The organism is Arthrobacter sp. UYEF36, from assembly GCF_040547025.1.
Lineage (GTDB): Bacteria > Actinomycetota > Actinomycetes > Actinomycetales > Micrococcaceae > Arthrobacter.
The window spans coordinates 1-111,000 of sequence record NZ_JBEPOX010000003.1 but is presented as its reverse complement, the minus strand read 5'-3'; the positions used below and the strand labels follow the sequence as shown (position 1 = coordinate 111,000).

Below are 111,000 nucleotides of genomic sequence, written 5' to 3'. Positions count from 1 at the left end.
CGGCCTGGCCTCGATCCGTGCGCGCAGCAGTTCGGCGACCGCCAGCGGCAGCTCAGCCGGGTTGGCCGCGATCCTGGCCGCGAGGCTCAGCGCCCCGGTCTGCCCGTCGGCCATGGCCAGCGCCGTGGTGGGCCAGACATGCGGGTCATGTCCGCCGCCGTCGCGCAGGGCCATCAGCAGCTCCGTTTCGCCCAGCTCGCCGGGCGCGGACAGCACAAACTCATCGAGCACACCGCCGTCGACCGGGTGGACATGGATGCTCAGGATGTTGGTGTCCAGCCTCGCCAGCGACTGCGTGAGTTTCTGCAGTGAACCGGGCCGGTCCTTCACGACGGTGCGGGCGCGCCACAGGGCCGGTGCCGCGCCGAGCCGGCGGCGGTGCCGCAGGGCGGGGGCGTGCAGCCAACGCCGCAGCATCCGCGTCGCTGACGGTTCCGCCACCCAGATGACCAGGATGGTGGCGGTCAGCGTGAGGACGAGGACCTTAGCCACATAGGACAGTTGCGTCCCCACCACCGCCGCATGGACCACCAGCTCGATCGGCAGCATCACGGCGACGTTTGCCAGCGTCAGCCGGGTTTTGGTCGGTTCGGGCATCAGGCCGCAGACTTCGCAGCTCAGTTCGGAGGCGGCCGGGACCTGTGTTCCGCCGTGTTTTCTGCCACGGGCTGAGGGCTTCATGGGTCCCATGATGTCCGGCGGCTGTTACGGGCCTATTGCCGGCCGGTGACGATTCCGCTCAGACTAGCGGCTGCGCCCGCCGGCCGCCTCGACGGTGCGCTCCCCGGCCGGCCCGCCGTTCAGCGCCAGGGTGTGGCCGGACGTCGGCCCGTCTTCCGCACCGGCAAGCTGGGCCAGCAGGTCACGGATTTCTGCCAGCAGCGCTGTGTCCGCCGGGATCGGCTTCTCTTCCGGTTCGGCGGTGGCGAGGCGCTTCTTGACCAGATGGTTGATCCGGTTCATCGGTGCCACGAAGATGAAGTAGACGACGGCGGCCGTGATCATGAATGTGACGAACGCCGTGATGACCGCGCCGAAGTTGAGGAACGTCTTGTCGTTCCCAGGCCAGATGTGGAAGCCCAGCCCGTCGGTCTCGACCCCGCCGGCCGCCGCAATGATCGGGTTCACGATATTCGAGGTAAACGCGCTGACCAGGGCGGTGAAAGCGGTGCCGACAACCACTGCGATGGACAGTTCGATCACGTTGCCGCGCAGGATGAAGTCCTTGAATCCTTTGAGCATGGGTCCTCCGGTGTGCCTTGATCTAACTCTGAGTGCCGTGTCCCGGGCGCGGGGATCAACCGCTAGACGCTATCACTTCTCCGGCCCTGTCTATTGCCCGGCGGGGCCCCGAGGCTAGTCTGGACAAATCAATGCGATGGGGGATTGCTGGTGGAGGTAGTACAGACGCAAACCAAAGACGTGCTGGACGTCAGTGGACTCGTCAGGCGCTACGGGGACCTGACCGCCGTCGACGGCGTTTCCTTCCACATCCGCACCGGTGAAACCTACGGGCTGCTGGGACCCAACGGCGCCGGGAAGACCACCATCATCTCCATGGTCGCAGGTCTGATCCCCGCCAACGGGGGAACCGTCCGCGTAGCGGGCCGGGCCATGACCCCGTCCGAGACCGAAGCCAAGCGGATTATCGGGCTGGTCCCGCAGGAACTGGCCATTTATCCGGACCTGACCGCGCGGGAGAACCTGAAGTTCTTCGGCCGGTTGCAGGGACTCAGCGGCAAGGAGCTCACCCAGCGCACCAACGAGGTGCTGGAGCTGATCGGCCTGAGCGACCGGGCCGGTGACCTGACCAAGAAGTACTCCGGCGGCATGAAGCGCCGGCTGAACATCGGCATCGGTCTGCTGCACCGGCCCACCCTGCTGATCCTGGACGAACCGACGGTCGGGGTGGATCCGCAGTCCCGCAACGCCATCCTCGAATCCGTGGAACGGCTCTCCGTCGAAGGCATGGCCGTGCTCTACACCACCCACTACATGGAGGAAGCCGAGCGGCTCTGCGACCGGATTGCGATCATTGACGAGGGCCGGATCCAGGCCGAGGGCACCCGGGACGAGCTGATCACGCTCACCGGCGGCGTAGACCGGATCAACCTCCGCGGCGGCGGCAGCACATCCCGGGCTGCGGAAGCCCTCCGCGGGCTGCCGGCCGTGCAGCGCGTCGACAACGACGGTGCCGGGCTTATCCTTACGGTCAGCGACGGACCCACCGCACTCGCAGGGATCGTGACCGGCGCCGGGCGCGCCGGAATGTCCGTGACGTCCGTGGAGATTGTCCGGCCCGACCTGGAGTCAGTTTTCCTGCACCTGACCGGCAAAGCGCTGAGGGACTGAGATGCCCGGTCTGTGGACCATGGTCGCGAACGACCTGCGCCAGCGCATCCGGGACAAGTCCGTCTTCATCTTCTCCCTCATCGTCCCGCTCGCGCTCATGGGGGTGTTGAGCCTGGTCTTCGGCGGACTCGGCGAGGACACCGTTGACCTGCAGCCGGCCACCGTCGTCGCCAGCGCGGACGACGCCGACCAGCTGGGCGCCGCCCTGCTCGGCGCCGTCGATTTTCTGGAGATCATGGACGTCACCGTCAAGCGGGTCCCGGCGGCGGAAGTCCGCAACGAGACCCAGGCCAGCGGCGCGGACCTTGGCATTATCATTCCCGAGGGCTTCAGCAACGCGGTGCTGTCCGGACAGGCCGCGTCGGTCCAGCTGGTCGAGGGTGACGGCGCGTCGCTGGAAACCGGGGTGCTCATCTCTGTGGTCCAGGGGGTCGTGGACCAGCTCGCCGCCGGCACGGTGACCGCCGCCGCCGGAGGCCTTTCCGGGCTGCCGCACCAGGATCTCGCGGCGCTTGCCCAGCAGGCCGCGGCCGGACCGGCCATGCTCACCCTGACCGAAGGGCAGGCGGCCGCCGAGCAACTCTCGCTCCGCGGCACGCTCGTGGCGGGCCAGGCCGGGCTGTTCCTGATGTTCACGGTCGGTTTCGGCGTCCTGGGGCTGCTCGCGGAGCGGGAACAGGGCACCCTGGCCCGCCTGCGGTCGATGCCGGTCACCGGCGGCGCCGTGATTACGGCCAAGGCCTGCACCGGCTTCATCCTGGGCGTCACTGCCACCACCGTGTTGCTCACCGCCGGCTCCCAGCTGTTCGGCGTCTCCTTCGGCTCGCCGCTCGTGGTGGCCGCCCTGATTCTTAGCGTCGTGACAGCGGCTACCAGCCTGACGTTCGTGGTCGCGCGGCTGGTCCGGACGGCCGAGCAGGCCAACGTGGCGCAGTCCATCCTGGCGATGGTGCTGGGGATCGCGGGAGGCGCCTTCTTCCCGGTCCAGGGCACCGGCTTCGCCGCAACGCTGCTGGACCTCAACCCGATCGGCGCGTTCATCCGGGGCCTCGGCATCTCAGCCGGCGGCGGAACCCTGGGGGACGTGACGGGGCCGGTAGCGGTCATGCTGGCGTTCGCCGCGGCCGGGCTGCTCCTCTCGCGCCTCCTCCCGGACCGGGGGGCGCAGGCATGAACGCCATGGTCGCGATCGCCACGGTGGAACTGCGGCGTTTTCTGCGGGACAAGTCGAACATTTTCTTCGTTTTCATCTTTCCCCTCATGCTCATCCTGCTGCTCGGTTCCCAATTCGGTGCCGGCAGCGGCCAGCCCCGGGTGACCATCGCCGGACCCAACAGCGGGCTGGCCCAGGCCCTGAGTGCGGAGCTTGAATCGTCCGGCGTCGACGTCACGGCAAGCGGCCCGGAGGCGGCGCGGGCGGACCTCAGCCGCGGCCGCACGAACGTCGGCGTTTTCCTTGACGACGCCGACTCCGACGCTTACGACTCCGGGCGGGCCGCGGAACTCGACGTCGTGATGGCCTCGCAGTCCTCCGCCCAGGCCGTGATGCAGCAGGTCCGCACGGCTGTGCAGGCGGTGGGGCTGGAGCGGAGCCAGCTCGCTGCCCTGACCGGCGCCGGAGTCCCCGAGGAGCAGGCCCGCCCCGCCCTGGACCAGGCCGCCGCGCAAGTGGCAATGCCGACGGTGGAAATCGTGGACACCGGCGACGTCGTGCAGGAGTTCCGGGGACTGGGAAAGTTCGATCTCGGTGCCTCGCAGCAGTTGCTGCTCTTTGTCTTCCTCAGTTCACTCACCGGTGCGGCCACGCTGATCCAGGCACGGCGGTTCGGTGTGGTCGGCCGGGTCATGTCGGCCCCGGTGTCCAGCGGCCAGATCGTGGCCGGGCAGGCGCTGGGACGCTTCGCCATTGCGTTCGTCCAAGGCGGATTCATCATGGTCGGCACCGCGCTGCTGTTCGGCGTCGACTGGGGCAATCTGTGGCTGTCGGCCCTGGTGCTGGTGCTCTTCTGCGCCGTCTCGGCAGCCGCCGCGATGATGGTCGGCTCGGTGATGGACAATGACACCGCCGCGGCCGGCGTGGGCGTCGGCGGCGGACTCGTACTGGCTGGCCTGGGCGGCTGCATGGTGCCGCCCGAGTTCTTCCCGGATACGCTGGCCGCGATCTCCTTCGCCACGCCCCACCGCTGGGCCTATGCGGCATTGGCAACCATCCAGCGCCACGACGGCAGCCTTGGCGATGTCCTGCCGGAGCTGGGCGTGCTCGCCGGGATGGCAGCCGCGCTGCTTGTGCTGGGCGCCTGGCTGCTGCGACGAAGCCTCAGCCGGGCCCTGTAACGGCCACGCGATCCCGGGCCAGTGCGGGCACCGGCGGCGTAAAGTGGAAGCAGAATCCATTCAACGGAAGTGACGGCGATGGCTAACTCCGGCACCGGGGACTCCGTGGTGGACCGCGTGGTCAGGGTGATCTCAGCGTTCCCCGAGGGCGTCACCGTGCTGCCGCTCTCCGAGCTCTCGGACCGGGCCGGGCTGCCGCTGAGCACGGCCCACCGACTGGTCCGGCAGCTTGCCGGGCACGGGCTGCTGGAACTGGGCAGCGGGGGATCCGTCCGGTTGGGCCTGCGCCTGTGGGAGCTGGTCAACCGGAATTCGCCCACCCTCGCCCTCCGCCAGGCGGCCATGCCCTTTATGGAGGACATCCAGCAGGTGCTCAACCAGAACGTGAACCTGGCCGTGCTGGAGGGCTGGGAGGCGTTGTTCGTCGAGCGCCTCTCCCGCCGCGGCTCCGTGGCGAACCGGGCCCAGATCGCCGGACGGATGCCGGTGCACGTGTCCTCCGCCGGGCTGGCGCTGATGGCCAACCAGCCGGCGCCGGTCCAGGCGGAGTACCTCCAGCAGTTCCACGATCCTGCCGGCAAGGTCCAGCCGGAGGAACTCCGCACCCTGCTCCAGGAGACGGCCGCCCACGGCTTTGCGCAGCTGGCCGGCGTCGTGGACCCGGACACCTGGGGGATTGCCGTCCCGGTGCGGGACACGAGGAACCGCACCGTGGCGGCGCTCGGCGTCGTCGTTCCCCTGCGCGAGGTGCGGCTCCAGGCGCTGGTTCCGGCCCTGCAGACGGCCGCCCGCGGGATCGGCCGGCAGCTGCAGGGGGCAACGGCGGCGACTGCATTCCATTCAGCGGAATCCGTGTAACGCCCATCACGTGGCCGGGCGCACACTGGAGCCAGAGAATCCACACGGCCCCTGACGCCCACCCGTCCGGGCCCCGCAACGAAGCGAGGACACCATGGCAAACCGCAAAGTCATTACCACCCAGGTCGCCATCATGGGGGCTGGCCCGGCAGGGCTGATGCTTTCCCACCTGCTGGCCCAGCAGGGAATCGAATCCATCGTGATCGAGATCCGCAGCCACCAGGAAATCTCCGAAACCGTCCGCGCGGGGATCCTGGAACACGGCTCTGTGAACATGCTCGTGGACAGCGGCGTCTCCGACCGCGTCCTGCGCGACGGCGACCGGCACGACGGCATCGAACTGCGCTTCAACGGGGAGAGCCACCGGATCGACTTCCAGGACCTCGTCGGCGAATCGGTCTGGCTCTACCCCCAGACCGACGTCTTCCTCGACCTCGCCGCACGGCGCCAGGCCGACGGCGGCGACGTCCGTTACAGCGTCACCGACACCACCATCCAGGACCTCGAAGGCACGCCGAAGGTCATGTTCACCGACGCCGACGGCGTGGAATGGGAGCTGCAGGCGGACTTCATCGCCGGCGCGGACGGCTCGCGCAGCCACAGCCGCTTCCAGATCCCGGAGGCCCAGCGCAAGTGGTACTTCCACGAGTACCCTTTCGCCTGGTTCGGGATCCTGGCTGAAGCCCCCCGCAGCTCCGACGAACTGATCTACGCCAACTCCGAGAACGGCTTCGCCCTGATCAGCCAGCGGACCGACACCGTCCAGCGGATGTACTTCCAGTGCGACCCGAACGAGGACGTCAACAACTGGAGCGAGGACCGGATCTGGGATGCGTTCCGCAGCCGGGTCAACGGCAACGGCTTCGAGCTCAAGGAGGGGCCGGTCATCGACAAGACGGTCCTGAAGTTCCGCAGCTTCGTGCACGCCCCGATGCGCCACGGCAAGCTGTTCCTCGCCGGCGACGCCGCCCACACCGTCCCGCCGACCGGGGCCAAGGGCCTGAACCTGGCGATGCACGACGTCAAGGTGCTGTTCGAAGGATTCGACAGCTTTTACCAGACCGGGAACACCGTGCTCCTGGATGCCTACAGCGACCGCGCCCTGGACCGGGTGTGGAAGGCCCAGCAGTTCTCCTACTGGATGACGTCCATGCTGCACACCCCGGACGACGCCGACGACTTCGCCCGCGCCCGCCAGCTCGGCGAGCTCAACTCGGTGGTGTCATCCCGCCACGGCCGGGCCTACCTCGCCGAGGCGTACACCGGCTGGCCGGGCGCGCACTAACACCGGCGCGCACTAACACCGGGGCACCGGGCGGGCTGGCAGCTAGCTAGGGGACGCGCACGGACCCGGCCGGCGCGGCTTCGACCAGGACCGGCGTCGTGCTTTCCTTGCCATCCGCTCCTGCCTTCGCCGCTTTGGCGGACTTCCGGCCCGCCCGGCCGTAGACCAGATACATCGTCACACCGGTGATGACCATCAGCAGCACGGTGTAGACGAAGGTGTTTGAGACCCCGTCGACCCCCTCGGCGCCGTCCGTGTTGGCCTTGATGACCAGGCCCAGGGGCTGGAACAGCGGGTGGGCCAGGAAAATGGCGGTGTCGTAGTCGTCCAGCATGCTGTTGAAGTTGAGCGCCGTGATCGCCGCGGCTGCCGGCAGGACGATCGGCAGCAGGATCCGGCGGAACACGTACAGCGTCTTGGCGCCCATGATGTTGGCCGCCTCTTCGAGCGAGGAGTTGACCGAGGCGAAGGAGGCCTTGAGCATCCGCAGGGTGAACGGAATCTTGACGGTCACGAAGGCGATGAGCAGGATCACTGTGGTCCCGGTCAGGACGGCGCCGCCCACCAGCGGGTTCGGATGGTCGTAGCTGAGGATCAGGCCCAGGGCGAGCAGGGCGGAGGGGAGGATCCACGGGATGTGGAGCAGGTACTCGACGACCGACGTGACCCAGTTGCGGTACTTCTGCAGGAGCCGGGCAACGAAGAGCAGGCCTCCGACGGCGATCAGTGCGGCCAGCGCGCTGTAGACGATGCTGATGACGAAAGGCCGCAGGCCCGAGGGCTGGGTGAGGACCCGGATGTAGTTGTCGAAGGTCAGGCTCCCGGGCACCAGTTGGCCGGTCTGGATCGCGGCGCCGTCGGCAAAGGAATACAGCACGATCAGCACCACGGGCAGCGTGTAGACGGCGAACAGCAGATACGCGGCGACGTGGACGGCAGCGTTGGCCACGGGGTTTCGGATTTGCTGCTTCTGCAGCCCGGCGGACACCTTCGAGACCGAGAAGTACGTTCCGCCCTTTTCCATCCGGGTCATCACCGCCAGCATCAGGATGGTGGCCACGCCGAGGATCACGGCGAGCAGGGCGGCGAGGTCCCTCGACGTCGGGCTGTTGCTGAAGGTGAGAATCATCGGCGTGATGGTCTGGAATTCCCGGCCGCCGAGGACCTGCGGGGCGCTGAGGGCTCCGAGGCCGGTCAGGAACGAGAGGATGGTGACGGCGAACAGCGTCGGCTTCAGCATCGGCAGGACGATCCGCCGGAGGATGGTCCAGGTGGAGGCTCCCATGTTCCTGGCCGCTTCGATGGTCTGGTAGTCCACGCCCTTCAGCGCGTTGGTGACGAACAGCATGTGGTTCGTCGTGGTGGCGAACGTCATCACGGCCAGGACGGCAAAGAAACCGGAAAACCAGCCGGGATCCATCCCGGGAAACAACCCCACCAGGAAGCCGGTCACGATCCCCTTGTCCCCGTAGATGAATTTGTAGCCCGCCGCCAGCACAATGCCGCCGTAGATGAAGGTGGTGGCGTAACCGAGGAACAGGACCCTTGAGCCGCGGATCTTGAAGTACTGGGTGACCAGCACAATGAAGATTCCCACCACGTTGACGGTGATGGACAACGCGACCGCCAGCAGAAAGCTGTTGCCCAGGGATTTCATCGCCCGCTGGGAGGAAAAAAGCTTTTCGGCGGCGCGACCGGAGAAGCTCCCGTCCGGGAAGAAGGTCTGGATCAGCACATTCGCATTGGGCCAGACGAGGAAAGCCGCGATGAACCAGGTCAGCACGACCCCGACGATCAGGACTGCGGGGGAACGGAGCATGCTCCGGATGCTCCCGCCGTTCGAGCCGCTTACTGTGCTCACAGGGTGGTCACTTCCTGCAACCGGTTCCTGAGCGAGACACCTGTTTCCGGGTGATATTGGAGGACGTGGGAGGGCTGGACGTAGACCGTGGCCTGACTGCCCGTGGCGGGGTGTGTCCCGCCGTCTTCCTTGACCAGCAGCCGGATGTCGGCGTCGTGGCAGCGGACGATGTACCGGCTGTGCAGGCCGTGATAGGTCTTCGAAACCACAGTCCCCTGCACCGGGACGGCCGAGCCGTTGCCGCCGGCGGGATCCAGTGACGCCTTTTCCACGCGCAGGTAGGAGTTGGCCGTGGGATCCAGGGCGTGACGCGATTGCCGGTTCAGTTCCGCGATGAACCCGGCCGACAGGCGTGAACTGTCCCCGATGAAATTGCAGACAAACTCGGTGGCGGATTCGTCATAGATGCTCTGCGGAGTGCCAATTTGCTCGACCACACCCTTGTTGAAGACGGCCACCCGGTCGCTCATAGCCAGTGCCTCGTCCTGGTCATGGGTGACGTAGACGGTGGTGATGCCAAATTCGCTTTGGAGGTCCTTGAGCTGCTGCCTCAGCTGGTGGCGAAGCTTGGCATCCAAATTGGAGAGCGGCTCGTCGAGCAGCAGGATCTTGGGCTGCAGCACGAGCGCCCGGGCGACGGCGACGCGCTGCTGCTGTCCGCCGGACAGCTCGGCCACGTTTTTGCGCAGCTGGTCCTCGGACAGGTCAACCCGCCGGGCGATATCGCGGACGAGGCGGTCGCTCTCGGCCGCCTTCTCCTTGCGCACGCGAAGGCCGAAAGCGATGTTCTCCCACACGCTCATGCTGGGGAAGAGGGCGTAATTCTGGAACACCATGCCGACCTGGCGCTTGTCGCTCGGAAGCCGGGTGACGGCCTTGCCGTCGACGTAGACCTCGCCGGCGGACGGCTCGATAAACCCTGCCAGCGTTCGGAGTGCGGTTGTCTTTCCGCAGCCTGAGGGTCCAAGCAGCGTGAAGAATTCGCCCGGTTCCACCTGGAGGTCAAGGTTGGGGATGGCGGTGAAGTCGCCGAAGGTGACTTCGATGTTCTCGAAACGGATCATGGCAACCTGTCCTGTGCTGGCGGCGTGGCGGGGGTGTCCAGAAGAAAAGGCACGGGCTGTGGCCGGCCGGCCACAGCCCGTGCACGGGTCAGCTCATGTATTCCAGTTCGATCTTTTCCACCCAGGCGCCCATGTTCTCCTGCACGAAGTTCCAGTCGATGTCCTGCTGTTTGAGCGTGTTGAAGAATTCGACGACTTCGGGCTTGGCCTTGGCTGCGGCTGCCTTGTTGACCGGCATGGAGTTGAACTGCTGGGACCACGCACCCTGGATTTCGGCGCTGCCGAACCAGTCGATGAACTTGAGGGCCTCATCCTGCTTGTCCGTGCCGTTGACCAGGGCAACCTGCTCGATGGCCAGCGGTACCCCAACGGACGGCATCACGGTCTCCACGTCGACGTTGAACGACTTTTCACGTTCGGGAATAACCGAGGAGGCCATCTGCCCCATGTCCGTGTCCCCCGAGGCGATGCGGGCGAAAAGGTCGGTCTTGGCCACCGCCGGTGTCCCGTTCTTGAAGTACTCTTCGACCTGCTTCCATCCCTCGTCCGAGACGCCCAGATCGCCGGCGTCGTCCTTGTAGCGCGTCAGGATGCTGGCGAAGACCAGTTGCGCGGTCGCCGTACCGAGGCCGGTGACCCGCTCGTAGCGGGATTTGAACTTGTCCTGGGTCCATAGGTCGGTCCAGTCCCTGGGGGCCTCGTCAGCGCTGAACTTCTCCGTGTTGTAGCCGAGGAGGATTGCCTGCTGGACCAGCGGCCAGTAGGCCTTGCTGTCGGACTGGTCACCCTTGGCGGTGTCGACCTCTGCGGACCAGGCGGGGGTAAACGGTGCGATGGCACCGGCTGCCTTGACCTGCTCGAAGTACATGTTGTTGAGCCCGAAGGCGACGTCCGCGATCGGGTTGTTCTTCTCCGCGATCAGCTTGTTGGTGGCGTCCGCGCCGCCGGCGCCGACGATTTCGATCTTGAAGCCGGCCGCTGCAGCCTTCTCCGTCAGCCACTCGCCGCGGCCTTCACCGTTGGAATTCGTGTAGACGATCAGCGTTTCGCCGGAGGGCGGTCCCGAGGGGGCGACGGCGGCGGGCCCGGTAGCTGCTCCGGACGAGGCGGGGGCTGCGGCGCCCGCGCCACAGCCGGAAAGAAGGGCGACGGCGACGGCGCCGGCAACCAGGGTTTTCAATCTGCGCACGAGTGAGACTCATTTCTGAACGGGGCCAGATGGCATTTGTCCGGCCAGCCTATAGCGGACGACGCAGGATTTAGCGGTTATGGCTATCAAATCGATGAAATAGCCCGTCCTTGGCAACCGAGTCTGGTGTGTTCGGGTGAACGTCGTGCGCCCGCGGCCTGAACGCGCCGTGAACATCGGGGCGCACCGACGCGCCGGGGTGTTTCGGGCAGATCATGTTGCGGACCTCGGCGCGCATTCTCAGCGAGGTCCGCCCGAAGCGGGTGGCCGTCAGCCCCATCTCGATCAGGTCGCCCTGGACGGCCGAGCTGACGAAGTTGATTTCGGAGATGTACTTCGTGACGGCCCGGCCATTGCCGAGTTGCAGGATGGCGTAGATCGCCGCTTCCTCGTCGGTCCATTGCGCGTCGCCGGCAGTGTGACGGGACCCCGCAGGCCCGGGCGGCGGTCGTAGACTCTGGGCATGGACACTCTCTCGGTCGTCGGCGGCGGCATCGCGGGACTGGCCCTGGCCGCATGCCTTGACCCCCGCCGCTTTCAGGTGACCGTCCACGAGCGGCGGGCAGAGCAGCCGTCAGTGGAGACATCGCTGGCCATGTGGCCGGAAGCCCAGCAGGCCCTTGATGAGGTGGGCATTCTCCCGGCGGTCCGTGCGGCCGGCTCGGACTTTGGCGCCATGGCGCTCCGGGACGGATCCGGGAACGTTCTGCTCAAGGCGCGGGCACCAGGGGTCATCGGGGTGTCACGTGCGGACCTGCTCCGGCTGCTGGACGCGGCGGTGCCGGCTTCGGTGGCCAAAACCCACGGCCAGGTGGCATCACTGCCGCGGCCGGGCCTTGTGGTCGGCGCCGACGGGGTGCACAGCATTGTCCGCCGGAGCGTTTGGGGCGAACGCAGCAGGGCCAGGCTCAGCCCCTATCTGGCGCTGCGCGGCATCATTGACGAGCCGGTCCCGGCCGGCGGCGGGGGTGAACACTGGGGGCGCGGGCAGTTGTTTGGCATAGCGACCGCGTCCCGCGGCCGCACCTACTGGTATGCCTCATACCGGTCTGGACTGGGTCCCGGCGGCATCGACGTCGAGGAGGCACTGGCGCTCACCCGCGCACATTTGTCCGGCCGGGCTGCCGGCATAGACCGCGTCCTGCTCGCCGCGACGCCCGGGCAGACGCTGGCCCAACGCGTCTGGACGGTGCCATTCCCGGGCAGCTACCAACGGGACTGCGCGGTGCTGGTGGGCGACGCGGCGCACGGCATGACCCCCAACCTGGGGCGCGGCGCCTGCGAGGCGCTGATCGACGCTGTCACCCTCGCGAAGCTGCTCAACTCCCGCCCGCTCCCGGCGGCCCTGCGGGCGTACAACCGGCGGAGGCTGCTGCGCAGCCAGGCATTGCGCGTGGCGTCCTCCGGCATGGCACGGCTGGCGCTCGCGGAAACCACGCAGCCCCTGCGCGACGGGTTACTGCGGCTGGCCGGCGGGCGCGGGCCGATCGGGTCCTGACTGACGGCGTCGGACGCTGACGTTCCCTACGCCATGGCGGTGTGTGCGGCGCTGTGCGAATCGATGGTTTTCGCATAGCAGTAGGAGTGCTCCACCCCGATGTACGGCCCGAAGTTTGGTACCGGGACAAAGCCGGAGTTCTGGTAAAACTGCCGGCCGTCCGTCTGCACGGAGCCGGCCTCCGCGGTGATGGAGGTGATGCCGAGGCTGTGCGCGTGCGCTTCCAGGGCCGCAAGGATGGAGCTGGCCACTCCGGAACCGCGGGTGTACGGGAGCACGTAGAGCCGCTTGATCTCAGCGGTGTGCGCATCGAGGAGGCGCAGGCCGCCGCAGCCCACGGGCTGCCCGGACGCCTTGTCATGGGCGACGAGGAACACTGCCGTGTCAGTCTCCGACGGCGGCGGCCCGGGTTCGTGGTCGATCGTGCCAAAGCGGGCGTCGAGTTCGGCCTGCTGGGCTGCGCGGAGATCCGCGCCGACCGGGTTGGCCCAGGTGACCTGCCGGATGTTGAGCCGCGGATTCGTCTGCATGGCTGCCTCGCTTCGCCGAAGGGTTATGCAGTTCAACGCTAGGCACCGCCGGTTTCGGCCGTGTTTCCTGCGCGTTATGGTTCGGAGAATTCCGCTAGAGCGTGCCGCCGGTGGGGTCCTCCGCCGTCGGGTCAACCAGCGCCAGGCCGCCGACGGGACTGGCGTCCCAGTGGATGAGCCGCCAGCCGGCGTCGGGATCCCCTTCCAAGGCCACAATCCCGGTGTTGGCGAGGACGTGGCGGGCAGCGAAGCCCGACTCCACGTTGCTGGCCCGCAGGCCCGCCCAGACGCGGATCGCGGCGCCGTGGCTGACCACGGCCACCGTCGCGGCGTCGCCGGTCGCTGCGGCTGCGGCGGCGATCCGTGTGATCGAGGCGTCGTAGCGCTCGAAGAAGTCATGCCCGCTGGGCCCGGCCGGCATCCTGCGGTGCAGTTCCCCGGCCGCCCAGCCGAACACGGTCCCAAGGTAGCGCAGGTGCGATTCCTTGTCGGTGAGCTTCTCCAACGACCCGGCCTCGATCTCCCGCAGGCCCGCCAGCACTTCGACCTCCAGGCCGCGGGCGGTCGAGAGCGGCGCGGCCGTGATCTGGGTGCGGATCAGCGTGGAGGCATAGAGAAGGTCGATCTGCTCATTCGCCAGGGACCGCGCCAGCGCGGCGGCCTGCCGTTCCCCGAGCTCGGTCAGCCCGGGGCCCGGGTGGGCGGTGTCCAGCTGGCCCAGGACGTTACCGGGCGTCTGGCCGTGGCGGATGAGCAGGAGCCTCATGCGAGGTGGTCCACCAGCTTGTCCGCAATGCCGGTGTACTTGCCGGGGGTCAGGGCCAGCAGCCGGGTTTCGGCGTCCGCCGACAGGCCCAGGCTCTGGACGAATTCCTGCATCCTGGCCGCATCGACGCGCTGCCCGCGGGTCAGGTCCTTGAGCCGCTCGTAGGGGTTTTCCATGCCGTCGACGCCGGCGATGGCCTCGGCGCGCATGACCATCTGGATGGCTTCGCCGAGGACTTCCCAGTTGGTGTCGAGGTCCGCGGCCAGCACGTCCTCGGCGACCTTCAGGCGGTCCAGGCCCTTGGCCACATTGGAGATGGCGAGCAGGGAGTGGCCGAAGGCCACGCCGATGTTGCGCTGCGAGGAGGAATCGGTGAGGTCGCGCTGCCAGCGGGAGGTGACCAGGGTGGAGCCCAGGACGTCCAGCAGTCCGGAGGAGATCTCCAGGTTGGCCTCGGCGTTCTCGAAACGGATCGGGTTGACCTTGTGCGGCATGGTGGAGGAACCAGTGGCGCCCGCGACCGGGATCTGCACGAAATAGCCGATCGAGATGTAGCTCCAGATATCCGTGCAGACGTTGTGCAGGATCCGGTTGAACCGCGCGACGTCGGCGTACAGCTCCGCCTGCCAGTCGTGGCTTTCGATCTGCGTGGTCAGCGGATTCCAGCCCAGCCCCAGGCCTTCAACGAAGGTCTTGGCGACATGCTCCCAGTCGGCGCCGGGAACGGAGGCCACATGGGCCGCGTAGGTGCCGGTGGCGCCGTTGATCTTGCCGAGATACTCGGTCCGGGAGATGCGGTCCAGCTGGCGGGTCAGGCGGTGCGCGATGACGGCCAGTTCCTTGCCGAGCGTGGTGGGGGTGGCCGGCTGGCCGTGCGTGCGCGAGAGCATCGGAACGGCCCGGTTGTCCCCGGCCATGGCGCTGATCTGTGCGACGAGCTTCCGGGCGGCGGGCAGCCAGACGTCCTCGACGGCGCCCTTGACGCCGAGGGCGTAGGAGAGGTTGTTGATGTCCTCGGAGGTGCAGCCGAAGTGCACCATGGCGGTCAGGTGTTCGATGCCGACGCCGGGCAGCCGACGGCCGATGTAGTACTCGACGGCCTTGACGTCGTGCACGGTGACGGCTTCGATGTCGGCCAGTTCGGCGACCGAGCCGGCGTCGAATTCGGTGACGATGGCGCGCAGCTTATCCTGCTGCTCCGCGGTCAGCGGTCCCGCGCCGGGGAGCACGCTGTTGCCGGTCAGGTGGATGAGCCACTCAACCTCGACGGCGACCCGGTCGCGGTTGAGGGCGGCTTCGGAGAGATAGTCGACCAGCGGTGCGACGGCGGACTGGTACCGGCCGTCCAGCGGGCCGAGCGCGATCTGTTGCGAGGACGCGGCGAGGGCCAGGCGTCCGGACGGCGTGCGGGTATCGGCTGTGGCGGCAGTTTCAGGCATGCCCCGATTCTTTCACGAAGTCCCGCCGGGCCTTAAGCGCGCTGATCCATGTGACTACCGGCCGGGTTTCCGCGGTTCTGCCGCCGGTTCCACCGGACGTTGTCCACATGACCGGGCGGGGAGCTTCAGCCGGCGCAGCGGGGCACCTAACGTCGGTGTCATGACCCGCAGGATGCCAGCATGAGCACGACGAACACCAGCAACAACGCCGGGGGCGGCGGGGCGTCCGCGGGGACGCTCCTGGCCTCTGCTGCCGCGGCGTGCGCCTCACGCAGTTACGAGGTCCAGCAGCTTGCTGCCCGGGTGGCCGCCTGCGCAGAGCACACCGACGCTGTGCTGGCTCACCTGGTCAGTGTGGAACTGCAGGGCTGGCAGTCCCCGGCGGGCCGGGCCTACCGGACGGCGGTATCCCTGCAGGCTGCGTCCCTGCGCCGCAGCCGTGCCGCCCTGCAGGAGGCCGCTGCGGCGGTGTTCCGGCACGCCCAGAACGTGGCTCTGTCCCCAGGGCGGCCCGGGCCCTGATGGCGGAGGTCTCGCCGGCCGGCTCCGGGGGAGCGCCCGTCCCCTCCGCTCCGGTGGATGGGATGCTGCGGATCCGGGGCGGGGTGGGCGGTCTCAGTTTCTCGTTCGAGGAGCTGCTGGCAGGGGCCTCGGTCCTGGACGGTCTCGTCCGGGACTTGGCGGAGGTCGAGGCGGAGGCAGAAGGGGTGCGCCGCGCCCTGTTCCCTTACCAGTCCGACTCGTACTCCTCCGGCAGCACCGCGATTGTCGCCGTCGGGGAGGCAGCCCGGGCCCTTGGCCGCGTCCGGACGGAGCTGGAGCGTCTCTGCAGCGAGGTCCGGGCGAGCCACCGGGAGTACGAGTCCGCCGAAGCCAGGAACACGCTGCTCCTGCGGATCGGACGGACCGGCCCCGGGTACGGGCCACTGTGGGGTCTGGCTGGCCTGCCGCCGCCCACCGTCCGCGACACGGTGCAGGACGATTTCTCCCTGACGACCGGAATGCTGGCGCTGCTGCTGGGTCTGCCGGCCGGCGCCGCAGCGGCCGGGGGGCCGGCGGGCGGTGTTCGGGCCGCGATCCGCGGATTGACGGACGCGCCGGGCCTGCACTTCCTGCGGCCCCGCCCCGTCCGGATCGCGGGCCGGGAGACCCGGACGGAGGAGGCCGATGTCTCACCGGCCGGGCTGCTGCTGCGGGCCGGGGCCGTCGGCCGGAACAGCGGGGAGATCGAGGTCCTCCGGCTGGGGGAGCGCGGCAACCGCGCCTGGGCGGTGATCATCCCCGGGACGCAGCTGGACGGACAGCCCCAGGGCACCAACCCCTTCGACGCCGCCGGCATCGCAGAGGGCCTCGGCTTCGACTCGGCCGAGACCGCCGCGGCCATCCGGGAGGCCCTGGCGGAGGCCGGCGCCGAGGCGGGCGACCAAGTGGCCGCGGTCGGCTACAGCCAGGGCGGCATCCACGCCATGAACCTCGGCCGGGACCGGGCGTTCCTGGCCGACTACGAGCTCAAGTTCGTGCTGACGGCGGGGTCCCCGGTGGGCGCGATCGAGCCCGGGGCCGGCACCAGCAGCCTGCACCTGGAACATGAGCAGGACTGGGTACCCGGGGCGGACGGCCTGCCGAACCCGGACCTGCTGGACCGGGTGACCGTCACCTTGACCACTCCGATCCCCGGACACGAATGGCTGGAGCCGGGGATGGGGCCAGGTCACGCCCTGGAACGCTACGCCGACGGCGCCCGGGACGTTGCGGCCAGCCAGGATCCATCACTGCAGGCTTCAACCGCCGCGCTCGCGGCCGTGGTGGGCGCGGGCGGAACCGCCACGGTGACCCGCTTCTCGTTCCGGCGCGAAGCCCTCCCGCCCCAGCGGGGAACGCCAGTCGCTCCGGGGCCACGGCGCAGCACGGGAGAAAAACCCGCAGACCCCGCACAGCAGCCCGCGGCCTAGCGGCCAGAACCCCTCCCTGTCCTGGCAGAGTCCCTGCCGCTGGGGCCTCCGGCGCCCGTCCTTAGCGGTCGAGCGCGGGGAGAAAGCTGGCCACGAGGGACACCGCGCTGATAATAAGGGCGGCAAGCACCGCCGTCCAGAAGAAGGAATCGATGGTGAAGTTCACGGTGGTGTAGCTGCTGATCCAGGAGGTCAGGTAGAGCATCCCCGCGTTGATGACAACCGTGAAAAGGCCCAGGGTGAGGATGGTGATCGGCAGTGACAGCAGGCTGACGATCGGCTTGACGAAGGCGTTCACGAGGCCGAAGATCAGGCCGATGAACAGGTAGCCCAGGACGATGCTGACGGTGCTGTTGCCCGCGGTGGAAATATTCAGGCCGGTGAGGATCCAACACGCTACGGCCAGGGCCAGCCCGTTGACGATGACTCGAACGATGAATGAGCGCATGGGCCCATGCTGTCACAGGGCCGACGGCAGCGGCAGGGACCATATCCCCCTATTGGCGAGGAAGCCCGGTCGGGGCAAAGACCCGAAGTAGGCTAGTTGGCATGACTTCATCAGAGAACACGGCCGGGGGCATCAGGCCCCGTCCGGTGGTAGACCTCCTTCCTCGCTACGCGGCCGGCAAACCGCCGGTCCCCGTCGAGGGACTGGTCAGCTACAAGCTTTCCTCCAACGAAAACCCGCTGGCCCCGATCCCTGCAGTGCAGCAGGCCATCGCGGCGCAGACCGACTTTAACCGCTACCCGGATCCGCTGAGCAGCAAGCTGCGCGGCGCGCTCTCCGGGTTCCTGGACGTTCCCGCCGAGGACATCGTTACCGGCGCCGGAAGCCTCGGGGCGCTGAACCAGCTGCTGGCCACTTTCGCCGGGCAGAACGACGACGGCAAGCCCGACGAGGTTATCTATGCGTGGCGCTCTTTCGAGGCGTACCCGATCTGCGTCGGCCTGGCCGGCGCCGAGAGCGTCCGGATCCCGCTGACCGGCGAGGGCCGCCACGATCTTGACGCCATGGCCGCAGCGGTGACGGCCCGCACCCGGATGATCCTGCTGTGCACGCCTAACAACCCCACCGGCCCGATCCTGACCACCGAGGAAACCGAGCGTTTCATCAAGCGGGTTCCCTCCGACGTCGTGGTGGTCATCGATGAGGCCTACCAGGAGTTCGTCCGGGACGAGCACGCCGTCGACGGCATCGAAATGTACCGGAAGTATCCCAACGTCGTCGTCCTGCGGACCTTCTCCAAAGCCCACGGCCTGGCCGGGTTGCGGGTCGGCTACAGCGTGTCCCAGCCGGACCTCACCCAGCACCTGCGCGTCTCGGCCACCCCCTTCGCGGTGTCCCAGATCGCCGAAACCGCGGCTGTGACTTCGCTGGAGCACTTCGGGGAGGTTGTAGAAAGGGTACAAAGCCTCGTGGACGAACGGGACCGGGTCACCGCAGGCCTGCGGGACCTCGGCTGGTTCGTGCCTGAGGCCCAGGGCAACTTCGTGTGGCTCAATCTCGGTGCTGACAGCGCGGAATTCGCCGCGCTTGCGGGGGAGCGGGCCCTGTCCGTGCGTGCGTTCGCCAACGAGGGCGTGCGGGTCAGTGTCGGCGAAACCGAGGCCAACACCCGCTTCCTGGAACTCTGTGCAATCTATACAAAACCGCCGCGGCGTTCCTAGCGCTTAACATGACGGCCGCGGCCAGCCTGCTGCGGATAAAGTAAGGACGAGTAAGCCAAAATATATGCCGGGCCGGGAATGTGTAACCGGTCCGGCATATATCCCAGCGATTGCGGCGCATTCGGATGCGGCAAGCAAGGAGACGGTATGGGCGCCACACATCTGCCCTCTACCGAGTTCGACGGAACCGATATTGAAGACCGGCTCGAGGCCGAAGCCGAGGCCCGCCTGGGTGATCCTGCCGAGCCGATGGTGCAGCTCCTCGCCCCCGATGGCACGCGCCGTTCTGATCCCGTGTTCTCGGCCTACGCCGAGCGACTCGACTCCGAGACGCTGCGCGGCTTCTATGCAGACATGGCTAAGATCCGCCGTTTCGACGTCGAGGCAACTGCGCTGCAGCGGCAGGGCCAGCTGGCCCTCTGGGTTCCGCTGACCGGCCAGGAGGCCGCCCAGATCGGATCCGGCCGGGCCAGCCAGCCGCAGGACTACATTTTCCCCACCTACCGCGAACACGGCGTCGCCCTGACCCGCAACGTGGACTTGGCCGAGCTGCTCCGCCAGTTCCGCGGCGTCTCCAACGGCGGCTGGAACCCCAAGGACACTAACTTCCACCTCTACACCCTCGTCCTCGCAGCGCAGACCCCCCATGCGGTCGGCTACGCGATGGGCATCCAGCGCGACCAGAAGTTCGCGGCGTCCGCCGCACTCGCGGCCGGAACGGCCGGCCAGGCCGCGGAGCCCCAGGCTGCCGTTATGGTCTACTTCGGCGACGGCGCCAGCTCCGAAGGCGACGTCCATGAGTCCATGGTGTTCGCTTCCTCCTACAAGGCCCCCGTGGTGTTTTTCTGCCAGAACAACCACTGGGCGATCTCCGTCCCCAGCTCCGTGCAGACCCGCATCCCGCTCGCCAACCGGGCCAAGGGCTACGGATTTCCTGGCATCCGGGTGGATGGAAACGACGTGGTGGCCGTTCATGCCGTCACCGAGTGGGCGCTGGAACGTGCCCGCCAGGGCGAGGGCCCGGTGCTGATAGAGGCGTTCACGTACCGCGTCGGTGCCCACACCACGGCCGACGATCCCAGCAAGTACCGGGAATCCGCCGAGGAGAGCCGGTGGCGGGCCAAGGATCCGCTGGAGCGCCTGGAGAAGTATCTCCGCGCGGAGGGAATGGCCGACGACTCCTTCTTTGAGCAGGTCAGGGCGGACGGCGACGAACTCGCCGCCTACGTCCGCAAGACCACGTACGATCTTGAAACCCCGGACATCCGTACTGCCTTCGCCAACACTTACGTGGAGGCCCACCCGCTTGTGGCCGAGGAGCTGGCCTGGTTCGAGGAGTACAGCGCAGGCTTCGCCGACGAGGCCGAACCCGCCGGGACAGCCCCGGCAGAAGGGGAGGCCAACTGATGACCACTATGACCATTGCCAAGGCCATCAATGAGGGCCTCCGCGCGACGTTGAGCAACAACCCCCGAGCCCTGCTCATGGGCGAGGACATCGGACCCCTGGGCGGGGTGTACCGCGTCACCGACGGCCTGATCGCCGAGTTCGGCGCCGACCGCGTGGTGGACACCCCGCTGGCGGAGTCCGGCATCATCGGCACCGCGATCGGCCTGGCCCTGCGTGGCTACCTGCCCGTCTGTGAAATCCAGTTCGACGGCTTCGTGTTCCCGGGCTTCAACCAGATCACCACCCAGCTGGCCAAAATGCATTCCCGCAGCAACGGCAAGCTGACCGTGCCGGTCGTCATCCGGATCCCCTATGGCGGCGGCATCGGTTCGATCGAACACCACTCCGAGTCCCCGGAGGCGCTGTTCGCCCACACGGCCGGCCTGCGCATCATCACCCCGTCCAACCCGCACGATGCCTACTGGATGATCCAGCAGGCCGTCGACTGCCAGGACCCCGTGATCGTGTTCGAACCGAAGCGCCGCTACTGGCTCAAGGGCGAGGTCGACACGGAATCCCCCGGACCCTCCGCGGATCCGTTCAAGGCACACGTGCTGCGTGAGGGAACAGATGCCACCGTCGTGGTCTACGGCCCCCTGGTGCCGGTGGCCCTGGCAGCTGCCAACGCCGCCGCCGAGGACGGCCACAGTGTCGAGGTCATCGACCTGCGTTCAATCTCGCCGATCGACTTCGACACCGTCACCGACTCCGTCAAGAAGACGGGCCGGCTGATTGTGGCCCACGAAGCACCGACCTTCGGCGGCATCGGCGGCGAAATTGCGGCCCGGATCAGCGAGCGTGCGTTCCACTCACTCGAGGCACCCGTCATCCGCGTCGGCGGCTTCCACATGCCCTATCCGGTGGCCAAGGTGGAGGAAGACTATCTCCCGGACATCGACCGCATCCTCGAGGCCCTGGAACGCGCCCTTTCCTACTGACCGTGCCCCCTTTCTGCTGACCGCTTCCGCTGAGGCGCCTTTCTTCCAACAAGGACACAATGACTCTTCACAAGTTCAACCTCCCCGATGTGGGCGAAGGGCTGACCGAGGCCGAGATCGTCGCCTGGAAGGTCAAACCCGGCGACACGGTGGCCATCAACGATGTCCTGTGCGAAATCGAGACCGCAAAGTCCCTTGTCGAACTGCCCTCTCCGTTCGCCGGAACCGTCGGGGAGCTGCTGGTCCCCGAGGGTCTGACCGTCGCCGTCGGGACCCCGATCATCAGCGTGAGCGACACGGCACCCTCCGACACGGACGCCGTGCCGGCTCCTGCCGCTCCCGCGCCTCATGCGCTTATGTACGGGACGCTGGAGGCGGACGAGTCCGGCTCCGCTGAACCGGCCGGCGGTCCCCTGGTGGGCTCCGGCCCCAAGGCCGACGCCGTCAAGCGCCGTCCCCGCATGGCCGCACCGGCCGCGCAGCCGGCGGCCGCGACGGGCTCCGTCGCCAGTCCGGTACCGCTCGCCGAACCTGTCGAGGCCCACGACATCTGGATCAGCCCGGAGACGGTTGCCCATGCGGAACGCCCGGCCCATGAGGACAGCATCGACCAGCGCCCCACCCTCGGCGGGGCCATCAGCGGCCTGGTCAGCAGGGTCCTGGCGAAGCCCCCCGTGCGCAAAATCGCGCGCGATCTGGGCATCGACCTGGCCGACGTCGTCCCCACCGGGGCCCGCGGCGAGGTGACCCGCGAGGACCTGGTGAGCTACCAGGCGCAGCGCGACGCCGAAGTGGACAAGGCGGATACCTTCTGGGGCAAGACCGGCCGCCCGCAGGAACAGCGGATCGAACGGGTTCCGGTCAAGGGCGTCCGCAAGGCCACGGCGCGGGCCATGGTCGAATCGGCCTTCGCGGCCCCGCACGTCAGCATCTTCGTCGACGTCGATGCCAGCCGGACCATGGAGTTCGTCAAGCGCCTCAAGGCCTCCCGCGACTTCGAGGGCATCAAGGTCTCCCCGCTGCTGATCCTGGCCAAGGCGGTCATCTGGGCTGCGGCCCGCAACCCCAGCGTCAATGCGACCTGGGTGGACAACCCGGACGGCAGCGACTCCGCCGAGATCCACATCAAGCACTTCATGAACCTCGGCATCGCGGCGGCGACGCCCCGTGGCCTGATGGTCCCGAACATCAAGAACGCCCAGGATCTGTCCCTCAAGGAACTGGCCCTGGCCCTGAACGAGCTCGCCACGACCGCCCGGGCCGGTAAGACCCAGCCCGCGCAGATGCAGGGCGGCACCCTGACCGTCACCAACATCGGCGCCCTCGGCATCGATACGGGCACGCCGATCATCAACCCCGGCGAAGTGGCGATCGTGGCCTTCGGCACCATCAAGCAGAAGCCCTGGGTCCTGGACGGCGAGGTGATTCCGCGCTGGATCACCACCCTCGGCGGCTCCTTCGACCACCGTGTGGTGGACGGCGACCTCTCGGCACGGTTCATGGCCGACGTCGCATCGATCCTGGAAGAGCCCGCCCTGCTGCTGGACTGAGCAGAGCCCGTGGTCCACGCAGCCACCACGGCAAAGAATCTCCAGTCGTCGCGGACGACGCACCGCACTGTCCCGCCGTGCCGGGCCAGGAGGATATCGTGGCCAACAATCTGGCGGCGTCCGCGTGAGCCTGCCCACTCGGCATTGTGGCACGGGTCAGGGCGGTCCTGTCCAGAAGGGCCCGACGGCACTAGAGTGGCACCAGCCACCGCCAGCTGGCGGACGCGGATCAAAGGAGATGTTGCGTGTTTTCGAGCCCGTTCCCCGATGTGGATATTCCCAACGTCAGCCTGTACGACTACCTCTTTGGCGGTCTGGAGGAGGCGGACCTGGACCGGATCGCCGTCGTCGACGGCACGAGCGGCGCGGAAACCAGCTACCGGACCCTCGTGGGGCAGATCGATGCCCTGGCCGGAGCCGTCGCGGCCCAGGGCCTGGGCGTCCATGGCGTCGCGGCGATCCTGTGCCCCAACGTCCCGGCGTTCACCGTCGTCTTCCACGGACTGCTGCGGGCCGGCGCGACGGTCACCACCGTCAACTCGCTATACACGGCGGACGAGATCGCCCTCCAGCTCGCCGACGCCGGCGCCACGTGGCTGTTCACCGTCTCCGCCCTGCTCCCCGCGGCCCAGGAAGCCGCCACCCGGGCCGGAATCCCGGCGGACCGGCTCGTCGTCCTCGACGGCGCCGCAGGCCACCCCTCGCTGCGGGACCTGCTGACCGCGGGCGCCCCGGCGCCGGACGTCAGCTTCGATCCCGCCACGCACGTGGCCGTGCTGCCCTACTCCTCCGGGACCACCGGCCGACCCAAGGGCGTCAGGCTCAGCCACCGGAACCTCGTGGCCAACGCCGAGCAGTCCCGCGGGCTGCTCAAGGTCGCTCCCGAGGACCGCCTGCTGGCCCTGTTGCCGTTCTTCCATATCTACGGGCTGACGGTGCTGCTGAACCTGGCGCTGCGCCAGCGGGCCTGCCTGGTCACGATACCGAAATTCGAGCTGGCCGAGTTCCTGCGGATCATCCAGGACCAGAAGTGCAGCTACCTGTTTATTGCCCCGCCGGTGGCCGTGGCCCTGTCCAAGCACCCTCTGGTTGCCGACTATGACCTCAGTTCCGTGCACACCACCCTGTCCGGGGCGGCGCCGCTCGACGGCGAACTGGGCAGTAGGCTGGCCGAACGCCTGGGCTGCAGGGTGCTGCAGGGCTACGGCATGACCGAGATGAGCCCCGTGTCCCACCTGATCCCGGTGGACGCCACGGATGTGCCCGTCAGTTCGGTCGGCTATACCGTCCCCAATATGGACTGCCGGCTGCTGGATCCAGCCAGCGGGGAGGACATCGAAATCCCGGCCGAGGGCACCAGCGCGCCCGGGCACCTGCTGTGCCGCGGACCGAACGTGATGCTCGGCTACCTCAACCGGCCCGAGGAAACGGCGGACACCCTCGACGCCGACGGGTTCCTGCACACCGGGGACATTGCCACCGTGCGTGCCGACGGCGTCGTCACGATCGTGGACCGGCTCAAGGAACTGATCAAGTACAAGGGCTACCAGATTGCCCCGGCGGAGCTCGAGGCGCTGCTCCTCACCCACCCCGGCATCGCGGACGCCGCGGTGATCGGAACGTCCGACGCCGACGGCCAGGAAGTGCCGATGGCGTTTGTGGTGCGCCAGCCCGGGAACGACGGCGAGGGACTCGACGAGGCCGCGGTGATGGACTACGTGGCGGCCAGGGTGGCGCCCTTTAAGAAGATCCGCCGCGTCGAGTTCATCGACGCCGTGCCGAAGTCCTCCTCCGGCAAGATCCTGCGCCGGATGCTGAAGACGGCAGGGGCTGCCACCGGATAAAGCGCCTCGTCACCGGCGGGCTCCGGAGACCTGGGCCAAAAGCCGTCAAAACGATCCGGCTGAGGTCGATTGTGACGCAGCTAATCCCGGCTGTCCCACCCCAAAGCGTATAGTCGGGGGACGGTCAGGACGCGGCCATTGGAACCTCATCCTGGAGCCACCATGCCCAAGATTGCCCCCGTCCTGCCTTCCGCTGCCCCCCGCGCACCCGCGCTTCGAAGTGGGCCGCATGTCCCGGCGCCGGCCGGGTCCGGCACCGATCAGGGCGCTGACGTCCGCCGGCCCGCAGCGCCCGGCAAATTTGAACTCGTCCGTGCCGACGGGGGCGGGTTCCTCATCCGCATCCTGGACGGGACCGGGACCGTGCTGGCCCTCTCCGGATCCTACCCGGACATTGCGGCTGCGGTGGAAGGCGTCGAAGCCGTGCGGGAATGCGCCGCCACCTCCCACATTTCGGACCAGACGGCACGGACCGCCGACGCCGGCCGGATCCGGACGGAGACGGGGCCGGCCCGGCTGGTTCCCGGCCCGTAGCAAGCCGCCACAACCGCCGGGAATACCTTGACCGGCGGCTTCCGATCACCATTGGGGGTGACCGGAAGCCGCCGGAGGGCCGCGGTCCGCGTCTACTCGGACGCGTCGGTCTTGGCGATGTACACGTCGCAGGGGGCGTTGTGGGCCACGGAGTTGGCAACACTGCCGAGCACGCGGCCCAGGCCCTTCATCCGCCGGTTGCCGACCACGATCAACAGGGCGCCGGCACGGGCCGCTTCGGCGATCAGGGCGTCGGCCGGCTTGCCGCGGGCGGCGGCGTAGGTGACATTCACTGCGGGCGTGCGAAGGCTGTCGGCGACGCCGCGGGCAACCTTTTCGGCGTCCCCGGCGTCGGAGACAATCCATTTATCGCTGCCGCTGCCATAGACCTCGGTCCTGTCGCTGTCGAACGCGCTGACCACATGAAGCGTGGCCCCGAGCGAAGCGGCGAGGTCACGGGCGGTGTGCGCAGCCTTGAGGGCAGTCTCGCTGCCGTCAACGCCGACAACAATAATTCCGGTCATGAAATGCTCCTTGGGTCAACGGAAGTCTTCGGCCATGCACCGATGATTCAGGCTACAGGGCGGTGATGGCTTCCCGCAGGACCGGCGCCAACCGGCGCACTCCTTCGCGGATGGACTCCGGCGGGACGGCGCTGAAGGCCAGCCGGATCTTGTTGGACGGCTCGTCGGAATGCGTAAATGCGGCTCCCGGAATGAAGACCACCCCGGCGTCGATCGCTTTTTTCAGCAGCGGGTAGGTGTCCACACCCTCGGGCAGCGTCACCCAGATAAAGAAGCCACCCTCTGGACGGGTCCAGCTCAGACCCGGGGGCATGAACTCATCCAGGGCGGCCAGCATCGCGTCGCATCGTTCCTTGTACAGCCCCCGGTACGTCTCGATCTGGCCACGCCAGTCGTAGTCGCGGAGATAGGCGGAGACGAGCATCTGGTTCAGCGTCGGCGGGCAGAGCGTGACGGCCTCCGACGCAAGGTAATAGCGGCGCTGCAGGTGCGCCGGGACGAGAGCCCAGCCGATCCGCAGCCCGGGAGCGAAGATCTTGGAAAAGGACCCCATGTAAATTACGTCGTCCGGGTTGTCAGCCCGCAGCGGAATAAGCGGTTGGCCGTCGAAGCGGAGCAGCCCGTAGGGGTTGTCCTCCAGCACCAGAATATTCGCATTGCGGCATATATCCACCACCCGCTGACGCCGCTCCGCGGACAGGGTGATGCCGGACGGGTTGTTGAAGCTCGGGATGGTGTACAGGAACTTGATGTTCTTGCCTGCGGTCTGCAGGGCGGCAATCCGGGCCTCCAGGAGGTCCGGGATGATGCCGCCGCCGTCCATGGGCACCGTGGCAACCTGGACCTGGTAGGCCTCGAAGGTGTTGAGGGCGCCGACGTAGGTGGGGTCCTCGACGAGCACCACGTCGCCGGGGTTGCAGAAGACCTTGGTCGCCACATCCTGGGCGGACTGTGAACCCGCCGTAATCACCACATTCTCGGGCCTGGCGTCGAGGATTCCTTCTGCGGCCATGACTTCGCAGATCTGGCTCCGGAGTTCCTCGGTGCCCTGCCCGCCGCCATACTGCAGTGCGGTCATGCCATGTTCGGCGATGATCTTCGCGGCGGTCTGGCCCAGCCGTTCCAACGGCAGGGACTGCAGGTACGGGCTTCCGCCCGCCAGCGAGACAAGGCCGGGGCGCAGCGAAATGTCGAAGACATCGCGGACGGCAGATTGCTTGATATTTGCTGCGCGCTCCGAGAACAGTTCCTCGTGGCGGTGGGCGGACGTAGCCGCGCGTTCAATTGCGTCAATTGCCTCGGCCGGGAGTACTTCTGCGGCGGCATCAAGTGTTTCGTGGGTCACATCACCCAGAATACAACCCTTGTTGCCATGTGGTAAACCTTTGTTTCCAAGGAGACCAGGGTGTCCCAACGCAGGACACCCCCGGCCGCAGGAGCGCGGCCGGGAGTGTCCCGGGTGGAGCGGGAAGCTAGGCTGCTGCGACCGTGCGGGACTCTTCCAGCGCGGCGAAGACGCCCTTGATCTGCTCGACAACCTCGGCGTCGTCCTTCGGGTGGACCTCGGCGAAGCGGACCATGGAGCCCGGAACCGCCAGCTTGACGTCTTCAAGAACCCGGGCGCCGGCGATGCCGACGGCCTTGCGGGCCTCGTCCTGGGCCCACACTCCACCAAACTGGCCGAAGGCGGTGCCGACGACGGCGGTCGGCTTGCCGCTCAGGGCGCCGGCACCGAAGGGGCGGGACAGCCAGTCGATGGCGTTCTTCAGCGAGGCGGGGACGGTGCCGTTGTGCTCCGGGGTCACCAGCAGCAGGGTGTCGGCCTCATTCGCGGCGGCACGCAGGGCGGCTGCGGCGGCAGGAACCTGGCCTTCGACGTCGATGTCCTCGTTGTAAAACGGGATGTTGCCGAGGCTGTCATGGATGAGGACCTCAACCTGCTCCGGGGCGTTCAGCTGAATGGCTTCAGCCAGCTTCTGGTTGGTGGAATCGGCGCGCAGGCTGCCGACCAGGGTGAGAACGGTGTTCTTTGACATGTGAACTCCTAGGTGTCGCGCCGCGGACAATGCGGCGGCTGGCTGGTGATGGAGGCTTTGCCGGCCTTCACTGATCTAAACGGACTGCGGTCCGCTTGTATTCCCCGGGACTAGACTGTGCGATGTGAGCCTGATCCCAATCCGCCCGGGCCTCGGGCCTGAACGCCGCGACGCGGCCCGCAACCGCGAATTGCTGCTCCGGGCTGCCCGCGAGCTCATTGAGGAATGCGGGGCGGACGGCCTGACCATGGGCACGCTGGCGCAGCGCGCCGGCGTGGGCAAAGGGACGGTGTTCCGCCGGTTTGGCAGCAGGGCGGGGCTGATGATGACGCTGCTCAGCGACGCGGAGGCCGAGTTCCAGGGGCGATTCATGTTCGGCCCGCCGCCGCTTGGCCCCGGTGCTCCGCCGCTGGAGAGGCTCGTCGCTTTCGGCGAGAAACGTATCGCCTGGGTGCTGGAATTCGGCGAGCTGGCCCGGGCCGCGGACGTGTCCGCCTACAACCGGTTCGACGTACCGGCAGCCGTGCTGTGGCACCGGCATCTTGAGATGCTGTTGCGGGAAGCGGGCCTGACGACCGACCCCTGGCTGATGGCCACCTCGCTGAGCGCCGTCCTGGAACCGGAGCGGATCCTGCACGCCGTGCGCGTGCACCATATTGCCCCGGAGCGCCTCGTGGCGTCCTGGCGCGACCTCGTCTCACGCGTCGCGCACGGGGCCTAGTCCAAACCGGATTCCGGCTGGCCCCCGCTAAATCAATTCCCCGCAATTATTCATAACGATCTGATACCTGACTCGCGGAATGCCGGGCCCGGGCGCATTCGGCGGCATTGTGCATGTGATAGTTTCCTCTGGAATGTGACCCGCAACATAGTCCACAAGGACTCGCCGAAAGGTCTGCGGGCGGCCAGGTACCCGCTGGCCAGGATCCCGGATCGGCAGCGGTAACCCCCTGCCGGACGGGGACTACGGAAGGATCAGGTTGTGAATCTTGTCAGGAATCCTGCACACGGCGGGGCAGAAAACACCATTCCGGCAGCGGCAGGGACCGCACTGACAACGGCGATCCAGAACTAGTCGTCCGATGCTCCGATACCTCGCCAAACGTGCCATCACGTATGTCTTCATGATCTTCCTGACGACCACAGCCGGGTACTTCCTGGCCGTGAACACCCTGCAGCCCGCACTGCTGGAGCAGGAACGGATCCCGCGGCCCACCCCCGAGCAGGTGGCCAACTCCTTCCGGCTCAAGGGCCTCGATCCGGAACTCAGCCCGTGGGAGCGCTATGTCGAGTGGCTCACGGCGATCGTCACCCGCTGGGACTGGGGACGCAGCCCCAACGGCGCGTTCATCAACGCCGAATTCGGCGACCGGGTCTGGATCTCGACCCGGCTGTTCCTGGCCTCGATCATCCTGACCTTGATCATCGGCGTCGCCCTGGGGGTGTACACGGCAGCGCGGCAGTACAAGGCCTCGGACCGGGTCATCACCTCGTACAGCTACCTCGTCTACATCGTGCCCGCGCCGATCGCCTACTTCCTGGTGCAGCTCGGTGCCATCAACATCAACGAGTCGGTCGGCGAACGCATCTTCTTCGTCACCGGCATCTCCACACCAGGGCTGGAGGGCAATGGCTGGGTCCAGTTTGTGGACATGCTGGCGCACTACGCGGTGCCGACCTTCGCGATCACGATTGTGGGGTGGGGCACCTACCAGATCGCCCAGCGCCAGTACCTTCTGGACAACGTCAACGCCGACTTTGTCCGGACGGCGCGGGCCAAGGGACTGACCCGCAACCAGGCCATCAGCCGGCACGCGCTGCGGGTGTCCTTCATCCCGGTGGCGCAAAGCATCGCCTTCACCATCCCCGCCATATTTGCCGGCGGCTTCTTCGCCGAAAAGATCTTCGCCTGGCACGGGGTCGGCTCCTGGAGCATCGACGCGATCGCCCTGCAGGACGTCAATGCCGCGACGGCGACCCTCGCCTACGGCTCCGTGATCTTCGCGATCGGCGCGATCCTCGCGGACTTCGCCACCACGCTGGTCGACCCGAGAGTGCGGGTGCAGTAACCATGACAAACCTCAACACCATCGACCCGGCCGCCGTCGCCGGCGAGGCGAAAATCGAGAACAACGACGTCGTCATCGCGAAGTCCTCGATCATCCTCCGCCGCTTCCTGCGCAACAAGACAGCCGTCGTCGGGCTGGTCATCTTCCTGGCCCTGACCCTGTTCTCCTTCGTGGGCGGCTTCTTCACCAGCTGGGACAAGGAGACGATCGACCCCTTCAGCATCGGCATGCCGCCGTCGGCCGAGCACCTGCTGGGCACCTCCCAGGCCGGGATCGACCTCTACGCCCTGACCGTGGAGGGCACCCGGATCTCGATCCTGATCGGCCTCATCGTTGGGCTCGTCTCGGTCCTGATCGCCGCCGTCTACGGCTGCACCATGGCCTACTTCGGCGGGAAGGTGGACAAGGTCATGCTGTTCGTTCTCGAAGCCCTGATCATGATGCCGGCCCTGCTGGTCGTCGCCGTGGCCACAAGCGGCGGCGGCAACGGCCTGCAGCAGTCCCTGCCCAGCTGGCTCCTGCTGATCATCGTGCTGCTGGTCTTCAGCTGGATGGGCACGGCCCGCCTCATCCGCTCGCTCTCGATGTCCCTCATGTCGCGCGACTTCGTGAAGGCGGCCCAGTACATGGGGATCCCGCCGCGGCGCATCGTCTGGCGGCACCTCGTCCCGAACATCGGCTCGCTGCTGGTCCTGGACATCACCCGCGGCATCACCGGCGCGATCCTGGCCGAGGTGGCGTTCTCCTTCATCGGGATCGGCATCAAGGTCCCCGACGTCAGCCTGGGCGTGCTGATCGGCCAGGCCACCTCCCAGGTCTCCACCTTCCCGTGGATGTTCTGGGTCCCGCTGACCGTCATGTTCCTGCTGACCGGTTCGCTGGCCATGATGAACGACGGCCTGCGTGACGCGTTCGATCCCAGCTCCAGCTCCGTTGGCCGCGCCAAAAAGAAGACCGCACAGAAGAAGACCACATGAGCCACGAAATGACCGCCGGCACCGATTCCGCCGAGCTCTCCGCCGTCGAGCGACTCCACGTCGCCGGGCTGCACGCGCCAGGTGATGCCCCGGCGGGTGCGGTGCTCTCCGTCCGGGACCTGAATGTCCGCTTCAACACGGAAAACGGGGTGGTGCACGCTGTCCGCGGCATCGACTTCGACCTCCGCGCCGGCAAGACGCTGGGCATTGTTGGCGAATCGGGCTCCGGAAAGTCCGTCACCTCCATGGCCATCCTCGGCCTGCTGCCCCCGACGGCGGAGATCACCGGTTCGGTCCGGCTCCAGGGCAGGGAACTGCTGGGACTGAGCGACAAGGCCATGTGCCAGTACCGCGGCAACGACATCGCCATGGTTTTCCAGGATCCGCTGTCCTCCCTGACCCCGGTCTACACGGTCGGCAACCAGATCATCGAGGCGCTCACGGTCCACAATCCCACCATGAGCAAGCAGGCCAAGGAGGCGCGCGCGGTCGAGCTTCTCGGCATGGTGGGCATCCCCAGCCCGAAGGACCGGCTCAAGGCCTTCCCGCACGAGTTCTCCGGCGGCATGCGCCAGCGCGTCATGATCGCCATCGCGATCGCCAACAACCCGCGCGTGCTCATCGCCGATGAGCCCACGACGGCGCTCGACGTCACCATCCAGGCGCAGGTCCTCGAGGTGCTGCACACCGCGCAGGAGGAAACCGGCGCCGCCGTCGTGATGATCACCCACGACCTTGGCGTCGTCGCCGGCATGGCGGACGACATCATGGTGATGTACGCCGGCAAGCCGGTGGAGACCGGCAGCGTCGACGACATCTACTACAACCCCCGGATGCCCTACACGATGGGCCTGCTCGGCGCGGTGCCGCGCGTTGATGTGGCCGAGAAGTCCTCGCTGGTGCCGATCGAGGGCATCCCGCCGAACCTCATCCATACACCGACGGGCTGTTCCTTCGCGCCGCGCTGCCCGCTGGCCAGCGACGCCTGCCTGCAGGGCGAGCCGGAGCTGTGGCCCGTCGCCGGGGACAACCTGGACGGCGGCCTGCCGCACCAGGCCGCCTGCATCAAGACCGATTCCCTCGGCCTCGAAGTGGACGTCCGCGAGGTCTTCAAGGCCCCCGCCGTCCCGGTGTCACGCTTTGACGCGATCCCGCGCGCAGAGCGCCGGACCGTGCTGGAGCTCAGGGACGTCAGGAAGCACTTCCCGCTGATGAAGGGCGCCCTGCTCAAACGCCGGATCGGCACCGTCAAGGCGGTCGACGGGCTGAGCTTCGACATCCGTGAGGGCGAGTGCTTCTCGATCGTCGGCGAATCCGGCTGTGGCAAAACCACCACCCTGCTGGAAATCATGGAGTTCCACAAGGACCAGGACGGCGAGGTGGTCATCGGCGGCCTCAGCAACAAGGAAGCCTCTGACGCGAAGACCAAGAGCGCCATGCGCAAGGAACTCCAGATGGTGTTCCAGGACCCCACCGGCGCCCTTGACCCGCGCTTCACCGTCTTTGAAGTGCTGGCCGAGCCGCTCGAGAACGCGGGTATGGCCAAGCCCCGGATTCGGAAGCGGATCATGGAACTGATGGAACTCGTGGGCCTCCAGCCGGACCACGTCAACCGCTTCCCCAACCAGTTCTCCGGCGGCCAGCGCCAGCGCATCGGCATTGCCCGCGCCCTCGCCGTGAACCCCAAACTGGTGGTCCTTGACGAGCCGGTGTCCGCCCTGGACGTGTCCGTCCAGGCCGGCGTCATCAACCTGCTGGACCAGCTCCGCGCGGAACTCGGGCTGAGCTACCTGATGGTCGCCCACGACCTGTCCGTGGTGCGGCACATCTCCAACCGGGTGGCCGTGATGTACCTGGGCAAAATCGTGGAGATCGGGGACGTGGACAGCGTCTTCGACAATCCGCGCCACCCCTATACCCGTGCCTTGCTCTCCGCGATTCCGGTCCCCGACCCGGTCCTGGAACGCACCCGCGCACGCATCATCCTGCAGGGCGATCTGCCCTCGCCGCTGGAAGCGCCGACAGGCTGCAACTTCGCCACGCGCTGCCCGGTCTTCGCGGCGTTGCCGCCGGCAAAGCAGGAGAAGTGCCTGACCCAGGAACCCGGACTGGTGACAGTCATGGACTCCCCGGAAACCGCCCGCGCCGGACAAGCCCACGGGCATCCGGCCGCTCCCGGTCTTCCGGCCGCCCCTGCGGCCCCCACAGACCAGCAATTCGCCTGTTTCTACCCGGACGGCGAACTGGACGCGGACATGCTCGTTGTCCACGAAACCACCTGACATACCAGTCACACGCATCACAACTCGCACCAAAAGGAATGAAGGGGAACACATGAAGAATCTGACCAAGATCGGCGGCGTGACCGCCGTCGTTGCAGCGCTTGCGCTCACCGCTTGTGGCGGTGGCGGCGGCGCCGCACAGGGTCCGGAGGCCGCGAAGGGCCAGGACGCAGGAAGTGACCTGGCCAAGCTGGTCAGCATCAACGCCAAGGATGCCAAGGATCTGCAGCCGGGCGGCACCGTCACCCTGCCGCTGGGCAACATCGGTCCGGACTTCAACGGGTTCTCCAACAATGGCAACAGCGCAGACAACACCGCCCTGCACCGCCCGATCGACCAGGCCGGCACCTGGGGCTGCTGGAACTTTGACTTCGACGGGACCGCCACGCCGAACAAGGACTTCTGCGAAGACGTCAAGAGCGACGTCAAGGACGGCAAGCAGACCATCACCATCAAGGTGAACGAGAAGGCCACCTACAACGACGGCACGCCGATCGATGTCAAGGCCTTCGAAAACACCTGGAACATGCTCAAGGGTGAGAACAAGGACATCGACATCGTCAGCTCCGGCGCGTACGAGTTCGTCGAATCCGTCAAGGCCGGTTCCAGCGACAAGGAAGTTGTTGTCACCACCACCCAGCCGGTTTACCCGCTGGACTCCCTGTTCACCGGCCTGGTCCACCCGGCCGTGAACACGCCGGAGATCTTCAACGAAGGCTTCACCGGCGACATGCACCCGGAATGGATGGCAGGGCCGTTCAAGCTGGACCAGTACGACAGTGCCGCCAAGACGGTCACCCTCGCCCAGAATGACAAGTGGTGGGGCAACAAGCCGGTCCTGGAGAAGGTGGTCTTCCGCCAGCTTGAGAGCAGCGCCGCAATTGCCGCCTTCAAGAACGGTGAAATCGACGGTGTGTCCGCCAACACCATCACCCCGTACAAGCAGCTCGACGGCACCAAGGACTCCGAGATCCGCCGCGGCCAGCGTCTCTTCGCCGGTGGCTTGAACCTCAACGCCCAGAAGGCGCCGATGACTGACGTCGCCATCCGCAAGGCGATCTTCACCGCCGTCGACCGCGAAGCACTGCGCAAGGTCCGCTTCAACGGCCTGAACTGGGAAGAAACCAGCTCCGGATCGATGATGCTGCTGCCGTTCTCCAAGAACTACCAGGACAACTACCCGGTCAAGGAAACCGGCGCCGAGGCCGCCAAGAAGGTCCTGACGGACGCCGGCTACACGGCCAACGCCGCAGGCATCATGGAAAAGGACGGCGTCCCCGCCGCGTTCAAGATCAGCAACTTCGGTGATGATCCCACCACCCTGGCGTTCGCGCAGACGCTGCAGAACCAGCTGAAGGCCGGCGGCATGGACGTTGGCATCGACCAGCGCGCTTCTGCCGACTTCGGCAAGGTCCTGGGCAGCCGTGACTTCTTCATGAGCGTCTCCGGCTACACTGTGGGCGCGGATGCGACCGACGCCGTCAAGCAGTTCTACGATTCCAAGACGAACGAGAACGAGCTGGGCGACGCCGAACTGGACGCAGAGATCAAGAAACTCTCCAGCATTGCCGACAACGCTGAGCGCAACAAGGCAGCCATGGACGTTGAAAAGAAGCACATGGAGAAGTACTTCTCCATGGGTGTTGTGATGAACGGTCCGCAGATCTCCTTCGTGCGCACCGGCCTCGCCAACTACGGCCCGTCCCTGTTCAAGAGCCTGTCCCAGGTTCCGGACTGGACCACCATCGGCTGGGAAAAGAAGTAACACTCCCCGCTCAACGGTTCGTCGAGCAGCGGCGGCCGGCATTCCCTGAACTTTCGGGGGTGCCGGCCGCCGCCGTTTAATCCGGGGGACTGGCGCGGCGTGCGGGGGTAGCGTGGGACCATGACAACAGACTCCAACCGGCCCATCCGCACGGCCGTCGCCGGCTTCGGCCTCTCGGGCAGCGTCTTCCACGCCCCGCTGCTCGCGGCCGACCCCGCGTATTCCGTTGAGGTGATTTCCACCTCTGATGCCGGCCGGCAGGCGGCCGCCTCCGCCCGGTATCCCGGCACCCGCCTGGTGGATACCCCGGCGGACATTCTGGAGCTCGCCGGCGAACTGGACCTGCTGGTCCTCGGAACGCCGCCGGCCACCCATTACCCGCTGGCGAAAGCCGCGCTGGAAGCCGGGCTCGACGTCGTCGTCGACAAGCCGTTTGCCGTTCGCAGCGCCGAAGGCCGGGAGCTCATCCAGCTCGCGGCACGGCTGGGACGCGTGCTCACGGTCTTCCAGAACCGGCGCTGGGACGGCGACTACCTGACCGTCCGCGGTCTGCTGGACAGCGGCGTGCTAGGCGCGGTCACGCGGTTCGAATCCCGTTTTGAGCGTTGGTCGCCGGCGGTTGCGAAAGCCTGGAAGGCGGCCGCGACGGCGGACGACGGCGGCGGGGTGCTGTTCGACCTCGGCACCCACCTGCTGGACCAGGCCGTGCAGCTGTTCGGTCCCGCCACGGTCACACATGCGGAACTGGATGCGCGGCGCCCCGGCGAGATGACCGACGACGACGTGTTTCTTGCCCTGCGGCACGAATCCGGCGTGACGAGCCATCTGTGGATGAACATGCTCTGCGCCCAGCAGGGACCGCGGTTCCGGCTGCTGGGCAGCGCGGGTGGCTTCACCAAACACGGCGTGGACCCGCAGGAGCCTTTCATCGTCGCCGGCGGCAGCCCGCTGGACCCGGAGTACGGGATCGAGGACCGGGACTGGTCCGGGCTGCTCGGCCGGGACGGACACCTCGACCGGCTGCCCACCGAGCGCGGCGAGTACCCCGCGTTTTACCGGATACTGGCGGCGAAGATCCACGACGGCGGGACGGCCTCGGGCCTGCCGGTCCCGGTGGATCCGGCCAGCCCGGTGGAGGTGCTGCGGCTGATCGAGCAGGCCCGGGCCCTGGGCTAGTAGGCGTTAAACAGCAAACGGCTGCTCCGGAACGGCCGTTTTGGGGTCCCAAAGGGCGGTTACGGAGCAGCCGATTCGGTGCTGGCTATGCCGGGATCGGCTGGTTAAGCGGAGACCAGCTCGTGCCAGTCGGCGACGAGGGGCAGGTTGTGCGCCTCGGAGACCGAGCGGTGCGCCACCTTGCCGCCGGCGATGTTGAGGCCGGCAGCGAGGGCGGTGTCGCGTTCGAATGCGGCCTTGACGCCCAGGTTGGCCAGGGCGACGGCGTAGCGCAGGGTGACGTTGGTCAGCGCGTAGGTGGAGGTGTTCGGCACGGCGCCCGGCATGTTGGCCACGCAGTAGAAGATCGTGTTGTGGACCTTGTACGTGGGTTCCTGGTGCGTGGTGGGGTGCGTGTCCTCGAAGCAGCCGCCCTGGTCTACGGCGATGTCCACGAGTACTGAACCGGGCTTCATCCGGGAGACGAGCTCGTTGGTGACCAGTTTCGGGGCCTTGGCGCCCGGGATCAGCACGGAACCGATCACCAGGTCGGCGTCCACAACCGACTTCTCGATCTCGTACGCGTTGGAGGCAACGGTCTTCAGGCGGCCCTGGTACTGGGCATCCAGCTCGCGCAGGCGGTTGATGTTGATGTCCAGGATGGTGACGTCGGCGCCGAGGCCGAGGGCCATGGCGGCGGCGTTGGTGCCGGCAACACCGGCGCCGAGGACAACGACCTTGGCGGGGCGGACGCCCGGTACGCCGCCGAGCAGCACACCCTTGCCGCCGGCCGGAGCCATCAGCGAGGTGGCACCGACCTGGACGGAGAGGCGGCCGGCAACCTCGGACATCGGGGCGAGCAGCGGCAGGGTGCGGCCCTCCTGGACGGTCTCGTAGGCGATCGCGGTGACGCCGGAGTTGATGAGCTGCTGGGTCAGTTCCGGCTCGGCGGCCAGGTGCAGGTAGGTGAAGAGGATCAGGCCCTTGCGGAAGCGGTGGTATTCGGCCTTGACCGGCTCCTTGACCTTCATGACCATGTCGGCGCGGGACCAGACGTCATCGGCTTCGGCGACGATTTCGGCGCCGGCGATGGCGTATTCCTCGTCCGTGATGCCCGAGCCCAGGCCCGCGCCGCGCTCCACGAGGACCGAGTGGCCGTGGGTGCGGAACTCGTGCACGCCTGCGGCCGTGATGGCGACGCGGAATTCGTTGTTCTTGATCTCTTTGGGGACACCGATGATCATTTGTGGGCTCCAGTGCTGGCGGCCTTGTGGGCCTGGGTGTGCGGGGAAGTCGTACTTCCAGAATAAATCCGGCTGTGAGGCAGGCGACAGACGCCGCCTCCCGGCGGCGGCCGCTTCCCGCGGAGATCCGGGCTTTTCCAAATACCGGACTGGACATTTGTCGACCCGGTGAGCGTCAGGTGTCGCCTGATGTCCGTTGGCGGGGCGATCGCAGTGGCGTTGGCCGCGGCGTTTCCAGAGGAAGCGGCATCGGCAGTAGTGTGGCAGCATGCAGCAGCAGGACGTCGAACAGCTCGTGGAGCAGGTCGCACTCCAATTGGGCCGCGGCCTTTCACTCGAGGACCTCGACGGCCAGCTGCTCGCCTACAGCTCCAACCAGTCGCACGCGGACCGGGTCCGGGTGAACTTCCTGCTCAGCAAGCGCGTCCCGGTGGACGTCAGCACCTGGCAGCTCTCGCACGGGATCGCGACGGCGGTCCGCCCCGTGGTGGTGCCGGCCAACGAGGAGCTCGGGATGCTGGGCCGCGTCTGCGTTCCCCTGCTGGTGCGGGGATTCCGGGTGGGCTACCTCTGGGTCCAGCTGGACGCCGATGAGCCGAACGCGACGACGGTCCTCGCCCAGTTGCCCGAGGTGGCCCGTGAGCTGGAGCGGCTCTCAGCCCTGCTGCTGGAATCCAACACGGCCGAATCTGAGTTCCGCCGCCGCCGCGAACAGGAATTCCTGGCCGCCTGCCGGGGCGAGTCCAACGCCGTCGCGGCCGTGGCGGGCTGGAAGGAAGTCCAGGGGCGCGGACCCTGGCAGCTGGTGACGGTAATGGATGCCGACGGCTGGGCCGGAGGCTCCGATCCGATCGCTTCCACACTGGTCCACCGCTCTGCTGCGCTCCAGGCCACCATCGGCGTGGATGCCACCCTGTTCAGCGCCGGCACGGAGACCCACGCCGTCGTCTTGTTCAGGGAATCGACCGGCCGCGCGAACCACGCCCAGGTGCTGGTGCATTACCAGCTGGAGCTGGCCAAGCGGTCCGGCCGGCCGGTCCACCGGATCATCCTGGGAACCTCCGAGGGCTTCTCGCGGCCGCGGGAACTCGCCGATGCGTACCGACAGTCCCGGCAGGCCGCGCAGGCCGCTGCGGTGGATCCGCAGCTGGGAGAACTGGTGGACTGCCGCGCCACCGGGATCTACCAGCTGCTGGCCTCGGCCGGCGGCGGGGCGGGAGCGTGGGCGGACGCGGGCTCGGTCTATTTCCGCCTCCTGGAGGACCACGACCGGAACCACGAGCTGCTGCCGGTGCTGGAGCTTTTCTATGACAATGACGGGTCGGTCCAGGAAGTGGCGGACAAGCTGCACCTGCACCGGAGCAGCATCTACAACAGGCTGGGCCGGATCCGCCAGCTGCTCGGGGTCGACCCGCTCAAGGGAATGGTGCGGCTGGAACTCCACGCGGCGCTGAAGGCGCGGCGCTGGGCGGGGCGCCCCAGGATCTAAGGTGCGGCGGCGTCAGGTGCCGCGGCCCTCCCGTTTGGGCTGCTCGGCCTCCAGCGGACGGTCCGGCGCGGGGCCGGCATCGTCCACCTCCGCGGCGAGGGCTGCCTGCCGCTCGGCCTCTTGCGCTGTTTCCCGCGCCGTTTCCCGCGCGCGTTCTCTCCTGCGGAGCGTGATCCTGCTGTCCATCCACATGGAGACGGCCACAAACGCAACGCAGCTGGACATAAAGGCAGCGGTATTGTTTAGCCCCATGGCTGTTCCGAGAATGCCTGTGAGCACCATGGCGGCGATGCCAGCCACGATGTGCCACCCTCTGAACTTACCCACAATTCAAGCGTAACCCCGGCCTTCTCCGCGTTTCCGCGCAGGGCCGGGATCGTTGTTTGATCCTTATCACGCCGTCACGAAGCATCCGCGGCACCGTCATCCCCGTGGCCGGGAGCGCCGTCCGCGGTATTGTTCTTCTTCTGTTTTTCCAGCCAGGCCATGATGTCGGCGAGCCGGATCCGCCGGTGTGTGCCCCGGTATTCCACCGGGATTTCGCCGCGGTCCGTCATGTTCCGCAGGTAGGTATGCGAGATCCCGGCCAGCTCGGCTGCCCGGGACGTGGTCAGCATTTCCTCGACGCTGCTGACCGTCACCGCCTCGCCCCGGCTGAAGCGCGCCAGCAGGTCCACGACGGCGTCCCGTGCCTGGGCCGGCAGCCGGTGGACGGTGCCGTCGACGAACACCGTGATGTCGTCGCTGCCGTTGAGGGCGTAGCGGAGTTTCTGCGCGTCCTCAGCCGGAAGGGCAGCCGTCACCCGGGGAGCAATCAGTGTCATGAAGTGCATCCTAGCGCCCCGGGGTACGGCCACACACTGCCTCTGCCTGCTGCGGCGCTACAGCCCGAGTTCCTCAAGGACCGGCAGCTTCGCCCGGACCCAGGCGCGGGCCTCGGTGGCGCTGGGCGCGGAGAGGGCCAGTTTAGCCAGTTCCTGGGCCTCGGCCAGGGTGACGGTCTTCAGCACGGCGGCCACGGCCGCGAGGGACCGGGCCGTCATGGACAGGGTCGATACGCCGAGCCCGGTCAGAACGACGGCGAGGGCCGGGTCCGCGGCGGCCTCGCCGCAGACGCCGACCGGTTTGTTGTGGCCCTCCGCGGCGGAACCCTCCACGGTCAGGCCGACAAGCCGGAGCACGGCGGGCTGCCAGGGGGTGTTCAGCGCAGCGAGCGGGCCGAGCTGGCGGTCGGCGGCCATGGCGTACTGGGTGAGGTCATTGGTGCCCAGGCTCGCGAAGCCCACCTCCCGCAGGATGGCCTCGGCGGTGAGCGCCGCGGACGGGACTTCCACCATGACCCCGGGGGTCTTGATCCCGGCCTCGGCACATAGGGTGGCGAAGCGGGCAGCCTCCTCAGCGGTGGAAATCATCGGGGCCATCACCCAGACGTCCGCCTCGGACTCCTGCTCGGCCCGGGCGATGGCCTGCAGCTGGCGTTCCAGCACGCCCGGCGTCGTGAAGTCGGTCCGGTACCCGCGGACGCCGAGGGCGGGGTTGGGTTCCGTGGCGTCGGTGAGGAAAGGCAGCGGCTTGTCCGCGCCGGCGTCGAGCGTCCGGAGCACCACCTTCTTACCGGGGAACGCGTCGAAAACGCCCTTGTACGCGGCGGCCTGTTCGTCCACGGTGGGCTCGGAATCCCGCTCCAGGAAGCAGAACTCGGTCCGGAACAGCCCCACGCCCTGCGCGTTCAGCTTCGCGGCGGCCACGGCGTCCTTGGCCCCGCCGACGTTGGCGAGCAGCGGCACCAGGTGGCCGTCCGCCGTCGCGCCGGTGCCGTCAAAGTCCGCCAGCAGCGAGGCCGTGGCGGCCCAGTGTTCGGCGGCGGCGCGCTGCGAGTCATCCGGGTCCGCGGTGATCAGGCCGGCGGCGCCGTCCACATAGACCACCGTGCCGTCCGGAAGCTGGTCGACGCCGGTTGCGGCCACGACGGCGGGCAGGCCCAGTGAGCGGGCAATGATCGCGGTGTGGGACTGCGGTCCGCCGCCGGCGGTGAGCAGCGCCAGGATCTTCTCCGGATCCAGGGTGGCGGTGTCCGCCGGGGCGAGGTCCTCGGCGATGAGGATGAACGGGGTGGGGGAGGACGGGATCCCCGGGGCCGGGACGCCGCGCAGTTCAGCGACGATCCGGGCCCGGACGTCCAGGACGTCGGTGGCCCGCTCCGCCATGTAGCCGCCCAGGTTGTGCAGCATTTCCGAGACGGAGGCGCCGGCTTCCCAGATGGCACGCTGGCCGGAGGTGCCGCGGCCGATCAGCTTGGCCGCCGACTTCAGGAGCATTGTGTCCGTCGCCATCAGGGCCGTGGCCTCCAGGACTGCCTTGCCGTCGCCGCTGACCGTCTCGGCCCGGGCCTTCAGCTCATCATGGACGGCCCTCGCCGCCGTCTTCAGGGCCGCGGTCGCTTCCTCAGCCGTGGTGCCGGCCGGCAATTGCTCTCCGGCGGGCGGTTCGCTGACGGGTTTGGGCATCTGGCGGATGGTTCCGATGATGCGGCCGGGGCTGACGCCTACTCCTGGGAAGTTCTGCACTGAAGGTCCTCATTCTTTGCCGTGGGCCGGTAAGCCGGTGAGTCAGGTACCGCCGGAGCCGGCCCTTCGATCCGGCCCGGAAGTTCCGGATCGGATGTTCTGGATCGGACGGTCGGGCCTGCCGACAGCTACGTCAGCGGGCGGATCCCGATACCTGAAAAAATTCTATGTGATGCACTTCATATAGCGTTGCTATAGGTGCTAGGGTAGCGGTTATGAGTTTCGATGGCCAGCTTCCGCCGAAGACGCGGCTGCTGCGTGCGGCGGCTGAGTTGCTGGCCAACTCCGCCGGGGGTGCGGTTTCCACCCGCCAGATCACCCAGCTGGCCGGAGTCACGGCGCCCACCCTCTATCACCATTTCGGTGACAAGGAAGGGCTGTTCGACGCGGTCGTCGCGGCAGGTTTTGAGGAGTACGTGGCGGGCGAACGCGACTTCGCACCGTCAGGACAGCCGCTGGAGGACATCCGGCGGATGTGGGACAACCACGTGCAGTTCGGGCTCAAACAGCCGGAACTGTACCTGGTCATGTTTGGCAACATTCGCCCCGAGAGCCGCCCGGCCGTCGTCGCTGACGCCGAGGGCCTGATGGAGGAAATGCTGAACAAGGCCGCCGTCGCCGGCCAACTCGACGTCCCGCCGCGGGAAGCAGCCAGGAGCATCCTGGCTGCCAACGTCGGGGTGACGCTCATGCTGATCACGGAAAAGGCGCCCGAGCGCAACCTTGAGCTGTCCGCCATGACCCGCGACGCCATGATCTTTGCGGTGTCCTCGGACCAGGCCAAGAGCAGCGGCCCTGAAGCGTCCGGGAAATCCTCAGTGGTGGTGGCGGCGATCGCCCTGAACGCGGCACTGCAGGCATCGCACTCGGACCAGCTCTCCAGCTCGGAACTCAAGCTCTTCCTCGAATGGCTCCACCGGATCTCTACCAGCTCCACCAGCTAGCTTTCGCGAAATCATCGGACCATCCTGCGGTGCAGCAGGAATGACGGTTAGGAAATCACATGGCAACAGAGACAGTTGCGAAACCCCGTACCAGCGTGCGGGTAGGCGTCCAGAAGTTCGGGACGTTTCTATCCGGAATGATCATGCCGAACATCGGCGCGTTCATCGCGTGGGGCATCATCACGGCGCTCTTCATCCCGGCGGGCTTCCTGCCCAACGAGGAGCTCGCCAAGCTCGTTGGGCCGATGATCACCTACCTGCTCCCGCTCCTGATCGGGTACACCGGCGGCCGGATGGTCTACGGCGTGCGCGGCGGCGTCGTGGGTGCGGTGGCCACCACGGGCGTCATTGTCGGCACGGACATCCCCATGTTCATTGGCGCCATGATGCTCGGCCCGCTCACGGCCTGGCTCATGAAGAAGCTGGACAAGATCTGGGAGGGCCGGGTCAAGCCGGGCTTCGAAATGCTGATTGACAACTTCTCGGCCGGCATCGTCGCTGCCGGCATGGCGGTCGTCGGCATGTTCGTGATCGGCCCGGTGGTGAAGGCCTTCAGTGACGGTGCCAGCGCCGTCGTCGAATTTCTTGTTGTCAACGGCCTGCTGCCCTTCACGAGCATCTTTATCGAGCCCGCGAAGGTCCTGTTCCTGAATAACGCCATCAACCACGGCATCCTCACTCCCCTGGGCACACAACAGGTGCTTGAGGAGGGCAAGTCCATCCTGTTCCTGCTGGAGGCCAACCCTGGTCCGGGTTTCGGAATCCTGCTCGCCTACTCGATCTTCGGCACGGGACTGGCCAAGGCGTCCGCGCCGGGGGCAGCCCTGATCCAGTTCGTTGGCGGTATCCATGAGATCTACTTCCCGTATGTACTCATGAAGCCCATCATGATCCTCGCCGCAATCGGCGGCGGCATGACCGGCATCTTTACCCTGGTGGTCACCGATGCCGGGCTCCGGTCACCGGCAGCCCCGGGCAGCATCATCGCCGTCTACGCAGCGACCGCACGCGACAGCTACGTCGGCGTGACCCTGTCCGTGCTGTTCGCCACCACGGTGTCCTTCCTGATCGCCTCGGTGATCCTGAAGGCCAGCAAGACCCCGGTGGGCGCCACCGAGGAAGAGGCCCTCGGGGCCGCCACCGTCCGGATGGAGGAAATGAAGGGCAAGAAGAGCTCGGTGTCTTCCATGCTCGCAGGCTCCGGTGCTGCCGCAGGCGGCGTCGCAGTCCTGGCCGGGCCGGTCAAGAACATCGTCTTTGCGTGCGACGCCGGCATGGGCTCCAGCGCGATGGGCGCTTCGGTGCTGCGGAACAAGATCAAGGCGGCCGGCTTCCCGGGCGTCACGGTCACCAACTCCGCGATCGCCAACCTCAGCGACACCTACGACGTCGTGATCACCCACCAGGACCTGACCGAACGGGCCAAGCCGGTTACCGCCAGCGCCGTGCACGTCTCGGTTGATAACTTCATGAACAGCCCCAAGTACGACGAGATCGTCGAGCTGGTCAGGTCAAGCAACACGGACGGGGCATCCGACGCTCCTGCTGCCACCACCGCCTCCGCCACCGCCGCTGCTGCCGCGCCGGAGGCTCCCGAGGAAACCGGCCCCGCCGGCATCCTTGTGGCGGAGAGCGTTGTCCTCAACGGCACAGCCACCACCCGCGACGCCGCCATCGACGAGGCCGGCCGGCTCCTGCTGGACCGCGGCGCCGTCGACGCCGGCTACCTGGACGCCATGCACGAACGCGAGGAATCCGTGTCCACTTACATGGGCAGCTACCTCGCCATTCCGCACGGCACCAACGCGGCCAAGGACCACATCATGAAATCCGCGGTCTCCGTGGTCCGCTACCCGAACGGCATTGACTGGAACGGCAAGGAAGTGAAGTTCGTCGTTGGCGTCGCCGGCATCAACAACGAGCACCTGCATATCCTGTCCTCCATCGCCAAGGTCTTCACCAACAAGGCCCAGGTGGCGCAGCTTGAGGCGGCCACCACGGTCGAGGAAGTCCTGGACCTGTTCGGAAAGGTCAATTCATAGTGAAAGCTGTTCATTTCGGAGCCGGAAACATCGGGCGCGGATTCGTGGGGCTGCTGCTGCACGAGGCGGGGTACGAGGTGGTGTTCGCGGATGTCGCCCAGGACCTGATCGCCCAGCTGGCCGCCGCGGACAGCTACCGGGTCCACGAGGTGGGGGAGCACCCCACCGTCCGCACCGTGGAGAACTTCCGCGCGCTGAACTCCGGCAGCCAGGAGGCCGACGTCATCGCGGAGATTGCGACGGCGGACGTGGTCACCACAGCGGTGGGGCCGCATATCCTCAAATTCGTGGCCCCGGTGATCGCCAAGGGGATCGCTGCCAGGGCTGCCGGACTCGCTCCGCTGCAGGTGATGGCATGTGAGAACGCCATCAATGCCACGGACATCCTGAAGTCCGAGGTGTCGGCGCAGTGGGATTCGGCCGCGGGGTCCCTCGACGCTGCCGCCGTGTTCGCGAACACGGCGGTGGACCGGATTGTGCCCAACCAGGAGGCCGGGCAGGGCCTGGATGTCACGGTGGAGACCTTTTATGAATGGGTCATCGACCGGACACCGTTCGGTGATGCGGCGCCGGTCATTCCGGGTGCCACGTTCGTGGACAATCTGGAGCCGTATATCGAGCGGAAACTGTTCACGGTGAACACCGGGCACGCCGCGGCCGCCTATTTCGGGTTCGAGGCCGGGCTGGGGAAAATTTCCGAGGCCATGGCCGACCAGGACGTAGCCGCCGACGTGCGCGCCGTCCTGGACGAAACCAAAGAGCTGCTGGTGGCCAAGCACGGCTTCAACCGTGATGAGCAGGAGGCCTACGTCCAGAAGATCCTGGGCCGATTCTCCAACCCGCACCTGCCGGATACCGTGAACCGGGTGGGCCGGGCGCCATTGCGCAAGCTCAGCCGGCACGAACGCTTCATCGGTCCGGCGGCGGAGCTGGCCGAACGCGGCATCGTGCCGGAGGCCCTGCTCGGTGCGATCGCCGCAGCCCTGCGCTTCAACGACCCGGCCGACGCCGAGGCCGAGGAGCTCAGGCAGATCCTGGCATCCTCCAGCGCTGACGAGGCAACCGCGAAAATCACGGGCCTGGACCCGGACCACCCGCTGTTCCCGGCCGTCTCCGCCCTGGTCGAGGACGCCAAGGCCGCCGTCTAGTCCGTTTTCAAATTCGCCGAAGCACAGACCCCGTACCCGCCGAGGTGCGAGAAAACGCCCATGTTCCCGCGGAACATGGGCGTTTTCTCTCACCTCGAGAGGCGGAAGCGCGCGCGGCGCACCATAGGAGGCTCAGGCCTTGACGGAGTCCTTAGCGGAGCCCTTTGGGACGAAGAGGGTCTCGGCGTGCTCGAGGGACATTCCGTTGGTCTCCGGCACCTTGAACTTCACGAAGAAGAACGACGCTGCCGCGAACATCGCGTACATGGCGTACGTCAGGGGCAGGGAGGCCGCCGCCATGACCGGGAAGCTCAGGGTGATGGCGAAATTGGCGATCCACTGGGCGGCCGCGGCGAGGCCCAGGGCGCGGGCGCGGATCCGGGACGGGAAAATCTCGCCCAGCAGCACCCAGACGAGCGGGCCCCAGGAGGCGCCGAAGCTGATCACGAAGACGTTGGCAGCCACCAGGGCGGCCGGGCCCCACGCGCCGGGCAGCGAAATCGCGTCGCCGGTTCCGGTGGCGGACCCGAAGGCGAGGGCCATGGTGCCCAGCGAGACGGCCATGCCGATGGAACCCGCAAGCATGATGGGACGGCGGCCGATGCGGTCCACCAGGGCGATTGCCACGAGGGTCACGAGGATGTTTGTAATGGCGGTGGCCACGGAGATCGTCAGGGAGTCCTTCTCCTCGAAACCGACAGCCTTCCACAGGGTCGTGGAGTAGTAGAAGATCACGTTGATGCCGACGAACTGCTGCAGCACCGACAGGATGATGCCGATCCATACCACTGGCTGCAGGCCGAAGGTCTTGCCGCGCAGTGAGCCCTTCTGGCCCGCGACCTTGTCTTCCTCGATCGCGTTCTTGATATCGCGCAGGTGGCGGTCCGTGTCCTCGTTCGGGGCAATGGACTGGAAGATTTTCAGGGCTTCCTCGTCCTTGCCCTGGAAGACCAGGAACCGCGGCGACTCGGGCAGCGTGTACGCGATCCAGCCGTAAACGACGGCAGGTACGGCGCCGGCGAGGAACATCCAGCGCCAGGCCTCGATACCGAACCAGAGGTCCTGGCCGGCGCCGCCGGCGAAGTTCGCGAACAGGGCGTCCGAGAGCAGGGCGGCGAAGATGCCCGTGGTGATGGCAAGCTGCTGGAGCGACGCCAGCCGGCCGCGGACGTGGCGCGGGGAGATCTCGGAGATGTAGGCCGGAGCGATCACGGAGGCCAGGCCGATGCCCAGGCCGCCGACGAGGCGCCAGAAGATGAGGTCCCACACGCTGAAGGCGAAGCCCGTCCCGACCGCGCTGACCAGGAACAGCAGCGCGCCGATCTTCATCGCCGGGATGCGGCCGTAGCGGTCAGCGACCTTGCCGGCCAGGTAGGCACCCGCCGCGCAGCCGAGGAGGGCGACGGCCACGGCGAAGCCGGTCACGGCCTCGCTCAGCGCAAACTCGTCCTTGATGGCGTCGACTGCGCCATTGACCACTGAGGAGTCGAAGCCGAAGAGGAAGCCGCCGACGGCGCCCGCCACGGCCAGCCAAATGACCCGCTGGGGGATCCTGGCTGCGGTCTGGTCTTGGGTGGTTGTCATCGGGCTCCCTCGGCATTTCGCGTTCCACGGCCTGCGCCGCAGCTACCAAGTCTTACACCGGGGCCGGAGCGACGCCTGTCACACGCCTCAAAAAGTGAGGGGAAACATACAGTTGCGCGCTCGGTGTGAGCGGGAGTCGCCGTCGACCGCCCGCCGAGGTGAGACTTCACGCCCATGTCCGGTCCAACCATGGGCGCGAAGTCTCACCTCGAGGGCCTCTGCCCAGGACCTGTGGAGGACATCTGCTTGCAGTGTGTGGACAACGTAAGCGGGCGGCGCCGAATCCCCGCATGATGTGGGAATGCGCCGACTTGAACTCCCCTCAGTGCTGAAAGACGGCTCGTTCTCCGTCCTGGCTGCGGATGAGGCCGGGGTCCCACGGAAGCGGACCCGTGCCCAGGACCTGATCACGGTGTCCCGCGGTGTCCGCATCCCGGCCGGCAGCAGCGCACATGGCGCCGGAGCGCTGAGGGCCTACTGCCAGCTCGACGATTGCACCGTACTCTGCCATGTCACGGCGGCAAGGCTATGGCGCGTTGGGCTTCCTCTGTGGGCGGACTGCGATTGGCGGATCCATCTTGCCCGGCCGCGGGGCGGCAGCTTCCCGAAGCGGGCGAACGTGGTTGGCCACCGACTCGCGCTCGCGCCCGGGGACGTGGTGATGCTCGACGGCGTCAGGGTGACCTCGCCCGAACGCACTTTCCTTGACCTGGCCGCGACCCTACCGTTGGACGATCTGGTGGCTGCCGGGGATTCCCTGGTGTCCGAGCACGGTCCGGAGTTCCCGTCGCCCCGGTCGGCCCTGTCGAACATCGAGGCGTTGAACAGGATGCTGCTCCAACACCCGGGAGCCCGAAATATCCGGACCGCGCGGGAAGCCCTTGGGTACGTGCGCGTCGGTGCGGATTCCCCGCCGGAAACGCATTTGCGCCTAGCCCTCATCCGCGGCGGCCTTCCGGAACCGGAGCTCAACTACGTGGTCTGGGGCCGTGCCGGTACCCCGGAATTGTGGCCGGACGCGGCGTATCCGGCCTACCGGATATCGCTGCAGTACGACGGCGTCCACCATGACGGGTCCGGGCAGCATCTGCGCGACATCCGCCGGGCGCGGACTACGGATCGGCTGGACTGGGTCGAGGTGAGGGTCTCGAAGGACGATCTGGCAGGAGAACACCCAGCAGCCGTCGGAAGGGTTCGGCGAGCCGTCCGCTCCCGGGGATGGACACCGAGGTGAGAGTTCGCGCCCATGTCCGGCCCAACTATGGGCGCGAAGTCTCACCTCGGCGCTGAAGGGGAAGGCTCAGCGCTCGACCAGGATGCCGTCCGGATCGCACCAGATCATCGCGCCGGGCCGGATGACGACACCGTCGATCTCCAGCTCCAGGTCGCTCTCGCCGGCGCCTGCCTTGGCGCTCTTGCGCGGGTTGCTGCCCAGGGCCTTCACTCCCAGCGGCAGCACCGCGATGGCGGTCCGGTCGCGGATGGCACCGTTAATGACGACGCCGGCCCAGCCGTTCGCGACGGCGCTTGCCGCGATCAGGTCCCCCATCAGGGCCGTGCCCAGCGATCCTGCGCCGTCCACCACCAGCACGGCGCCGTCCCCGGGGGTCGCGAGGGTGGACTTGACAAGTGAATTGTCCTGGAAGCAGCGGATCGTCCGGACCGGGCCGCTGAAGTGCGTGTGGCCGCCGAGCGACTGGAACTGCAGGGCCACGGAGTCGAGTTCGTCCCCCCGCTCGTCGTAGAGATCGGCGGTATTAACGTTGGATGCTGCCATCGGTTCTCCTCGTGCTGGAAATAGGGGGCGGAACGTGATCCCCACGATAGTCTGGCTTCGCACTGATCTTCAGCGTGCGTCAGCAGCTTCCGGGGGGAACCGAATTACATGAGCCTGTCCGATCCGTCCGGGGCAGCACCGGACCCAGCCCGCGGCAGCCCCACCGCGGGAAGCTCATCGGCGCTCGCACTCGCCGAACCCGAACGGGCAGTCCGCCCCGTCTGGGTCACTGGTGTCGTCCTTGTCAACGTGGGGATCAACGCGGCCTTCTTCGGCCCGCTCCAGGTTCTCCTCGGCCAGCAGGCCGCCGCGTTCAGCGAAGCCGACAAGGAGGCCATCCTCGCCCTCGTGACCGGAGCCGGTGCGGCGGTCTCCCTCGTGGCCAATCCCTTGTTCGGTGCGTTCAGCGACCGCACCACCTCGCGCCTGGGCCGCCGGGTGCCCTGGGTCCTCTTTGGGGCCATCCTCGGCGCCGCAGCCCTGATCGCGCTCGCCGGAGCGCCGAACGTTGCCATCATGGCGCTGCTCTGGTGCCTCGTGCAGGCCGGCTGCAACGGTGCCTATGCCGCCGTTACCGCGGCCATCCCGGACCGTGTGCCTGCGGTCCAGCGCGGCACTGTGGGGGGCCTGGCCGCCATGGGCCAGACGGTCGGCATCCTTATTGGAGCGGTGATCGCCGCGGCGGTCACCGGAAATTTCGCCGTTGGCTATCTGGTCTGCGCGGTGGCGCTGCTCGCCGGCGTCGTGCTGTATTTCTTCAAGAACGACGACGTCCCGCTCCCCGCCGGTGCACGCCCGCCGTTCAGCCTGGCCGGCTTCGCCAAAGGCTTCTGGATTTCCCCCGTGCTCTACCCGGACTTCGCCTGGGCCTGGCTGACCCGGCTCCTGGTGAACATCGGCAACCACATGGTCACCCTCTACCTGCTCTTCTTCCTCAAGGACGCCGTCCATCTTGAGGAGACGCAGGGCATCGCACCGGAGTTCGGGGTACTGATCCTGACCGGTCTCTACGCGGTGATGGTGATGGTGACCAGTGTCCTTGGCGGCCGGCTGAGCGACCGGATGGGGAAACGGAAGCCGCTCGTGATCATCTCCTCGGTCATCATCGCGGCGGCCTCGCTGATCCTGGCGTTCGCGCCGAACTGGACCGGGGCGCTGCTGGGCGCCTCGGTGCTGGGGATCGGGTTCGGCTGCTACCTGGCCGTGGATTTCGCCCTCATCACCCAGGTGCTTCCGACGTCACTGAGCCGCGGCAAGGACCTGGGCGTCCTCAATGTCGCCAATTCGCTGCCCCAGGTGCTCGCTCCGCTCATTGCTTTCCCCTTCGTGACGCTGTGGGGAGGCTACGTTTCGCTGTACGTGGCGGCTGCGGTGATCGGGTTGCTGGGGGCTGTATTCGTGGTCAAAATCAAGGGCGTCCAGTAGGCCAGGACCCGCCCCTGGGGTGGCTCCGCCCGGGCATCTACGGCCCGCTTTTTCACTGGCTTTCGGACCGGGCGCGTCGCGTATAGTGGACGGGAATTGCCGCGGCAGCGCTGTGGGGGATCCCTCCCGGTTGCCGAGAAAACCGACCCCGGAACGCTGCTGATGCCTGAATTTCACTCAGAACTTCCACCGATGCCTCCTCCGCCTACCCTGCCCCGGCAACGGCTCCGCTACACCCGGATCCTCGACGTCGCCGCCGGGTCCGCCCGCAAGGGTCTGGACTCCGTGGTCCTCTCCGAAGTCGCAGCGAAGGCCGATGTTCCGCTGGGCACCCTGTACCGGTACTTCCCCTCCGCGACCCACCTGGTGCTGGCCCTCTACCGCAAGCAGCTGGCCGAACTGCACGCAGCCAGCTCCCCGGCCGCTTTAAGAGCTAGCGCAACCGCTGGCAGGGCCGACGTGCCGGCCCACGCGCTGGCCGGCGTCGTAATGGAAATTTTCCACATGCGCCTCATGCAGCCTGCCGTGGAGCAGTGCCTGAGCAGGGCCGTCTACACCGCGGACACGGACACCACGAGGCTGCTCCGGGAGATCGACGCCACGGCCGAGAAGGCAGTCTCTGCCGTGAGCGGTGACGACGCCATCGCCCGGGTCCTGCTGCTGACCGTCACTGGACTGGTCCACTCCGTCCGCTGCCGGCGTCTTTCCCTCTTCGAAGCTGAGGAAGACCTCAAAAAGGCATGCTTCCTGCTGACATGCAGCCGCCGGACGGCGTAACTGGTCTAGACCAATCTGACAATTTACTGGGCGGTAGGGACGCTTTTTCGTCGTCCGGACCCCTAAAACGCTTGGTTAAACGTTTCACCAAACGGCGGAGTGTGTCGTGGGACAACTCGCGGCCGCCACGTTTTGTTTACCATTGCAGAACCGGAGCGGCCCAGCCGCCTGCAAGACCCCGGAACTTCACCGCAGACCCACCAACCCTGGGTTGCTGCCGACGTTCCCCAGACCATCTTGAGCATCCCTGTGCTTGAGCTTCCATGTGCCGTATGCCCACGGTGAGCCCCAGGAGACAACGAAGTGTCCACTGAAACGATTAGCCCCACCGACGCCACGTCCCCCGAAGAGCCCGTAGCAGCGCTCAGCGACGAGGAAATTTTCGCCTCCCACCAGGGCGGCAAGCTTTCAATTTCCAGCACCGTGCCGCTTACCAGCAAGCGCGACCTGTCCATTGCCTATACGCCCGGCGTCGCCCAGGTCAGCCGCGCGATTGCGGCCAACCCGGAACTCGCCAAGACCCTCACCTGGGCCCAGCGCCTCGTGGTCGTCGTCAGCGACGGCACGGCGGTCCTCGGCCTCGGCGACATCGGCGCCAGCGCCTCGCTGCCCGTGATGGAGGGCAAGTCAGCCTTGTTCAAGGCTTTCGGCGAGCTCGACTCCATCCCGCTGGTGCTCAACACCACCAACGTCGACGAGATCGTGGAGACCCTCGTCCGGCTGCGCCCGAGCTTCGGCGCCGTCAATCTGGAAGACGTCTCTGCGCCGCGCTGCTTCGAACTCGAGGAGAAGCTCATCGAGGCCCTCGACTGCCCCGTTATGCACGATGACCAGCACGGTACCGCTGTCGTCGTCCTCGCGGCACTGACCGGCGCGGCCAAGGTGACCGGACGCGGACTCGAGAAGCTGCGCGTTGTCGTTTCGGGGGCCGGTGCCGCCGGGATCGCCGTCGCGCAGATGCTGCTCACCGCCGGGATCAGCGACGTTGTGCTGCTGGACTCCCGCGGCGTCATCAACAGCGAGCGTGCGGACATCGCCGCCGATCCCGCCAGCAAGAAAGCCCAGCTGGCCAAGAGCGGCAACCCGCGCGGCGTCTCCGGCGGACCCGCCGACGCCCTGCTGGACGCCGACGTGTTTATTGGGGTCTCTTCCTCCAAGCTGGACGAGGAACACCTCAAGCTCATGAGCAAGGACTCGATCGTGTTCGCCCTGTCGAACCCGGATCCGGAAGTCCTGCCGGAGGTGGCACGCCGTTACGCGGCCGTGGTCGCTACGGGCCGCAGCGACTTCCCGAACCAGATCAACAACGTCCTCGCGTTCCCCGGCATCTTCCGTGGAGCCCTCGACGCCGGTGCCCGCCGGATCACGCCGGCCATGAAGCTGGCTGCGGCCCGCGCCATCGCCGCGCTGGCCGACGAGGACCTGTCCGCCGACTACATCGTCCCCAGCCCGCTGGACCCGAGGGTGGCACCGGCGGTCTCCGCCGCTGTCGCCGCGGCGGTTGAAGCCGAGTAGCCACAGCTCTACAGACGACGACGGCGGCGCTTCCTTGGGGGATGCGGCGCCGTCGTCGTCATTTGTGGTGGCCGGGGGCCGCCCGGGCGGGCCGGAACCACAGGCCCCCGCGCCATAGACTGGGGCGATGAACCCCGAGACTGTTGTGACGATTCTGTGCGGCCTCGCCATCCTGGTGGGCGTGGCCGGTACCGTCATCCCCGTACTGCCCGGCAGCATCCTGATCGGACTGAGCCTGCTGGCCTGGGCCATCTGGGGCGGCGCCGGAACCACGGGCTGGGTGGTGTTCGGGATCGGCATGGTCTTCGTCCTGGCCGGAATGGCCGCCAGCGCGGTCCTGACCGGCCGGAAACTCAAACAGCACAGCATCCCCGGCCGCTCGGTCGTGGCCGGGCTGGTCTTTGGTGTCGTGGGGATGTTCATCATCCCGGTGGTGGGCCTGTTCGTCGGCTTCGCCGCCGGCCTGCTGCTGAGCGAACTGCACCGGACGCGCACTTTCGGCACCGCCGTGGCATCGAGCTGGGCGGCCTTGAAGGCCACCGGGCTGGGAATGATCGTGGAGTTCGGGCTCGCCTGCCTTGCCGGCAGCACCTGGGTGATCGGCCTGTGGATTTCGGCCGCGGCCTAATTTGCCCTAGGCCGCCAGCAGCCAACTAGCATGGATGTATGAGCGCCGGACCAGCTGAATCCGCACCCCGCCCAGCCCTGTACCACGACCAGCGCGACCTGGCGCCGTTCCGAACCCCGGTCATCCGGACGCCTGTCCGCGGCCTTGCCGAGGGCGTGGGCGGTGCGGTCTCCGGAGTCCTGGCGGGGCGGATCCGCGGCACCTTGCCCGTGGAGGGCGGCGCGCCCCGGCTCGGCAAAGTGGGCGGCAGGGCCCCGGGCAAGGCGGCGAAGGCCGTGCACGCCGCCATCTTCGGCAGCCCCGACCCTAACCGGCTGATCGCCCTGGCGCACACCTACCCCGGGTGGGCCGGGTTGTGCTACCTGATGGCCGGGCTGCAAAGCCACAGCCACGGCGGCCACCTGCGCGCCGCCGAACTGCTCCAGCGCGGGATGCTGACCAGGAACGACGACGACGCGAACCGCTACGCCTCCACCTACCTGGCACGTGTCATCACCCGGGTCTCCGTGGCAGAGCGGGTCGATGTTCCGGTCCTCTTCAGCGAGGAGGGAGTGTTCCTGGCGCTGTCCCACTCGTTGCGCGAGACCGGCCAGAGGGAGGCTGCCCTTGCGGCGCTGACCGGGCTTCCGCCGTCGTTGCCCATGGCGCTGGCACGCTGCTCGCTGGCCGCCGCGCTGGGGCGGCACGAGGACGTGGTGGCTGACACTGACGGGCTGCTCAACGGGGATGACCTTTCGGCGGCACTGCTGCTGGTCCGGGCACGCTCGCTGCGGAAACTTGGTGCCAATGCGGCCGCCCAGGCCGCCCTGCAGGAGGTCGTGCGCCGACGCGGTACCGACTTCACGCTCCGTAGCGATGCCCTGACGGACCGGGCGCTCCTGCTGCTGGACAACGGGCGGAAGGCGCTGAACCGGTTGGAGTGGCAGCACCGCCAGCCCGCCGATCTGGAGACGGTCCGGGCCATCCGCAAGGACGCGGAACTGCATGAGCTCTGGGATCGGGAATACGGCCGGCCCGACGAGGACTGAACCATGGCCAGGGGTCCCGCGGCGGATCAATGGCCCTTGCGGGCTCCGGAAAGCAGGGGTACAACCGAGGGATGAGGGATGCCGCAGCGCGCTGGATGCAGCACTACATCACGGCCTGGACGTCGAATGAGCCGGAGGACATCAGGGCGCTGTTCACTGAAGACGCCGTCTACTCCACCCGCCCGGATGATCCCGAAGCGTGGACCGGGCGCGAGCAGATCGTGGAGCGCTGGATCGCCAGCCATGATGAGCCGGGGGACTGGACGTTCGAGTGGAAGGTCCTCGGTGTCGACGGCGGAAGGGCTTTCGTGCAGGGCCGCACCGACTACCTTGGCGACAGCCGGAGTTACGACAACCTCTGGATCATCCAGCTCACGGGCGACGGGCGCGCCACAGCGTTCACCGAGTGGTACATGCCGCGCCCCGTGGCCGGCTGAGGTTCAGCCGCGGGCCAGGGCCTGGCCCAGGAGCGGCACCAGCTGCTCGGACAGCAGGACGGCGCCCAGCGCCACCATAATGATGCCGCTGGCGAGCGTCACTTTCCGCGCCGCCCCCGGCCGGGAGTGCAGCAGTCTGCGTGCCAGCAAGGCAACGCAGCTGTAGACCACGGCGACCAGGAGGACAAACGTCAGGCCGAGGAGGCCGGACTGTACCGGCACCGGCAGGGAAGCCTCGGGGCTGACAAACTGCGGCACCAGCGCCACGTAAAACAGCAGGCCCTTGGGGTTGATGCCACTGGTTCCCACGCCCTGCAGGAAGGTCCGGAACTGGTTCGCCGGTGCCCGCACCCCTGCGCTGCCGAAACTCGCCCCGCGCCAGGTCCGGATGGTCGTCAGTCCGAGCCAGAGGAGATAGGCCGCGCCGGCCACCGTCAGCCATCCCAGCATTCCGGGCACCCCTGTGAGCAAGGCTGCCAGCCCCGCCACCAGAAGCACCGTGTGCAGGACGTAGCCCCCGCAGAGTCCCGCCACGGCCGGCACGAAGCTGCGCTGCTTCAGGCCGGCGGTGATGGAATACGCCCAGTCCACCCCCGGAGTGCAGGCAAGGGCGCCGGCGACCAGCAAAAAGGCGAGGAAGAGCTGGGGATTCATGGCGGTCTCCCGACGTTTCGGTACAGGAAAAGTCTAGAAAATTAACCGCCGGAAGTGTTCCCTCTTTTCGCGGATAAATGCCGCCCGGCGGTAAGATTATTGCGTGATTGACCACTTGGACAGAAGTATTTTGCGCTACCTCAAAGAGGACGGGCGCATGACGGCGACGGCGCTCGCCGCCAGGGTGGGCTTGACCGTGGCGCCCTGCCACCGGCGGCTCCGCGACCTGGAGGCCTCCGGCGTCATCCGCGGCTACCGGGCGGACATCGACCCGTCCGCCGTCGGGCTTGGGTTCGAGGCGATCGTCTTCGTCACGCTGCGCCAGGTGGACCGGGCAACGATGGAGATTTTCGAGAACCGCGTGGCGGACAACCCGAATATCGTGGAGGCGCAACGGCTGTTCGGTTCCCCCGACTACCTGCTGAAAGTCATCGCCGAGGACCTGCCCGCCTACCAGCGCTTCTACGACAGCGAGCTCACGTCGCTGCCCGGCGTCGAACGGCTGACGTCGACGCTGGTGATGAAGAACCTGAAATCCAACACGGGACCGCCTGTCTAGTCCGAAGGCGCCGGACGGTCAGGCGCCCAGCAGTCCCGTGGTCCGGTAAGGGATGACTTCGCGCAGGAACATGCTGGTGGAGGTCCGCACGATCCCCGGGCAGAGCCGGATTTCCTCGGAGACGCGGTAGAGGTCGTCCGGGCTTTTCGCCACCACCCGGATCAGCAGGTCCGTCTCGCCGGCCGGGGCGTGGCATTCCAGCACTTCCGGAATGTTCCGCAGCGCAGCGATCGCCTCGTTAAGGTGGCTCTGGTCCAACTCGGCGCTGACCGACGCCGCCACGCCGCGGCCCAGCGCGGATGGCACCACCCGGCTGCTGTTCGGCCGCAGAGCGCCCGACGCCGTCATCCGCTCCAGGCGCGACTGCACGGTACCGCGGGCCAGCCCCAGTTTCTGGGCCAGCACCATGATGGGTAGCCGTGGATCCTGGTCGAGGGCGAGGAGGATTCGCCGGTCGGTCGCGTCGAGTTCCTGCATAGTGACCACTTTCTGCGCTTCGACCCGGATCGAGTTGATCAGATTGACCAGTGTAACCGGGGTCCGTTGCACCAACTGTAGGACTTCTGTTGAAATAGTGACAACAAAGGGACGAAGGCCACCGCCGGATCCCCCAGGCTACAAGTACCCCGGAACACCACCCGGACCTTGGATGAGGCTTCCCGCAAGGAACCCGCCCGCTGACTGACTCTTGTTCACACCATCGTCTTTCCGCACCAATCCCCGCATTCGCAGTGCCATGGCCCGGAGCAACGCCCCGAGCCCGGCACGGCAAGAGCCCCTGAGCCACCGACGTCGGTTTTCCCGGAGTCATCGGTAGCTGAGGGGCTCTTGTGCTGTGCCCCTAAAGACAACGCGGGGTCACCTCCGGCCCATGTTCGGTCCCGCCATGGGCCGGAGGTGACCCCGCGTTGCTGTTGTGGGGCACCGCGTTGGCGGAGCATAGGCTGGTGCCATGACTTCTGCCGGCCGTTTCGCCCCCAGTCCCTCCGGCGAGCTGCATGTCGGCAACCTCCGCACCGCCCTCCTCGCCTGGCTCTTCGCCCGGTCCACCGGCCGCCGGTTCCTGATGCGGGTTGAGGACCTCGACAGGGCCCGGGCCGGCGCCGAGGCAGAGCAGCTCCGGGACCTGGCCGCGATCGGCATCACGTGGGACGGTAGCGTCGTCCGCCAGACCGACCGCGAGCCCCTCTACACCGAGGCGATCGCCGGGCTGACCGCGGCGGGCCTGACCTATGAGTGCTTCTGCACCCGCCGCGAAATCCAGGAGGCGCCGTCCGCGCCGCACGCTCCGCAGGGAGCCTACCCGGGCACCTGCCGGAACCTGTCCGAGGCGGAACGTGCGGCCAAGCGGGCCGTCCGTCCCGCAGCGGTCCGGCTCAAGTCCGCCGTGACCGCGGGGACAGTGCAGGACGTGCTGCACGGCAGCTACACCGGAGTGGTCGACGACTTTGTGCTGCGCCGCAATGACGGCGTGACGGCCTACAACCTGGCCGTGGTGGTGGACGACGCCGCCCAGGGCATCGACCAGGTGGTCCGCGGCGACGACCTGCTGCCCTCAACGCCCCGGCAGGCCTACCTTGCCTCGCTTCTGAATATGCCTGTGCCGGAATATGCGCATGTTCCGCTGGTGCTGAACGCCGACGGCGCCCGGCTCGCCAAGCGCGACGGTGCTGTTACGCTCACGGACCTCTCGGCCGCCGGCGTGCCCGTGGACGTGGTGCGGGACGCGCTGTTGGCATCGCTCGACCTGCCGTCCGGGCCGCTCGAGCTGGCGCTGGCCGTGTTTGACCCCGCCGCGCTGCCGCGGGAGCCGTGGATCTGGCCCGGGATGGCCGGGCCGGACGCGTAGGCTGGAGGCATGTCAGAACCAGAGTTCAGGGAAGCCCGCAGCCCGCAGCCGAGTTTTACCGTCGAGACAGCAAAGATCCTCGCCGAGGTGGCCCACAACCGGCAGAAGGACAAGCTCAAGCGGCCCTACCGCGAGCACGTGATCGCCGTCGGGGATGCCCTGGCGGACTTCGATGACGACATCAGGATTGCCGGCTACCTGCACGACATCGCCGAGGACACCCCGATGACGCGTCAGGCGCTGCTGGACATGGGCGTCACCGAGCGGGCCGTGGACATCATCGAGCGCGTCACCAAACGCCTGCACGAGAACCCGGACGACTATCAGGCCGGCATCCGCTATATCGCCGAGGACCACGACGCCACCCTGGTGAAAATCGCGGACAATGCGCACAATTCCCTGCCGGAGCGCGTCAGGGCGCTGGCCGAGAAGTGGCCGGACAAGCCGCCGGTCACCCGCTATAACGAGGCCCGCCCGGTGCTTTACGCTGCCGTACCGGTGGAGGAAACCCGGAAGATCCTGGCCCGGATCAACCCGTGGCTCCTGGAGGAACTCGACGATCTGCTCGACGAGGCGGACGACACCGACTACGAGAACCTCGCCTACGAGGACGCCACGGAGGCCGAACCGTCCGAGGCGGAGCCCACGCGGCCAGTTCACCGGTAACCTGCGGGGGTCGCCGTAGCGTTACGGCGACATCGCAGGCTTCCGGCGAGTTCGGTGCGTGAACGCTCCGGACCCCAGGAGTTAGACCCGGCCCAGGGCGTCGATGTCCTCGAGGAACTGCTGGTGGACCTCATCGCTGACCGTGGTCCGCGTGTCCGCGATCGCATCAAGATAGTCCTGTGTCGCGGGACCCTTCCGGACCGCGTCGCGGAGGGCGGCGCTGCCGCTGGAAGCCAGCCCGCCGTCGTCGTACACCGCCTTCTCCAGCGCACGCTGGGACGCGCTCCGGGCCGCGTACTCGATGTCCGCGGGGGAGAACCCCTCGGTCCGGTCCACCAGCAGCTCCACGTCCACATCGTCCACCACCGTGGCGGGAATGAACCGCTGCCACATGGCCTCGCGGGCCTGGCGGTCGGGCAGGCCGATGGGGATGACGTAGTCGAAGCGGCCGTGGCGCAGGAACGCGGTGTCCAGGGCGCGGATGAAGTTGGTGGCGCAGACCAGCAGCCGGCCCGGCTGTTCGCGGAAGGCCGGGATGATCTTGAGGAGTTCGTTGGTGACCCCCTGCAGCGGCGACGGCGGTTCCCCGGAGCGCTGGGAAGCGATCTCCTCCACCTCATCGATGAAGACGACGGCGTGCTCCAGCTCGGCGATCTCCAGGAAGGTTTCGCGCAGCGCACCCGCGAGGCCCTTGGGATCGGAGGCCAGCCGGGAGGGGAAGACCTCCACGAACGGCCACTCGAGGCGGGAAGCTATCGCCTTCGCGAAGGTGGTTTTGCCCGTGCCGGGAGGGCCGAAGAGGACGACCGCGCGCGGCGGCACCACACCGTACTCGTCGGCGAGGTCGGCCTCGGCCAGCGGCAGGACCAGACGGCGCTCCAGGAGCTCTTTCTCGTTCCGCATGCCGGCGACGTTTTCCCAGAGGTCGCGGGCCAAAATCCGGCCGCCGAGCTGGCTGAGGGGTTCGAGTTCCTGGCGCTGCACCGGGATCTTCCGCTCGAAGTAGCGCAGGTTTTTCTTGAGCACGAAGCCGCGGCCCAGGAACGCCTCCACCCGGGTCTCGGATTCGGGCATGAGGGCGGAGAGCTTGTTCAGCCCGTGCGGCGCCATCCGGTTCTCGACGGCGGCCAGCAGGGACGTGCCGATCCCGCGGCCCCGGTACTCGGGGAGGGTGGCAAGGAAGACGATCCAGCCCTGGTCGTGGGCGGCGCGCCCGACGGCGGCGCCCACGACCTGGTCGCCCTGCACTGCGACGACGGCGTGGTCCTTTTCGCAGGAGGCCAGCACTTCGGAGAGTGCGTAGACCGGCTCGACGTTGGTGGCCTTGAGGGACTCCCAGAGGTGCAGGATGCCGTCGAGATCGGCGGAATGGAAATCCCTGATTCGCCAGTTGGTCATGAGGTGTCTCCCGGGTGGTTCGTCGCTGAGCCAGTGTGAAGCTGTCCGTTGAGCATATGCGAACTGCATCCGGGAGGGGTTGCGGGGACGTTGCGTTACGGCGGGGCGGAATGCCGGGAGGCTACTCCGGATCTCCGCCGGCGTCCCTTCCGGGCCGGGCGGCAACGCGCGGAGACGGGCCGGTGAAGCCGTCGCGGACGGCGGCGATTTCCAGGATGCGGTGCCGACTGAGGCGCCAGCCGAGCATCAGGAGCGGAACGATGACCACGAGGGACGCGATGGTCCACGTTCCCACGGGCGAGTCGAATGCCATGAGGATCAGCACCGCCAGGAGGAAGGCCAGGGTGACCCAGCCCGTGACGGGGGCGCCGGGCATCCGGAAAGTGGGCCGGAGCAGTTCCCCCCGGGCTGCCAGCCGGGCCAGCTGCATCTGGCACAGGACGATCATGGCCCAGGTGGCGATGATGCCCAGCGATGCGACGTTCAGGACGATCTCGAAGGCCTCGGCCGGGACGAGAGCGTTCAGGATGACGCCCAGGACGGCTACGGCGGCGGTAAGGGCGATGCCTCCGTAGGGGACGCCGGCCTTGTTCATCCGGGCAGCGAATTGCGGCGCAGAACCCGAAATGGACATGGACCGCATGATCCGGCCGGTGGAGTAGAGGCCGGCGTTGAGCGAGGACAGTGCTGCGGTCAGGACCACGAGGTTCATGATGGCGTCCACGCCGTCGACCCCGATCGAGCCGAAGAACGTCACGAACGGGCTTTCACCGGCCTTGTAGGAGCTGTAGGGCAACAGCAGCGAGAGCAGCACGAGCGAGCCGACGTAGAACACCGCGATCCGGACGATCACCGTATTGATGGCCCGCGGCATGATTTTTTCCGGGTTTTCCGTCTCGCCGGCGGCAGTGCCGATCAGCTCGATCGAGGCGTAGGCGAAGACAACACCCTGCATCACCACGATTGCGGGCAGCAGGCCGTTGGGGAACATGCCGCCGTTGTCCGCGATCAGGCTGAAGCCGACCTCTTGGCCGGCGACGGGGGTGCCGAAGATGACGAAGTAGATGCCGACGAGAAGGAAGGTCACGAGCGCCACCACTTTGATCAGCGCAAACCAGAATTCGAGCTCGCCGAACACCTTGACGCTGACGAGGTTGAGGCCCAGGACGAGGATCAGGGCAGCCAGGGCCCAGGCCCACTGCGGCACGTCCGCGATCGGCGCCCAGTACTTCTTGAAGAAGTTCATGTACAGCGCGACGGCGGTGATGTCCACGATCGCCGTCATGGCCCAGTTCAGCCAGTACAGCCAGCCGGTGACAAAGGCGGCCTTCTCGCCGAAGAATTCGCGGGCATAGGAGACAAACGAGCCCGACGACGGCCGGTGCATCACGAGTTCGCCGAGGGCGCGCAGGATCATGAAGGCAAAGAACCCGCAGACGGCATAGCTGATGACAAGGGCAGGGCCGGCAGTGGCGAGACGGCCGCCGGCGCCCATGAACAGGCCGGTACCGATGGCGCCGCCGATCGCGATCATCTGCACCTGCCGGGGTTTCAGGCCCTTGTGGTAGCCCTGGTCCTCGGCGTGGAGCGCTGCCTCGGAGGCATGGGCATGGACGGGAATGGTGTGGTCGGAGACGGCGGGCTGCTGCAGGGCCGGTTGTTTTTGGGCGCGGGCAGTTTCGGGATAAGTCATGGGGGTCCTTCGGGTTCGAGGGTGCGCTACTTGCTCAGATTGGCCAGGCGTTGCGGGCTGAGGAGGTCGGCGAGCTGCTCGGCGGTGAGCAGCCCGTGTTCGAGTACGAGTTCCGCGACGCCCTTGCCGGTGGCGAGGGCTTCCTGGGCGATGGCCGTGGCCGTGGCGTAGCCCAGGTGCGGGTTGAGGGCGGTGACGAGGCCGATTGACTGTTCCACCGTGAGGCGGAGCCGTTCGGTGTTGGCGGTGATGCCCCGGACACAGCGGGCCGTGAGGGTGCGGCAGGCGGCTTCCAGGTGGGAGATGCTCTTGTGGAGGCTGTGGACAATGATCGGTTCGAAGGCGTTGAGCTGCAGCTGCCCGGCCTCGGCCGCCATGGTGATGGTCACGTCATTGCCGATGACCTCATAGGCCACCTGGCTGACCACTTCCGGGATGACCGGGTTGATCTTGCCCGGCATGATCGAGGAGCCGGACTGGACGGCGGGGAGGTTGATTTCGCCGAACCCGGCGCGCGGGCCGGAGGAGAGCAGCCGCAGGTCGTTGCAGATCTTGGACAGTTTCACCGCGACCCGCTTGAGCACGCCGGAGAGGTGTACAAAGGCACCGACGTCCTGGGTGGCCTCGATCAGGTCCACCGCCGTGACGAGCGGGAGGCCCGTGATTTCGGCCAGGTGCCGGCAGGCGGCCTCGGCGTAGCCGGCCGGTGCGTTGAGGCCGGTGCCGATCGCCGTGGCGCCGAGGTTGATTTCGTGGATCAGCAGGTCGGCTTCGGCCAGGCGGAGCCGGTCCTCGCCGATCGTGACGGCGTAGGTGCCGAATTCCTGGCCGAGCGTCATGGGGACGGCGTCCTGCAGTTGGGTGCGGCCCATTTTCACCACCGTGCGGAATTCGAGGGCTTTGGCGGCGAAGGCGTCTTCGAGCTCGGTGAGGGCATCGAGCAGTTCCCGGGCGGCGAAGATCGTTCCGAGCTTGACTGCGGTGGGGTAGACGTCGTTGGTGGACTGGCTGAGGTTGACGTGGTCGTTGGGGTGCAGCCGCGCGTAGTCGCCCTTCGGGTGTCCGAGGATTTCCAGGGCACGGTTGGCGATCACCTCGTTGGCGTTCATATTCGACGACGTCCCGGCACCGCCCTGGATGACGTCCACTACGAAGTGCTCGCTGAGCTTGCCGTTCATGACGTCGGTGCAGGCCTCCTCGATGGCCCGGGCGCGCACGGCGTCGAGCAGCCCGAGTTCCTGGTTGGTGCGGGCGGCGGCCAGTTTGACGGCGGCCAGCCCGCGGACCAGATACATGTTGGAGGACAGCGGCTGGCCCGTGATGGGGAAGTTCTCCACAGCACGGAGGGTGTGGACGCCCCAGTAGGCGTCGGCGGGAACGTCCCGGTCACCCAGGAGGTCGTGTTCGGAGCGGAAGTCTGCGGGTTCGTCGAGCGAGGTCATGGCGGTCCTTAACGGGCGTTGGGGGCGTTGGAGGTTTCGAGGGAGGCGAGGAAATCGGCGGCCTGCAGCAGCCCGGCGGGCCGGCCGCCGCCCAGCACAGGTGCCGCGGCGATGCGCGCCAAGGGAGAGGTATCGACGTCGAGCGCGGCCAGGACGCGGACGGTGACGGGCATCCGGGCGCGGTCTCCGCCGTCGGAGATCTTCACGGCGATTGCGCGGCCGTCCGGCAGGCCCACCAGCTGGACGCCCTCGAAGCCGTCCTTGGCCAGGAGGCCGGGGACCAGGCGTATTAGTGCGGTGACATCCCGGCCCTCGCCCGCCACCATCTCCGGGTGGCGGCGCATGGCGCTGGCGACAGCGGCTTCCGCGCTGGCGGGTCCCGTTGCCGAGGCCAGCCGGCCGAAGGCGCGGGCCATGCCTCGCAGGGTAAGGGCGAAGAGCGGGGTGCCGCAGCCATCCGTGGACGTGCGCTCCGGTTCCTCGCCGGTCAGGTCTGCTACGGTCCGGGCCACGAGCCGCTGCAGCGGGTGCGCCGGGTCCAGGTATCCCAGGACCGGCCAGCCGTTGATGACGCAGGTGGCTGCCATCGCGGCGTGCTTTCCGGAGCAGTTCTGCGCCAGTTGGGTGGCCTGCCCGCCGCCGCTGAGCCATTCCTCGCGCTCGCGGACGCCATAAGGGAGGTCGGTGTTGTTCTCGAGGTCATCAGGGGTCAGCCCGTGCAGTTCCAGGATGCGCAGCGCGCCGTAGCGGTGGGCGGCAGCCCCGGAGTGGCTGGCGGCCGCGAGGGCGAGGAGTTCGTCCGGGAGGTCCAGGCCGGCGCGGACCATGGCGACGGCCTGCAGGGGCTTGAGGGCGGAGCGCGGGTAGAACGGGGCGAGGGGCTGGCCGGCGGTCAGGAGGGTCCGGCCGTCCGCCGCGGTGGCGATTACCGAGCCGTGGTGGACGCTCTCGACCAGGCCGTCGCGGGTCTGGACCGCAAGCGGGACGTGCGCCGGGAGCCTCCCCGGAGCCAGCGGAGTCGGGATGTGCGCGAGGGCAGGAGAAATCATGGCGTCCTTTGGCGGTGGTGTTGGCAGTTTCTGGATAAGCCGCTGCTGAATCTGCTTTGGCGCGGGGGTCAGGCGCCTGGCTGGGGGTTGAGAATCGAGTCGAGGGCAATGCCAACGGCATGCAGGTGCTGGCTCATGGCAATGCGCGCCGTTGCCGCGTCGCCCGCCTCGATGGCGGCCAGGATGCGCCGGTGTTCCTCATCGGATGCGTGCTGCCGGTCCGCCACCATGTTCAGGGTTTCGGACTGGTGGGCAAGGGCCTCCCGAATATCCGAGACGACATTTTCGAACACCTTGTTCCGGCTGGCCCTCGCGATCAACGCGTGGAAGCTCGAGTCCAGGCCCACCCACACTTCGGGGTCGTCCTCGGCGGTCATCGCGGCAACGATGTCCCGCATGGTGTCCAGTTCCTCGGGCGAACGGCGTTCTGCAGCCAGACCGGCGGCGGGAACCTCGATGTGGGGACGGGCCTCCGTGAGGTCTCGTGCCGAGTATTGACCAAGCACCAGGTCTTTGGCCACGCGGTCGGCGACGACAAACGTCCCACGCCCGGTCCTGGTGACGGTCAGCCCCAAAGCGGTGCAGGAACGCAAGGCCTCGCGGACCACGGAGCGGCTCACGCCGTACTGCTGGGCCAGCGCGGCCTCGGAGCTCAACTTGGCGCCGACGCCGAGCTTGCCGGATTCGATTTCGGAGCGGAGGACATTGAAGACTGCTTCGGCCGCACTGAGGCGGGCGAGAGGCTGTCCTGCTGTCCGGCTGTCTGACAGGTTCACGCTTAAAATATGGCAGGCGTCACACCGGAGTGTCAACTGTGACGGCGGCCCGCGGTCCGGGGCCGCCGTCATCGTGAGGCCCTCGTGTTGGTCTACAGCCCCGCGAGCAGCTCTTTCATTTCCTTGATTTCGTCCGTCTGGGAGGCCGTGATGTCCTTGCCCAGCTGGACGGCTTCGGCATTCTTGCCGCTCCTGACCTGGGCGTTCGCCATCTCGACGGCGCCTTCGTGGTGCTCGATCATCTGGCTGAGAAACAGCTTTGCGGCGTCGTTGCTCTGGGCGGTGTCGAGCTTTGTGAGGTCCTCGCCGCTCATCATGCCGGTCATGGAGTGGCCGCCTGGCGCCTGGGTGGGTTCGTTCCAGTCCTCGAGCCAGCCGGTCATCTTGTCGATCTCGGGCGCCTGGGCGGCCTTGATCTTCGTTGCCAGCGCGGTGATCCTGGCCTCGATGCCCTGCTTCTTCAGGATGATGTCGCTCATCTCCACGGCCTGGGCGTGGTGCGGAATCATCCCCTGGGCGAACATGGTGTCCGAGCCGTTGTGGTCCGCGGCTGCGGGTGCGGCACTTGAGCCCATGGTGCTGTGGTCCATGCCTGGCGTGCTGCTGCTGCCGCCGGAACTGCCGGGGGTGGAGCAGCCGGCCAGGGCGATAACGGCGGCGAGGGCGGTGGCGGAAATAGTGAGGGTCTTCTTCATGGGAGTTCGTGTCCTTCGTGGATCCGGCGGCCGAAGACACCGGTGGTGTGGAGAGGCGCGGGAGACCGCCGGGGTCGGCGGCAGCGCGCTGTGGTCAGGTGGTGACGCGCCGACGTCTTCACGGCGCATGCCTATTCCTACGTGCGGCTGATGGACAGGTCCCGGGGTGTTGGCGTCCCGGGCCGGTAGGCATAGCCGGACAGGCGGTCAGCCGGCGCCGTGCTCCAGGGCTGGGCCTCCAGCAGTGTGGTCCCGGGCTGCGGGGCGCTTAACGAAGCGCCCGCCGGGGATGGCGTGCAGTCGATATGAGCGGAGGGCTTCTCGGCGCACCCGCCCTGGCAGACGCACGACGGCGGGACCTGGGTTCCGCCGATGGTCGCCGCTGCGGGTGTCACCGAAGGTGCGGTCTTTGCCGCAGCCGGGCCGGCGGTGTGCGGCGCCGCCGACCCTTGGATGCTGCCGGGAAGGGACGCCTGGGTGTGGGACCCGTGGGAGCCGGAAAGGATGTGCATGCTCAGGAAACCGGCGATCACGGCGAGCAGTCCGGCCAGCAGCGCGGCACGACGGAGGACGGCGGCGGGGTTGGCCGCGGCGGCTGCAGTCATCGTCATCCTCCTTTCACAGTCAGGGCCCTGGGCGTTGGCATAAAGCACTCAGGCTACCTGTCTTCAACGCCTGTCCCCGGAATTGTGTTCCGGCGGTGCAGTGCGCAATTGGCCGGCGCGGACAAGTGTGACAGTATCTGCGTATGAATGCAGATAAGCAGGTTGAGGTGGACAGTCCCCACGTGGAGCTGGCCGTCGAAGTGTTCTCCATGCTGGCCGACGCCACGCGTGTCCGGCTGATCCTCGCCCTGGGGGAGGGCGAGCTGCCGGTCAACGCCCTGGCGGAGCGCGTGGGGAAGCCGGCTTCAGCCGTCTCGCAGCACCTCGCCAAAATGCGGCTGGGCGGCATGGTCGCGACGCGGCAGGAAGGCACCAAAGTCTTCTATCGGCTGCAGAACGATCACGCCCGCCAACTGGTGATGGATGCAATCCACCAGGCCGAGCATGCGCTCGGCACTGCCCCGCGGCACGGCGCATGAACCGCCCGTCGGACGCCCTGGACGAGCACAACCACGGCGAAGGCCGGCAGCAAGCCCACGACGACGGCCACACCCACGATCACCCGCATGGCCACGCCCACGACGACGGCGCCCACGACGACGGCCACGACCACGGCCCGCACACCCACCCCCACACCCACGCCACCGGTCTGAAGGGCTGGCTTCAGTCAGTCTTCGTCCCGCACTCGCACGACGCTGCGGACTCCATCGATGAGGCGCTCGAATCCAGCTCGCAGGGCATCCGCGCGGTCAAGGTCTCCCTGCTCGGTCTCGGCGCCACCGCGGTGTTCCAGCTCGTGATCGTGCTGATCAGTGGCTCCGTGGCGCTGCTGGCCGACACGGTGCACAACTTCTCCGACGCGCTGACTGCGGTCCCGCTGTGGATCGCGTTCCTGCTGGGCCGCCGCAAGGCCACCCGGACCTACACCTACGGTTTCGGGCGGGCCGAGGATCTCGCCGGACTGTTCATCGTGGCGATGATCGCTCTCTCCGCCGTGGTGGCCGCCGTCGAATCGATCCGCCGTTTCTTCGAACCCCAGCCCGTGCACAACCTCGGCTGGGTGCTCGCCGCGGGGCTGGTGGGCTTCGCCGGCAACGAACTCGTGGCGATCTACCGGATCCGCGTCGGCCGGCGGATCGGATCCGCAGCCTTGGTGGCTGACGGCGTCCATGCCCGGACGGACGGCTTCACCTCGCTGGCCGTCGTCGTTGGTGTCATCGGCGTCTGGCTCGGCTTCCCGCTGGCGGATCCGCTCGTTGGCCTGCTGATTTCCGCCGCCATCGTCGTCCTCCTCTGGGGGACCGTGCGCGACGTCGGACGGCGGCTGATGGACGGCGTCGACCCTGGACTGACCCGGCGGGTCGAGGCCGTCGTCGCGGAACACTCCCGGTCTGGCGGCACCGCTCGGCTGCGCTGGTCCGGCCACCGGCTGCATGCCGAGATCACGGTGCCGATCGCGACGGACGCGCACCTGGTGGAGCTCGCCTCGGTGACGGCCAATCTGGAACGCGGGGTCCGCCGCGCCCTGCCGCACGTAGGATCGGTGACGATTGTGCCCGACTTCGCCGCGGCAGTGCAGCCACAGACCGCCTAAATCCCCAGTGTCGCGAGACTCTGCTGGAGCGTCTCCGCCGAGTGTTGCAGCGAGGCGAGTTCGCCGTCGTCCATGGGGGTCTCCAGAACTGCGCGGACGCCGCCGTGCCCCACAATGCTGGGCAGGGACAGTGCCACGCCGGTGATCCCGTACTGCCCGTCCAGCACGGTGGACACCGGCAGGACGGCGTTTTCCGCGCGCAGCAGGGCCTCCACGATGCGCGCGCCGGACAGTCCTATCGCGTAGTTCGTGGCGCCCTTCCCGGCGATCACCTTGTAGGCCGCCTGCGTCACTTCCCGCGCAGTTTCAGCGAGGTAGTCGGACGTGAAGACCCGTTCGCCGTCGACCGTCCAGTTGCGGATCGGGACCGGGCCGATCGTGGCGCCGGACCAGATGGGGAACTCGGTGTCGCCGTGCTCGCCCACCATGCTGGCGTGCACGCTGGTGAGGGAGACTCCGGCTTTGCGCGCCAGCAGCCAGCGCAGCCGCGACGTATCGAGCACGGTGCCGGAGGAGAAGATGCGCGAGGAGGGCAGGCCGGAGATCTTCTGCGCCGCGACCGTCAGCACATCGCAGGGGTTGGTCACCAGGACATAGACGGCGTCCGGGGCGTGCGCGAGCAGCTGCGGCATGAGCTGTTCGAGGATGCGGACGTTGGTGCCGGCCAGGTCCAGCCGCGTCTGGCCCGGGGCCTGTTTGGCCCCGGCGGTGATGACGACGACGTCGGCCCCTTCGGTCGCGGAAATGTCTCCGCCGCCGGTGACGGTGGCCGCAGCGGCGGCGAACTGGGTGCCGTGGGCCAGGTCCAGCACCTCGGCCTCGGCTTTGGTCGCGTTGACGTCGAAGAGGGCGACGCTGCTGGCCGAGCCGCGGATCAGGGCGGCGTAGGCGAGGGATGTGCCGACGCTGCCGGCGCCGACGATTGCGAGTTTCGATCCTGGACTCTGGGACATGGGTTTCTTCTTTCCGGTCAGACGGCGGGCGGCGCGACCGTGCCGGCGAGCTCGCCGCCGTCGATCACGAATTCGGCGCCCGTAATGTAAGAGGACTCGTCGCCGGCCAGAAATACCGCCAGGTCAGCGACCTCGGTGGGTTGTCCGATCCGGTGCAGCGGGACATGTCCCGTGTCGAACGTCATTCCCGCGGTCATGGGCGTCTCGATGACGCCGGGATGGACGGAATTGACCCGGGTGCCGGCGCCGCCGAGGTCCAGGGCGGCACTCTTGGTCAGGCCGCGGACCCCGAACTTCGATGCTGTGTAGCCCGAAAGGGCCTCGTAGCCCCGGAGTCCGGCGATCGAGGAGATGTTGATGATGGAGGCGGCGCCTGCCCGGGCCAGGGCTGGTGCCGCGGCTTTGATGCCGTTGAAGACGCCGGTGAGGTTCACGTCGATGGTCCGGGCCCACTGCTCGTGCGGATACACATCGATCCGGCCGAACGTCACGATTCCCGCGTTGTTGACCAGGACGCTGAGGCCGCCGAACGCGGTGACCGCCTCGCTCACGGCCGCGTCCCAGTCCGCCGGCTGCGTCACGTCGAGGCGGACGTACCGGGCCCTGTCTCCGAGCCGGACGGCCAGCTGGCGGCCGTCCTCGTCGAGGACATCGCCGACGACGACTCTTGCGCCTTCGTCAAGGAAGCGTTTCGCGATGGCAGCGCCGATGCCGCGGGCGCCGCCGCTGACCAGGGCCACCTTGCCGTCCAACCGTCCCATAGCTGAGTCCTTTTCGGATGCGGGAGCCTCCCCAGAGACGCGTCCGTCCGGGCTCGACACAAGCTCACCAAGCACCGCCCGGTTTGGGCAGGGCCGTTGGACCCTACGCGGACCCAGCCCGGGAGCGACGGCAGAACCGCCGTCGTGCGTGTCCCGATCCGCCGGATCAGAGGTGCTGGATGCCTGCCCGCTGCATGGCGTCCCTGTAGACCTCGACGTTCTTGCTCAGGAGTTCTTCCTGCTTGGCGGCCGAGACGGCGAACGCGCGGCCGCCCAGGGCGGTGGCCTTGTAGATCTTGACCCCGCGGTTTTTCAGGGAGGAGTGGTAGGTCTTCTCGAAGAGTGTCAGGAAGGCGTGCGCGTCCGCGCCGTGGGCGATGACGGCGGAAACGCGCTTGTTGATCTTGAGGAACTGGCGGAACGGCCGCAGGCCGTCCGTCTTCTCCTGGACGTTCAGCGCCGAGGGCAGCTCGGGATCGCGGACCCAGGGGTAGGCGTTCCACGGCATCACGTAGCGGGGGTCAAGTTCGACGGCCTCGTAGATGGAGGTCGCGCGGCGGGCTGCTTCGTCATCATTGAAGTGGGAGACGAAGCCCGACTCGGTGCCCTTGCCCGGGGCGATGTGGAGGCTGACGATCCGGCACTCGTCCTCGTCATGGACGGGGTCGATGTAGGGGACGACCGACCCCGGCTTCTTCTCCATCAGTTCGTCGCAAAGCTGCGTTACGGCGGCGATGTTCGGTTCCTGCAGCAGGGTCTTCTTTTCGTCCCAGTCAATCGTCACGATTTCTCCCTCAGCGCTCGGCGTCCAGAATCAGGCGTCTGGTTCCACTCTACGCTTTTGGGCGCTGGCGTGTTTTTTCGGCCAGGGAAGAGGCCACGGACCCCTAGCCACGGCTCCGCGGTCGGGTTTACGCTTAAACCGCCTGCAGGTAACCATCTGATTTGCTCGGGTCGTTCAGGACGCGCAAGTGTCCGAGCCAGCTCATAGCGAGATCGCGAAGGTACCTGCAGGTCCTGTGTCTAAGTGCAGCGCGTGCGGCGACTCAACGGCAGGCCCCGGCATCGGCCCAGCCCCACGCCCGACGGTCCAGTTCTGCAAGGTTCAGGCCGCGGCCTGCCACTTCACCGCTACGCCGCGACCACTTCAGTTCCGTGGCGAGGTGGCGATGTGGCCGCCGGTGGTGGCTGGTATGGCAGGGCGGCCGGCGATTCCTGCGCGGTTCCGCGAGCACCCGTTCCCGGCAGGGGCGGTGCGGTGGAGTGGTAGCTGCGGCCGGTGGGGGTGGTGACGTCGAGGGTGTGCCTTGGGCCGGGGCGTGGCCGGGAGGACCAGCCGGGGGTTTCTTTGGTGTGGTTGCAGGCTTCGCAGAGCCCTGCACCGTTGCTGTGGGTCGTCGGTCCGCCGCGGTGCCAGGGGATGATGTGGTCGTAGTGGCGGATCGGGGCGTCGCAGTAGGGCGTGCGGCAGGTGTCGTCGCGGGCGGTGAGGAGGCGGCGGAGTCCGGGCGGGAAGAGCCGGGCGCGGGAATCCAGCGCGGTGAGCTCCCCGGTGCCGGGGGCGGTGTAGAGCCGGCGCAGCCACACGTTCAAGTCATTGTGCCCGGCGGCGTTCCCCGTTTTGTCCATGGCAGTGTCCCTGGCCTGGGCGTCGGTTCCAGCACTATTTCCCGTGGTGAGCAGTTCCCGCGCCCAGCCGGCGGGGACGATGCCGTAACCGGGGAGGCGGGCAGGTTCGCTGGCGCCCTGGAAGAGGGTGCGGTCGGTCATCACGAGCTGGATCTCGATGCCGCTGATCCCGCCGGCTTTTCCGGTGGTGCGTTCGACCAGGGCATCGGCCATGAGCTGTCCGCGGGTCCGGGGGTCCCCGGCGGCCCGGAGGGTGTCGGCGTGCCGGGTCAGGGCCGCGTGCACGGCGACACCTTGGGCGACGGGGAGCAGCGCGGTGAGGTAGCACATGGTGTCCGGGGCCGGGCGGAGGCTGACGTGCCGTTCGGTAGCGGCGTGGCTGGCGCGCTGGGTGACGGAGCGCGGGTCACGCCGGTACGCTGCGGCCCGGGCCGCGGCAAGGATCTGCCGGTCCCCGGCGCCGTCGAAGGTCCCGGTGTCGGGCGCGAGTTCGGCGTCGACGGCGGCCCGGTCGGCCGCGGGCAGGCACGCGGTTTCGCGCACGAGGAGGGTGGCGCGCCATTCGTTGAGCTGCCCGGTCTCCAGGGCGGCGAGGGTGTGGGGCATTTCGGTGACGAGGGCTTTGGCCAGGCCCAGGAGCCGTCCGCCGCGGGCCGGGGATTCCCGCCGGGCCAGGGCGATCTGCGCGCCGACACCGGAGCCCAGCTCCGCCGCCGGCACCCCGGAGGAGGATTGTTGACGGCGCTGGTCCAGGTCGAACGCGACCGCAAACCTCGCCTGCAGGGCGGCTGCGGCCGACTTCAGGTCCTCGAGATGCCGGAGACCGTCAATCTTCCCCTGGCTGTCCGCGGGCGGCCGGGCGTCAGCCAGGCTGCGGATCATCTCCCTGACCGCCACCCCAAACGCTGCCTCCGAAGCCACATCGGGCCCCTGCTCGCCGTCCATGGAAACAGGCTATCGGGCACCTGTGACTTTAAAAGCGGCCACGGAGGTGCATATCCGTAAGCTTTGAGGTAACGCCCAGTGCACCGACTCAAGGAACCCATGCCGATCACCAGACAATCACTTAAACAGGATGGGTTCACCGGGTTCCGGGCGCTCGGCGACCTCGATATCAACCGCATCCCGCAGAAACCGGGGATCTTCGCGGTGCTGCGGCCCGAGGGCTTCCGGCCGCAGTTCCTTGCTAAGAGCGCTGCCGGCATCTTCAAGAAGAAGGACCCCACCCTGACGGCGGAGGCGCTCGGGACCGAATGGGTCGACGGCGCCGATGTCCTGTACGTGGGCAAGGCCGGCCCCGGAAGCAAGGGCAACCGCGGATTGCGCCGGCAGATCCAGGAATTCGTCGACTTCGGCAAAGGCAAGCCACCCGGCCATTGGGACGGCCGGCTCATCTGGCAGCTCGCTGCCGCCAACAAGTTGCTCGTCGCGTGGAAGGAGCTGCCCGTTGAGCAGCTGACCGCGGCCGAAGCCGGGTACCAGGCCGCGTTCGTGGAGGAGTACGGCCGGCTGCCCTTCGCCAACCTCGTCCAGGCTCGGGTCAGGGGCAACTAGTTCCGGCCGGTCAGACTCCGCCTCGGAAAGTGAACCGCCCGGCCACGAGCGTTGCGGCCACCGGCATCGCCGCAAAGACGGCGTCCGCCACCGCCAGCGGGTCGCCGTCGAGCACCACGAGATCTGCCGGATCCCCCACTCGGATCCGTCCCCGCCCGCGCGTTGACGCGACCATGGCCTCCTGCCGGGTGAGCGCCTGCTCCGGGTGCCAGGGCTCCCGACCGTCCTGCCGCGCCCGGGTGGTGGCCGCCGACATCGCGGTCCACGGCTCCAGCGGCGATACCGGCGCATCGGAGCCCAGCGCCAGGGTGGCCCCGGCAGCCAGCAACGATCGCAGCGGGAAAGCCCGTTCCGTGCGCCCGGCCCAGTTGGATTCGGCAGCATCGCGGTCATCCAGGGCGTGGGCGGGCTGGACGCTCGCCGTCAGCCCCAGCTCGCCGAAGCGCGCGAAGTCCTGGCCCCGGACAAACTGGGCATGCTCAATCCGCCCCGCGATTCCGGCCGCCGCGAAAGCATTCAGTGCCACCTCATTAGCGCCGTCGCCGATCGCGTGCACCGCCGGAACAAAGCCGCACTCACGGGCCCGGACCAGCCAATCCAGCAGTTCCGCCTCGCTCACGGTCAGCAGCCCGCGGCCGCCGTGCGGGTACGGGTCCACGCAAAACGCCGTGCGGGTGTTCAGCGAGCCGTCAATCAGGATCTTGAGCGGGCCGACCCGCAGCAGCCCCGCCCTGCCGTCGAGCTCCTGCCCGGTCCGGAGGCCCTCTGCGATGGCCCGCGCCAGGTCCTGCGGATAGACGCCGGCGTCCACCCGGAAGGAATCGAAACCGCCAGCCACACGACGCAGCCACACATCGCGGTTCCAGGTCATTTCGAAATCGACAATCCCGACGATCCCGCGTGCAGCCGCCGCCTGCGCGGCCTCCCGCACCCAGGCGTCCACTACTGCGTCCGGCAGTTTGCCCAGCTCACGGGTGAGTTCAAAAGCCGGTTCCTCGCGCAGCAGGCCGGACGAGTCCACCGGCACTCCGTAGCGGGAAGCGGCCGCGCTGTTGAGCCAGACGCAGTGCAGGTCGTGGCTGAGCAGCGCCGTCGGCAGGCCGCGGGTGGCGCCGTCGAGCAGTTCCAGGCTGGGTACGTCCGCCCACACGGCGTCCCGGAAGCCGACACCCACCACCGTCAGCCCGTTGCCGCCTTCAACCGCAGAGCCGGGTCCGGACAGAGCGGAACGCACGACGTCGGCCGCCGCACGCGCCGAGGCGGCACCGGACAGGTCAAGCCGGTTGGCGGCGAGGGCCCACTGCGTCATGTGGACATGCTCATCCCACAGCCCCGGGATGACGCAGCGGCCGTCCACATTAACGACCTGGGATCCCGGAAGACCGGGCATCCCGGCGGGAGCGACCCGGGAAACCACTCCATCGACCACGTGCACGTCGTACAGGGCCGTCTCGCCGGGGACCCGCGCCGCAGCGAGCACGAGGTGGTTCACGGCGTCGGCAGGAGTCTTTGGCATAGGCAACAGGCTATGGGCCGGAGCGCGCAGCGCCAATCCGGACCCGCCGCAGCATCAATCCGGTCCCGCTCGGCCGCCGGACACTTTCCCGCCGGACACTTTCCCGCCGGACAAGGGACTTTCGTCCCTTGCCCCGGGAACACGCACCCACCAAGCTGAATTTGGGGCGGTTCCTGCACGGCCATTGGGGATGAACCGCTTGCTTGTCAGTTGCACGGTCTCGCTCGAACCTTGGGGAAGGAAAAGGCATTCTGCACTGCCCGTGTCTGCGGGAACAGGGCAGGAGACCGCATCCACTATGACCGTCTACAGCAATTTTTACACCTTTGGGTCCGCCTTATGGGCCGCGCGGGAGCTCTGACGCCGCATGACGCACAGGCAGCACGGAAACCGGGCCAGCGCGTACTACGCGCACCCATCTCACGGGGATCCGCGCATCAGGGTGCTCATCCGGATCGACGCCATTGACGAGTCGGCGTGGGTCAATGTGCGGGGCGTTGTTACGCCTGCAAATGTCAGGGCCCTCTATGTCGTCTGCCGCCGAGTGACCGCCAAGCTGCCCGGGTACGAGATCGTGGTGGATCTCGCCCACGCCCGCGTGACGGCCGAGGCCATTGAAGAACTTCACGAGCATGCCAGCCGCTCAGTCGTGTCATCGGGCATCGACGCCTCCGTCACACCGTGCCGGCTGCGCATCGTGGATCCGCCGAACATCCTCAGAATCAAGGAGAACGCATGAAAGCCCTCGTCTATGGCGGTCCCGGTGAAAAGTCCTGGACGGACGTTCCCGATCCGAAGATCCAGAATCCCAGTGACGTGATCGTCAAAGTGGACACCACCACGATCTGCGGAACGGACCTTCATATTCTCAAAGGGGATGTTCCCGCCGTGACCAAGGGCCGGATCCTGGGCCACGAGGGCGTCGGGACCATCACCGACGTCGGCTCCTCGGTCACCAGCCTGAAGGTGGGGGACCGCGTTATCATCTCCTGCATCAAGTCCTGCGGCCACTGCGCCAACTGCAAGACCGGCCTGTATTCGCACTGCATGGGTGAGGAAGGAGCCTCCGGCATCGGCTGGGTCTTCGGCCACCTGATCGACGGCACCCAGGCCGAGTACGTCCGCGTGCCCTACGCCGAAAACTCCCTGCACCTGCTCCCGGAGGGCGTCACCGACGAACAGGCCGTGATGCTCTCCGACATCCTCCCCACCGGCTTCGAGATCGGCGTGCAGTACGGTCGGGTCAAGCCCGGTGACACGGTCGCCGTCGTCGGTGCCGGACCGGTGGGCCTCGCCGCCATCGCCACCGCCGGGCTCTACGGAGCCGCCACCATCATCGCGATCGACCTTGACGCGAACCGGCTGGACAAGTCCCGCGAGTTCGGCGCCACCGACGTCGTCCTCTCCGGCGACGCCGACTGGAAGGAGCAGGTGCTCGCACTCACCGACGGGCAGGGCGTCGACGTGGCGATCGAAGCAGTCGGCATCCCTGCGACCTTCAGCATGTGCACGGACATCGTGCGTCCTGGCGGCAACGTGGCCAACGTCGGCGTGCACGGCAAGTCCGTGGAGCTGCATGTGGAAAACCTGTGGATCCAGAACATCAACATCAGCATGGGCCTGGTCAATGCCAACACCACCCCGATGCTGCTCAAACTCGTGGCCCAGAAGAAGGTGCCGGCGGAGAAGTTCGCCACGCATCACTTCAGCTTCGACCAGTTCCTGGAGGCCTACGACACGTTCGCCCGGGCCGCGGAAACGAAGGCGCTCAAGGTCGTGATCACGGCATGAAAGCCCTGGTTGTCTACGATTCGGCGTACGGCAACACCAGATCGGTAGCCGAGGCGATCGCCGGTTCCCTTGACGGGCTGCAGGCGAGTTCCGTACCTGTCGGCGACTTCAAGCCCGACGCGCTCGCGGCCGGGGACCTCCTGGTGGTCGGCAGCCCGATCAACGGATGGCGCCCGACGCCGAAAATCACCGCGCTGCTCTCGGCCTTGGGAAACGGTTCCCTCAAGGGGGTAAAGGCCGCGGCGTTCGACACCCGTGTCCGGATGTTTATCCACGGCGACGCCGCCAAGAAGATTACGCATGCCCTGAAGGCAGGCGGGGCAGACATCATCGCCGAACCCATGCCCTTCTACGTGAAGGGAAGCGAAGGGCCGCTGCGCGACGGCGAAATCGAGAAAGCGGAGGGCTGGGCACGCACCCTACTCACCTCAATTACGAGCTGAGTCAGCTGATCTAAGTCATCTGAAAGGACGGCGGCCATGCGACCAGGCCGGATAGTCATGCTGGTGCTGGGCACGCTCAGCGCACTTCTCGGACTGGGGCTGCTGGCCGCTGCCGGCGCCGCAGGGTTCGCCAACTACCTGCAACGCGACAACGGATACTTCACGACACCATCGGAACGGTACGTCACGAACTCCTATGCCCTGACAACACCGCGTCTCGACATCATGGCCGACGAAGGAGTGCCGGACACCGCCCCGGTCGGTGTGGTGGGAACTGTCATGCTGGGCGGCTCGGCGGCTGCCGGCAAGGAGATCTTCATCGGGATCGGACCGCGGAGCGATGTGGCGGCCTATCTGGATGGCGTCAGCCACTCAGAAATCGCCGACGTACGGTTCAGCCCCTTCCGGGTGGACTACCGGGACGTGGCCGGAGCCCAGGTTCCGGCGCGGCCTGCGGACCAGGGGTTTTGGGCCGCGTCCGCCAGCGGTGCGGGGGAGCAGCAGCTCGAATGGGACCTGCGGTCCGGCAGTTGGGCGGTGGTGATCATGAACGCCGACGGCAGCGCCCCGGTGGTCGTGGACATGAAAGCCGGAGCCCGCTCCAACCTGCTGTGGCCCGTCTTTATCGGGCTGCTGGTCGGTGGAATCGTGTTCCTGCTCATCGGTGTTCCCCTGATCGTTGTTGGCGCCGCCGGCCTGGGCCGCGGTAAGAGCGGACCACCCCACCCCGGCCAGCCCCAGGCCTACCCCGGCCAGCCCCAGGCCTACCCCGGCCAGCTGCAGCCCTCGTCCGCGGCCTCTGCCCCCCAGCTCTACATGGGAGGCGCTGTGCCGGGCACCGTGCCAGGCGCGGGGGCCGGCGCGGTGGCGGGAGCCCCGCCGGGTGCCGGCGTGGTCTATCCGGCGCGGCTCAGCGGCTACCTGGACTCGAACCTGTCCCGCTGGAAGTGGCTGGTTAAGTGGCTTCTGGCGATCCCGCACTTCATCGTGCTTTTCTTCCTCTGGTTTGCCTTCGGCGTGGTCACTATCGTGGCGTGGTTCGCGATCCTGTTCACCGGGCGCTACCCGCGCTCGCTGTTCAACTTCAATGTCGGAGTGATCCGCTGGAGTTGGCGGGTGGCCTTCTATTCGTACGGGGCGCTCGGCACGGACATCTACCCGCCCTTCACCCTGGAGCGCACGGACTACCCGGCCGATTTCGACGTCGACTATCCCGAGAAGCTCTCCCGGGGCCTCGTGCTCGTGAAGTCCTGGCTGCTGGCCATCCCGCACCTGCTGATCATCGCGCTGCTGACCGGGACCGCCCAGACGACCTGGGAGTACCGCGACGGCGATTGGGTGCAGGTGAGCGCAGGGCTCTCCCTCTTCGGGCTGCTGGTCTTGATCGCCGGTCTCATCCTGTTGTTCACCGGCGTCTACTCGCGGGGCCTCTTCGACTTCCTTATGGGGCTGAACCGCTGGACCTACCGCGTGGCCGCCTACGTTTCCCTGATGCGCGACGAATACCCGCCGTTCCATCTGGACATGGGGCCGCGGGATCCGGGGGACGGCCCTGCGATTGTGCCTGCGGTGCCTGCGGTGCCTCCGGCCGGGCCGGCCGAGGGCCAGACGGGCTTCTACGGTATCGGCGGTCCCCCGGCCTCGGGCCCGGAAGTTCCCGCCGGCCCGGACAACACGCCGCGCATCTAGGACGCTCAGAACATCTCCAGCCGCGGCCGGGCAGCTCACATGAGACGCCCGGCCGCTTAGCTGTGCCCGCCGCGTTGTGCCCGCTGCGTTGTGCCCGTTATGGCGGGCGCCTGCGCTGCACAGCCGCGCCCGTCGCCTGCGCTGAACCTCCTTCAAATAAATGCCTGCATGCATGTGCATCCAAACGGCCCCGTGCGCCGGTAGTAGGGGTGTAAGCAAAAATCGCCCGCCTGGCGGGCCGTTGAAGGAGATGTAAATGCGTACCAGCCTTTTCACATCAGGCGCCGTGGCCATCGCGGCAGCTCTTACCCTTGCCGGCCCCGCCCAGGCGGCCGAGTCCGACGCCCAGCTTTCCGTTCTCCACGGAGTCCCGGGACTTACCGTTGACGTCTGGGTCAACGGCGAACGCACCCTTGATGATTTCGCCCCCGGCACCCTGGCTGGTCCGCTGGCCTTGCCGGCCGGGGATTATGACCTTGCCATCACCGCCGCCGATGCCGCCGATGCTTCCGCCCCCGTGATCGGGCCGGTGACGGTCACCCTCGCCGCCAGCGGAAATTACACGGCCGTGGCCAACCTCGATGCAGAGGGCAATCCGACGGCCAACTTCTTCACTAACGACGTTTCACAGATCGAACCCGGCAAGGGCAAGCTCACTGTCCGCCACACGGCAGCAGCACCGGCCGTGGACGTCCTCGCCGGCGGGGCACCTGTCATCTCAGGCCTGACCAACCCCAATGAAGAGACCCTGACGCTGGACCCCGGCACCCTGTCCGCTGCGGTGGCCGCCGCCGGCACCACGGCTCCGGTGATCGGCCCGGCCGATGTGACGGTCGCGGAAGGCACCCACACTGTGGTGTACGCGTGGGGCAGCCTCGCGGACAACAACCTGCAGCTGGCCGTGCAGAACATCGAGGGTCTGCACTCCGCTCCCGCCGGCGTTCCCGGTGCACGATCCGGCGCCGCTGACGCCGGGACCGCAGCCGGTCAGACAGCCGCCACGGTAGGCATCGGTGCCGCGGTTCTTCTGCTGCTGGCCGGCGGGGTCGCTGTATCCCGCAAGCAGCCGGCGCTCCGCCGCACCCGCTAGGCATCAACCGCTAGCCCCGGCCGCCCGGCTACCCGCCGGGCGGCCGGGGCCTGGGTTCCAACACACGGCAGGAGGACGGACGTGAAGGGCACGACGACGGCGGCCACCCGGCGCCCCCCGGCTCCAGGTCGCCGCACCGCAGCGCGAGGCTCCTCCGCGAGGATCGCGGCCGCCGCCGTCACGATGGCGCTGTTGATCGCGGGTTGCACCGCGCCCCAGGAAACAGCCACCCCGCCACCCGTGACAACGGAGAGAACAGCAACGGAGAGAGCCGCCCCCGACACCGGCCGCCCCGGCACCGAGCCTCCGCAGTCCCCGCCGGCGGCCACCACCGCCCCCGTCCCGGGGACAGCCATCCCGGTACGGCCAGCAGCCCCCCTGGCCCAGACGCCCAAGGACCCGGCACCGCGCTTCCTCACCGTGGCGGCAACCACCATCAACATGCCGATCGTGGAGGTGGGAGTCAGTCCAGACGGGGCGATGGAGATCCCGGAGCCTTTCGACGAGGCCGGCTGGTACCGCTTCGGCCCGGCCCCCGGATCCGATGCCGGTACCGCGGTGGTCGCGGCGCACGTCGACACAACCTCCGATTCGGCGCCCTTTTCCCAACTCAAATCGCTCGCTCCGGGTACCCTCGTGACGGTGCAGCGCGAAGGCGCCTCCCCCCTGACCTTCCGGGTGACCGGGGTGGAACTTATGGACAAGGACGCGTTCGATGGCGCATCCGTCTTCCGCCGGGACGGCCCGCCCGAGCTGAAGCTGGTGACATGCGGCGGCCGATGGCTGGACGAACAGCAGGACTACGGCGACAATGTGATTGTCACGGCGGTGCCGGCATGATTCAGGATGCTGCGGTCATCGTCGCCACCAGCGGGGGGAAGGAGCCGGGCTTGGCACCTTTCGAGGCCTCTTCCGCTTGGGATGCGGAGCTCAACCAGTCCTTTGCCGCCGGAGACGAAACCGCGCTGGCCGAGGCGTACCGGCAATTCGCGCCCCTGGTGCACACGCTGGCGCTGCGCTCGCTGCGCGACAACGCCGCGGCCGATGATGTCACCCAGGAAGTGTTCATCCGGGTGTGGCGCTCGCGGTCTGCGTTCGACCCGGGAAAGGCGCGGCTGCCGGCGTGGATCGTGGGCATCACCCGCAACGTGGTCACGGACGCGCAGGCGGCTTCGATGCGGGAAACCCGTAAGGTCCTGGCCGCCGTCGAGCTCTCTCCGGATCCGGAACGGGCGGCCGGACACGCCGCCGCAGAGGTGCTGGCCGACCGCCTGCTGCTGGACGGGGAACTGGAGAGACTGGGGGAGCCGCAAGGATCCATCCTCAAGCTCGCCTTCTACGACGACCTCACGCATTCGCAGATTTCACAGAAACTGGACCTGCCCCTTGGTACGGTCAAGAGCCACATACGCCGCAGCTTGTCCCAGCTCAGAAGCCGATTGGAGGTAGACCGTGCAACATCTTGATCCGGAGTCCCTGAGCCTGCTGGCCCTTGGCGAAGAGCTCGGAGACGACGCCGCGGACCACCTCCGTTCCTGTGCCAGCTGTGCAGCGGACTATATGGGCCTCCGCCGCGCCGTCGTGGCGGCGAGGCCCGGACCACTGGACGATGCGCTGGAGTCACCGGGACCGCAGGTGTGGGCAGGTATTCACAGCGCCCTGGGACTTTCCACCGCCGTCGCCGCCGACCCGCTTGCATCCCCGACGTCGCGGGATTCCCGCCCGCAGCCGCCGTCACAGCCGCCACCGTCCCCGGCGCCGTCCGGCTCCCCGACGCCGCTCTTGTCCCGGGAGGAAAGAACAGCCCGGAAGCAGGAACCCGGTGGAGGCTCCGGTTGGATCCGCCGTCCCGGGGTGTGGCTGGCGGCTGCCGCGGCGACAGTACTGCTGGCGGGTGGCGTCTTCTGGTCCGTGCAACAGAACCAGCCGGCGGTCACCCCGCTGGCCCAGGCCGAACTTGCGCCCGTGGACCAGCATTCCGCCACCGGCTCGGCCCGGGTCGTCGAAGCCACGGACGGGCAGCGCACCCTGGAAGTCCGGGTCGACAAGAACGAGGCCCGCGGTTACCAGGAGGTCTGGCTGATCGCGCCCGATCTCTCCCGGCTGGTGAGCCTGGGCGTCATGACCTCCGAGTCCGGGACTTTTGCCGTCCCGGCGGGCCTGGATCTGGGCGAGTACCCGATCGTGGACGTCTCCGACGAACCGGTCGACGGCAATCCTGCGCACTCCAGCGTGAGCATTGTCCGCGGAACCCTGGCCACGTGAACTGATCCGCCCTCTTGCCAGCGAACCGCGGCGAGAACATAGTTGAGGGAATTCACCACTCCACCGTGGGAGGCAGGCGACCATGCTGAACAACGAGGTGCCGGGAAACGGACTGCTGAAGGGCAAGACCGCGCTGATCTATGGTGCGGGGGGTTCCATCGGCGGAGCCGTGGCACGGGCTTTCGCGGCGGAGGGCGCCTTCGTCCACCTCGCCGGCCGCTCCGAGTCGCCGCTTGAAAAGGTGGCCCGGGACATCCAGGAGGAGGGCGGCCGGGCGGAAACTTCCGTCGTCGATGCCCTGGACGAGGAGCAGGTCGACGCGTTTGTGGACCGGGTGGCCAAGAAGACGAAACGGATCGACATCTCCTTTAACGTCATTTCCTTCGGCGACATCCAGCAGCCGCTGATGGACATCGACGTCAACGACTTCACCCAGCCCATCAGCCTGGCTACCCGCACCCATTTCCTGACCACCCGGGCCGCGGCAACGCACATGATCAAGCAGCGCTCGGGGGTGGTGCTCATGTTCGGCGGGTCGGGGCCCCAGACCGCGCCCGGGCTCGGCGGCTTTAAGGTGGCCCTGGATGCGATGGACGGGCTGCGCCGGCAGTGGGCCCTGGAGCTCGGCAAGCACGGCATCCGTGTGGTCACCATGGTGTCCGGCGGCATTATCGAGACGATCCCGTGGCAGACGGAGGGGCGCGAGGAGATCATCGTGGAGATCGCCAAGTCCGCCCACCTGAACCGCACCGCAACGCTGGCCGACGTCGGAAACGTCGCCTGCTTTGTGGCCTCGGACAAGGCCGGGGCCATCACCGACGCCACGGTCAACATCTCCGCCGGCGCGATCGTGGACTACTAGGGGTAGGCCACCGAACGCCGAGGGCGCGGCCGCCTACTCGACCGTCACCTTCACCCGCTGCACCACGTTGTTGCCCATCCCCTGGTAGTTCCAGACCTGCTCCAGGGGCTGGGTGGAACCGGTGGCGTCCGTGGCGCGGCAGGCCAGCTCGTGTTCGCCGGGGTCAGCCACCCAGGGCAGGGACCAGGCGCACCAGGCGAAGGGCGCGGCCGGATGTTCCAGTTGCGCCGGCGCCCACTTGCCGTCGATCCCCACCTCGACGCGCTGCACCGCACCCTCCCCGGACCAGGCCCGGCCTGTCAGCATCACCGGCCCGGGCGGAACGATCCGGCTCCGGGTGAAGAAGTCCGGGATGCCCGGCGGGACCATCAGCGAGCGGACCTTGATCCAGGTGACGGGGATGCCGGCGTCGTCAGCGTCCTGCTGGTAGCGGTACGCGACCGCCTGCTGGAAACCGTCGAACGGTTTGGTGATCACCTTGATTGAGGAGAGCCACTTCACGCTCGCCATGCCGTACCAGCCGGGGACCACCAGCCGCAGCGGGTAGCCATGCTGCGGCGGCAGGTCGTTTCCGTTCATCCCGTAGGCCAGCACGATGTCGGGCCGCAGCGCCTCCGCAATCGGAAGGCTCCGGGCATACTGTTGCCGGACGCCACCCTGGATTCCACTGTCGGCGCCGGTAAAGACCACTTCCACGGCGTCGTCGTCCACCCCGGCCTGGGCCAGCAGGTAGGCGAGCGGCACCCCGGTCCAGACCGCGGTGCCGACGGCCTCAAGCCGCCAGGGCTGGCTGAGCGGGCGGGGCCGCAGCAACGAGCGGCCATTGCCGGCGCATTCCAGCGTCACCGGGACACTGATCCTCGGCGACCGGCGCAGCGCCTTGAGGTTCAGCTCCAGGGACCGCTGCACGGCGCCGCCGATCCGCAGGTGCCACTGCTCGGCATCGATGAACGGGATGTCGAAATGGTTCAGCAGGTAATGCAGCCCGGGCGGGGTGGTGTCATTCCGCAGGGCTTCCAGCGGCATGGAGTGGTTCCGCGCGGCAAGCTGCAGTTCCTCGGCCGTCAGGGGGCCGTGGCTTGGCTCCCCGGGGTGCGGCGTCAGCTTCCGGCCGTGCCGCGGGGTCTTCAGGATGGACGAGTGTCGGGACATCTGCTTTGGCATGGCGCTGCGATTCTGCTCCGGACCAGCCCGGTGTTGGACCGGTGTCACCTGTACTCAGGTCTACGCCGCAGCCCGGAAGCCGTCAAGCCACGTCAATTCTGCCAGCCCGGGAGCCGCCGGCCGGGCGATCAGATCGTGTGCGACTCGGCCAGGAACTGTGCCAGGCCCAGCGGTTCGCGGCCGGTAAGTTCGTGCACGGCCGACGTCGGCCCGGCGAGTTCTCCGGCGGCGATCGCCGTGTAGGTGCTCACCCACGCGTCCACCTGCCACCGCGGGGCACCATAGGAGGCGCGCGAGGCGTAGGCCTCCTCGAGCGTCTCGTTGTGGAACGTGATGGTCCGGCCGGTCCCGGCGGTGAGGAGCTCCGCAGCCCGGGCCAGGGAAAGATCCTCGGGGCCGGTGAGGTCGTAGGTTTTGCCGATGTGCAGGGCCGGGTCCCGGAGCACGGTCACGGCGGACCGGGCAATGTCCGCCCGGGTGACGGCCGCCATGACGCCGTCCCCGGCGGGTCCGCGGATAACGCCGTCCTCGCCTGCCAGCAACGGCAGGAAGTCGAGGTAGAAGTTGTCCCGCAGGAAGGTGTAGTCCATCCCGGAAGCCTTGATCCGTTCCTCGGTGGCGAAGTGGTCCCGGCCCAGCTTGAAGGTGGAATCTGCTGCCGCACCAAAGAACGAGGTGTAGACGATGTGCTGCACGCCGGCTGCGGCCGCCGCGTCCACAAAACTGCAGTGCTGCTTCAGCCGGTCTTCGGCCTCGGCGGCGGAGACCATAAAGAGCGTCTTGACCCCCTCGAGGGCTGCCTTTGCGAGCACCGGATCGGCGTAGGTGACGACGGCGGGGACGGAGCCTTCCAGTTCCGGCGCCCGGCTGAGGTCGCGCACCAGGAGCCGTTGCCGGCTGCCGGCGTCGGCCAACTGCCGGGCCACCATGCCGCCCAGGTGCCCAGTGGAACCCGTGACGGCGAGCGTGGGCGCGAAGGTCATGGGCCTACGCCTCCCGGGACGCGGGCGACTTGGTCTGTGCCGGGTCGCGTTCCGCGAGCGAGCCGATCGCATCGTCGATTTTCGCCATGATTCCGGCATCCAGTTTCACGCCCGCGGCTGCCACGTTCTTTTCGATTTGCTCCGGCCGGGATGCACCCATGATGGCGGAGGCCACGTTCTTGTTCTGCAGCACCCAGGCGATGCTCAACTGGGCCATGGTGAGTCCGGCCTCCTCTGCGATCGGCTTGAGCTGCTGCACGCCGGTGAGCACCTCGTTGGACATCCACCGTTCGATCATCTTCGAACCGCCCTTGGCATCCGTGGCGCGGCTGCCCTCCGGTGCCGGCTTGCCGGGGTGGTATTTCCCGCTCAGCACCCCCTGCGCCATCGGCGACCAGACGATCTGGGAAAGGCCAAGTTCCTCCGACGTCGGAACCACCTCGGCCTCGATGACCCGCCACAGCATGGAGTACTGCGGCTGGTTGGAGATCAGCTGGAAGCCGAGTTCCTCGGCGAGGGCGTGGCCGTCGCGGATCTGGCTGGCGGTCCACTCGCTGACGCCGATGTAGAGGGCCTTACCCTGCCGCACGATGTCCGCGAAGGCCTGCATGGTCTCTTCGAGCGGGGTTTCGTAGTCGTAGCGGTGGGCCTGGTAGAGGTCAACGTAGTCGGTCTGCAGCCGGGTGAGGGAGCCGTTGATGGCCTCCATAATGTGCTTGCGGGACAGGCCAAGGTCGTTGTGGCCCTTGGGGCCGGTGGGGCCGAAGACCTTGGTGAAGATTTCCAGCGACTCGCGCCGTTCGTCCTGGAGGGCCTTGCCCAGCACGGTTTCGGCGGCCGTGTTGGCGTAAACGTCAGCGGTGTCGAAGGTGCTGATACCGGCGTCGAGCGCTGCCCGGACGCACTGGGTGGCGACCTCGTTTTCCACCTGCGAGCCGTGCGTGAGCCAGTTGCCGAAGGTGATTTCCGAGATCTTGAAGCCGCTATTCCCGAGGTATCTGAATTCCATGGGTTTCACCGTAGCCGACTTGACTGCCGGGGGTAAGGCCCTCAGCCGGCTTTGCGCTCCTGGGCCTGCGGCTTGGGTGTTTGTTTGTGCGCAGTCCCGCTCAGGGGTTTCCGGGGCAGCGGAAGGCGGCCGGGGAGGGAAACGAGCGAGCCGGTGTCGAGCAGGTACTTCGCAGCGGGCATCGGGGCCTTCTGGAAGGCCGGCGGGACGGTGCCGAGCTGGCCGTTCCGGTCCGTGGCTGACTCCACGAGTGGTGCCACGGCCGCGACGTCCCGTGCCGGAGCCGTGGGGCTGGGAAGTTCGCGGACCGAAACCTTAACAGCCGGGGCGGCCTCCGCCTTGGTCCGGGCGGCGGCGCGGGCATCGGCCTGCGCGACGGCGGCAGCCCAGTCCGGTGACAGGGCAGGTTCCTTCTTAGCAGGCTTGTCCGGCTTCGCGGCTTTTGCCGGCTTGGCAGCATTTGAAGGTTGGGCAGCAGTCGACGGCCGGGCCGGTCGGGTGGCCCCGAGGGCCCGGACCGGGCGGTCCCGCTGGACGGCTTCGGCGGTTCTGCCGGCGGTCTTGAACAGCCCGCGGCCCACCGCCATAATGGTCACTGCAGCCAGCCTGCCGACGCCCGCAATCACCAGGGTGGCCACAAAAACAAGAAAAAGACCGAAGAACATAACGAGCGCCACGGCCAGCGTCCCTAAGAAGGTCAGGTTGAGGGCGATGGTTGTCGGATCTTCCATTTCACCTCTCCTGGCTGGCCTTACCGCGACGCTTCCCGCCACCACCGGCGGTCAGCAACACTCCTTAACCATACGGACTTTTTCCCATGGACACGCAGCCTTGCGGCCTCTTCGAGGAGACGTGTCAAAGCTGTTACCGGTTCCGCCGTCTCAGCCCCGGGGGACCGTGCGTTTATAGTCGGAAGGAGCCCAGCCGGCGTGGTCCGGCCTCCGGAAAGGACAATTGTGACGCCCCCAGCCGCCGCCCCTCCGGGAGCCGACTCCCAGCCCGCCCGGGCCCCTTTCCGCGGCAACTGCCCCTGCCTTTCCGGGGAACAGTACGGCGCGTGCTGCGGCCGTTTCCACAGCGGGGAGGCGGAGGCGCCGACGGCTGAGCAACTGATGCGCGCCCGGTACAGCGCCTTCGTCGTGCTGGACGCCGGCTACCTGCTGCGGACCTGGCATCCGGAGACCCGGCCCGCCGAGCTTGACCTGGATCCGGACCTGCAGTGGCGACGGCTGGACATCCTGTCCACTTCCCGCGGCGGCCCGCTGGACACCGAAGGCACTGTTGAGTTCAAGGCCTACTTCCGGCACGACGGCGAACGGGGAGTCCACCATGAGACGAGCCGCTTCGTGCGGGTGGACCGCCGCTGGTATTACGTTGACGCCGCCGCCGTCGAGTTCGGCTGAACGGCCGGCTTGCTCACCCTGACGCTTAAAAGGCTGCCGGGCACCGGGCAGCGTGGCCCGGCGCCCGGCAGGTCCGGACGGGTGACTGCCGGACTAGCGTTCCTGGACGGTGTCTACCGGGGCGAACCCGGCGCGATCCACCTTGCGGTGGAAGTGCATGCCGGCTGTGCCGCCGAGGACGGCGCCGACCAGGGCGACCGCGGCCACCACCACTGCTGCGATGATGCTGGTGGTGGTCAGTTCGCCCTCGTTGACCGGGATGCGCGGGAAGCTGTTGAGCTGGGCCAGGATGTTGTACTGCTGGCCCGCCACGACGCCGAGGATGGCGATGACGACCGCGGCGATGAGGGCCCAGACCCACACCATGAACCCCTGCTTGGCGCCGTTGAAGCGGGCCATCCGGCCGGCGACATAGCCGCCGGCGTAGTAGGACACGAACAGGATCACCAGCAGCACGATGATGCCGACGATTCCCACGGACTCGTTGCCGGCGGTGACCGTTGCGTTCATGTCCGTGTTGGTGGCGAGGCCGACGGCGGTGCCGGCGGCGGCGACCAGCGCGGTCAGCAGCACAGCCATGCCGGTGGCGGCGAGCCAGCCGAAGAAGGCTGAGCCGATCTGGATTCCGCCGAACTGCTCTCTTTCGCGGGCCACCACAGTTTCACGGGTGGGAACCTCTTCGACCCCAGTGTCCGGTCCGGGCGTATCACGTGCGTCATCGTCGTGGCGCACGGCGGTGACGGGCTGGCTGCGGGTCGGCTCCGGGCGGACCGCGTCCTGGGCCCGGGTGGGCGCGTCGGAACCGGCGCCGGTCGGGATGACACGGGTGTCGTTGGTGCCGGCAGTGTCGTGGCGGGCGGCATCCTGCCGGGCGTCGTGGATCCGGGCGTCCTGGCTGACGGCCCCATCCTCGTCACGGGCGCGCCGGGGAGTGCTATCTTCGGGGCCTGCTGGGTTGCTCATGAGGACTGCTCACTTTCACTGAATGACCCGCGCTCACTGGTTGGGCCGGGCACCGCAAGGCGGAGACCGGCGGCAGGTCTCAGGTCCACCTAATCACGGGCAGGCAAAGGTAGCAAGGATGCTTACTATCTTATGGAGGGGAGGCGGGAGCGGGATGACGCGCCCGCTCAGCGGTATTTCCGGTGCAGGTTCGCCTTCACCGACGCACGCGGGCTGGCATCGGCAATCCAGGGCCCGGTCCCTTCGGACTGGTCCAGGACCCCGGCTTCCAGCCACTCGTACTCGCCGGCCAGGACCTTGCGGACGAGGACGTGGTCGCCGTCGTCCGTATTCCTCCAGAGCTGGTCGAAGTATTCGTCGACCCGCACGCGGGCCTGCTCGCAGTACGCCTCGGCAAGTTCGTAGGCGGAAGCCCCCTTCTCCGGCTCGGTCCGCAGCAGCATTTCCGCCCGGGAACAGCAGGCGGCCATGGCAAAAAGTTCGGCCCCGATGTCCACAATCCGGCCCAGGAACGCCTGTTTGTGCTCGAGCTTCGCCTGCCACCGCCCCATCCCGTAGAAGGTCTGCCGGGCCAGCCGCCGGGAGGACCGCTCGACGAAGCGCAGCTGCTTGGCGAGCCGGCCGAAGTCGCTGTAGGAACGCGGGTCCATGCCTGCCCCGGCGACGAGCTTCGGCAGCCACTTCGCATAGAAGCCGGACGCGCCGACCGCAGCTTTGGCCTTGTCGGACAGGCTGGCGTCCTCGGAGGCGAGGTCTCCGGCGGCCGCGAGGTGCGCGTCCACGGCCTCGCGGGCGATCAGCAGTTTCATGATCTCCGAGGATCCCTCGAAGATCCGGTTGATCCGCAGGTCGCGGAGCTGCTGCTCGGCAGGCACGGCGCGCTCGCCGCGGGCTTCCAGCGAGTCCGCGGTTTCGAAGCCGCGTCCGCCGCGGATCTGCACCAGCTCGTCGGCGATCCGGCAGCTGATTTCGGTGCACCACAGCTTGGCCAGGGCCGCCTCAATCCGGACGTCCTTCTGCCCGGCGTCGGCCATTTCGGCGCACAACTCAAACACGGCGTCCAGGGCGAAGGCGCTGGCCGCAATGAAGGCGATCTTCTTGCCCACGGCTTCATGCATGCCCACCGGCCGGCCCCACTGCGTGCGGGCGTTGGACCATTCCCGGGCGATCTTGAGGCTCCACCGCCCGGAGCCGACGCAGAGCCCCGGGATGGAGAGCCGGCCGGTATTGAGCGTGGAAAGGGCGATCTTCAGGCCCTGTCCCTCGCGGCCCAGCCGGTTGGCCGCTGGAACCCGGACCTGGTGGAAGCGCGTGACGCCGTTCTCGATGCCGCGCAGGCCCATGAAGGCGTTGCGGTTTTCCACCGTGATGCCGGGGGAGTCCATTTCGACGACGAAAGCGCTGATGCCGCCCTTGTGGGCCGTGCCGTCAGCGTCGGTGCGGGAGGGGACCACCGCCATGACCACCACGAGTTCGGCGATCACGCCGTTGGTGGTCCAGAGCTTCACGCCGTCCAGGACGTAGGACTCCCCGTCGTCGGTGGGGACGGCGGTGCTGCCCATCCGGGCGGGGTCACTGCCGACGTCGGGCTCGGTCAGCAGGAACGCGGTGACGGCGCCGGCGGCGCAGCGCGGCAGGTACTCCTGCTTCTGCGCGGGCGTCCCGAAGACCTTGACCGGCTCGGGGACGCCAATGGACTGGTGCGCGGAGAGCAGGGCGCCGAGGCTGGGGTGCACGGAGCCCAGCAGCGCCAGCGCCCGTCCGTAGTACACCAGCGACAAGCCCAGCCCGCCGTAGTCGCGGGGGATCTTCATGCCGAACACCCCGAGTTCGGCAAGGCCCTTGAGGTAGTCATCCGGAATCAGCGCATCGCGCTCGATGGTGCGCCCGGACATCGTGCGGCAGAAGTCGGTCAGGCGGGCCATAAACGCTTCCCCGCGTTCGACGTCGTCGGCCGGGGCTTCCGGCCACGGGTGGATCAGGTTGAGGTCAAAACTGCCGAGGTACAGTCCCTTGGCGAAACTTGGCCGGTCCCAGCTGGTCTCACGGGCGGCTTCGCTGATGGCCCGCGCGTCGGCCGCGGTGGCGTCGGGACCAATCGTCTCAGACGGAACGGGGACATCCGAGGCGGGGCTGTCGGCGGGATTGTCGGTTGCTGGATTCTCAACGGCGGAGCTCATCGGGCATCTCCTCTAACCGGGGTCACCGGCTCGAGCCCTGGATCCGCCGTGGGTGGAGGACCCTTCAGCTGTCCCGCAATACTACCCGCGGGTAGGTGCCGGTACTAGGGGCCGATTGGCCCATAATTTCCGCCGCGATATCCCCGACGAAGTCACCGGCGAAGTCGCCCGGAAGTTCCACCGTGGAGGCGTGGTGGACCAGCCGGTCCCAGAGGTGGTTGATGCCGTGGACAAGTCCCAGCAGGACTGTTGAGGCGATGATCCAGGCGAGCCGGCCAACCCCCACGAGCACGAGGGCCGCGAAGGACGCCGTCATCATGAAAAGTGTGATTACCAGCGCAAACACGAGCGTTCCCACGAACACCAGCGTTGCCGTTTCCACTGCACTTAGATCGAACTGCATTCTTCCCCCTGCACCATTGCTTCGGCTGAATCAGTAGCCCGAGCGTAGGGTGCGGGAGGTGCGCTAGCCAGAGCCGACAGCCCGTGCCGGGATTCTTGATACGGGATCGAAATGCTACCGGGGCGTAGGTCACGGGGCGGTTGCGGTAGCCTCACGGGCCGGTTGCGGTACCTCGTGCTGCGCGGCCGGGAATGACAGCCGGGGCCTGCGTTAACCTTGTAGCTGGCAGTTTTTCCTTATCCGCTGCCCGATCCAGATCCCCACGGCAGTTGTAAGGAGAGTGCGTGTCCCGCTCCGCCCTGTCCTCCGCCGACGCCATCAGCGCCCGGCTGAGGGACCTCGAACTCCTTACCAAGGGTCCCGCCTGGGCGCTGACCCGCTCTGCGCCATGGGTGATCGCCGTGCTGCAGGCATCCTTCACCCGCACCCGGCCGCAGCTTCCGCTGGAACAATTCCACGCCGACGTCGACGCCTTCCTCGAGCAGCTCCGCCGCCAGGACCCGGGGCTGGGCGGCGCAGCCAACGGAAAGACGTTCGGCGATGAGTGGACCCGCAAGAACTTCCTGACCCGGCGGAACCAGTCCGGGCAGATCGTGTATGAGGTGACCGAACCTGCGGCCCGTGTCATCGCCTTCCTGGAGAGCCTCTCCAGCGAACGCTCCACGCTCAACGGGTCCCGGCTCGGCACGCTGCTGGGCGACGTCGAGAAGCTTGCCAACGAGACGAATCCGGACCAGAGCGCCCGGCTGGAATCCCTTGAGGAAGAGATCGGCGAACGGCGCCAGCTGATCGAGGACATCAGCTCGGGTGACTTTGACGGGCTGCTCGAGGACGAGGAGGCCGTGGAGGCCGCCGGGAACATCCTGGACCTCGCGGCGAGCCTGCCCGCGGACTACAAGAAGATGCGTGACCGGATCGAGGAGCTGGTGGGCGAGCTCCGCAACCAGATCATCGAGGAGTCCCTCAGCAAAGGCGCCACGATGGCCCAGGTGCTGGAAGCGGACAAACGGCTCCGGCAAAGCCCCGAGGGCAGGACGTTCCGTTCCTTCACAGCGTTCCTGGAGGACCCGCAACAGCAGCTGCGCTTCCGGTCCGCGATCGGCGAGGTGCTCAGCCGGCAGTTCGCCGATGACCTCAGCCATGAGGAACGCGAGACGCTGAAAAACCTCGTCGCGGAACTGCGGACCCAGCACAGCCAGATCCAGCGGATCTACGGCAAGCTCAGCGAAAGCCTGAACACCTACGTCCAGAGCGACGACTTCCGCCAGTCCGTCCGGCTCCGCAAGGTCCTCCGGGAGGCTGAGCAGGCCATCCGGTCCCTGCCATACGAGCGCGAACGTCCCGGTCTGGTTCGCGGCCCGGTGCTGTTCAACGCCGGCTTCGAGTCCCTGGCCATGGTCAAGTTGTTCGACCCGGACGAGTTCGCGGCCCCGCCCAAGCTGGCCGACCCAATCGCTTTCAGCGACTCGGACAGGGTGCGCTCGCCGCGGACCGGCAAAGCCAGCCCCGCCGCGATCCGCGCCGCGTTCGCCGGCGCTGCCAGCCTGGCCGAGGCCTGGGAGCAGCTCCCGCCCGGGGAACGCCACATTAACTCCATCCGCGCACTGCTCTCCCACGCCCTGCACGAAGGTGCCGGCTTTGACCGCGAGGCGTGGGACACCCTCGACTTCGAACAGATCGACGGCTCCACGCGCACCGCGTACCTGCCGGTCGTCACGCTCAAGAAGGACTGAAGATGACTGAACTTCCCCCAGACACAGTGGAAGACACAGCTGAGGCAACCGAAGGTGAGTCGGAGGCTGCGGAGCCTGCCCAGCACGTGCACGCCGACCCCTTCACGGTCACCCCGCGCGATACCTTCGTCGACGGAGCTGCGCTCTTCCCGGGGGACACCGGCGTGCTCCCGATGAAGGTCCGCCAGGCCCTCGTGAAGCTCCTCAAAGGCCCGTACATCGACGGCGGCCGGGACGAAAAGCTGTGGACCACGCTGCTGGACAACCAGCTGATCCTGCGCAGCCGCCTGTCCGAACTCTTCCTGACCCTGCAGCTGGACCACGAACGCAAAGTCGCCGTACTGCGTCCGGTGGACCCCGAGGCCATCGGAGGCAGCACCCGCTCCAGCATCCTGCGCCAGCAGCGGGCCCTGAGCCGCGTGGAAACCATCGTGCTTCTCCGCCTGCGCCTGCTCCTGGACCGCCACGTCACAGCCCAGACCGACCCGACGATCACGCGCGAGGAAATCGCCGAGCTCGTGGCCCACTACCAGCCCTCCGGCCAACAAGACGCCCTCCGCGATTCCGACGTCGTCAACCGCGCCATCACCAAACTCCTGGCCCGCCAACTCCTCCTCGCCACCGGCCTGGACGAGGTCTACACCATCTCCAACGCCCTACCCCTGGCCCTCCCGTTCGAAAACATCGGCGACATCCCCGCCCAAATCGACGCCCTCATCGCAGCCAGCACCGACCCCTCAGGAACCGAACCGCTTCTGGACGTGGAGGGGGAGGGTCCCGTTCGCTCGGACGACGACACTGAAGACGACGATTCGGTGACTGACAGCAGCGGCGACGCCGGGGACATGCGGCAGCATGCGGCTAAGCGAGGAACGAGCGAGCATGCCGAGCATGTGTCCGGTGGGGCCGCGGAAGGCGACCACACTGACGAAGCGGAGGCAACCAATTGAGCATCGCAACCATGCTCCCGATGGGCGAGCTCACGAACCCCGGCCAGATGCGCCTCGCCCTGGTCCAGGTGGTCAACTGGGGCACCTTCCATGGCGCCCACACGATGCACGTGGACCGCAACGGCACCCTGCTGACCGGCAATTCCGGCGTCGGCAAGTCCACGCTGTTCGACGCGATGCTCCGGGTCTTCGATGCGCGGCCACGCTCCAACGAGGCCGCAGCCCAGCGCGCGGGCGGCGCGGTCGAGGACAAGCGGACCACCTTCACCTACATGCGCGGCAAGGTGGGGGACAAGGCCGTGGGCGAGGGCTCGGCGAGTGCGTTCCAGCGCCCCGGCGCCACCTGGTCCGCCGTCGCGCTGACCTTCGACAACGCCGCCGGCAGCCGGGTGACCGTGTCGGCGCTGTTCGACCTGCCCAAGAACGGCACGGAATCCAGCGTCGGCCGGTACTACCTGATCGACAACAAGCCGCTGGACCTCACGGCAATAGAGGGCATCGCGGAGAAGCGCTTCACGAAATCGGCGCTGGACCTGATCTTCCCGGACGCCCAGGTCTTCGACGTGCACAAGGCCTTCGCGGAACGCTTCCGGCGCCTGCTCGGGATCAATTCGGACCAGGCCCTGCCGCTGCTGCGCGTCATCCAGGCCGGCAAGGGCCTCGGCGGCAGCGTCAACAACTTCTTCCGCGACCAGGTCCTGGACGCGCCCGCCACGCTGACCGCGGCGGATGACGTTGTCGAGGAGTTCAGCAACCTGATGTCCATCCGGCAGCGTCTTGAGGACGTCCGGCAGCAGCGCGACCAGCTGGCGCCGGTCCCCGGTCTGAACAAGGAGTATGCCCAGTCCCTGCTCGATGCGAACCGCCTGCGGGAGCTCGCGGGCGAGGAATTCGAGGCCTACAGGCAGCAGCTTGCCGTCACCGTCCACGAGCAAACACTCGCCCGGTTCAAGGACCTGGCCCAGGCGAAGGCCAAGGAACTCGGCGCCGAGCGCGGCATCCGGGACGGCCTGGCCAAGGAGCTGCGGCAGCTGGAGGCGGACTACAACAACCAGGGCGGCAACGCGATTTCCGCGATTGAGCAGGCGCTGGAGAACGCCAGGGTGGGGCTCAAGCTCCGCCAGCAGGTGGAGGAATCGGCCCGGAAGGCCCTCGCCGATGCCGGCCTGGAACTCCAGTGGTCCGCGGCCGGCTGGGAGCAGGCGCACGAGCACGCGGCCGCCCGCTCGGCCGAGCTGAAAGACGATTCGGAGGCGCTCAAGGAGCTGCGCTTCGAGGCGTTCGACGGGCACGCGACCAGGAAGCGTGAACTCGCCGCGGCCCAGCAGGAACTGGTGTCGCTCAAGACGCGCAAGTCCCTGTTGCCGCCGTCGAGCATTGAAAACCGCAGCGCCATCGCGGCGGCCACGGGCGTGCCCGAGGAGCAGATGCCGTTCGGCGGCGAGCTGATCGACCTGGCAGAGGGCCAGGAACGGTGGCGGCCGGCCGCCGAGCGCGCGCTGCGCAGCCTCGCCACCACACTGCTGGTCCCCGGCGAGCACTTTGGCGCCGTGACCCGCTACCTCAACGACCATTCCGTCCGCGGTGCGCTGCGCGCGGTGGACGTCTCGAAGCCCCTCGCCGGCGGGGCGCTGGCCGTGCAGGACGCGGCCGACGGCGATCTGCTCACCAAGTTGGCCATTCTCGCCATGGGACCGACCGCGGACGCGGGCGAGTGGATCCGGGAACGGATCGCCCTGGACTTCGCCTACCCGTGCGTTGAGGACCCGGATGACCTGGCCCGGCTGGACAAGGGCCTGAGCCTGGGCGGCGTGGTCAAGCGCAACCGCCATACCGTCGAAAAGGACGACCGCTTCACCGGCCGGCAGGACTATGTCCTCGGCTTCGACAACGCCGCCAAACTCGAGCTCGTGGCGGCCCAGGTCGAGGACCTGCAGCAGGAACTCGCCAAGGCCGCCGAACTTGCGCAGAGCCGGGAAGAGTCGCACCAGGGAATGAGCCGGCAGCTCGAGGCCCTGCGCCGCGTGGCCGATGACCACCGGCCCTGGGAGCAGGTCTCGGCCGCCGTTGCGTCGGACGAACTCGCCCGGATCGAGCAGCGCCTCAAGGACGCCCTCGCTGCGCAGGCGGACCTGGAACCGCTGCGCGCCAACATCGAGGCGGCCCGGCACAAGCACCAGTCCAGCACCGAGGCCGCGGCCGTGCTGCAGAGCGAATACAAGGCTGTCGACTCGCAGCTGTCCACCGCCGATTCGCTGCTGGACGCCGCGCGGGCGCGACTGGCGCAGGCGCCGCCGTCGGGCGCCACCGTCACGGCGCTGGAACCGTATTTCACGGACTTCGGCGACGTCCTGGAGATGCACGAGCTGGACAACCTCGCCAACCAGGTCCGGACCCGGCTCCTCGCCGAGCTGCACGCTGCCGAATCCCGCGGGCAGGCGACGTCGGAGCGGCTCACGCGCATCTTCGAGGGCTTCGTCCGCGAGTGGGGAACCGCGATTTCCGCGGACCACGGCACCTCGATCGGCGCCGCGGGGGAGTTCGAAGCCCGCTACCACGCGATCGTCAGCGATGGCCTGCCCGCGCAGGAGGCCGAATTCCGGCAGTTCTTCAACCAGCGCACGCACGAATCCTTCAGCACCCTGCTGCACCTGCTGGACGAGGAGCGCCGCTCGATCAGCAGCCGCATCCTGCCGCTCAACGGGATCCTCTCCGAGGTGAACTTCCATGAGGGCAGCTTCCTGGAACTCGACATCAAGCAGACCCTGCCCGCCACCGCGAAGCAGTTCAAGGATGCGATCCAAAACGCGCTGAAGGTCCGGCACGCCCGGCCCGGAAAGGCGGCGGCTCCGGCCTCCGCCGCCGCCGGAGCTTCCAGCGCGGAAGTGGACGACGACGCCGAGCTCGGAAACCGCTACAAGTCGCTCGAAACGCTGGTGAAGCGGCTCGGCTCGCAGACCCCGGAGGACCGGCGCTGGCGTGCCGAAGTGCTGGACGTCCGCGGGCACCTCTTCATCCAGTGCAAGGAACACCGCGAGGTCCAGGGTTCCCGGGCGGCGAAGGGCGGGCGGAAGAAAACCGAGGTCTTTATGCACGCGGACACCGGCTCGATGTCCGGCGGCGAGCGGCAGCGCTTCACCGCGTTCATCATGGCTGCGGCGCTGAGCTACCAGCTGGGCATCGCCGAGCAGGGCTTCACCACCTACGGCACCGTGATGATGGACGAAGCCTTCGTGCTGGCCTCGGAGGAATTCGCCGGCGCCGGCATCAAGGCGCTGCACGAGTTCGGTTTCCAGCTGCTCCTGGCCGCGCCCGAGAACGTGATCGACCTGTCCCGGCACCTCGGTTCCGTCACCGAAATCCTGCGGGACAAGCGCACCAACCGTTCCGGCGTGCTCACCGCTCCCGTGATCGGCCCGCGGCCCGGAACCGAGGGAACCTGGCGCTCCGAGGCGAACCCGGTGGACATCGTCCTCCGCTGACCCGAACCCGTCCGACGCCTCACTGCAACGCGGGGTCACATCGCGCCCATAATCCCTGCCGGGATGGGCCGTAAGTGACCCCGCGTTGCTGTTTAACCGGGGAAGGGACACAAGTTGGGTCTATTAGGTCATGAAAGGCTTGCGTAATTTACGGAAGGATAGGCTAGCCTTACTTAGGTTCGCATCATTGACCTAAGGAATCCCATGCCTCTCCCTTCCCCGAGCCGCGCCGTGCCCAGACGCCGCTTCCTCCGCGCCACCGGCCAGGCAACTGCTGCTCTGGCCGCCGTTGCGCTCTCCCTGACTGCCTGCTCCACCGGCCCGGCCAGCTCGACGGCGCCGGACGCCCCCAGCCAGTCGGCCAGCTCCGCCTTCCCGGTGACCATCAAGCACGCGTTTGGCGAGACCACTATCAAGGAACAGCCGACGCGCGTCGTCACCGTGTCCTGGGTCAACGACGATGTGGCGCTTGCCCTTGGTGTGGTTCCCGTGGGTGTCCCGAAGAACGAATGGGGCGGCAACGACAAGGCTTCCACTCCGTGGAAGGATGCCGCACTCGAGCAGCTCGGCGCCAGCTTCGGGTCGGAAAAGGCCCCGGTCCAGTTCTCCGAGGCTGATGGCGTCAACTTCACCGAGATCGCCAAGCTCAACCCGGACGTCATCCTTGGTGCCTACTCCGGCCTCACGGAGGAGGACTACAAAAAGCTCAGCGAAATCGCCCCTGTGGTGGCCCACCCCGAGATCGCCTACGGAACCTCCTGGCAGGATTCCACCGCCATCATCGGCAAGGCCCTCGGCAAGGACGCCGAAGCCACCAAGCTGGTCGCGGACACTGAGGCCACCATCAAGGAAAAGGTCTCCAAGTACCCGCAGATCGCAGGCAAGAGCTTCATCTACGGCAACCTGGAGCCCGCTTCGGCTGACGGAGTCAACGTCTACACCGCCAACGACAACCGCCCCCGCTTCCTCAGCGAGATCGGCATGAAGCTGGCCCCCGTGGTGGAAGATAATTCCAAGGGCTCCAAGGAGTTCTTCATCCCGTGGTCCGCCGAGAAGGCAAACGAACTCGAATCCGACATCTTCGTCACCTGGGTTCCGGACGCAGCCACCACCGATTCCATCAAGGCAGACCCGCTGCTCGGCCAGATCCCTGCCATCAAGAACGGCACCCTTGTTGCCGACTCGGACAACACCCTGACGCTGTCCATCTCGGCTTCGTCGCCGCTGAGCCTGCCGTGGTCGCTGGACACGTTCCTGCCGCAGCTGGCGAGCGCAGCGGACAAAGTCACTGCCGCGGTGAAGTAAGCACATTCCCATGAGCCCAATGACGACGACGGCGGTTTCCGCAGCCGCCCGGCCTGCGCCGGAGACGCCCACGGGTGTTGCCTTACCCGCCCGGGGACCGCGCGTGCTCTGGCTGCTGGCCGCCGTCGTCGTGCTGGCGCTCGTGGCCCTGGCGTCATTGGCCATCGGAGCCCGGGGCCTGGCCCCGGGAACCGTCTGGCAGGCACTGACCCAGTTCGATCCGGCCAACGGCGACCACGCCGTCGTCCACGCCCGGATCCCGCGCACAGTCCTGGGCCTGCTAGCCGGGGCAGCCCTCGGGCTCGCGGGCGCCGCGATGCAGGGGGTTACCCGCAATCCCCTCGCCGACCCGGGCATCATCGGAATCAACGCCGGGGCCGCGCTGGCGGTTGTCACCGGCATCTATGTGTTCGGCGTAACCTCGCTGACCGGATACATCTGGTTCGCCTTTATCGGCGGCGCCGCCGCCGCCGTCCTGGTCTACCTGATCGCGTCGCTCGGCCGGGACGGTGCGACGCCGGTGAAGCTCGCCCTCGCAGGCGCCGCCCTGAGCGCTGGTCTCTTTTCGCTCATGAACGTCATCCTGGTCTCCAGCCGGGACACCCTGGACCGTTTCCGGTTCTGGCAGGTCGGCGGGATCGCCGGCCGCGACTGGTCCGTGATCCTCCCGGGACTGCCGTTCCTGCTGCTGGGAGCCGCGATTGTGCTCACCACCGGCCGGATCCTCAACAACTTGGCCCTCGGCGACGACATTGCCCGCGGCCTGGGCCAACGCGTCGGGTTGGCCCGCGGCGTCACCGCCCTCGGGATCGTCCTGCTCTGCGGAACAGCCACGGCCCTGGCCGGCCCCATCGGATTCGTGGGCCTCGTCATTCCGCACGCCGTCCGCTTCCTCACCGGACCCGACTACCGCTTGATCCTGACCTTTTCGCTGGTCCTGGCCCCGGCCCTGCTGTTGAGTGCCGACGTGATCGGCCGCGTGATCCTGCTTCCGGGTGAAGTCCCCGCCGGGATCATGACCGCCCTCATCGGTGCTCCGGTGTTCGTCTGGCTGGTCCGGCGCAGCAAGGCGGCCGGGTTATGAGAACCGCCCCGCAGACCACACCCGGCATCGCGAGCCTCGCGCGGGAATCCGCCGCCGAAGTGACACTTAACGCCCATGTTCGGCGGGAACATCGGCGTTATCTGCCACCTCGCGGGAGCCTGCCCACCCGCGCTGTGCTCAGCCGGACTGGCTTCCTGGCCCTGGCGGTCGTCATACTCTTCGCGGCGAGCGTGCTGCTGGGCAGCTACACCGTCACCATCCCCGACTTCTTCAGGATCGTGGGCGCCCACCTCACCGGCGGGGAGAAGATCCCCGGCGCCAGCTTCATCGTGATGGAGCACAAGCTGCCGCGCGCCGTCGTGGGAACGCTGATCGGGGCCGCGTTCGGGCTGTCCGGTGCGCTGTTCCAGACCATGCTCCGCAATCCCCTGGCCAGCCCGGACGTCATCGGCATCAGCTACGGGGCCAGCGCCGCTGCCGTCACGGCGATCGTCGTCTTCGGCGCGACCGGGGCCGTGGTGTCGGGCGCCGCCTTCGCCGGTGCCCTGGGCGTGGCCGCCCTTATCTACGGGATCTCCCGCAGCGGATCCCTGGGGTCCGGGGGACAGCGGGGCGACGCCGCGGGCAGCCGGCTGATCCTGGCCGGTGTGGGTATTGCCGCCGCCCTTCACGCCGTGGTCAGCTTCCTGATGACCCGGGCGGACATCCGTACCGCCGCCGAGGTCCTGATCTGGCTCAACGGCTCGCTCAATTCCGCAAACTGGGAACGGGCCGGAGTCCTCGGTACTGCACTGCTCGTGCTGGTTCCCGCCGTCACGCTCCTCGCCGGCCCGCTGCGCATCCTCGAACTGGGCGATGACACCGCCGCGGGCCTCGGTGTCCGGGTCGGTGCCGCCCGGCTGGGCATCGTGGTCACCGCCGTCGGGCTTGCCGCTGCGGCGACGGCGGCGGCCGGTCCCGTGGCGTTCGTCGCGTTCCTTGCCGGACCGATCGCCCGCCGGTTCGTGCGCAAGGCGAGCCTGCCGGCGTCGGCCCTGGCCGGCGTGCTGATCGTCCTGAGCGCGGACTACTTTGCCGCCAACATCGCGCCGCTGCTACTGGCCGGAACGGTCCTGCCGGTCGGCGTGGTCACCGGCGCCCTCGGTGCCCCGTTCCTGCTCTGGCTGCTCGTCACTTCCAACCGAAAGGACGCCTGAGATGGCAACTCTCCAGACCTCCGGCCTGCGGCTGAAATACGACCAACGGACCGTGATCGAGGGGCTCTCTGCGGTAATCCCGGAGGGTAAGGTGACCATGATTGTCGGCGCCAACGCCTGCGGCAAGTCCACCCTGCTCCGGGGCCTCGCCCGGCTGCTCAAGCCTGCGGCCGGCACAGTCACCCTCGACGGGCAGGACATCCACCGCCGTCCCGCCCGGGAGGTCGCCCGCACCCTGGGCCTGCTCCCGCAGCATCCCACGGCACCGGACGGCATCACGGTCCGGGACCTCGTGGGCCGCGGCCGCTACCCGCACCAGGGGTTCTTCCGGTCCGGGCCGGCCGGCGGCTCCGCGCACGACGAGCGTGCCGTGCAGCAGGCGATGGCCGCCACCGAAACGCTGGAGCTTGCCGGTCGCAACGTGGACGAACTCTCCGGCGGGCAACGGCAGCGGGTGTGGATCGCGATGGCCCTGGCACAGGAAACCGAAGTGCTGCTCCTGGATGAGCCCACCACCTACCTGGACCTCGCCCATCAGGTGGAGGTTCTGGACCTCATCACGGACCTCAACCGCCAGCGCGGCACCACCGTGGCGATTGTGCTGCACGACCTCAACCTCGCCGCCCGGTACGCCGACCACATCATCGCCATGAAGAGCGGAGAGATCGTCGCCGAAGGCGCCGCAAAGACCGTGGTCACCGAGGTGCTGGTCCGCGAGGTGTTCGGCCTGGAGTCCCGGGTGCTCCCGGACCCGGTGTCCGGCGCACCCCTGATCATTCCGCTGGGCCGCCATCATGCCGCTGTCCCGCAAACCACAACCCTGGAGCTGGTCCCATGACTGCCACGAACCCCACGCCGGCCCGCACCCGTGCGGCCCTGAAGACCCTCCCCGCCACGGAACCCATGACCCTGGCCTTCGAGGTCCAGGTCACGGCGGTCCGCCAGCTCGGGCCGAACTTCCGTCGGGTCACCTTCGGCGGTTATTCGCTGCGGAACTTCGGCGTCAACGGCAGCACCCTGGACCTGCGCATCAAACTCATGATCCCCTCGCTGGCTCCCGACGGCACCGCGTTGCCGTTGCCGGAATTCCGGATGGAACAGTCCGGCTGGTACCGCGAGTGGCTGGCCATGGACCCGGGGACGCGCGGGTCCATGCGGACCTACACCGTGCGGCAGGAACGCCTCGACGCCGTCTACCCGGAGCTCGACGTCGACTTCGTGCTGCACTTCGACGACGCCGGCCACGGCGGACCGGCCGCCAGCTGGGCCCTGAACGCCAAGCCGGGGGACACCCTGACGCTGATCGGACCCAACAATCGGGCCGCGCACTGCGTCACCGCGGAAACCTACGCCGGGATCGAATGGCGTCCGGGGCTGGCCCAGCGGGTCCTGCTGGCCGGAGATGAGACGGCCGTCCCTGCCATCAGCGCCATCCTCGAGAGCCTGCCGCCGTACTTCAGCGGGCATGCCATCCTGGAGGTTCCGGAGGCCGGCGACTTCCAGGGCATCACGACAGCCGCGGACGTCGAGATCACCTGGCTCGCGCGCGGTGCGGCGATCGGCCGGTCCCGTCCGCACGGCGAATTGCTACAGGAGGCGGTCCGGGCCGCCGTGACCCTCCCCGGCTGGGTCGGGCTCCGGCCGTCCGTTGAGCCTGCGGCCGGCCCCGAGCCCGAGGACGTCAACGTGGACCACAACATCCTGTGGGAGACCCCTGCACGGATGGATGCCGCCGCAATCAGCGCGAGCCGGAATCCTGACAAACCCGCCGGGGCAATGCCGTTCTACGCCTGGATCGCCGGTGAAGCGGGGGTCGTCAAGGAGATGCGCCGGTATTTGGTGCGGGATGTCGGGATTGACCGGAAGCAGGTGGCGTTTATGGGGTACTGGCGGCAGGGGAAGGCCGAGCTGTAGATGCGCTCCTTTGCAAAGCACCGGCGGCGGCCTTGTGGTCGGCTTGCCGTTGGTGCCCGCAGGCCCTTCTGGATGTCCGAGGTCGGCTCACCTGCTGTGCCCCGGTTGTTCACTCCGACGTCGTCAGGCGGGGCTAGCGTGGCGGTATGGTCGAGAACCTTGTGGGCCCGGGCGCTGACGGGCGGCGGGTTTATGTTGCTTTGGGAGATTCCTTCACCGAGGGTGTGGGGGACTACAACTCCCGGCTGCCGAACGGGGTGCGCGGCTGGGCGGACCGGGTGGCGGAGCAGCTGGCCAAGGCGGACCCGGGGTGGGAGTACGCGAACCTCGCCATCCGCAGCAAGAGGCTTCGGCATATCATCGCGGAACAGCTGGAACCCGCGCTCGCCATGAAACCGACCCTGATCACCCTGTACGCCGGCGGGAACGACATCCTGGATATCGGGACCGACATCCGCGCCCTGATGAAGGACTACGAGTTCCTCGTCGCCAGGCTTGCCTCGAGCGGGGCCACGGTGGTGCTCTTTACCGGTTTCGACGTCAGGGTCTCGGCGCTGCTGGAACCCCTCAAAAGGCGGAACGCCGTCTACAACCAGCGGGTCCGCGAACTGGCGGCGAGGTACGAGGCGGTGCTGGTGGATTACTGGTGCTTCGACGCGTTCTACGATCCGCGGATGTGGGACTCGGACCGGCTGCACATGTCCAAGGCCGGCCACAAGTACCTGGCCGGCCAGGTACTCAACCAGCTCGGGGTTGCGCACAAGGTCAAGTCCAAAGACTGGGAGCCCCCGGCGAAACTCGGAGTCCGCGGCTGGGGGCGCCGGCAGCGACGGTGGGTCAACGACTGGGTTCTGCCGCTTTTCGTGCGCAAGCTCAGGGGCCTCACGCTGGGGGACGAGCTCAGACCGCGGTGGCCGGAGCCGGTCAGGGTGCCGCCCAAGGCAGGCCTGAAGAAACTGACGGCCAAGGCCCCGCCGGACTGAATTGTCTTCCTCCGCCCGGGTGAGCCGGCGTCAGCTGTCCAGCAGATTCTCGTAGCCCGGGGCGACCCGGCTCGCATGGAACTCCTCGACGTCGAACTCGGCCACGCCGTTGATATAGAACGGGTCCTTGGCCAGCGAGGCATCCAGTTCGTCGCGGCCCGCGTTGGAGAGCAGCAGGGCGCCCGTGCGCGGGATCTTCCGCCCCGCAACCATAAAGATGCCCCGGTCGAAGGCATCCTGCAGCCACGTGACGTGTGCCGGGAGGTGGAAGTCAACGATCTCTTCGGGGACCTTGTAGGTCAGGGAGACTACATACATAGGGTCAGCCTAGCGCCTGTCCGCGGCGCCGGGGCGGGATTTCCCCGTCACGGAATCCGATGAAGTTGAACCGTCAATCTTAAATTCTCCTAGACTGTATCCATGACTGAACCGCGCTGGCTGAACGCCGACGAACGCCGGGCCTGGCTGGCCCAAGTGAGCATCAACACCCTGCTTCCGGCAGCGCTGGACACGCAGCTGCACCATGCGCGCAAGCTCTCCCTTTTCGACTACAACGTCCTCGCGATGCTTTCCGAGGCGGACGGCCGGTTTCTGCCCATGAGCGAATTGGCCGCGCGCACCAGCGCGTCCCTGTCCCGGCTCTCCCATGTGGTCACCAAACTGCAGAACCGGGGCTGGGTGGAGCGCCGTCCGCACCCCGGCGATGCCCGGGTCACGACGGCGCACCTCACCGACGCGGGAATGGAGACGATCGAGGAGCTTGCACCAGGCCACGTCGAGGCCGTCCGCTCGCTCTTCCTGGACGCCCTGAGCGCGGAGGACGTCGCTGACCTTGCCCGGATCGGCGAGAAGATCGTGGGCCGCCTGGATGAGGACCACTGGATCCTGCGCGAGAGTAAGCAGAGCTAAAGGGCCGCCGCGAGCCTTGTCGCGGCACGGCGTCGCCTAATGTTGGCGGTATGGAATCGCCGATCGACAGCTACCTGCGCCAGATCCACGCCGAGATCGCCGAGCTCAAGGACGGCAAGCCCTACAGCACCATTCCGGCCATGGCCAACGTGGACCCGGACAACTTCGGCATCGCCCTGGCCACCGTGGACGGCACGGTGTACGAAATCGGTGACACCCGCGAGGAATTCACCATCCAGTCCATCTCCAAGCCCTTCACGTACGGGCTGGCCCTGGAGGACCTCGGCGCCGAGGCCGTGGACGCCAAAGTGGACGTGGAACCGTCGGGGGACTCGTTCAACGAGATTTCCCTCGCCGAAGGCACGGGCCGGCCGGCCAACGCGATGATCAACGCCGGGGCCCTCACCGCCACGTCGCTGATCAGGGGGTCCGGCGGGCAGTCCGGTTTCAAGCGGATCCTCAGCACGTATTCCGCTTTCGCCGGCCGGCAGCTCTCGGTCAGCGAGAAGGTCTACGAATCCGAGCTCAAGCACGGCCACCGCAACACGGCGCTCGCGCACTTGCTGCGTTCCTTCAACATCATTGAGGATGATCCGACGCCGGTCCTGGAGGACTACTTCCGCCAGTGTTCCGTCCTGGTGAACTGCTTCGACCTCTCGATCATGGCCGCCACCCTTGCCAACGGCGGCCGGAATCCGCTCAGTGGAAAACAGGTGTTGGAAATCGGTCCGGTGGAACGCGTGCTGTCCGTCATGATGACGTCCGGTATGTACGACGACGCCGGTGCCTGGATCAGCAGCGTGGGGATGCCGGGAAAGAGCGGGGTGGCCGGCGGCATCATCGCCGTCCTGCCCGGCCAGGTGGGCCTGGCCGTCTATTCGCCGCCGCTGGACGAGCATGGCAGCAGCGTCCGCGGCCTGGCGACGGCGCAGCGCCTCTCCCGGGACATGGAACTCCACTTCGTCCGCGCGGCCCGGACGGGCCGGTCCGCCATCCTCGCCGCGTACGACGTGACCGAGACGCCCTCGGGCATCCGCCGCAACGACGAGGCCGCCGACGTCCTGCGTGCCCATGGCCACCGGGCCCGGGTGATCGAAGTCAACGGCGACCTCCTCTTCGCTGGAACCGAGTCCATGGTGCGCGAGCTCAGCAGCCTGGCGGACGACGTCGAGCTGGTGGTCCTGGACGTGCGCCGCACGGACCAGGTCAGCGAGGTTGCCGTGCGCATGCTGGCCAAGGCCCGGCAAGGGATGGCCGACGCCGGCCGGGAGCTGGTGCTGATTGAGGCGGACGGCTCCGTCACGGAGGCCTTGGGACTGTCAGCTCAGCGCCAGGTGCCGTCCTTCGGGACGCGGAGCGCCGCCGTCGAGTACTGCGAAAACCGCCTGCTGGAGCGCCACGGGAAGCACCTGTTGCTCCCGGACCGCGTTCCCGTCACCGCGTCGCCCGCGTTGGCGCCGCTGGACGAGGCAGACGCCGCGGCACTGGAAGCGCTCATGACCCCTAAGTCCTACGACGACGGCGACGTCATCCGGCGCGTCGGGCTGCGGTTCGGCGGGGTCTATTTCATCACCTCCGGACGGGTCAGCAGCACGTCCCCGGGGCCCACTGCGGACCGGGTGAAACTGAATACGCTCAGCGCCGGCATGACCTTTGGCGAACTGGCGCTGGGCAGCGGGAACCGGCAGGAAACCACCGTCCGGGCGGTAGGCCCGGTGGAGGTCATGGTCCTCAGCACGGAGGCAATCTCCGAATTGGAAGCGGCCGACCCGCGGCTGGCCATCGCCCTCTGGAAGGCCCTGACCCGGGACGCCTACACCCGGGTGGAGCAGTACCTGCGCGAAACGGCGGTCCGGATCCGCGAATAGCGGTTGTGCTGCCCGCTTTTGTTTGCTCGGGGCAACTGCTGGCAGACTGGATCCATGGATTTCACGTCCCGCTATGTAGCCCTTGGAGACTCCTTCACGGAAGGCGTCGGCGACGACGACCCCGCCCGTCCCAACGGCGTTCGTGGGTGGGCTGACAGGGTTGCCGAGCAGCTCGGCGCCGCCGATCCCGGCTTCGGGTACGCGAACCTTGCCATCCGCGGCCGGAAGCTCCGCCAGATCATGGCCGAACAGGTCGATGCCGCGGTCGCGCTCAAACCGACCCTCGTGAGCATCTACGCCGGGGCCAACGACATCCTCCGGCCCAAGGTGGACATCGACGATCTGCTGGTGGATTACGACGCCGGCATCCGCAGACTCAAGGCCACCGGCGCAACCGTGGTGATGTTCACCGGGTTCGACTCCCGCGGCTCGAAGATCTTCAGCACGACGCGCGGCCGCACCGCAATCTACAACGAGCTGGTCCGCGGAATCGCCGGGGACCACGGCGCCCTCCTGGTGGACTACTGGCGCTTTAGCGAGTACTACGACTGGGGAATGTGGGCGACCGACCGGATGCACATGTCTGCCGCGGGCCACGCGAACATGGCCAAGCGCGTCCTCAACGTCCTGGAGCACGACCACTCGATCGATGTTCCGCCCATGACCCCGGTCCCGGAGCTCAACCGGACCGAGGCTATCCGCGCCAACGCCCGCTGGGTCCGCGAATTCGCCGGACCGTGGGTGGTCCGCCGCGTCACGGGGAAGTCCTCAGGCGACGGACTGACACCGCGCTATCCGCAGCTCACGCACCTCTAGGCGCGGAAGCCCGGCGTCGCGAGCAGTTCCCCGCCGTCAAGGACGGCAAGCACCTCGACGTCCCAGCTGTCGGTGGCCCAGTTCAGCATCCGCCTCCCGCCGGCGACGACCGCCGTGGCCAGCACGTCAGCGGTGAGAATGTCCGTGGCGGCCACCGACACCTGACGGAATTCGAGTGGTCCGAGTTCGGTCCGGCTGGCTCCGGCCCGCCAGATATGGTCTCCGCGCTCGGCGGTCCCGGACGTTGCCAGCGCGGTGAAGCGGCCGGTGCCGCCCAAGGAATAGCACGAGAGCAGCGACCGGCGGTCCTGCGGATCCACGATGCCGGCCAGCCACGGGGACCCGCTCCCCGGCACGGGCGAGCCGCTCACCAGCACGTCGCCGCCGGCGTTCAGGCACCAGTCCGCGATGCCGGCGGACTCCAAAGCGGAAGCTGCCTGGTCGATGGCGTAGCCCTTGACGATTCCGGAGAGGTCCAGCACGCCGTCGGGCCGCTCGGGTGTGAAGAATCCGTCGGTCAGCAGCCGCCAACCCGTGGCGTCCGCAAAGCGGGCGCGGAAGGCCGCCGAGGCGTCCCGGAGCGTGCCCTCGCCGCGGGCCAGTCGGCTCGCTTCAGACTCCGGCCGGTAGAGACTGAAGGTCGCGTCCAGGCCGGCAAACACGCGTTCGACGGCGGCCGCGGCACCTTCCAGCCCTTCGCCGTCCCGGGCGGCGCCGGCTGGCAGGGCAAGGCTGATGACGGTTCCCATGCACTGGAAGGTCCGGCTCTTCAGGGCAGGGCCGCTCTGCGCCGGACTCTCGGCGGGCGAAGGCTTAGAGGTTCGCTGCATCGAGGGCTGCCTGAAGGGAACTCAAATACGCGTCACTGGTAACGGTGGCGCCGCTGATGGTCTGAACCTGGGCGGACTGGGCCTTGATGACCGCGGCCCGCAGGGCCGGCGCGGCCCGGTTGCTGATTTGCACCGACTTGCGGTCGTTGTCGGTCAACTGGAGGGCGGTGACATCCGTGATCGCCCCGGCTTTGACGGTGATTTGCACCTGGACCGCGCCAAAGCGGGTCTGGACCACATTGCCGGCGTAGGTCCCGGCGGCCTCCGCCTCCGCCCCTGCGGTTCCTCCGCCCGCTCCCGACCCGGCCGATGTGCCGGACGATGCGCCGGACGAGGCGGCGGCTGATATGGCCGCCGCCGTGCTCCCGGTCTCCGCGACATGGGCGCCGGATTGCCAGCCAGCCAGAAGAATCCCGGCGGAGGCCAGTGCTGCTGAAACCGCTGCTCGTATTCTCACCAGTCGAACCTTTCGTTGTGGAGTTGTTCTTCGCGGACCCCGGCCGCGCGGGCTTCGCTGATCACACTGCGCGCCCAGGCGGACGGGCCGCAGATGTAGACGTCGGCGTCGGCGATTTCCGGAGCGTAGCTGGCTAGCCGGTGTCCTAAACGGACGGCCGACGCGGGCAGCCAGCTTTGTCCGCCGGTGGTCCGTGCGCCGGTGACGTGGAACAAGGTGGCGCCGCGGCGGCGGCAAAGATCCAGGATTTCGTCGGCCAGGTACAGCTCCGCCTCGTTGTGGCCGCGGAGGATCACCGTGGCGTTGCCCGGATCAAAGGGGGTGCTCTCCAGCAAGGCGCGGATGGGGGTGATCCCGATGCCCGCTCCGATCATGACGACGCGGTTCCGGCTGCGGGCCGCGGTGCTGAAGAGCCCGTAGGGTCCCTCGATGGCCACCCTGGTCCCGGGTTTCAGCCGGGCCAGCTGCGCGGAGCCCCGGCCGAGGTTGCGCACGGTGATACGCAGGGTGCCGCGGCCCGAGGAGTCGAACAGCACGGGCTCCGCGGAGAGGCTGAAAGGGTGCGGATGCCACCAGGCGCCGGGGGAGAGGAACCTCCAGATGAAGAACCTGCCGCCGTTGCCAGCCAGTTCGTCGAGGTGGCGGCCAGCCAGTTCAATACTGACGACGCCGGGACCCTCCATGACGACACGGTTCACGGTCAGCCGATGCCGGACGGTGGCTACGAGTGGCTCCAGAAAGCGATAGTGAGCCAGTGCGGCGCCGGTTCCGATGCAGGCGGCCAGCCAGTACCAGCGCTGCCAGGTGCCCTCCGCGAACAGCCCGCCTGCGCTGAACTGATGCGGGATCGCGGTCAGCACCGCGGCGTAAGTGAGCAGGTGGACGGCGTACCAGAACTCGTAGGGGAACCGTCGCCGCACCGCCACGAGCGACGTGGCCACCACAGCGATGAACAACCCGCTCGACACGATGGCGAGCCACATGTCGGGAACCAGAACCCAAAGGGCCACGAGCTCACTGAACGGATCGAGCCCCTCGGCCATCCCGTATCCGATCGCGATCAGGATTCCGTGTGCGAGCAGGAGATACAGCGACGGTTTGCCGAGCTGGCGATGAAATTCCAACGCCCGGTCATGCCCGACGGCGGAGTCGATCACCGGCAGACGCGCCGCCAGCAGCAACATCAGCAGTACAAGGTCCATGCCGGCGAGGCCGGCGACGATTCCCAGGGCCGTGAAGGAGCCGGCCAGCGTCGAGAATCCGGCCGCGCCGCCGTCGGCGAGCCACAGTGCGACGGCGAAGGCCACCGAAGACCACGCGAGCACGCCCAGCAGGTCCGCCCGGAACAAGCGGCTCCGGGACTGACCGCGGAACCGCTCCACGGGAGGGCGGAGTGCCCCGGCCGGCACGGCCATCGGGAGTGAGGAGTTCATGGCTCCACGGTCCGCCTGCTGCCTATCAATTGGCTGTGAAACCGCTAGGGTGCCGATGTGACTTCGGACCCGACCGGCCGGCGCGCCTGATACAACTCCTGTTACCGGATTGGTCTTTAATTCGTCAAGCTCGTAGACTTGGTAGGCGCTAGGTGGCGCGGAGCGTGTGCAATTGCTCCGGTTGGCGGGATCTGTCTGCAAAATTGGCAGTCCTGATGGCCGGTAGTTAGGGGCTCAAGTTGCGTGCACTCCTGTATTCGCCCAGCATCCCGGTACTTCGCGGTGACTTTCCGAAAGGTTTCACCGCCCGGTAACCGTGGTCCACAATCTTCGCCGCAGTGCGGAACGCAGTGGTTTACACCGCTGCCTGACTACTGCCGAAACCCCGTGGGCGCTGGATGCGGACGCCGCCTGTCGCACGGTTACGCGGGAACTCCGCCGATCGTTTCATTTATTTTGAGGAGAGTCGTCATGGCAGCACACTGCCAGGTGACCGGAGCCGAGCCGGGCTTTGGACACAGCATTTCGCACTCGCACCGTCGCAACAAGCGCCGGTTCGACCCGAACATCCAGAAGAAGCGCTACTGGGTTCCGTCCCTGCGCCGTAATGTCACTCTGCAGTTGTCTGCAAAGGGCATCAAGACCATCGACGTGCGTGGCATCGACGTAGTCGTAGCCGCCATCCTGGCACGAGGAGTGAAGCTCTAATGGCTAAGGACAAGGACGTACGTCCGATCATCAAGCTCAAGTCGACCGCGGGCACGGGTTACACCTACGTGACGCGCAAGAACCGTCGTAACGACCCGGACCGTATGGTTCTGAAGAAGTACGACCCCCGCATCCGCAAGCACGTCGAATTCCGAGAGGAGCGCTAAACACATGGCCAAGAAGTCAATGATCGCTAAGAACGAACAGCGTAAAGTCATCGTCGAGCGTTATGCTGCAAAGCGCCTCGAACTGAAGAAGGCTCTGGTTGACCCCGCGTCGACCGACGAGGCACGCGAAGCTGCACGCCTCGGCCTGCAGAAGCTGCCCCGCAACGCCTCACCGGTACGTCTGCGTAACCGCGACATCATCGATGGCCGCCCGCGCGGTACCTTCCAGAAGTTCGGCATCTCCCGTGTTCGCTTCCGCGACATGGCTCACCGCGGTGAGCTCCCGGGCATCACGAAGTCTTCCTGGTAATTCAGCACTCCTGAAGCCAGTGGCTTGAAGAAGGGCCGGCGCCTCTTGGCGCCGGCCCTTCTTGCATTTAAGGCGTGACGGCGGACAGGTGCCCCCGCAGCACGGTCCCCGCTGCCAGGTGAAGCCGGGTGTGATGCACCCCATAGCAGCGACTTTCCGGGCTCACCGCGGGGAACCGGGCGTGGTGGGCCTGTTTTCCGCGCGGGTGTTGGGGTTTGGGGGTGGGGGGTGCGTGGTGGGGGTGGATTTGTGTGTGGTCCCGGTGGCGTGTAAAGTAATTCGAGTCGCCGCCGCTGATGCGGAGAGATTGCGACCGACCCCCTGATAAACAGCCTGGAAATGGTTCGCGTTTTGCGTGCCGTGGATGGGTGGGGATCCAGGTTCGTGGAGTTGTGGATTGCGGAAACGTTGATTTGCTTAGCTTCGCGGGTTCGGGTAAGTTTGGGAAGTTGCTCCGGAGCGATCCACGGCTGAGGTTGTGGTGGTGCCGGGTGTGTCTGTTGTTTGAGAACTCAATAGTGTGCCAAGTTTGTTGATACCAATTTATTGTATTGAATTGGTTGAATTGACTGGATCGTGCCACCCCGTGGTGTGGTCTGGTTTTTACAGCTGGTTTCAAATTTTGTGCAGCCGGCATGTCCCGTTTTCCCGGGGGTGTTGGTTGTGTCTGTTTTACTTCAACGGAGAGTTTGATCCTGGCTCAGGATGAACGCTGGCGGCGTGCTTAACACA

105 protein-coding genes and 2 pseudogenes (1 of these 107 only partly in view) are annotated in these 111,000 nt (G+C 67.5%); 63 read left to right on the top strand and 44 right to left on the bottom strand.

Annotated features, from left to right (window positions below; genetic code table 11):
* Positions 1–681, bottom strand: partial view of an amino acid-binding protein gene (locus tag ABIB29_RS06905; protein ID WP_354171295.1) — the 5' portion only. Its footprint begins 210 nt before the window's first position; only the first 681 of its 891 coding nucleotides appear in the window; its start codon is at positions 679–681; the stop codon falls past the left edge of the window.
* A gap of 63 nt (positions 682–744) precedes the next feature.
* Positions 745–1,242, bottom strand: coding sequence for a large conductance mechanosensitive channel protein MscL (mscL, locus tag ABIB29_RS06900; protein WP_354171293.1), 498 nt, complete (start codon positions 1,240–1,242; stop codon positions 745–747).
* Between the two features lie 150 nt (positions 1,243–1,392).
* On the opposite strand from mscL, the gene ABIB29_RS06895 reads away from it, so the two are divergent.
* The 5 genes from ABIB29_RS06895 (at position 1,393) to ABIB29_RS06875 (ending at position 6,829) form a co-directional block, all read left to right on the top strand.
* A complete protein-coding gene (locus ABIB29_RS06895) occupies positions 1,393–2,352 on the top strand; it encodes an ABC transporter ATP-binding protein (protein WP_354171292.1) in 960 nt (319 codons plus the stop codon).
* Between the two features lies 1 nt (position 2,353).
* Positions 2,354–3,526 carry an ABC transporter permease gene (locus tag ABIB29_RS06890; RefSeq protein WP_354171290.1) on the top strand — a complete coding sequence of 391 codons (1,173 nt, stop codon included), beginning with the start codon at positions 2,354–2,356 and terminating at the stop codon, positions 3,524–3,526.
* The gene (locus ABIB29_RS06885; RefSeq protein WP_354171288.1) at positions 3,523–4,686 is read left to right on the top strand and encodes an ABC transporter permease; all 1,164 of its coding nucleotides are present in this window, start codon (positions 3,523–3,525) and stop codon (positions 4,684–4,686) included. The genes ABIB29_RS06890 and ABIB29_RS06885 overlap by 4 nt, the downstream gene beginning before the upstream one ends.
* Before the next feature lie 78 nt (positions 4,687–4,764).
* Positions 4,765–5,544 carry an IclR family transcriptional regulator gene (locus tag ABIB29_RS06880; RefSeq protein ID WP_354171287.1) on the top strand — a complete coding sequence of 260 codons (780 nt, stop codon included), beginning with the start codon at positions 4,765–4,767 and terminating at the stop codon, positions 5,542–5,544.
* A gap of 94 nt (positions 5,545–5,638) precedes the next feature.
* A complete protein-coding gene (locus ABIB29_RS06875; RefSeq protein ID WP_354171286.1) occupies positions 5,639–6,829 on the top strand; it encodes a 4-hydroxybenzoate 3-monooxygenase in 1,191 nt (396 codons plus the stop codon).
* A gap of 46 nt (positions 6,830–6,875) precedes the next feature.
* Here the strand turns inward: ABIB29_RS06875 and ABIB29_RS06870 are convergent, their stop codons facing one another.
* From ABIB29_RS06870 to ABIB29_RS06855, 4 genes and pseudogenes are all read right to left on the bottom strand, one after another.
* Positions 6,876–8,648 (bottom strand): ABC transporter permease, encoded by a 1,773-nt coding sequence (locus ABIB29_RS06870; RefSeq protein WP_354171580.1) that lies wholly within the window; start codon positions 8,646–8,648, stop codon positions 6,876–6,878.
* A 38-nt stretch (positions 8,649–8,686) separates the two neighbouring features.
* Positions 8,687–9,754 carry an ABC transporter ATP-binding protein gene (locus ABIB29_RS06865; protein WP_354171284.1) on the bottom strand — a complete coding sequence of 356 codons (1,068 nt, stop codon included), beginning with the start codon at positions 9,752–9,754 and terminating at the stop codon, positions 8,687–8,689.
* Positions 9,755–9,842: 88 nt separating this feature from the next.
* Positions 9,843–10,943 carry an extracellular solute-binding protein gene (locus ABIB29_RS06860; RefSeq protein WP_354171282.1) on the bottom strand — a complete coding sequence of 367 codons (1,101 nt, stop codon included), beginning with the start codon at positions 10,941–10,943 and terminating at the stop codon, positions 9,843–9,845.
* 70 nt (positions 10,944–11,013) lie between these two features.
* Positions 11,014–11,346 (bottom strand): annotated as a pseudogene (locus ABIB29_RS06855) (hotdog domain-containing protein); the annotation flags it as partial.
* A 60-nt stretch (positions 11,347–11,406) separates the two neighbouring features.
* Here ABIB29_RS06855 and ABIB29_RS19970 point away from each other — a divergent pair.
* A pseudogene (locus ABIB29_RS19970) lies at positions 11,407–11,469 on the top strand (hypothetical protein); the annotation flags it as partial.
* A gap of 51 nt (positions 11,470–11,520) precedes the next feature.
* Positions 11,521–12,441, top strand: a complete 921-nt coding sequence (locus tag ABIB29_RS06850) for an FAD-dependent monooxygenase (protein WP_502915576.1) — start codon at positions 11,521–11,523, stop codon at positions 12,439–12,441.
* Positions 12,442–12,467: 26 nt separating this feature from the next.
* Here the strand turns inward: ABIB29_RS06850 and ABIB29_RS06845 are convergent, their stop codons facing one another.
* The 3 genes from ABIB29_RS06845 to purB form a co-directional block, all read right to left on the bottom strand.
* Positions 12,468–12,971 (bottom strand): GNAT family N-acetyltransferase, encoded by a 504-nt coding sequence (locus ABIB29_RS06845; protein ID WP_354171276.1) that lies wholly within the window; start codon positions 12,969–12,971, stop codon positions 12,468–12,470.
* A gap of 94 nt (positions 12,972–13,065) precedes the next feature.
* Positions 13,066–13,737: a histidine phosphatase family protein gene (locus ABIB29_RS06840; RefSeq protein WP_354171274.1), complete on the bottom strand. Its 672-nt coding sequence runs from the start codon at positions 13,735–13,737 to the stop codon at positions 13,066–13,068.
* Positions 13,734–15,176 carry an adenylosuccinate lyase gene (purB, locus tag ABIB29_RS06835; RefSeq protein ID WP_354171272.1) on the bottom strand — a complete coding sequence of 481 codons (1,443 nt, stop codon included), beginning with the start codon at positions 15,174–15,176 and terminating at the stop codon, positions 13,734–13,736. The genes ABIB29_RS06840 and purB overlap by 4 nt, the downstream gene beginning before the upstream one ends.
* 180 nt (positions 15,177–15,356) lie before the next feature.
* Between purB and ABIB29_RS06830 the strand changes: the two genes are divergently transcribed.
* The gene (locus ABIB29_RS06830; protein ID WP_354171270.1) at positions 15,357–15,698 is read left to right on the top strand and encodes a hypothetical protein; all 342 of its coding nucleotides are present in this window, start codon (positions 15,357–15,359) and stop codon (positions 15,696–15,698) included.
* A complete protein-coding gene (locus ABIB29_RS06825) occupies positions 15,698–17,128 on the top strand; it encodes a hypothetical protein (RefSeq protein ID WP_354171268.1) in 1,431 nt (476 codons plus the stop codon). Before ABIB29_RS06830 ends, ABIB29_RS06825 begins: the two co-directional genes overlap by 1 nt.
* A gap of 61 nt (positions 17,129–17,189) precedes the next feature.
* On the opposite strand, the gene ABIB29_RS06820 is transcribed toward ABIB29_RS06825, so the two are convergent.
* Positions 17,190–17,576, bottom strand: coding sequence for a phage holin family protein (locus ABIB29_RS06820; RefSeq protein ID WP_354171266.1), 387 nt, complete (start codon positions 17,574–17,576; stop codon positions 17,190–17,192).
* Positions 17,577–17,677: 101 nt separating this feature from the next.
* On the opposite strand from ABIB29_RS06820, the gene ABIB29_RS06815 reads away from it, so the two are divergent.
* The 6 genes from ABIB29_RS06815 (at position 17,678) to ABIB29_RS06790 (ending at position 25,111) form a co-directional block, all read left to right on the top strand.
* On the top strand, positions 17,678–18,796 hold the full coding sequence (locus tag ABIB29_RS06815) for a histidinol-phosphate transaminase (RefSeq protein WP_354171265.1): 1,119 nt from the start codon (positions 17,678–17,680) through the stop codon (positions 18,794–18,796).
* A gap of 147 nt (positions 18,797–18,943) precedes the next feature.
* Entirely contained in the window at positions 18,944–20,203 is a 1,260-nt protein-coding gene (gene pdhA / locus ABIB29_RS06810) for a pyruvate dehydrogenase (acetyl-transferring) E1 component subunit alpha (RefSeq protein ID WP_354171263.1), read from the top strand.
* Positions 20,203–21,183: an alpha-ketoacid dehydrogenase subunit beta gene (locus ABIB29_RS06805; RefSeq protein WP_354171261.1), complete on the top strand. Its 981-nt coding sequence runs from the start codon at positions 20,203–20,205 to the stop codon at positions 21,181–21,183. Before pdhA ends, ABIB29_RS06805 begins: the two co-directional genes overlap by 1 nt.
* Before the next feature lie 59 nt (positions 21,184–21,242).
* Complete coding sequence (locus ABIB29_RS06800) at positions 21,243–22,733, top strand: dihydrolipoamide acetyltransferase family protein (RefSeq protein WP_354171260.1); 1,491 nt, start codon at positions 21,243–21,245, stop codon at positions 22,731–22,733.
* Positions 22,734–22,978: 245 nt separating this feature from the next.
* Positions 22,979–24,577, top strand: a complete 1,599-nt coding sequence (locus ABIB29_RS06795; RefSeq protein WP_354171258.1) for an AMP-binding protein — start codon at positions 22,979–22,981, stop codon at positions 24,575–24,577.
* A gap of 162 nt (positions 24,578–24,739) precedes the next feature.
* On the top strand, positions 24,740–25,111 hold the full coding sequence (locus ABIB29_RS06790; protein ID WP_354171256.1) for a YegP family protein: 372 nt from the start codon (positions 24,740–24,742) through the stop codon (positions 25,109–25,111).
* Between the two features lie 92 nt (positions 25,112–25,203).
* Here the strand turns inward: ABIB29_RS06790 and ABIB29_RS06785 are convergent, their stop codons facing one another.
* The 3 genes from ABIB29_RS06785 to ABIB29_RS06775 form a co-directional block, all read right to left on the bottom strand.
* On the bottom strand, positions 25,204–25,635 hold the full coding sequence (locus ABIB29_RS06785; protein WP_354171254.1) for a universal stress protein: 432 nt from the start codon (positions 25,633–25,635) through the stop codon (positions 25,204–25,206).
* Positions 25,636–25,687: 52 nt separating this feature from the next.
* On the bottom strand, positions 25,688–26,980 hold the full coding sequence (locus tag ABIB29_RS06780) for an aminotransferase-like domain-containing protein (RefSeq protein ID WP_354171252.1): 1,293 nt from the start codon (positions 26,978–26,980) through the stop codon (positions 25,688–25,690).
* A 127-nt stretch (positions 26,981–27,107) separates the two neighbouring features.
* A complete protein-coding gene (locus ABIB29_RS06775; protein ID WP_354171250.1) occupies positions 27,108–27,671 on the bottom strand; it encodes an NAD(P)H-dependent oxidoreductase in 564 nt (187 codons plus the stop codon).
* Between the two features lie 124 nt (positions 27,672–27,795).
* Between ABIB29_RS06775 and ABIB29_RS06770 the strand changes: the two genes are divergently transcribed.
* The 6 genes from ABIB29_RS06770 (at position 27,796) to ABIB29_RS06745 (ending at position 35,940) form a co-directional block, all read left to right on the top strand.
* Positions 27,796–28,392 (top strand): TetR/AcrR family transcriptional regulator, encoded by a 597-nt coding sequence (locus ABIB29_RS06770; protein WP_354171248.1) that lies wholly within the window; start codon positions 27,796–27,798, stop codon positions 28,390–28,392.
* 361 nt (positions 28,393–28,753) lie between these two features.
* Entirely contained in the window at positions 28,754–29,740 is a 987-nt protein-coding gene (locus ABIB29_RS06765; protein WP_354171246.1) for an ABC transporter permease, read from the top strand.
* A 2-nt stretch (positions 29,741–29,742) separates the two neighbouring features.
* On the top strand, positions 29,743–30,717 hold the full coding sequence (locus ABIB29_RS06760; protein WP_354171244.1) for an ABC transporter permease: 975 nt from the start codon (positions 29,743–29,745) through the stop codon (positions 30,715–30,717).
* Positions 30,714–32,999: a dipeptide ABC transporter ATP-binding protein gene (locus ABIB29_RS06755; RefSeq protein ID WP_354171243.1), complete on the top strand. Its 2,286-nt coding sequence runs from the start codon at positions 30,714–30,716 to the stop codon at positions 32,997–32,999. The genes ABIB29_RS06760 and ABIB29_RS06755 overlap by 4 nt, the downstream gene beginning before the upstream one ends.
* 52 nt (positions 33,000–33,051) lie before the next feature.
* On the top strand, positions 33,052–34,764 hold the full coding sequence (locus ABIB29_RS06750; protein ID WP_354171241.1) for an ABC transporter family substrate-binding protein: 1,713 nt from the start codon (positions 33,052–33,054) through the stop codon (positions 34,762–34,764).
* A 120-nt stretch (positions 34,765–34,884) separates the two neighbouring features.
* Positions 34,885–35,940 carry a Gfo/Idh/MocA family protein gene (locus tag ABIB29_RS06745; RefSeq protein WP_354171239.1) on the top strand — a complete coding sequence of 352 codons (1,056 nt, stop codon included), beginning with the start codon at positions 34,885–34,887 and terminating at the stop codon, positions 35,938–35,940.
* Positions 35,941–36,044: 104 nt separating this feature from the next.
* Here ABIB29_RS06745 and ald read toward each other — a convergent pair whose 3' ends face one another.
* Positions 36,045–37,163, bottom strand: a complete 1,119-nt coding sequence (ald, locus tag ABIB29_RS06740) for an alanine dehydrogenase (RefSeq protein WP_354171237.1) — start codon at positions 37,161–37,163, stop codon at positions 36,045–36,047.
* A 268-nt stretch (positions 37,164–37,431) separates the two neighbouring features.
* Between ald and ABIB29_RS06735 the strand changes: the two genes are divergently transcribed.
* Complete coding sequence (locus tag ABIB29_RS06735; RefSeq protein WP_354171235.1) at positions 37,432–38,652, top strand: PucR family transcriptional regulator; 1,221 nt, start codon at positions 37,432–37,434, stop codon at positions 38,650–38,652.
* A gap of 12 nt (positions 38,653–38,664) precedes the next feature.
* Here the strand turns inward: ABIB29_RS06735 and ABIB29_RS06730 are convergent, their stop codons facing one another.
* The 3 genes from ABIB29_RS06730 to ptsP all read right to left on the bottom strand — a co-directional run bounded on the left by ABIB29_RS06730 (position 38,665) and on the right by ptsP (position 41,219).
* On the bottom strand, positions 38,665–38,979 hold the full coding sequence (locus tag ABIB29_RS06730) for a hypothetical protein (protein WP_354171233.1): 315 nt from the start codon (positions 38,977–38,979) through the stop codon (positions 38,665–38,667).
* A 74-nt stretch (positions 38,980–39,053) separates the two neighbouring features.
* Positions 39,054–39,476, bottom strand: coding sequence for a helix-turn-helix domain-containing protein (locus ABIB29_RS06725; protein WP_354171232.1), 423 nt, complete (start codon positions 39,474–39,476; stop codon positions 39,054–39,056).
* A gap of 57 nt (positions 39,477–39,533) precedes the next feature.
* Positions 39,534–41,219: a phosphoenolpyruvate--protein phosphotransferase gene (ptsP, locus tag ABIB29_RS06720; RefSeq protein ID WP_354171230.1), complete on the bottom strand. Its 1,686-nt coding sequence runs from the start codon at positions 41,217–41,219 to the stop codon at positions 39,534–39,536.
* A 215-nt stretch (positions 41,220–41,434) separates the two neighbouring features.
* Here ptsP and ABIB29_RS06715 point away from each other — a divergent pair, with 215 nt between their 5' ends.
* Genes ABIB29_RS06715 through ABIB29_RS06705 form a run of 3 tightly spaced genes read left to right on the top strand, consistent with a single transcriptional unit; the run spans position 41,435 to position 45,353 of the window.
* Positions 41,435–42,163, top strand: coding sequence for a TetR/AcrR family transcriptional regulator (locus tag ABIB29_RS06715; RefSeq protein ID WP_354171228.1), 729 nt, complete (start codon positions 41,435–41,437; stop codon positions 42,161–42,163).
* A gap of 59 nt (positions 42,164–42,222) precedes the next feature.
* Entirely contained in the window at positions 42,223–44,205 is a 1,983-nt protein-coding gene (locus tag ABIB29_RS06710; protein WP_354171226.1) for a PTS mannitol transporter subunit IICBA, read from the top strand.
* Entirely contained in the window at positions 44,205–45,353 is a 1,149-nt protein-coding gene (locus ABIB29_RS06705; RefSeq protein ID WP_354171224.1) for a mannitol-1-phosphate 5-dehydrogenase, read from the top strand. Before ABIB29_RS06710 ends, ABIB29_RS06705 begins: the two co-directional genes overlap by 1 nt.
* A gap of 132 nt (positions 45,354–45,485) precedes the next feature.
* Here the strand turns inward: ABIB29_RS06705 and ABIB29_RS06700 are convergent, their stop codons facing one another.
* Positions 45,486–46,937 (bottom strand): sugar porter family MFS transporter, encoded by a 1,452-nt coding sequence (locus ABIB29_RS06700; RefSeq protein WP_354171222.1) that lies wholly within the window; start codon positions 46,935–46,937, stop codon positions 45,486–45,488.
* Positions 46,938–47,238: 301 nt separating this feature from the next.
* On the opposite strand from ABIB29_RS06700, the gene ABIB29_RS06695 reads away from it, so the two are divergent.
* Positions 47,239–48,171, top strand: a complete 933-nt coding sequence (locus ABIB29_RS06695) for a type IV toxin-antitoxin system AbiEi family antitoxin (RefSeq protein WP_354171220.1) — start codon at positions 47,239–47,241, stop codon at positions 48,169–48,171.
* 66 nt (positions 48,172–48,237) lie between these two features.
* Here ABIB29_RS06695 and rraA read toward each other — a convergent pair whose 3' ends face one another.
* Positions 48,238–48,714 (bottom strand): ribonuclease E activity regulator RraA, encoded by a 477-nt coding sequence (gene rraA / locus ABIB29_RS06690; RefSeq protein ID WP_354171218.1) that lies wholly within the window; start codon positions 48,712–48,714, stop codon positions 48,238–48,240.
* Between the two features lie 108 nt (positions 48,715–48,822).
* On the opposite strand from rraA, the gene ABIB29_RS06685 reads away from it, so the two are divergent.
* The 6 genes from ABIB29_RS06685 (at position 48,823) to ABIB29_RS06660 (ending at position 54,524) form a co-directional block, all read left to right on the top strand.
* Positions 48,823–50,139 (top strand): MFS transporter, encoded by a 1,317-nt coding sequence (locus ABIB29_RS06685; protein ID WP_354171216.1) that lies wholly within the window; start codon positions 48,823–48,825, stop codon positions 50,137–50,139.
* A 162-nt stretch (positions 50,140–50,301) separates the two neighbouring features.
* Positions 50,302–50,916, top strand: a complete 615-nt coding sequence (locus ABIB29_RS06680) for a TetR/AcrR family transcriptional regulator (RefSeq protein ID WP_354171214.1) — start codon at positions 50,302–50,304, stop codon at positions 50,914–50,916.
* A gap of 303 nt (positions 50,917–51,219) precedes the next feature.
* The gene (locus ABIB29_RS06675) at positions 51,220–52,431 is read left to right on the top strand and encodes an NAD(P)-dependent malic enzyme (RefSeq protein WP_354171212.1); all 1,212 of its coding nucleotides are present in this window, start codon (positions 51,220–51,222) and stop codon (positions 52,429–52,431) included.
* Between the two features lie 127 nt (positions 52,432–52,558).
* Complete coding sequence (locus ABIB29_RS06670) at positions 52,559–53,059, top strand: DUF456 domain-containing protein (protein WP_354171210.1); 501 nt, start codon at positions 52,559–52,561, stop codon at positions 53,057–53,059.
* Positions 53,060–53,097: 38 nt separating this feature from the next.
* Entirely contained in the window at positions 53,098–54,087 is a 990-nt protein-coding gene (locus ABIB29_RS06665; RefSeq protein ID WP_354171208.1) for a hypothetical protein, read from the top strand.
* Between the two features lie 71 nt (positions 54,088–54,158).
* Complete coding sequence (locus tag ABIB29_RS06660) at positions 54,159–54,524, top strand: nuclear transport factor 2 family protein (protein WP_354171206.1); 366 nt, start codon at positions 54,159–54,161, stop codon at positions 54,522–54,524.
* A gap of 3 nt (positions 54,525–54,527) precedes the next feature.
* On the opposite strand, the gene ABIB29_RS06655 is transcribed toward ABIB29_RS06660, so the two are convergent.
* On the bottom strand, positions 54,528–55,178 hold the full coding sequence (locus ABIB29_RS06655) for a LysE family translocator (protein WP_354171204.1): 651 nt from the start codon (positions 55,176–55,178) through the stop codon (positions 54,528–54,530).
* A 103-nt stretch (positions 55,179–55,281) separates the two neighbouring features.
* Here ABIB29_RS06655 and ABIB29_RS06650 point away from each other — a divergent pair, with 103 nt between their 5' ends.
* Complete coding sequence (locus ABIB29_RS06650; protein ID WP_354171202.1) at positions 55,282–55,737, top strand: Lrp/AsnC family transcriptional regulator; 456 nt, start codon at positions 55,282–55,284, stop codon at positions 55,735–55,737.
* A gap of 18 nt (positions 55,738–55,755) precedes the next feature.
* Here ABIB29_RS06650 and ABIB29_RS06645 read toward each other — a convergent pair whose 3' ends face one another.
* Entirely contained in the window at positions 55,756–56,214 is a 459-nt protein-coding gene (locus tag ABIB29_RS06645) for an Lrp/AsnC family transcriptional regulator (RefSeq protein WP_354171578.1), read from the bottom strand.
* 475 nt (positions 56,215–56,689) lie between these two features.
* Between ABIB29_RS06645 and gluQRS the strand changes: the two genes are divergently transcribed.
* Together gluQRS and ABIB29_RS06635 are read left to right on the top strand one after the other, a co-directional pair.
* The gene (gluQRS, locus tag ABIB29_RS06640; RefSeq protein ID WP_354171200.1) at positions 56,690–57,586 is read left to right on the top strand and encodes a tRNA glutamyl-Q(34) synthetase GluQRS; all 897 of its coding nucleotides are present in this window, start codon (positions 56,690–56,692) and stop codon (positions 57,584–57,586) included.
* A gap of 9 nt (positions 57,587–57,595) precedes the next feature.
* On the top strand, positions 57,596–58,252 hold the full coding sequence (locus ABIB29_RS06635) for an HD domain-containing protein (RefSeq protein ID WP_354171198.1): 657 nt from the start codon (positions 57,596–57,598) through the stop codon (positions 58,250–58,252).
* Positions 58,253–58,333: 81 nt separating this feature from the next.
* On the opposite strand, the gene ABIB29_RS06630 is transcribed toward ABIB29_RS06635, so the two are convergent.
* From ABIB29_RS06630 to ABIB29_RS06600, 7 genes are all read right to left on the bottom strand, one after another.
* Positions 58,334–59,650 (bottom strand): ATP-binding protein, encoded by a 1,317-nt coding sequence (locus ABIB29_RS06630; protein WP_354171196.1) that lies wholly within the window; start codon positions 59,648–59,650, stop codon positions 58,334–58,336.
* A 121-nt stretch (positions 59,651–59,771) separates the two neighbouring features.
* Positions 59,772–61,343, bottom strand: a complete 1,572-nt coding sequence (locus tag ABIB29_RS06625) for an amino acid permease (protein WP_354171194.1) — start codon at positions 61,341–61,343, stop codon at positions 59,772–59,774.
* A 26-nt stretch (positions 61,344–61,369) separates the two neighbouring features.
* A complete protein-coding gene (locus ABIB29_RS06620; RefSeq protein ID WP_354171193.1) occupies positions 61,370–62,785 on the bottom strand; it encodes an aspartate ammonia-lyase in 1,416 nt (471 codons plus the stop codon).
* An 8-nt stretch (positions 62,786–62,793) separates the two neighbouring features.
* The gene (locus ABIB29_RS06615) at positions 62,794–63,834 is read right to left on the bottom strand and encodes an asparaginase (RefSeq protein WP_354171191.1); all 1,041 of its coding nucleotides are present in this window, start codon (positions 63,832–63,834) and stop codon (positions 62,794–62,796) included.
* Between the two features lie 68 nt (positions 63,835–63,902).
* On the bottom strand, positions 63,903–64,610 hold the full coding sequence (locus tag ABIB29_RS06610; protein ID WP_354171190.1) for a FadR/GntR family transcriptional regulator: 708 nt from the start codon (positions 64,608–64,610) through the stop codon (positions 63,903–63,905).
* Between the two features lie 92 nt (positions 64,611–64,702).
* Positions 64,703–65,305: a DUF305 domain-containing protein gene (locus ABIB29_RS06605; RefSeq protein WP_354171188.1), complete on the bottom strand. Its 603-nt coding sequence runs from the start codon at positions 65,303–65,305 to the stop codon at positions 64,703–64,705.
* A 137-nt stretch (positions 65,306–65,442) separates the two neighbouring features.
* Positions 65,443–65,910 (bottom strand): hypothetical protein, encoded by a 468-nt coding sequence (locus tag ABIB29_RS06600; protein ID WP_354171186.1) that lies wholly within the window; start codon positions 65,908–65,910, stop codon positions 65,443–65,445.
* A gap of 143 nt (positions 65,911–66,053) precedes the next feature.
* On the opposite strand from ABIB29_RS06600, the gene ABIB29_RS06595 reads away from it, so the two are divergent.
* Entirely contained in the window at positions 66,054–66,389 is a 336-nt protein-coding gene (locus ABIB29_RS06595) for an ArsR/SmtB family transcription factor (protein ID WP_354171184.1), read from the top strand.
* Positions 66,386–67,504 carry a cation diffusion facilitator family transporter gene (locus ABIB29_RS06590; RefSeq protein ID WP_354171183.1) on the top strand — a complete coding sequence of 373 codons (1,119 nt, stop codon included), beginning with the start codon at positions 66,386–66,388 and terminating at the stop codon, positions 67,502–67,504. The genes ABIB29_RS06595 and ABIB29_RS06590 overlap by 4 nt, the downstream gene beginning before the upstream one ends.
* On the opposite strand, the gene ABIB29_RS06585 is transcribed toward ABIB29_RS06590, so the two are convergent.
* From ABIB29_RS06585 to ABIB29_RS06570, 4 genes are all read right to left on the bottom strand, one after another.
* Positions 67,501–68,457: an L-lactate dehydrogenase gene (locus tag ABIB29_RS06585; RefSeq protein ID WP_354171181.1), complete on the bottom strand. Its 957-nt coding sequence runs from the start codon at positions 68,455–68,457 to the stop codon at positions 67,501–67,503. The two genes, ABIB29_RS06590 and ABIB29_RS06585, sit on opposite strands and share 4 nt — an antisense overlap.
* 17 nt (positions 68,458–68,474) lie before the next feature.
* Positions 68,475–69,218: a glucose 1-dehydrogenase gene (locus tag ABIB29_RS06580; protein WP_354171179.1), complete on the bottom strand. Its 744-nt coding sequence runs from the start codon at positions 69,216–69,218 to the stop codon at positions 68,475–68,477.
* Positions 69,219–69,384: 166 nt separating this feature from the next.
* A complete protein-coding gene (locus ABIB29_RS06575) occupies positions 69,385–70,002 on the bottom strand; it encodes a uracil-DNA glycosylase family protein (protein ID WP_056429157.1) in 618 nt (205 codons plus the stop codon).
* Positions 70,003–70,349: 347 nt separating this feature from the next.
* Positions 70,350–71,792, bottom strand: a complete 1,443-nt coding sequence (locus ABIB29_RS06570; protein ID WP_502915569.1) for an HNH endonuclease — start codon at positions 71,790–71,792, stop codon at positions 70,350–70,352.
* A 99-nt stretch (positions 71,793–71,891) separates the two neighbouring features.
* On the opposite strand from ABIB29_RS06570, the gene ABIB29_RS06565 reads away from it, so the two are divergent.
* Positions 71,892–72,401, top strand: coding sequence for a hypothetical protein (locus tag ABIB29_RS06565; RefSeq protein WP_354171177.1), 510 nt, complete (start codon positions 71,892–71,894; stop codon positions 72,399–72,401).
* A gap of 10 nt (positions 72,402–72,411) precedes the next feature.
* On the opposite strand, the gene ABIB29_RS06560 is transcribed toward ABIB29_RS06565, so the two are convergent.
* Positions 72,412–73,917 (bottom strand): amidohydrolase, encoded by a 1,506-nt coding sequence (locus ABIB29_RS06560; RefSeq protein WP_354171176.1) that lies wholly within the window; start codon positions 73,915–73,917, stop codon positions 72,412–72,414.
* A gap of 367 nt (positions 73,918–74,284) precedes the next feature.
* On the opposite strand from ABIB29_RS06560, the gene ABIB29_RS06555 reads away from it, so the two are divergent.
* The 9 genes from ABIB29_RS06555 (at position 74,285) to ABIB29_RS06515 (ending at position 82,057) form a co-directional block, all read left to right on the top strand.
* A complete protein-coding gene (locus ABIB29_RS06555) occupies positions 74,285–74,656 on the top strand; it encodes a hypothetical protein (RefSeq protein WP_354171174.1) in 372 nt (123 codons plus the stop codon).
* Entirely contained in the window at positions 74,653–75,708 is a 1,056-nt protein-coding gene (locus tag ABIB29_RS06550; RefSeq protein ID WP_354171172.1) for a zinc-dependent alcohol dehydrogenase family protein, read from the top strand. Before ABIB29_RS06555 ends, ABIB29_RS06550 begins: the two co-directional genes overlap by 4 nt.
* Positions 75,705–76,151 carry a flavodoxin family protein gene (locus ABIB29_RS06545; protein WP_354171170.1) on the top strand — a complete coding sequence of 149 codons (447 nt, stop codon included), beginning with the start codon at positions 75,705–75,707 and terminating at the stop codon, positions 76,149–76,151. Before ABIB29_RS06550 ends, ABIB29_RS06545 begins: the two co-directional genes overlap by 4 nt.
* A 36-nt stretch (positions 76,152–76,187) precedes the next feature.
* Positions 76,188–77,840, top strand: a complete 1,653-nt coding sequence (locus tag ABIB29_RS06540) for a DUF4389 domain-containing protein (RefSeq protein WP_354171168.1) — start codon at positions 76,188–76,190, stop codon at positions 77,838–77,840.
* Positions 77,841–78,096: 256 nt separating this feature from the next.
* Entirely contained in the window at positions 78,097–78,930 is an 834-nt protein-coding gene (locus ABIB29_RS06535) for a DUF4397 domain-containing protein (protein WP_354171166.1), read from the top strand.
* 81 nt (positions 78,931–79,011) lie between these two features.
* Complete coding sequence (locus ABIB29_RS06530; RefSeq protein ID WP_354171165.1) at positions 79,012–79,770, top strand: sortase domain-containing protein; 759 nt, start codon at positions 79,012–79,014, stop codon at positions 79,768–79,770.
* Positions 79,767–80,396 (top strand): RNA polymerase sigma factor, encoded by a 630-nt coding sequence (locus tag ABIB29_RS06525; RefSeq protein ID WP_354171163.1) that lies wholly within the window; start codon positions 79,767–79,769, stop codon positions 80,394–80,396. Before ABIB29_RS06530 ends, ABIB29_RS06525 begins: the two co-directional genes overlap by 4 nt.
* Complete coding sequence (locus tag ABIB29_RS06520; RefSeq protein WP_354171162.1) at positions 80,383–81,195, top strand: anti-sigma factor domain-containing protein; 813 nt, start codon at positions 80,383–80,385, stop codon at positions 81,193–81,195. Before ABIB29_RS06525 ends, ABIB29_RS06520 begins: the two co-directional genes overlap by 14 nt.
* Before the next feature lie 82 nt (positions 81,196–81,277).
* Positions 81,278–82,057 (top strand): SDR family NAD(P)-dependent oxidoreductase, encoded by a 780-nt coding sequence (locus tag ABIB29_RS06515; protein ID WP_354171160.1) that lies wholly within the window; start codon positions 81,278–81,280, stop codon positions 82,055–82,057.
* A gap of 33 nt (positions 82,058–82,090) precedes the next feature.
* Here the strand turns inward: ABIB29_RS06515 and ABIB29_RS06510 are convergent, their stop codons facing one another.
* From ABIB29_RS06510 to ABIB29_RS06495, 4 genes are all read right to left on the bottom strand, one after another.
* A complete protein-coding gene (locus ABIB29_RS06510) occupies positions 82,091–83,209 on the bottom strand; it encodes a sulfite oxidase (protein WP_354171575.1) in 1,119 nt (372 codons plus the stop codon).
* A 140-nt stretch (positions 83,210–83,349) separates the two neighbouring features.
* The gene (locus ABIB29_RS06505) at positions 83,350–84,204 is read right to left on the bottom strand and encodes an SDR family oxidoreductase (RefSeq protein ID WP_354171158.1); all 855 of its coding nucleotides are present in this window, start codon (positions 84,202–84,204) and stop codon (positions 83,350–83,352) included.
* Between the two features lie 4 nt (positions 84,205–84,208).
* Positions 84,209–85,213: an aldo/keto reductase family protein gene (locus tag ABIB29_RS06500; protein ID WP_354171156.1), complete on the bottom strand. Its 1,005-nt coding sequence runs from the start codon at positions 85,211–85,213 to the stop codon at positions 84,209–84,211.
* A gap of 41 nt (positions 85,214–85,254) precedes the next feature.
* Positions 85,255–85,944: a hypothetical protein gene (locus tag ABIB29_RS06495; protein WP_354171155.1), complete on the bottom strand. Its 690-nt coding sequence runs from the start codon at positions 85,942–85,944 to the stop codon at positions 85,255–85,257.
* 225 nt (positions 85,945–86,169) lie between these two features.
* Here ABIB29_RS06495 and ABIB29_RS06490 point away from each other — a divergent pair, with 225 nt between their 5' ends.
* On the top strand, positions 86,170–86,616 hold the full coding sequence (locus ABIB29_RS06490) for a YchJ family protein (RefSeq protein WP_354171153.1): 447 nt from the start codon (positions 86,170–86,172) through the stop codon (positions 86,614–86,616).
* A gap of 93 nt (positions 86,617–86,709) precedes the next feature.
* Here the strand turns inward: ABIB29_RS06490 and ABIB29_RS06485 are convergent, their stop codons facing one another.
* From ABIB29_RS06485 to ABIB29_RS06475, 3 genes are all read right to left on the bottom strand, one after another.
* A complete protein-coding gene (locus ABIB29_RS06485) occupies positions 86,710–87,579 on the bottom strand; it encodes a TIGR04086 family membrane protein (RefSeq protein WP_354171151.1) in 870 nt (289 codons plus the stop codon).
* A gap of 167 nt (positions 87,580–87,746) precedes the next feature.
* Complete coding sequence (locus tag ABIB29_RS06480; RefSeq protein WP_354171149.1) at positions 87,747–89,759, bottom strand: acyl-CoA dehydrogenase family protein; 2,013 nt, start codon at positions 89,757–89,759, stop codon at positions 87,747–87,749.
* Positions 89,760–89,823: 64 nt separating this feature from the next.
* Positions 89,824–90,162, bottom strand: coding sequence for a hypothetical protein (locus ABIB29_RS06475; RefSeq protein WP_354171148.1), 339 nt, complete (start codon positions 90,160–90,162; stop codon positions 89,824–89,826).
* A gap of 284 nt (positions 90,163–90,446) precedes the next feature.
* Here ABIB29_RS06475 and ABIB29_RS06470 point away from each other — a divergent pair, with 284 nt between their 5' ends.
* The 9 genes from ABIB29_RS06470 (at position 90,447) to ABIB29_RS06430 (ending at position 102,770) form a co-directional block, all read left to right on the top strand.
* Positions 90,447–91,895, top strand: a complete 1,449-nt coding sequence (locus tag ABIB29_RS06470) for a DUF3375 family protein (RefSeq protein ID WP_354171146.1) — start codon at positions 90,447–90,449, stop codon at positions 91,893–91,895.
* A 2-nt stretch (positions 91,896–91,897) separates the two neighbouring features.
* Positions 91,898–92,845 (top strand): DUF4194 domain-containing protein, encoded by a 948-nt coding sequence (locus ABIB29_RS06465; RefSeq protein WP_354171144.1) that lies wholly within the window; start codon positions 91,898–91,900, stop codon positions 92,843–92,845.
* Entirely contained in the window at positions 92,842–96,327 is a 3,486-nt protein-coding gene (locus ABIB29_RS06460; protein ID WP_354171143.1) for an ATP-binding protein, read from the top strand. The genes ABIB29_RS06465 and ABIB29_RS06460 overlap by 4 nt, the downstream gene beginning before the upstream one ends.
* 204 nt (positions 96,328–96,531) lie before the next feature.
* A complete protein-coding gene (locus ABIB29_RS06455; protein WP_354171141.1) occupies positions 96,532–97,632 on the top strand; it encodes an iron-siderophore ABC transporter substrate-binding protein in 1,101 nt (366 codons plus the stop codon).
* A gap of 10 nt (positions 97,633–97,642) precedes the next feature.
* Positions 97,643–98,716, top strand: coding sequence for a FecCD family ABC transporter permease (locus ABIB29_RS06450; RefSeq protein WP_354171139.1), 1,074 nt, complete (start codon positions 97,643–97,645; stop codon positions 98,714–98,716).
* A complete protein-coding gene (locus ABIB29_RS06445; protein WP_354171138.1) occupies positions 98,713–99,873 on the top strand; it encodes a FecCD family ABC transporter permease in 1,161 nt (386 codons plus the stop codon). The genes ABIB29_RS06450 and ABIB29_RS06445 overlap by 4 nt, the downstream gene beginning before the upstream one ends.
* 1 nt (position 99,874) lies before the next feature.
* The gene (locus ABIB29_RS06440) at positions 99,875–100,711 is read left to right on the top strand and encodes an ABC transporter ATP-binding protein (RefSeq protein WP_354171136.1); all 837 of its coding nucleotides are present in this window, start codon (positions 99,875–99,877) and stop codon (positions 100,709–100,711) included.
* Positions 100,708–101,787, top strand: coding sequence for a siderophore-interacting protein (locus ABIB29_RS06435; RefSeq protein ID WP_502915568.1), 1,080 nt, complete (start codon positions 100,708–100,710; stop codon positions 101,785–101,787). The genes ABIB29_RS06440 and ABIB29_RS06435 overlap by 4 nt, the downstream gene beginning before the upstream one ends.
* Positions 101,788–101,933: 146 nt before the next feature.
* Positions 101,934–102,770 carry an SGNH/GDSL hydrolase family protein gene (locus ABIB29_RS06430; protein ID WP_354171134.1) on the top strand — a complete coding sequence of 279 codons (837 nt, stop codon included), beginning with the start codon at positions 101,934–101,936 and terminating at the stop codon, positions 102,768–102,770.
* 30 nt (positions 102,771–102,800) lie between these two features.
* Here ABIB29_RS06430 and ABIB29_RS06425 read toward each other — a convergent pair whose 3' ends face one another.
* Positions 102,801–103,088, bottom strand: a complete 288-nt coding sequence (locus tag ABIB29_RS06425) for a YciI family protein (RefSeq protein ID WP_354171132.1) — start codon at positions 103,086–103,088, stop codon at positions 102,801–102,803.
* 102 nt (positions 103,089–103,190) lie between these two features.
* On the opposite strand from ABIB29_RS06425, the gene ABIB29_RS06420 reads away from it, so the two are divergent.
* From ABIB29_RS06420 to ABIB29_RS06410, 3 genes are read left to right on the top strand one after another with little or no spacing between them, the layout of a single operon-like run.
* Positions 103,191–103,679: a MarR family winged helix-turn-helix transcriptional regulator gene (locus tag ABIB29_RS06420; protein WP_354171130.1), complete on the top strand. Its 489-nt coding sequence runs from the start codon at positions 103,191–103,193 to the stop codon at positions 103,677–103,679.
* A gap of 50 nt (positions 103,680–103,729) precedes the next feature.
* A complete protein-coding gene (gene glsA, locus ABIB29_RS06415) occupies positions 103,730–105,547 on the top strand; it encodes a glutaminase A (RefSeq protein WP_354171129.1) in 1,818 nt (605 codons plus the stop codon).
* Positions 105,548–105,601: 54 nt separating this feature from the next.
* Positions 105,602–106,363, top strand: coding sequence for an SGNH/GDSL hydrolase family protein (locus ABIB29_RS06410; protein ID WP_354171128.1), 762 nt, complete (start codon positions 105,602–105,604; stop codon positions 106,361–106,363).
* Here ABIB29_RS06410 and ABIB29_RS06405 read toward each other — a convergent pair.
* The 3 genes from ABIB29_RS06405 to ABIB29_RS06395 form a co-directional block, all read right to left on the bottom strand.
* Positions 106,360–107,112, bottom strand: coding sequence for an FAD:protein FMN transferase (locus tag ABIB29_RS06405; protein WP_354171127.1), 753 nt, complete (start codon positions 107,110–107,112; stop codon positions 106,360–106,362). The genes ABIB29_RS06410 and ABIB29_RS06405 overlap by 4 nt on opposite strands.
* Before the next feature lie 64 nt (positions 107,113–107,176).
* The gene (locus tag ABIB29_RS06400) at positions 107,177–107,650 is read right to left on the bottom strand and encodes an FMN-binding protein (RefSeq protein ID WP_354171125.1); all 474 of its coding nucleotides are present in this window, start codon (positions 107,648–107,650) and stop codon (positions 107,177–107,179) included.
* Positions 107,647–109,083, bottom strand: a complete 1,437-nt coding sequence (locus tag ABIB29_RS06395; RefSeq protein WP_354171123.1) for a ferredoxin reductase family protein — start codon at positions 109,081–109,083, stop codon at positions 107,647–107,649. Before ABIB29_RS06395 ends, ABIB29_RS06400 begins: the two co-directional genes overlap by 4 nt.
* Before the next feature lie 471 nt (positions 109,084–109,554).
* Between ABIB29_RS06395 and rpmB the strand changes: the two genes are divergently transcribed.
* Genes rpmB through rpsN form a run of 3 tightly spaced genes read left to right on the top strand, consistent with a single transcriptional unit; the run spans position 109,555 to position 110,268 of the window.
* Positions 109,555–109,791, top strand: a complete 237-nt coding sequence (rpmB, locus tag ABIB29_RS06390; RefSeq protein ID WP_056342125.1) for a 50S ribosomal protein L28 — start codon at positions 109,555–109,557, stop codon at positions 109,789–109,791.
* Positions 109,791–109,958, top strand: a complete 168-nt coding sequence (gene rpmG / locus ABIB29_RS06385) for a 50S ribosomal protein L33 (protein ID WP_011693743.1) — start codon at positions 109,791–109,793, stop codon at positions 109,956–109,958. The genes rpmB and rpmG overlap by 1 nt, the downstream gene beginning before the upstream one ends.
* A 4-nt stretch (positions 109,959–109,962) precedes the next feature.
* Positions 109,963–110,268 carry a 30S ribosomal protein S14 gene (gene rpsN, locus ABIB29_RS06380; RefSeq protein WP_011693742.1) on the top strand — a complete coding sequence of 102 codons (306 nt, stop codon included), beginning with the start codon at positions 109,963–109,965 and terminating at the stop codon, positions 110,266–110,268.
* Positions 110,269–111,000: the final 732 nt, after the last annotated feature.

What these genes read in the sequence shown, in the direction of transcription:
- ABIB29_RS06805 (WP_354171261.1), top strand. Translation starts at nt 20,203, where the DNA reads ATGACCACTATGACCATTGCCAAGGCCATCAATGAGGGCCTCCGCGCG.
- ABIB29_RS06445 (WP_354171138.1), top strand. Translation starts at nt 98,713, where the DNA reads ATGAGAACCGCCCCGCAGACCACACCCGGCATCGCGAGCCTCGCGCGG.
- ABIB29_RS06450 (WP_354171139.1), top strand. Translation starts at nt 97,643, where the DNA reads ATGAGCCCAATGACGACGACGGCGGTTTCCGCAGCCGCCCGGCCTGCG.
- ABIB29_RS06845 (WP_354171276.1), bottom strand. Translation starts at nt 12,971, where the DNA reads ATGCAGACGAATCCGCGGCTCAACATCCGGCAGGTCACCTGGGCCAAC.
- ABIB29_RS06550 (WP_354171172.1), top strand. Translation starts at nt 74,653, where the DNA reads ATGAAAGCCCTCGTCTATGGCGGTCCCGGTGAAAAGTCCTGGACGGAC.
- ABIB29_RS06875 (WP_354171286.1), top strand. Translation starts at nt 5,639, where the DNA reads ATGGCAAACCGCAAAGTCATTACCACCCAGGTCGCCATCATGGGGGCT.
- ABIB29_RS06590 (WP_354171183.1), top strand. Translation starts at nt 66,386, where the DNA reads ATGAACCGCCCGTCGGACGCCCTGGACGAGCACAACCACGGCGAAGGC.
- ABIB29_RS06865 (WP_354171284.1), bottom strand. Translation starts at nt 9,754, where the DNA reads ATGATCCGTTTCGAGAACATCGAAGTCACCTTCGGCGACTTCACCGCC.
- ABIB29_RS06825 (WP_354171268.1), top strand. Translation starts at nt 15,698, where the DNA reads ATGGCGGAGGTCTCGCCGGCCGGCTCCGGGGGAGCGCCCGTCCCCTCC.
- ABIB29_RS06605 (WP_354171188.1), bottom strand. Translation starts at nt 65,305, where the DNA reads ATGAAGAAGACCCTCACTATTTCCGCCACCGCCCTCGCCGCCGTTATC.
- ABIB29_RS06615 (WP_354171191.1), bottom strand. Translation starts at nt 63,834, where the DNA reads ATGATTTCTCCTGCCCTCGCGCACATCCCGACTCCGCTGGCTCCGGGG.
- ABIB29_RS06485 (WP_354171151.1), bottom strand. Translation starts at nt 87,579, where the DNA reads ATGAGCAACCCAGCAGGCCCCGAAGATAGCACTCCCCGGCGCGCCCGT.
- ABIB29_RS06625 (WP_354171194.1), bottom strand. Translation starts at nt 61,343, where the DNA reads ATGACTTATCCCGAAACTGCCCGCGCCCAAAAACAACCGGCCCTGCAG.
- ABIB29_RS06890 (WP_354171290.1), top strand. Translation starts at nt 2,354, where the DNA reads ATGCCCGGTCTGTGGACCATGGTCGCGAACGACCTGCGCCAGCGCATC.
- purB (WP_354171272.1), bottom strand. Translation starts at nt 15,176, where the DNA reads ATGCCTGAAACTGCCGCCACAGCCGATACCCGCACGCCGTCCGGACGC.
- ABIB29_RS06655 (WP_354171204.1), bottom strand. Translation starts at nt 55,178, where the DNA reads ATGAATCCCCAGCTCTTCCTCGCCTTTTTGCTGGTCGCCGGCGCCCTT.
- ABIB29_RS06620 (WP_354171193.1), bottom strand. Translation starts at nt 62,785, where the DNA reads ATGACCTCGCTCGACGAACCCGCAGACTTCCGCTCCGAACACGACCTC.
- ABIB29_RS06800 (WP_354171260.1), top strand. Translation starts at nt 21,243, where the DNA reads ATGACTCTTCACAAGTTCAACCTCCCCGATGTGGGCGAAGGGCTGACC.
- ABIB29_RS06830 (WP_354171270.1), top strand. Translation starts at nt 15,357, where the DNA reads ATGAGCACGACGAACACCAGCAACAACGCCGGGGGCGGCGGGGCGTCC.
- ald (WP_354171237.1), bottom strand. Translation starts at nt 37,163, where the DNA reads ATGATCATCGGTGTCCCCAAAGAGATCAAGAACAACGAATTCCGCGTC.
- ABIB29_RS06710 (WP_354171226.1), top strand. Translation starts at nt 42,223, where the DNA reads ATGGCAACAGAGACAGTTGCGAAACCCCGTACCAGCGTGCGGGTAGGC.
- mscL (WP_354171293.1), bottom strand. Translation starts at nt 1,242, where the DNA reads ATGCTCAAAGGATTCAAGGACTTCATCCTGCGCGGCAACGTGATCGAA.
- ABIB29_RS06665 (WP_354171208.1), top strand. Translation starts at nt 53,098, where the DNA reads ATGAGCGCCGGACCAGCTGAATCCGCACCCCGCCCAGCCCTGTACCAC.
- ABIB29_RS06765 (WP_354171246.1), top strand. Translation starts at nt 28,754, where the DNA reads ATGCTCCGATACCTCGCCAAACGTGCCATCACGTATGTCTTCATGATC.
- ABIB29_RS06540 (WP_354171168.1), top strand. Translation starts at nt 76,188, where the DNA reads ATGCGACCAGGCCGGATAGTCATGCTGGTGCTGGGCACGCTCAGCGCA.
- ABIB29_RS06670 (WP_354171210.1), top strand. Translation starts at nt 52,559, where the DNA reads ATGAACCCCGAGACTGTTGTGACGATTCTGTGCGGCCTCGCCATCCTG.
- ABIB29_RS06725 (WP_354171232.1), bottom strand. Translation starts at nt 39,476, where the DNA reads ATGACACTGATTGCTCCCCGGGTGACGGCTGCCCTTCCGGCTGAGGAC.
- ABIB29_RS06495 (WP_354171155.1), bottom strand. Translation starts at nt 85,944, where the DNA reads ATGGAAGATCCGACAACCATCGCCCTCAACCTGACCTTCTTAGGGACG.
- ABIB29_RS06815 (WP_354171265.1), top strand. Translation starts at nt 17,678, where the DNA reads ATGACTTCATCAGAGAACACGGCCGGGGGCATCAGGCCCCGTCCGGTG.
- ABIB29_RS06595 (WP_354171184.1), top strand. Translation starts at nt 66,054, where the DNA reads ATGAATGCAGATAAGCAGGTTGAGGTGGACAGTCCCCACGTGGAGCTG.
- ABIB29_RS06515 (WP_354171160.1), top strand. Translation starts at nt 81,278, where the DNA reads ATGCTGAACAACGAGGTGCCGGGAAACGGACTGCTGAAGGGCAAGACC.
- ABIB29_RS06405 (WP_354171127.1), bottom strand. Translation starts at nt 107,112, where the DNA reads ATGGGAACCGTCATCAGCCTTGCCCTGCCAGCCGGCGCCGCCCGGGAC.
- ABIB29_RS06750 (WP_354171241.1), top strand. Translation starts at nt 33,052, where the DNA reads ATGAAGAATCTGACCAAGATCGGCGGCGTGACCGCCGTCGTTGCAGCG.
- ABIB29_RS06790 (WP_354171256.1), top strand. Translation starts at nt 24,740, where the DNA reads ATGCCCAAGATTGCCCCCGTCCTGCCTTCCGCTGCCCCCCGCGCACCC.
- ABIB29_RS06500 (WP_354171156.1), bottom strand. Translation starts at nt 85,213, where the DNA reads ATGGAATTCAGATACCTCGGGAATAGCGGCTTCAAGATCTCGGAAATC.
- ABIB29_RS06430 (WP_354171134.1), top strand. Translation starts at nt 101,934, where the DNA reads ATGGTCGAGAACCTTGTGGGCCCGGGCGCTGACGGGCGGCGGGTTTAT.
- ABIB29_RS06645 (WP_354171578.1), bottom strand. Translation starts at nt 56,214, where the DNA reads ATGCAGGAACTCGACGCGACCGACCGGCGAATCCTCCTCGCCCTCGAC.
- gluQRS (WP_354171200.1), top strand. Translation starts at nt 56,690, where the DNA reads ATGACTTCTGCCGGCCGTTTCGCCCCCAGTCCCTCCGGCGAGCTGCAT.
- ABIB29_RS06555 (WP_354171174.1), top strand. Translation starts at nt 74,285, where the DNA reads ATGACGCACAGGCAGCACGGAAACCGGGCCAGCGCGTACTACGCGCAC.
- ABIB29_RS06560 (WP_354171176.1), bottom strand. Translation starts at nt 73,917, where the DNA reads ATGCCAAAGACTCCTGCCGACGCCGTGAACCACCTCGTGCTCGCTGCG.
- ABIB29_RS06680 (WP_354171214.1), top strand. Translation starts at nt 50,302, where the DNA reads ATGCCTGAATTTCACTCAGAACTTCCACCGATGCCTCCTCCGCCTACC.
- ABIB29_RS06840 (WP_354171274.1), bottom strand. Translation starts at nt 13,737, where the DNA reads ATGAGGCTCCTGCTCATCCGCCACGGCCAGACGCCCGGTAACGTCCTG.
- ABIB29_RS06440 (WP_354171136.1), top strand. Translation starts at nt 99,875, where the DNA reads ATGGCAACTCTCCAGACCTCCGGCCTGCGGCTGAAATACGACCAACGG.
- ABIB29_RS06570 (WP_502915569.1), bottom strand. Translation starts at nt 71,792, where the DNA reads ATGGACGGCGAGCAGGGGCCCGATGTGGCTTCGGAGGCAGCGTTTGGG.
- ABIB29_RS06455 (WP_354171141.1), top strand. Translation starts at nt 96,532, where the DNA reads ATGCCTCTCCCTTCCCCGAGCCGCGCCGTGCCCAGACGCCGCTTCCTC.
- ABIB29_RS06465 (WP_354171144.1), top strand. Translation starts at nt 91,898, where the DNA reads ATGACTGAACTTCCCCCAGACACAGTGGAAGACACAGCTGAGGCAACC.
- rpsN (WP_011693742.1), top strand. Translation starts at nt 109,963, where the DNA reads ATGGCCAAGAAGTCAATGATCGCTAAGAACGAACAGCGTAAAGTCATC.
- ABIB29_RS06505 (WP_354171158.1), bottom strand. Translation starts at nt 84,204, where the DNA reads ATGACCTTCGCGCCCACGCTCGCCGTCACGGGTTCCACTGGGCACCTG.
- ABIB29_RS06685 (WP_354171216.1), top strand. Translation starts at nt 48,823, where the DNA reads ATGAGCCTGTCCGATCCGTCCGGGGCAGCACCGGACCCAGCCCGCGGC.
- ABIB29_RS06585 (WP_354171181.1), bottom strand. Translation starts at nt 68,457, where the DNA reads ATGTCCCAGAGTCCAGGATCGAAACTCGCAATCGTCGGCGCCGGCAGC.
- ABIB29_RS06395 (WP_354171123.1), bottom strand. Translation starts at nt 109,083, where the DNA reads ATGAACTCCTCACTCCCGATGGCCGTGCCGGCCGGGGCACTCCGCCCT.
- rpmB (WP_056342125.1), top strand. Translation starts at nt 109,555, where the DNA reads ATGGCAGCACACTGCCAGGTGACCGGAGCCGAGCCGGGCTTTGGACAC.
- ABIB29_RS06660 (WP_354171206.1), top strand. Translation starts at nt 54,159, where the DNA reads ATGAGGGATGCCGCAGCGCGCTGGATGCAGCACTACATCACGGCCTGG.
- ABIB29_RS06580 (WP_354171179.1), bottom strand. Translation starts at nt 69,218, where the DNA reads ATGGGACGGTTGGACGGCAAGGTGGCCCTGGTCAGCGGCGGCGCCCGC.
- glsA (WP_354171129.1), top strand. Translation starts at nt 103,730, where the DNA reads ATGGAATCGCCGATCGACAGCTACCTGCGCCAGATCCACGCCGAGATC.
- ABIB29_RS06535 (WP_354171166.1), top strand. Translation starts at nt 78,097, where the DNA reads ATGCGTACCAGCCTTTTCACATCAGGCGCCGTGGCCATCGCGGCAGCT.
- ABIB29_RS06745 (WP_354171239.1), top strand. Translation starts at nt 34,885, where the DNA reads ATGACAACAGACTCCAACCGGCCCATCCGCACGGCCGTCGCCGGCTTC.
- ABIB29_RS06870 (WP_354171580.1), bottom strand. Translation starts at nt 8,648, where the DNA reads ATGCTCCGTTCCCCCGCAGTCCTGATCGTCGGGGTCGTGCTGACCTGG.
- pdhA (WP_354171263.1), top strand. Translation starts at nt 18,944, where the DNA reads ATGGGCGCCACACATCTGCCCTCTACCGAGTTCGACGGAACCGATATT.
- ABIB29_RS06630 (WP_354171196.1), bottom strand. Translation starts at nt 59,650, where the DNA reads ATGACCAACTGGCGAATCAGGGATTTCCATTCCGCCGATCTCGACGGC.
- ABIB29_RS06820 (WP_354171266.1), bottom strand. Translation starts at nt 17,576, where the DNA reads ATGCGCTCATTCATCGTTCGAGTCATCGTCAACGGGCTGGCCCTGGCC.
- ABIB29_RS06545 (WP_354171170.1), top strand. Translation starts at nt 75,705, where the DNA reads ATGAAAGCCCTGGTTGTCTACGATTCGGCGTACGGCAACACCAGATCG.
- ABIB29_RS06425 (WP_354171132.1), bottom strand. Translation starts at nt 103,088, where the DNA reads ATGTATGTAGTCTCCCTGACCTACAAGGTCCCCGAAGAGATCGTTGAC.
- ABIB29_RS06525 (WP_354171163.1), top strand. Translation starts at nt 79,767, where the DNA reads ATGATTCAGGATGCTGCGGTCATCGTCGCCACCAGCGGGGGGAAGGAG.
- ABIB29_RS06755 (WP_354171243.1), top strand. Translation starts at nt 30,714, where the DNA reads ATGAGCCACGAAATGACCGCCGGCACCGATTCCGCCGAGCTCTCCGCC.
- ABIB29_RS06565 (WP_354171177.1), top strand. Translation starts at nt 71,892, where the DNA reads ATGCCGATCACCAGACAATCACTTAAACAGGATGGGTTCACCGGGTTC.
- ABIB29_RS06600 (WP_354171186.1), bottom strand. Translation starts at nt 65,910, where the DNA reads ATGACTGCAGCCGCCGCGGCCAACCCCGCCGCCGTCCTCCGTCGTGCC.
- ABIB29_RS06700 (WP_354171222.1), bottom strand. Translation starts at nt 46,937, where the DNA reads ATGACAACCACCCAAGACCAGACCGCAGCCAGGATCCCCCAGCGGGTC.
- ABIB29_RS06410 (WP_354171128.1), top strand. Translation starts at nt 105,602, where the DNA reads ATGGATTTCACGTCCCGCTATGTAGCCCTTGGAGACTCCTTCACGGAA.
- ABIB29_RS06695 (WP_354171220.1), top strand. Translation starts at nt 47,239, where the DNA reads ATGCGCCGACTTGAACTCCCCTCAGTGCTGAAAGACGGCTCGTTCTCC.
- ABIB29_RS06785 (WP_354171254.1), bottom strand. Translation starts at nt 25,635, where the DNA reads ATGACCGGAATTATTGTTGTCGGCGTTGACGGCAGCGAGACTGCCCTC.
- ABIB29_RS06775 (WP_354171250.1), bottom strand. Translation starts at nt 27,671, where the DNA reads ATGTCAAAGAACACCGTTCTCACCCTGGTCGGCAGCCTGCGCGCCGAT.
- ABIB29_RS06475 (WP_354171148.1), bottom strand. Translation starts at nt 90,162, where the DNA reads ATGCAGTTCGATCTAAGTGCAGTGGAAACGGCAACGCTGGTGTTCGTG.
- ABIB29_RS06635 (WP_354171198.1), top strand. Translation starts at nt 57,596, where the DNA reads ATGTCAGAACCAGAGTTCAGGGAAGCCCGCAGCCCGCAGCCGAGTTTT.
- rraA (WP_354171218.1), bottom strand. Translation starts at nt 48,714, where the DNA reads ATGGCAGCATCCAACGTTAATACCGCCGATCTCTACGACGAGCGGGGG.
- ABIB29_RS06480 (WP_354171149.1), bottom strand. Translation starts at nt 89,759, where the DNA reads ATGAGCTCCGCCGTTGAGAATCCAGCAACCGACAATCCCGCCGACAGC.
- ABIB29_RS06435 (WP_502915568.1), top strand. Translation starts at nt 100,708, where the DNA reads ATGACTGCCACGAACCCCACGCCGGCCCGCACCCGTGCGGCCCTGAAG.
- ABIB29_RS06735 (WP_354171235.1), top strand. Translation starts at nt 37,432, where the DNA reads ATGCAGCAGCAGGACGTCGAACAGCTCGTGGAGCAGGTCGCACTCCAA.
- ABIB29_RS06760 (WP_354171244.1), top strand. Translation starts at nt 29,743, where the DNA reads ATGACAAACCTCAACACCATCGACCCGGCCGCCGTCGCCGGCGAGGCG.
- rpmG (WP_011693743.1), top strand. Translation starts at nt 109,791, where the DNA reads ATGGCTAAGGACAAGGACGTACGTCCGATCATCAAGCTCAAGTCGACC.
- ABIB29_RS06715 (WP_354171228.1), top strand. Translation starts at nt 41,435, where the DNA reads ATGAGTTTCGATGGCCAGCTTCCGCCGAAGACGCGGCTGCTGCGTGCG.
- ABIB29_RS06880 (WP_354171287.1), top strand. Translation starts at nt 4,765, where the DNA reads ATGGCTAACTCCGGCACCGGGGACTCCGTGGTGGACCGCGTGGTCAGG.
- ABIB29_RS06510 (WP_354171575.1), bottom strand. Translation starts at nt 83,209, where the DNA reads ATGTCCCGACACTCGTCCATCCTGAAGACCCCGCGGCACGGCCGGAAG.
- ABIB29_RS06885 (WP_354171288.1), top strand. Translation starts at nt 3,523, where the DNA reads ATGAACGCCATGGTCGCGATCGCCACGGTGGAACTGCGGCGTTTTCTG.
- ABIB29_RS06420 (WP_354171130.1), top strand. Translation starts at nt 103,191, where the DNA reads ATGACTGAACCGCGCTGGCTGAACGCCGACGAACGCCGGGCCTGGCTG.